The 111,477-nt window shown below is 72.9% G+C and carries 109 protein-coding genes, 3 tRNA genes and 3 pseudogenes (1 of these 115 running past the window's edge); 63 read left to right on the forward strand and 52 right to left on the reverse strand.

Translation table 11 applies throughout. The features are described 5' to 3' along the window. Together ACIO92_RS02935 and ACIO92_RS02940 are read right to left on the reverse strand one after the other, a co-directional pair. A protein-coding gene (locus ACIO92_RS02935; protein WP_402281092.1) for a hypothetical protein crosses the window boundary here: on the reverse strand, positions 1-1,811 show its 5' portion. Its footprint begins 391 nt before the window's first position; 1,811 of the gene's 2,202 nt are visible here — the first part of the coding sequence; its start codon is at positions 1,809-1,811; its stop codon lies beyond the left edge, outside the window. A 208-nt stretch (positions 1,812-2,019) separates the two neighbouring features. Next, positions 2,020-2,093 (reverse strand) — tRNA-Pro (locus ACIO92_RS02940). A 246-nt stretch (positions 2,094-2,339) separates the two neighbouring features. Here ACIO92_RS02940 and ACIO92_RS02945 point away from each other — a divergent pair. The 20 genes and pseudogenes from ACIO92_RS02945 (at position 2,340) to ACIO92_RS03040 (ending at position 21,250) form a co-directional block, all read left to right on the forward strand. Beyond that, entirely contained in the window at positions 2,340-2,960 is a 621-nt protein-coding gene (locus tag ACIO92_RS02945) for a hypothetical protein (protein WP_366445937.1), read from the forward strand. Between the two features lie 127 nt (positions 2,961-3,087). Next, positions 3,088-3,357 (forward strand): hypothetical protein, encoded by a 270-nt coding sequence (locus tag ACIO92_RS02950; protein ID WP_402281090.1) that lies wholly within the window; start codon positions 3,088-3,090, stop codon positions 3,355-3,357. A 152-nt stretch (positions 3,358-3,509) separates the two neighbouring features. Next, positions 3,510-5,036, forward strand: coding sequence for a carboxylesterase/lipase family protein (locus ACIO92_RS02955; protein WP_402281088.1), 1,527 nt, complete (start codon positions 3,510-3,512; stop codon positions 5,034-5,036). Positions 5,037-5,570: 534 nt separating this feature from the next. Beyond that, complete coding sequence (locus tag ACIO92_RS02960) at positions 5,571-6,755, forward strand: inositol-3-phosphate synthase (RefSeq protein WP_402281086.1); 1,185 nt, start codon at positions 5,571-5,573, stop codon at positions 6,753-6,755. After that, the gene (locus tag ACIO92_RS02965; protein WP_402281084.1) at positions 6,752-7,642 is read left to right on the forward strand and encodes an SCO3242 family prenyltransferase; all 891 of its coding nucleotides are present in this window, start codon (positions 6,752-6,754) and stop codon (positions 7,640-7,642) included. The genes ACIO92_RS02960 and ACIO92_RS02965 overlap by 4 nt, the downstream gene beginning before the upstream one ends. Continuing rightward, positions 7,639-8,478, forward strand: a pseudogene (locus tag ACIO92_RS02970) (sugar phosphate isomerase/epimerase family protein); the annotation flags it as partial. The gene ACIO92_RS02965 and the pseudogene ACIO92_RS02970, both read left to right, overlap by 4 nt. A gap of 30 nt (positions 8,479-8,508) precedes the next feature. Next, positions 8,509-9,042 (forward strand): EboA domain-containing protein, encoded by a 534-nt coding sequence (locus ACIO92_RS02975; RefSeq protein ID WP_401242493.1) that lies wholly within the window; start codon positions 8,509-8,511, stop codon positions 9,040-9,042. Then, entirely contained in the window at positions 9,029-9,886 is an 858-nt protein-coding gene (locus tag ACIO92_RS02980) for a TatD family hydrolase (protein WP_366445942.1), read from the forward strand. Before ACIO92_RS02975 ends, ACIO92_RS02980 begins: the two co-directional genes overlap by 14 nt. Then, a complete protein-coding gene (gene eboE, locus ACIO92_RS02985; RefSeq protein WP_402056335.1) occupies positions 9,886-11,118 on the forward strand; it encodes a metabolite traffic protein EboE in 1,233 nt (410 codons plus the stop codon). Before ACIO92_RS02980 ends, eboE begins: the two co-directional genes overlap by 1 nt. Further along, positions 11,115-12,509, forward strand: a complete 1,395-nt coding sequence (locus ACIO92_RS02990) for an alkaline phosphatase family protein (protein WP_401242476.1) — start codon at positions 11,115-11,117, stop codon at positions 12,507-12,509. Before eboE ends, ACIO92_RS02990 begins: the two co-directional genes overlap by 4 nt. Positions 12,510-12,739: 230 nt before the next feature. Further along, on the forward strand, positions 12,740-14,239 hold the full coding sequence (locus ACIO92_RS02995) for a DUF4157 domain-containing protein (RefSeq protein ID WP_402281081.1): 1,500 nt from the start codon (positions 12,740-12,742) through the stop codon (positions 14,237-14,239). A 763-nt stretch (positions 14,240-15,002) separates the two neighbouring features. Continuing rightward, complete coding sequence (locus ACIO92_RS03000; RefSeq protein ID WP_402281079.1) at positions 15,003-15,992, forward strand: hypothetical protein; 990 nt, start codon at positions 15,003-15,005, stop codon at positions 15,990-15,992. An 803-nt stretch (positions 15,993-16,795) separates the two neighbouring features. Further along, positions 16,796-17,977: an FAD-dependent monooxygenase gene (locus tag ACIO92_RS03005; protein WP_402281077.1), complete on the forward strand. Its 1,182-nt coding sequence runs from the start codon at positions 16,796-16,798 to the stop codon at positions 17,975-17,977. Continuing rightward, a complete protein-coding gene (locus ACIO92_RS03010) occupies positions 17,974-18,450 on the forward strand; it encodes a hypothetical protein (protein WP_402281075.1) in 477 nt (158 codons plus the stop codon). Before ACIO92_RS03005 ends, ACIO92_RS03010 begins: the two co-directional genes overlap by 4 nt. 152 nt (positions 18,451-18,602) lie before the next feature. Continuing rightward, positions 18,603-18,743: a hypothetical protein gene (locus ACIO92_RS03015; protein WP_366445953.1), complete on the forward strand. Its 141-nt coding sequence runs from the start codon at positions 18,603-18,605 to the stop codon at positions 18,741-18,743. A 168-nt stretch (positions 18,744-18,911) separates the two neighbouring features. Next, positions 18,912-19,751, forward strand: a complete 840-nt coding sequence (locus ACIO92_RS03020) for an SAM-dependent methyltransferase (protein WP_402281073.1) — start codon at positions 18,912-18,914, stop codon at positions 19,749-19,751. Further along, positions 19,732-20,037, forward strand: coding sequence for a hypothetical protein (locus ACIO92_RS03025; protein WP_402281071.1), 306 nt, complete (start codon positions 19,732-19,734; stop codon positions 20,035-20,037). The genes ACIO92_RS03020 and ACIO92_RS03025 overlap by 20 nt, the downstream gene beginning before the upstream one ends. Positions 20,038-20,055: 18 nt before the next feature. After that, positions 20,056-20,274 (forward strand): hypothetical protein, encoded by a 219-nt coding sequence (locus ACIO92_RS03030; RefSeq protein ID WP_402056369.1) that lies wholly within the window; start codon positions 20,056-20,058, stop codon positions 20,272-20,274. 371 nt (positions 20,275-20,645) lie between these two features. After that, positions 20,646-20,774 (forward strand): hypothetical protein, encoded by a 129-nt coding sequence (locus tag ACIO92_RS03035; RefSeq protein ID WP_402056372.1) that lies wholly within the window; start codon positions 20,646-20,648, stop codon positions 20,772-20,774. A gap of 239 nt (positions 20,775-21,013) precedes the next feature. Beyond that, positions 21,014-21,250, forward strand: coding sequence for a chaplin (locus ACIO92_RS03040; protein ID WP_402056375.1), 237 nt, complete (start codon positions 21,014-21,016; stop codon positions 21,248-21,250). A gap of 244 nt (positions 21,251-21,494) precedes the next feature. On the opposite strand, the gene ACIO92_RS03045 is transcribed toward ACIO92_RS03040, so the two are convergent. Together ACIO92_RS03045 and ACIO92_RS03050 are read right to left on the reverse strand one after the other, a co-directional pair. Beyond that, complete coding sequence (locus tag ACIO92_RS03045) at positions 21,495-21,854, reverse strand: hypothetical protein (protein WP_402281069.1); 360 nt, start codon at positions 21,852-21,854, stop codon at positions 21,495-21,497. Positions 21,855-22,154: 300 nt separating this feature from the next. Beyond that, a complete protein-coding gene (locus ACIO92_RS03050) occupies positions 22,155-22,955 on the reverse strand; it encodes an inositol monophosphatase family protein (protein ID WP_402281067.1) in 801 nt (266 codons plus the stop codon). 189 nt (positions 22,956-23,144) lie between these two features. On the opposite strand from ACIO92_RS03050, the gene ACIO92_RS03055 reads away from it, so the two are divergent. The 5 genes and pseudogenes from ACIO92_RS03055 to ACIO92_RS03075 all read left to right on the forward strand — a co-directional run. Next, the gene (locus ACIO92_RS03055; protein ID WP_402281065.1) at positions 23,145-23,903 is read left to right on the forward strand and encodes a hypothetical protein; all 759 of its coding nucleotides are present in this window, start codon (positions 23,145-23,147) and stop codon (positions 23,901-23,903) included. Further along, the gene (locus tag ACIO92_RS03060) at positions 23,900-24,514 is read left to right on the forward strand and encodes a hypothetical protein (protein ID WP_402056383.1); all 615 of its coding nucleotides are present in this window, start codon (positions 23,900-23,902) and stop codon (positions 24,512-24,514) included. The genes ACIO92_RS03055 and ACIO92_RS03060 overlap by 4 nt, the downstream gene beginning before the upstream one ends. Positions 24,515-26,031: 1,517 nt before the next feature. Continuing rightward, complete coding sequence (locus ACIO92_RS03065) at positions 26,032-27,414, forward strand: erythromycin esterase family protein (protein ID WP_402281063.1); 1,383 nt, start codon at positions 26,032-26,034, stop codon at positions 27,412-27,414. A gap of 191 nt (positions 27,415-27,605) precedes the next feature. Further along, the gene (locus ACIO92_RS03070) at positions 27,606-27,731 is read left to right on the forward strand and encodes a hypothetical protein (protein WP_366445182.1); all 126 of its coding nucleotides are present in this window, start codon (positions 27,606-27,608) and stop codon (positions 27,729-27,731) included. A 231-nt stretch (positions 27,732-27,962) separates the two neighbouring features. Further along, a pseudogene (locus ACIO92_RS03075) lies at positions 27,963-28,593 on the forward strand (IS5 family transposase); the annotation flags it as partial. On the opposite strand, the pseudogene ACIO92_RS03080 reads toward ACIO92_RS03075, so the two are convergent. Continuing rightward, positions 28,592-28,952: pseudogene (locus ACIO92_RS03080) on the reverse strand (hypothetical protein); the annotation flags it as partial. The pseudogenes ACIO92_RS03075 and ACIO92_RS03080 overlap by 2 nt on opposite strands. 64 nt (positions 28,953-29,016) lie before the next feature. After that, positions 29,017-29,460: a TIGR03618 family F420-dependent PPOX class oxidoreductase gene (locus tag ACIO92_RS03085; protein ID WP_401237364.1), complete on the reverse strand. Its 444-nt coding sequence runs from the start codon at positions 29,458-29,460 to the stop codon at positions 29,017-29,019. Positions 29,461-29,599: 139 nt separating this feature from the next. On the opposite strand from ACIO92_RS03085, the gene ACIO92_RS03090 reads away from it, so the two are divergent. Continuing rightward, positions 29,600-30,337 carry a MerR family transcriptional regulator gene (locus ACIO92_RS03090; RefSeq protein ID WP_366442874.1) on the forward strand — a complete coding sequence of 246 codons (738 nt, stop codon included), beginning with the start codon at positions 29,600-29,602 and terminating at the stop codon, positions 30,335-30,337. Positions 30,338-30,471: 134 nt separating this feature from the next. On the opposite strand, the gene ACIO92_RS03095 is transcribed toward ACIO92_RS03090, so the two are convergent. The 4 genes from ACIO92_RS03095 to ACIO92_RS03110 all read right to left on the reverse strand — a co-directional run bounded on the left by ACIO92_RS03095 (position 30,472) and on the right by ACIO92_RS03110 (position 36,325). Then, positions 30,472-32,646, reverse strand: coding sequence for a 3-hydroxyacyl-CoA dehydrogenase NAD-binding domain-containing protein (locus ACIO92_RS03095; RefSeq protein ID WP_366442873.1), 2,175 nt, complete (start codon positions 32,644-32,646; stop codon positions 30,472-30,474). 39 nt (positions 32,647-32,685) lie between these two features. After that, entirely contained in the window at positions 32,686-33,900 is a 1,215-nt protein-coding gene (locus tag ACIO92_RS03100; protein ID WP_401237368.1) for an acetyl-CoA C-acetyltransferase, read from the reverse strand. Positions 33,901-34,016: 116 nt separating this feature from the next. Continuing rightward, positions 34,017-35,168, reverse strand: a complete 1,152-nt coding sequence (locus ACIO92_RS03105; protein WP_402281059.1) for an acyl-CoA dehydrogenase family protein — start codon at positions 35,166-35,168, stop codon at positions 34,017-34,019. After that, positions 35,165-36,325, reverse strand: a complete 1,161-nt coding sequence (locus ACIO92_RS03110; RefSeq protein ID WP_366442870.1) for a CaiB/BaiF CoA-transferase family protein — start codon at positions 36,323-36,325, stop codon at positions 35,165-35,167. Before ACIO92_RS03110 ends, ACIO92_RS03105 begins: the two co-directional genes overlap by 4 nt. A gap of 216 nt (positions 36,326-36,541) precedes the next feature. Between ACIO92_RS03110 and ACIO92_RS03115 the strand changes: the two genes are divergently transcribed. After that, a complete protein-coding gene (locus ACIO92_RS03115) occupies positions 36,542-37,747 on the forward strand; it encodes a saccharopine dehydrogenase family protein (RefSeq protein WP_402281057.1) in 1,206 nt (401 codons plus the stop codon). A gap of 255 nt (positions 37,748-38,002) precedes the next feature. Here the strand turns inward: ACIO92_RS03115 and ACIO92_RS03120 are convergent, their stop codons facing one another. The 3 genes from ACIO92_RS03120 to ACIO92_RS03130 form a co-directional block, all read right to left on the reverse strand. Next, on the reverse strand, positions 38,003-38,374 hold the full coding sequence (locus ACIO92_RS03120; RefSeq protein ID WP_384851844.1) for a VOC family protein: 372 nt from the start codon (positions 38,372-38,374) through the stop codon (positions 38,003-38,005). Then, positions 38,371-38,505 carry a morphogenic membrane protein MmpA gene (mmpA, locus tag ACIO92_RS03125; RefSeq protein ID WP_366442868.1) on the reverse strand — a complete coding sequence of 45 codons (135 nt, stop codon included), beginning with the start codon at positions 38,503-38,505 and terminating at the stop codon, positions 38,371-38,373. Before mmpA ends, ACIO92_RS03120 begins: the two co-directional genes overlap by 4 nt. A gap of 66 nt (positions 38,506-38,571) precedes the next feature. Continuing rightward, positions 38,572-39,267 (reverse strand): endonuclease V, encoded by a 696-nt coding sequence (locus ACIO92_RS03130; protein WP_402281054.1) that lies wholly within the window; start codon positions 39,265-39,267, stop codon positions 38,572-38,574. A gap of 94 nt (positions 39,268-39,361) precedes the next feature. Here ACIO92_RS03130 and ACIO92_RS03135 point away from each other — a divergent pair, with 94 nt between their 5' ends. Further along, positions 39,362-39,661 carry a YciI family protein gene (locus tag ACIO92_RS03135; RefSeq protein WP_366442866.1) on the forward strand — a complete coding sequence of 100 codons (300 nt, stop codon included), beginning with the start codon at positions 39,362-39,364 and terminating at the stop codon, positions 39,659-39,661. 149 nt (positions 39,662-39,810) lie between these two features. On the opposite strand, the gene ACIO92_RS03140 is transcribed toward ACIO92_RS03135, so the two are convergent. Next, positions 39,811-40,953 (reverse strand): WD40/YVTN/BNR-like repeat-containing protein, encoded by a 1,143-nt coding sequence (locus ACIO92_RS03140; protein WP_401237379.1) that lies wholly within the window; start codon positions 40,951-40,953, stop codon positions 39,811-39,813. A 75-nt stretch (positions 40,954-41,028) separates the two neighbouring features. On the opposite strand from ACIO92_RS03140, the gene ACIO92_RS03145 reads away from it, so the two are divergent. From ACIO92_RS03145 to ACIO92_RS03155, 3 genes are all read left to right on the forward strand, one after another. Further along, positions 41,029-41,493: a (4Fe-4S)-binding protein gene (locus ACIO92_RS03145; RefSeq protein ID WP_366442864.1), complete on the forward strand. Its 465-nt coding sequence runs from the start codon at positions 41,029-41,031 to the stop codon at positions 41,491-41,493. Between the two features lie 142 nt (positions 41,494-41,635). Continuing rightward, a complete protein-coding gene (locus tag ACIO92_RS03150; RefSeq protein ID WP_351780036.1) occupies positions 41,636-42,052 on the forward strand; it encodes an SsgA family sporulation/cell division regulator in 417 nt (138 codons plus the stop codon). A 457-nt stretch (positions 42,053-42,509) separates the two neighbouring features. Then, complete coding sequence (locus ACIO92_RS03155) at positions 42,510-44,153, forward strand: ABC-F family ATP-binding cassette domain-containing protein (protein WP_366442863.1); 1,644 nt, start codon at positions 42,510-42,512, stop codon at positions 44,151-44,153. A gap of 21 nt (positions 44,154-44,174) precedes the next feature. On the opposite strand, the gene ACIO92_RS03160 is transcribed toward ACIO92_RS03155, so the two are convergent. After that, positions 44,175-44,648 carry an ATP-binding protein gene (locus tag ACIO92_RS03160; protein WP_402281051.1) on the reverse strand — a complete coding sequence of 158 codons (474 nt, stop codon included), beginning with the start codon at positions 44,646-44,648 and terminating at the stop codon, positions 44,175-44,177. Positions 44,649-44,803: 155 nt separating this feature from the next. Here ACIO92_RS03160 and ACIO92_RS03165 point away from each other — a divergent pair, with 155 nt between their 5' ends. The 3 genes from ACIO92_RS03165 (at position 44,804) to ACIO92_RS03175 (ending at position 47,172) form a co-directional block, all read left to right on the forward strand. Further along, positions 44,804-45,655 (forward strand): helix-turn-helix domain-containing protein, encoded by an 852-nt coding sequence (locus ACIO92_RS03165; protein WP_402281049.1) that lies wholly within the window; start codon positions 44,804-44,806, stop codon positions 45,653-45,655. A gap of 12 nt (positions 45,656-45,667) precedes the next feature. Continuing rightward, a complete protein-coding gene (locus tag ACIO92_RS03170) occupies positions 45,668-45,925 on the forward strand; it encodes a hypothetical protein (protein ID WP_366442860.1) in 258 nt (85 codons plus the stop codon). Positions 45,926-46,197: 272 nt separating this feature from the next. Beyond that, entirely contained in the window at positions 46,198-47,172 is a 975-nt protein-coding gene (locus ACIO92_RS03175; protein ID WP_351780042.1) for an acyl-ACP desaturase, read from the forward strand. 30 nt (positions 47,173-47,202) lie between these two features. On the opposite strand, the gene ACIO92_RS03180 is transcribed toward ACIO92_RS03175, so the two are convergent. The 8 genes from ACIO92_RS03180 to ACIO92_RS03215 form a co-directional block, all read right to left on the reverse strand. After that, the gene (locus ACIO92_RS03180; protein WP_401237389.1) at positions 47,203-47,460 is read right to left on the reverse strand and encodes a WhiB family transcriptional regulator; all 258 of its coding nucleotides are present in this window, start codon (positions 47,458-47,460) and stop codon (positions 47,203-47,205) included. 46 nt (positions 47,461-47,506) lie between these two features. Continuing rightward, on the reverse strand, positions 47,507-48,589 hold the full coding sequence (locus tag ACIO92_RS03185; protein ID WP_402281046.1) for an LLM class flavin-dependent oxidoreductase: 1,083 nt from the start codon (positions 48,587-48,589) through the stop codon (positions 47,507-47,509). A gap of 3 nt (positions 48,590-48,592) precedes the next feature. Then, positions 48,593-49,456, reverse strand: a complete 864-nt coding sequence (locus ACIO92_RS03190) for an ABC transporter substrate-binding protein (protein ID WP_401237391.1) — start codon at positions 49,454-49,456, stop codon at positions 48,593-48,595. Beyond that, positions 49,453-50,271, reverse strand: a complete 819-nt coding sequence (locus ACIO92_RS03195; protein ID WP_402281044.1) for an ABC transporter ATP-binding protein — start codon at positions 50,269-50,271, stop codon at positions 49,453-49,455. The genes ACIO92_RS03190 and ACIO92_RS03195 overlap by 4 nt, the downstream gene beginning before the upstream one ends. After that, positions 50,268-51,329 carry an ABC transporter permease gene (locus ACIO92_RS03200; protein ID WP_402281042.1) on the reverse strand — a complete coding sequence of 354 codons (1,062 nt, stop codon included), beginning with the start codon at positions 51,327-51,329 and terminating at the stop codon, positions 50,268-50,270. The genes ACIO92_RS03195 and ACIO92_RS03200 overlap by 4 nt, the downstream gene beginning before the upstream one ends. After that, positions 51,326-52,351, reverse strand: coding sequence for an ABC transporter substrate-binding protein (locus tag ACIO92_RS03205; protein WP_366442855.1), 1,026 nt, complete (start codon positions 52,349-52,351; stop codon positions 51,326-51,328). The genes ACIO92_RS03200 and ACIO92_RS03205 overlap by 4 nt, the downstream gene beginning before the upstream one ends. Before the next feature lie 144 nt (positions 52,352-52,495). Then, positions 52,496-53,524, reverse strand: a complete 1,029-nt coding sequence (locus ACIO92_RS03210) for an ABC transporter substrate-binding protein (protein ID WP_366442854.1) — start codon at positions 53,522-53,524, stop codon at positions 52,496-52,498. A gap of 512 nt (positions 53,525-54,036) precedes the next feature. Then, a complete protein-coding gene (locus tag ACIO92_RS03215) occupies positions 54,037-54,150 on the reverse strand; it encodes a putative leader peptide (protein WP_366442853.1) in 114 nt (37 codons plus the stop codon). 199 nt (positions 54,151-54,349) lie between these two features. Between ACIO92_RS03215 and ACIO92_RS03220 the strand changes: the two genes are divergently transcribed. Then, the gene (locus ACIO92_RS03220) at positions 54,350-55,144 is read left to right on the forward strand and encodes an IclR family transcriptional regulator (protein ID WP_351780062.1); all 795 of its coding nucleotides are present in this window, start codon (positions 54,350-54,352) and stop codon (positions 55,142-55,144) included. A 58-nt stretch (positions 55,145-55,202) separates the two neighbouring features. Beyond that, positions 55,203-55,889, forward strand: coding sequence for a TetR/AcrR family transcriptional regulator (locus tag ACIO92_RS03225; RefSeq protein ID WP_401237400.1), 687 nt, complete (start codon positions 55,203-55,205; stop codon positions 55,887-55,889). Positions 55,890-56,541: 652 nt separating this feature from the next. On the opposite strand, the gene ACIO92_RS03230 is transcribed toward ACIO92_RS03225, so the two are convergent. Together ACIO92_RS03230 and ligD are read right to left on the reverse strand one after the other, a co-directional pair. After that, positions 56,542-57,429, reverse strand: coding sequence for an alpha/beta hydrolase (locus ACIO92_RS03230; RefSeq protein WP_402281038.1), 888 nt, complete (start codon positions 57,427-57,429; stop codon positions 56,542-56,544). A gap of 252 nt (positions 57,430-57,681) precedes the next feature. Next, a complete protein-coding gene (gene ligD, locus ACIO92_RS03235; RefSeq protein WP_402058558.1) occupies positions 57,682-58,713 on the reverse strand; it encodes a non-homologous end-joining DNA ligase in 1,032 nt (343 codons plus the stop codon). A gap of 52 nt (positions 58,714-58,765) precedes the next feature. Here ligD and ACIO92_RS03240 point away from each other — a divergent pair, with 52 nt between their 5' ends. The 3 genes from ACIO92_RS03240 (at position 58,766) to ACIO92_RS03250 (ending at position 62,791) form a co-directional block, all read left to right on the forward strand. Beyond that, on the forward strand, positions 58,766-59,851 hold the full coding sequence (locus ACIO92_RS03240; RefSeq protein WP_366442848.1) for an ATP-dependent DNA ligase: 1,086 nt from the start codon (positions 58,766-58,768) through the stop codon (positions 59,849-59,851). A gap of 522 nt (positions 59,852-60,373) precedes the next feature. Next, positions 60,374-60,625, forward strand: coding sequence for a hypothetical protein (locus ACIO92_RS03245; RefSeq protein ID WP_384851788.1), 252 nt, complete (start codon positions 60,374-60,376; stop codon positions 60,623-60,625). A 168-nt stretch (positions 60,626-60,793) separates the two neighbouring features. Next, positions 60,794-62,791, forward strand: coding sequence for an MDR family MFS transporter (locus ACIO92_RS03250; protein ID WP_402281217.1), 1,998 nt, complete (start codon positions 60,794-60,796; stop codon positions 62,789-62,791). Positions 62,792-62,921: 130 nt separating this feature from the next. On the opposite strand, the gene ACIO92_RS03255 is transcribed toward ACIO92_RS03250, so the two are convergent. Next, positions 62,922-63,380: a YchJ family metal-binding protein gene (locus ACIO92_RS03255; protein WP_366442846.1), complete on the reverse strand. Its 459-nt coding sequence runs from the start codon at positions 63,378-63,380 to the stop codon at positions 62,922-62,924. Between the two features lie 113 nt (positions 63,381-63,493). Between ACIO92_RS03255 and ACIO92_RS03260 the strand changes: the two genes are divergently transcribed. Then, positions 63,494-64,837: a 6-phospho-beta-glucosidase gene (locus ACIO92_RS03260; protein WP_402281035.1), complete on the forward strand. Its 1,344-nt coding sequence runs from the start codon at positions 63,494-63,496 to the stop codon at positions 64,835-64,837. A 111-nt stretch (positions 64,838-64,948) separates the two neighbouring features. Beyond that, entirely contained in the window at positions 64,949-66,841 is a 1,893-nt protein-coding gene (locus ACIO92_RS03265) for a M64 family metallopeptidase (protein ID WP_401237404.1), read from the forward strand. Between the two features lie 161 nt (positions 66,842-67,002). On the opposite strand, the gene ACIO92_RS03270 is transcribed toward ACIO92_RS03265, so the two are convergent. The 3 genes from ACIO92_RS03270 to ACIO92_RS03280 form a co-directional block, all read right to left on the reverse strand. Continuing rightward, positions 67,003-67,809: an SAM-dependent methyltransferase gene (locus ACIO92_RS03270; protein WP_366442843.1), complete on the reverse strand. Its 807-nt coding sequence runs from the start codon at positions 67,807-67,809 to the stop codon at positions 67,003-67,005. A 74-nt stretch (positions 67,810-67,883) separates the two neighbouring features. Further along, positions 67,884-68,120 (reverse strand): DUF397 domain-containing protein, encoded by a 237-nt coding sequence (locus ACIO92_RS03275; RefSeq protein WP_317875019.1) that lies wholly within the window; start codon positions 68,118-68,120, stop codon positions 67,884-67,886. After that, positions 68,121-68,996 carry a helix-turn-helix domain-containing protein gene (locus tag ACIO92_RS03280; RefSeq protein ID WP_401237406.1) on the reverse strand — a complete coding sequence of 292 codons (876 nt, stop codon included), beginning with the start codon at positions 68,994-68,996 and terminating at the stop codon, positions 68,121-68,123. It abuts the gene before it with no gap. A gap of 263 nt (positions 68,997-69,259) precedes the next feature. On the opposite strand from ACIO92_RS03280, the gene ACIO92_RS03285 reads away from it, so the two are divergent. The 3 genes from ACIO92_RS03285 to ACIO92_RS03295 are packed head-to-tail and all read left to right on the forward strand — an operon-like array spanning position 69,260 to position 70,957. After that, positions 69,260-69,691, forward strand: coding sequence for an ATP-binding protein (locus ACIO92_RS03285; RefSeq protein ID WP_402281215.1), 432 nt, complete (start codon positions 69,260-69,262; stop codon positions 69,689-69,691). Between the two features lie 5 nt (positions 69,692-69,696). Then, positions 69,697-70,212 carry a hypothetical protein gene (locus ACIO92_RS03290; protein WP_402281032.1) on the forward strand — a complete coding sequence of 172 codons (516 nt, stop codon included), beginning with the start codon at positions 69,697-69,699 and terminating at the stop codon, positions 70,210-70,212. A 34-nt stretch (positions 70,213-70,246) separates the two neighbouring features. Then, positions 70,247-70,957: a class I SAM-dependent DNA methyltransferase gene (locus ACIO92_RS03295; RefSeq protein WP_401237410.1), complete on the forward strand. Its 711-nt coding sequence runs from the start codon at positions 70,247-70,249 to the stop codon at positions 70,955-70,957. A gap of 117 nt (positions 70,958-71,074) precedes the next feature. On the opposite strand, the gene ACIO92_RS03300 is transcribed toward ACIO92_RS03295, so the two are convergent. Then, positions 71,075-71,159, reverse strand: a tRNA-Leu gene (locus tag ACIO92_RS03300). Positions 71,160-71,702: 543 nt separating this feature from the next. On the opposite strand from ACIO92_RS03300, the gene ACIO92_RS03305 reads away from it, so the two are divergent. From ACIO92_RS03305 to ACIO92_RS03340, 8 genes are all read left to right on the forward strand, one after another. Further along, on the forward strand, positions 71,703-71,912 hold the full coding sequence (locus ACIO92_RS03305) for a hypothetical protein (protein WP_189418471.1): 210 nt from the start codon (positions 71,703-71,705) through the stop codon (positions 71,910-71,912). Continuing rightward, on the forward strand, positions 71,896-72,408 hold the full coding sequence (locus ACIO92_RS03310) for a DUF6879 family protein (protein WP_402281029.1): 513 nt from the start codon (positions 71,896-71,898) through the stop codon (positions 72,406-72,408). The genes ACIO92_RS03305 and ACIO92_RS03310 overlap by 17 nt, the downstream gene beginning before the upstream one ends. Further along, positions 72,405-73,238, forward strand: a complete 834-nt coding sequence (locus ACIO92_RS03315) for a helix-turn-helix domain-containing protein (RefSeq protein ID WP_402281027.1) — start codon at positions 72,405-72,407, stop codon at positions 73,236-73,238. The genes ACIO92_RS03310 and ACIO92_RS03315 overlap by 4 nt, the downstream gene beginning before the upstream one ends. 301 nt (positions 73,239-73,539) lie before the next feature. Further along, positions 73,540-73,662 (forward strand): hypothetical protein, encoded by a 123-nt coding sequence (locus ACIO92_RS03320; protein WP_391627703.1) that lies wholly within the window; start codon positions 73,540-73,542, stop codon positions 73,660-73,662. 78 nt (positions 73,663-73,740) lie between these two features. Then, the gene (locus ACIO92_RS03325; protein ID WP_402055856.1) at positions 73,741-73,878 is read left to right on the forward strand and encodes a hypothetical protein; all 138 of its coding nucleotides are present in this window, start codon (positions 73,741-73,743) and stop codon (positions 73,876-73,878) included. A 14-nt stretch (positions 73,879-73,892) separates the two neighbouring features. Continuing rightward, positions 73,893-75,080, forward strand: coding sequence for a cupin domain-containing protein (locus ACIO92_RS03330; RefSeq protein ID WP_402281024.1), 1,188 nt, complete (start codon positions 73,893-73,895; stop codon positions 75,078-75,080). Then, entirely contained in the window at positions 75,077-75,982 is a 906-nt protein-coding gene (locus ACIO92_RS03335) for an aldo/keto reductase (protein WP_402281022.1), read from the forward strand. The genes ACIO92_RS03330 and ACIO92_RS03335 overlap by 4 nt, the downstream gene beginning before the upstream one ends. Continuing rightward, a complete protein-coding gene (locus ACIO92_RS03340; RefSeq protein ID WP_402281020.1) occupies positions 75,963-76,817 on the forward strand; it encodes a hypothetical protein in 855 nt (284 codons plus the stop codon). The genes ACIO92_RS03335 and ACIO92_RS03340 overlap by 20 nt, the downstream gene beginning before the upstream one ends. 21 nt (positions 76,818-76,838) lie before the next feature. Here ACIO92_RS03340 and ACIO92_RS03345 read toward each other — a convergent pair whose 3' ends face one another. Both ACIO92_RS03345 and ACIO92_RS03350 read right to left on the reverse strand, forming a co-directional pair. Continuing rightward, the gene (locus tag ACIO92_RS03345) at positions 76,839-77,672 is read right to left on the reverse strand and encodes a recombinase family protein (protein WP_402281018.1); all 834 of its coding nucleotides are present in this window, start codon (positions 77,670-77,672) and stop codon (positions 76,839-76,841) included. A gap of 1,702 nt (positions 77,673-79,374) precedes the next feature. Then, positions 79,375-79,557: a helix-turn-helix domain-containing protein gene (locus ACIO92_RS03350; RefSeq protein ID WP_402281016.1), complete on the reverse strand. Its 183-nt coding sequence runs from the start codon at positions 79,555-79,557 to the stop codon at positions 79,375-79,377. Positions 79,558-79,693: 136 nt separating this feature from the next. Here ACIO92_RS03350 and ACIO92_RS03355 point away from each other — a divergent pair, with 136 nt between their 5' ends. Together ACIO92_RS03355 and ACIO92_RS03360 are read left to right on the forward strand one after the other, a co-directional pair. Beyond that, a complete protein-coding gene (locus tag ACIO92_RS03355; protein ID WP_402281014.1) occupies positions 79,694-80,296 on the forward strand; it encodes a hypothetical protein in 603 nt (200 codons plus the stop codon). A 107-nt stretch (positions 80,297-80,403) separates the two neighbouring features. Beyond that, positions 80,404-81,606, forward strand: a complete 1,203-nt coding sequence (locus tag ACIO92_RS03360) for a tyrosine-type recombinase/integrase (protein WP_402281012.1) — start codon at positions 80,404-80,406, stop codon at positions 81,604-81,606. A gap of 88 nt (positions 81,607-81,694) precedes the next feature. Here ACIO92_RS03360 and ACIO92_RS03365 read toward each other — a convergent pair. From ACIO92_RS03365 to ACIO92_RS03395, 7 genes are all read right to left on the reverse strand, one after another. After that, positions 81,695-81,782 (reverse strand) — tRNA-Leu (locus tag ACIO92_RS03365). Positions 81,783-82,052: 270 nt separating this feature from the next. Then, positions 82,053-82,700 (reverse strand): class F sortase, encoded by a 648-nt coding sequence (locus ACIO92_RS03370; RefSeq protein ID WP_402281213.1) that lies wholly within the window; start codon positions 82,698-82,700, stop codon positions 82,053-82,055. A gap of 203 nt (positions 82,701-82,903) precedes the next feature. Continuing rightward, entirely contained in the window at positions 82,904-83,440 is a 537-nt protein-coding gene (locus ACIO92_RS03375) for a hypothetical protein (RefSeq protein WP_402281010.1), read from the reverse strand. A gap of 264 nt (positions 83,441-83,704) precedes the next feature. Continuing rightward, a complete protein-coding gene (locus ACIO92_RS03380; RefSeq protein WP_366442837.1) occupies positions 83,705-84,667 on the reverse strand; it encodes a beta-ketoacyl-ACP synthase III in 963 nt (320 codons plus the stop codon). A 165-nt stretch (positions 84,668-84,832) separates the two neighbouring features. After that, positions 84,833-85,216 carry a (2Fe-2S) ferredoxin domain-containing protein gene (locus ACIO92_RS03385; RefSeq protein ID WP_366442836.1) on the reverse strand — a complete coding sequence of 128 codons (384 nt, stop codon included), beginning with the start codon at positions 85,214-85,216 and terminating at the stop codon, positions 84,833-84,835. Further along, positions 85,213-85,740, reverse strand: coding sequence for an isochorismatase family protein (locus ACIO92_RS03390; protein WP_366442835.1), 528 nt, complete (start codon positions 85,738-85,740; stop codon positions 85,213-85,215). Before ACIO92_RS03390 ends, ACIO92_RS03385 begins: the two co-directional genes overlap by 4 nt. Positions 85,741-86,213: 473 nt before the next feature. Continuing rightward, positions 86,214-87,353: a bile acid:sodium symporter family protein gene (locus ACIO92_RS03395; protein WP_366442834.1), complete on the reverse strand. Its 1,140-nt coding sequence runs from the start codon at positions 87,351-87,353 to the stop codon at positions 86,214-86,216. A gap of 364 nt (positions 87,354-87,717) precedes the next feature. Here ACIO92_RS03395 and ACIO92_RS03400 point away from each other — a divergent pair, with 364 nt between their 5' ends. The 4 genes from ACIO92_RS03400 (at position 87,718) to ACIO92_RS03415 (ending at position 92,732) form a co-directional block, all read left to right on the forward strand. Beyond that, the gene (locus tag ACIO92_RS03400; protein ID WP_366442833.1) at positions 87,718-88,614 is read left to right on the forward strand and encodes a LysR substrate-binding domain-containing protein; all 897 of its coding nucleotides are present in this window, start codon (positions 87,718-87,720) and stop codon (positions 88,612-88,614) included. Between the two features lie 598 nt (positions 88,615-89,212). Continuing rightward, complete coding sequence (locus ACIO92_RS03405; protein WP_366442832.1) at positions 89,213-91,036, forward strand: long-chain fatty acid--CoA ligase; 1,824 nt, start codon at positions 89,213-89,215, stop codon at positions 91,034-91,036. 189 nt (positions 91,037-91,225) lie between these two features. Continuing rightward, entirely contained in the window at positions 91,226-92,020 is a 795-nt protein-coding gene (locus tag ACIO92_RS03410) for an aldo/keto reductase (RefSeq protein WP_402281211.1), read from the forward strand. A 247-nt stretch (positions 92,021-92,267) separates the two neighbouring features. Further along, a complete protein-coding gene (locus ACIO92_RS03415; RefSeq protein ID WP_366442831.1) occupies positions 92,268-92,732 on the forward strand; it encodes an RICIN domain-containing protein in 465 nt (154 codons plus the stop codon). Between the two features lie 24 nt (positions 92,733-92,756). On the opposite strand, the gene ACIO92_RS03420 is transcribed toward ACIO92_RS03415, so the two are convergent. Continuing rightward, positions 92,757-93,683: a class I SAM-dependent methyltransferase gene (locus ACIO92_RS03420; protein ID WP_402281006.1), complete on the reverse strand. Its 927-nt coding sequence runs from the start codon at positions 93,681-93,683 to the stop codon at positions 92,757-92,759. Positions 93,684-93,762: 79 nt separating this feature from the next. After that, positions 93,763-94,695 carry an AraC family transcriptional regulator gene (locus ACIO92_RS03425; RefSeq protein ID WP_366442829.1) on the reverse strand — a complete coding sequence of 311 codons (933 nt, stop codon included), beginning with the start codon at positions 94,693-94,695 and terminating at the stop codon, positions 93,763-93,765. Positions 94,696-94,794: 99 nt separating this feature from the next. On the opposite strand from ACIO92_RS03425, the gene ACIO92_RS03430 reads away from it, so the two are divergent. Further along, positions 94,795-95,679 (forward strand): NmrA family transcriptional regulator, encoded by an 885-nt coding sequence (locus ACIO92_RS03430; RefSeq protein WP_402281004.1) that lies wholly within the window; start codon positions 94,795-94,797, stop codon positions 95,677-95,679. 484 nt (positions 95,680-96,163) lie between these two features. On the opposite strand, the gene ACIO92_RS03435 is transcribed toward ACIO92_RS03430, so the two are convergent. Continuing rightward, entirely contained in the window at positions 96,164-96,469 is a 306-nt protein-coding gene (locus ACIO92_RS03435; protein ID WP_366442827.1) for a 4a-hydroxytetrahydrobiopterin dehydratase, read from the reverse strand. A 91-nt stretch (positions 96,470-96,560) separates the two neighbouring features. Here ACIO92_RS03435 and ACIO92_RS03440 point away from each other — a divergent pair, with 91 nt between their 5' ends. After that, positions 96,561-97,433: a helix-turn-helix transcriptional regulator gene (locus ACIO92_RS03440; RefSeq protein ID WP_366442826.1), complete on the forward strand. Its 873-nt coding sequence runs from the start codon at positions 96,561-96,563 to the stop codon at positions 97,431-97,433. On the opposite strand, the gene ACIO92_RS03445 is transcribed toward ACIO92_RS03440, so the two are convergent. From ACIO92_RS03445 to ACIO92_RS03475, 7 genes are all read right to left on the reverse strand, one after another. After that, the gene (locus ACIO92_RS03445; protein WP_401237421.1) at positions 97,430-97,852 is read right to left on the reverse strand and encodes a hypothetical protein; all 423 of its coding nucleotides are present in this window, start codon (positions 97,850-97,852) and stop codon (positions 97,430-97,432) included. The genes ACIO92_RS03440 and ACIO92_RS03445 overlap by 4 nt on opposite strands. Positions 97,853-98,004: 152 nt before the next feature. After that, the gene (locus tag ACIO92_RS03450) at positions 98,005-99,831 is read right to left on the reverse strand and encodes an alpha/beta-hydrolase family protein (RefSeq protein ID WP_366442824.1); all 1,827 of its coding nucleotides are present in this window, start codon (positions 99,829-99,831) and stop codon (positions 98,005-98,007) included. A 94-nt stretch (positions 99,832-99,925) separates the two neighbouring features. Next, a complete protein-coding gene (locus ACIO92_RS03455; protein WP_366442823.1) occupies positions 99,926-100,084 on the reverse strand; it encodes a hypothetical protein in 159 nt (52 codons plus the stop codon). A 57-nt stretch (positions 100,085-100,141) separates the two neighbouring features. Further along, positions 100,142-100,528: a hypothetical protein gene (locus ACIO92_RS03460; RefSeq protein ID WP_402281001.1), complete on the reverse strand. Its 387-nt coding sequence runs from the start codon at positions 100,526-100,528 to the stop codon at positions 100,142-100,144. 247 nt (positions 100,529-100,775) lie between these two features. Next, complete coding sequence (locus ACIO92_RS03465) at positions 100,776-102,188, reverse strand: amino acid permease (protein WP_402280999.1); 1,413 nt, start codon at positions 102,186-102,188, stop codon at positions 100,776-100,778. Positions 102,189-102,253: 65 nt separating this feature from the next. Further along, positions 102,254-104,395, reverse strand: a complete 2,142-nt coding sequence (locus ACIO92_RS03470; protein ID WP_402058540.1) for a phage holin family protein — start codon at positions 104,393-104,395, stop codon at positions 102,254-102,256. A 109-nt stretch (positions 104,396-104,504) separates the two neighbouring features. Then, positions 104,505-104,909 (reverse strand): hypothetical protein, encoded by a 405-nt coding sequence (locus ACIO92_RS03475; protein WP_366442819.1) that lies wholly within the window; start codon positions 104,907-104,909, stop codon positions 104,505-104,507. A 136-nt stretch (positions 104,910-105,045) separates the two neighbouring features. Here ACIO92_RS03475 and ACIO92_RS03480 point away from each other — a divergent pair, with 136 nt between their 5' ends. Both ACIO92_RS03480 and ACIO92_RS03485 read left to right on the forward strand, forming a co-directional pair. Further along, complete coding sequence (locus tag ACIO92_RS03480; protein ID WP_366442818.1) at positions 105,046-105,825, forward strand: MBL fold metallo-hydrolase; 780 nt, start codon at positions 105,046-105,048, stop codon at positions 105,823-105,825. Beyond that, positions 105,822-106,526, forward strand: a complete 705-nt coding sequence (locus ACIO92_RS03485; protein ID WP_401237428.1) for a DedA family protein — start codon at positions 105,822-105,824, stop codon at positions 106,524-106,526. Before ACIO92_RS03480 ends, ACIO92_RS03485 begins: the two co-directional genes overlap by 4 nt. On the opposite strand, the gene ACIO92_RS03490 is transcribed toward ACIO92_RS03485, so the two are convergent. The 3 genes from ACIO92_RS03490 to ACIO92_RS03500 all read right to left on the reverse strand — a co-directional run bounded on the left by ACIO92_RS03490 (position 106,506) and on the right by ACIO92_RS03500 (position 110,531). Further along, complete coding sequence (locus tag ACIO92_RS03490; RefSeq protein WP_366442816.1) at positions 106,506-107,540, reverse strand: MBL fold metallo-hydrolase; 1,035 nt, start codon at positions 107,538-107,540, stop codon at positions 106,506-106,508. The genes ACIO92_RS03485 and ACIO92_RS03490 overlap by 21 nt on opposite strands. A gap of 356 nt (positions 107,541-107,896) precedes the next feature. Next, positions 107,897-109,129 carry an aminotransferase class I/II-fold pyridoxal phosphate-dependent enzyme gene (locus ACIO92_RS03495; RefSeq protein WP_366442815.1) on the reverse strand — a complete coding sequence of 411 codons (1,233 nt, stop codon included), beginning with the start codon at positions 109,127-109,129 and terminating at the stop codon, positions 107,897-107,899. Between the two features lie 172 nt (positions 109,130-109,301). Further along, positions 109,302-110,531, reverse strand: coding sequence for a sulfite oxidase (locus tag ACIO92_RS03500; protein WP_402280996.1), 1,230 nt, complete (start codon positions 110,529-110,531; stop codon positions 109,302-109,304). A 298-nt stretch (positions 110,532-110,829) separates the two neighbouring features. On the opposite strand from ACIO92_RS03500, the gene ACIO92_RS03505 reads away from it, so the two are divergent. Then, positions 110,830-111,387, forward strand: a complete 558-nt coding sequence (locus ACIO92_RS03505; RefSeq protein ID WP_401237432.1) for a GNAT family N-acetyltransferase — start codon at positions 110,830-110,832, stop codon at positions 111,385-111,387. Positions 111,388-111,477: the final 90 nt, after the last annotated feature.

A 111,477-nucleotide genomic window follows, 5' to 3' on the forward strand; every position in this document is an offset into this window, starting at 1 on the left:
TTGTGGGTGGTGAGGATCTGCGCCTGTTCGATCACGGTGCCGTTCGCGGCGGGCCGTGACCAGTTGCCCGGCCTCGCCACGGTCTCGACCCGCGCCCGTTCGGCACATGTCAGGCCGAACGCCTCCGCCGCCGTGGGCCCCGGCCCGCGCGACGGACCGCCACGTCGCGTGCCGCCCTCCGACCGGGGGCCGACGGCCAGGCTCCGGACCGCCGCGCAGTCGATCCCGTAGTAGCGGGCGTACGGGCTTCCGTCGAGGAGCTCGGCAGCGGTACCGGCCGCGTCGAGGAACTTGGGGGTGAAGACGCCCATGAAGATGTCCGCCGCGAGCTCTTCGACGAACGGTGCCGTCAGGTCCGCCTGCCGCGCCAGCTGCGCCAGCTCGCGCACCAGCGGATTCGGTAGCAGCGTGCCGGGGAAGGCGCTCACCGCGAGCTCGGCGATCCGGCGCAGCGCGGCAGCGGACGCCTCCCGCGCCCGTTCGGCCGCGTGGCGGTCGGTGCCGTGCCGGGCGACCGCGCGCACCCAGGGAAGCTCGTCGACGCGCACCTGGCGCTGGAGGTTCAGGAGCAGCAGGGAGCGGCGGTTGCGGAAGGCGCGGTAGGTCGCCGCCGCCAGTGTGCGCAGCGCGGGGTCGGTGAACCGCTGGGCCGCGGTCTCCGCGACCGTCTGCGGGACCAGGGTGGCGAGGACTTCGGCCGAGGGGACGAGGCCGCGTTCGACCAGCGTGTCCAGGGGCGCGCTCAGGGAGGAGCCGACGGCCTGCCGCAGCCTCGCGGGGACGGCCGTGCCGGCCGGCAGTCCGGTCGCAGCGGCCTCGACGGCGGTCACCGGTACGACGGGTGACTCGATGTCGGCGGTTCCGGACCGCTGGTCGAGGCCCGCCAGCCGATCCGCGACGAGCGCGGCGATCCGGTGGTGCGAGGGGGCATCCGCCTGGTGGGCCTGCGCGCGGCGCAGCGCGGTGTGCGCGGGCGACCCCGGGAGGCCGCGCTTGGCCACCATGGACGCCACCGCGTGGCGCACCAGTCCCGCGAGCCTCGGCGACACCGGTCGTCCGGCCGCCCTGTCCTCGACGGCGCGCCGCAGGATGGCCGGGTTCGCCTTCGGGTCTCGGTGTCTGCCGCAGAGTGGATGGGACGACGCAAGTTCCCCGTACCGTGCGAGCAGGTCGGCGGCTTCGTCCCGGTGGTCGGGCGCACCGGCGGCCGGACGGTCTCCACGGCCGTCCTCGGCCGGTGTCGCACGGGTGGGGCGGTCCGGTGCGCCTCCGTGCGGTGCTTCCGCGACGTCGAGGGGGTGGCGCAGCCAGTACGCGAGGAGTTCGTCCTCGAAGGGGCGCCAGACGGCCAGCGCCTCACGCTGGGCCTCGATAGCGGGGCTGGCACGGCGGGCGCTCAGGCGCGCGGCCACCTCGCCCACGGTGCGGCGGTGGATCGCGCCCGGCGCGGCTGCCGGGCGGTCGGCGGGGCGGGGCAGGAAGCGGATCAGGTGGGCGTACGGCTGGAGTTCCGTCACCAGGGCGGCGGCCGTCTCGACGTCCCCGGCCAGCAGCAGCCAGGCGACCGTGAGCAGCGCGGTCTCCTCGGGGAGCGCGGCCTCGTAGCGCCCGCTGTCCAGCAGTTCCCCCAGCGTGCCGAGACCTTCCTCGGTCAGGGCATGGGCGAACAACGCGGCTCGGGTGGCGGGAACGCCCGCCCGTCGGGCGGCCTCCTCCTCGAAGGGGGCGAGGGGCCCGCCGGCGGCGGCGCTGCCCGTGGCGAACCCGCCGAACACGATCTCGGGGGTGGCCCAGACCGGGAGCCCGGCCACGGGTGTGCGGGAGCCGACAGCGAGCCCTCCGTCCGTGATTCCCGACAGGACCTGTCGCCACTGCCGCATCCGGCCTTGTGCGCGGTCGCGCACGGCGCTGTCCGGATGGGCCTGCCGGGTGCGCAGTGCCCTGGGCCAGCTGGGCGGAGGCGTAGGCCGGATCGATGGGCGTCGTCGGGAGCTGCTGATCAGCGGTCTCGTTCATGAGCCGACGTGGCAGGATCTGCCCCTGCGCCCTCCGGGTCCCTAGCCCGGCGCTCTGACTGACTGAGCTACACGTCGTCGACGGCGAAACCCCAGGCGGGCGGCCGACGGCTCGGCAATCGATTTCACGGCTGGTGCTCCTGTCCCTCCCTCCGCGCGGACCGACGGCCGCCCGTCGGGCGCTTCCTCCTCTCGGTCCGCTGGAAGTGCCGCGGCGGCGGGGCGACTTGGTGTCCGGGTACGCGGAGACCGGGCGGGGGCCCGCTGTCGGTGCAGGGCAGTAGGTTGCCGCGCATACTGACTGACGGAGCTGAGGAGGCCGCCGTGCACGGTGTGGCATGGGTGGAGCGGGTCCTTGAGAAGGTGCGGCGGGATCCGGGCGGGTCCGCCCTGGAGTACCGGGACGTGCCGTGGGTCACCGACGGCGTGGCGTCGCCGCTGCCACCCGCCCGTCTCGCCGACCTGCGCTTCCCTTCGGGCAGGCCGCTCTCCCCGAGCCTCCGGGCCTGGCTGGCGTACGACATCAGCCTGTTCGAACGGCACGACTGGTTCGCCTCGGACGGCGGCCTCGTCCCCCGCCCCCTCTCGGAGCTGGTGGGCGACGAGTACGGCGCGATGTGGGCCCCGGAGTTCGCCCTCTTCGACGAGCGGTTCCCGGAGTGCTTCCTGCTCCCCGGGGGCTCGGACTCGCGCCGTTTCCTCGCCGTCACCGAACCCGACGCACTGGGCGAGTATCCGGTCCTGGCGCTCGACTTCGACGACCTGCCGTGCGTCTGCCTGATGTATCCGGGCTTCGACGTCTACGCGGCGGACACCGCGGGCCTCCTCGGCCTGCCCTTCGGGACGTACTCGGAGCTGGCCGACGACCGGACCTACGGCCCCCGGATGCGGCACCACGCGATCCACTGCTTCGCCGGAGAACGCGAGGCGCAGTTCCCCTTCTGAGGGCCTCGGCTGCCCCGGAGGGGGAGGCGGAAGCGGACGGTGGCGGTCGCCGCTGACCACCCGTCACCATGAGGGACGGGCACGCCGGGTCCGACGGCACGACCACCCCACAGGACGGAGTTCCGCCATGACGGCCGAGGCCGCTGCCGCGCCCTTCGACGCCGACCCGGACGGCAGGCGGTCCTCGGCGCTGCTGACCGACCTCGCCGAGAGCCACCTCTTCCCGGCCGGCCTGCGGGCCGCTGCCGCCCTCGGGGCCGCCGACCACCTCGCCGACGGTCCCGGGACGGCGGGTTCGTCTTCCATGTCTCCGCCGCCGGGCCGCCCCTCGCTGCCCGGGGGTTCCTCCTCCGGCCGTCCCCGACGGCCCGGCACGGCCACCGCCCGCTCCGTCTGAAGAGCGCGGTCAAGGCGGAGCGGGCGGTGAGGGAACGCCAGGGCGTGTCGCGACGCCGCCACCTCACCGAGCAACGGGAATACGCGGACAAAAGCCACTAGGCTCACAAGCCTTCGACCATCGACGTCCCGACCCAGGGTGAGGCCCCTCGCATGACCGACGGACTCCTGGCAGACACCACGAGCGGGCCGGTGCGCGGCCGCGCCCTGGCCGACGGCACCCGCCTCTTCGCCGGGATCCCCTTCGCCGCACCCCCCGTGGGCGAGCTGCGGTTCCAGCCACCGGAACCGCCCCGGCCGTGGCGCCGGGTACGCCCGGCCGAGGAGTTCGGCGCCGCCCCGGCCCAGGGGGCCTCCGTGCTGACACCGGCCGACGGGGGCAGGTCCACCTTCCCCAGTTTTCCCACCGCGTCGATCACCCGGACCTCCGAGGACTGCCTCCACCTCAACGTGTGGGCCCCCGCCGCCACACCGGGCACGGCCCGCCCGGTGATCGTCTGGATCTACGGCGGCGGGTTCGAGGCCGGTTCCGCCGCGCCCCCGTACAGCGACGGACACGCCCTCTCCCGGCTGACCGGCGCGGTGGTGGTGTCCGCCAACTACCGTCTGGGCGCGTTCGGGTTCCTGCACCTCGCCGACTTCGGCGGGCGGTGGGCGCACGCCACCAACGCCGCCCAGCAGGACCAGGTCGCGGCCCTGCGCTGGGTCCGCGACAACATCGCCGCCTTCGGGGGAGACCCCGGCGCCGTGACCGTCGCCGGACAGTCCGCGGGCGCGTTCTCCATCGGCGCCCTGCTGGGCTGCCCGGCGGCCGCCGGGCTCTTCCACCGGGCCGTCCTGCTCAGCGGGAGCACCGCACGGATCACCGATCGCGCGTCGGCCGCCGCCTTGGCGGGCGATCTGCTCGACGCCCTGCGGATCACGGACCCCGACGAGCTGGTGAAGGTCTCCGCCCAGCGGATCCTGGACGCCCAGGGCAGCGTGGTCTCCGGTGACATCGGCGCCCGCAACCTGCCCGGCGGCCGGGCCTGGGCGACCGTGCTGGACGGCGACGTCGTGCCGCGCGCCCCGCAGGAGGCGGTCGAGTCCGGCGCCGTCGCACACATCCCCCTCCTCGTCGGGGCAACCCGGGACGAGGTACGGGTGTTCCAGCTCCTGGCGGGCGACGCGTACCGGCCCGCCGACGAGGAGGCCCTCCACACCGACATGCGCCGGATCGGGACCGCCGACCCGGCCGCGCTCCTCGACGCCTACCGGCGGCGGACCGGGGCGACCGATCTGGCCGACCTGCGCACCGCGTTCCTGAGCGACGCCGTCTACCGGGTTCCCGCCACCCGTCTCGCGGGGGCCCAGACCTCGGCGGGCGGACGGGCGTACCACTTCCTGCTGTGCGAGGAACCGTGCGGTCCCGGGATGGGCGCCTTCCACGGCAGCGATCTGCTCTACGTCTTCGACAAGCTCGCCGAGGTGGACGCGGCCACCCCCGGGCATCTCGCCGTCCGGGACCGGCTGGCCGCCGCTCTGGGCTCGTTCATCGAGACGGGCGACCCGGGATGGCCGCCCTACGAGGCCGGGGCCCCGGACACCTCCCGCACCCTCGGAGGCTCCTCGGGCGCGCACTTCAGGAGCGCGAGCGAACCGCCCGCCGACGACGTGACCGCCCTGTGGCCCTTGCCCTGACCGGACTCCGAGTCCCACTCCGGCGCAGCCGGTCCAGCCGGTACGACCGGCGCCACCTGACCGCTTGTGCCGCTTGTGCCCCCGCGCCCCCCGTACCGTCGGAGCGTCCCCCAGCGGCGCAGGGGGCACCGCCGTGCCATGCGCCCGTCCACACCCCTCACCCCTCCCCGCGCCCGGCCACGCCGTAGGCCGGGCCCGCACCCTCCCACCCCGCGCCCGCCCCGCCGCCGAACAGGCCGTCCGGCGCCGTACACCGACCGCGCGACCGGCCCGGCCCCGCTCCGGACGCACCGTCAGGCCCTCCCGGACCGGCGGAGACCACGGAGGCGAGCGCATCTCCGCGCGGGCCCGGTCCGACCGGCCGGGGTCCGCGGAGCGCCCGAGCCCGCGCCCCGGCATTCGGCCCGTCCGCCCGGGGGCGAGGACCGGCCGACCGGGCCCCCGTGCCGGTCCCGGTCGGGTTCATGCCCTGCCCCGCCGGGAAAAGTCCTCCTGCCACATCCATCCCTCCCGTCCCGAAGGAAGGAACCTCCCATGAAGAACATATCCACCCCCGGTGCCGGGGGCACCGGGGTCTGGTTAGTCGGCGCCCGAGGTTCGGTGGCGACCACCGTGGTCGTCGGCGCCTCGGCCGTCGCGGCCGGGCTCGTCCCGCCCACCGGGATGGTCTCGGAGCTCCCCGCGTTCGCGGGCCGCGGGCTCCCGCCCCTCGACCGGCTGGTCTTCGGCGGTCATGACGTGACCGAGGTGCCGCTGTCCAAACGGGCGGAACAACTGGCCGCCGGCGGGGTGTTCCCGGCGGCGCTGCTCCCGGCGGCGGCCGATGCCCTCGAAGCGGCCGACCGCGAGATCCGGCCCGGCGCCCGGCCGGACTCCGGGCGCCCCCAGCGCGAGACGGCCGCCGCGCTCGCCGGGGACATCGTCGCGTTCCGCGACCGGCACGCGCTCGACCGGGTCGTGGTCGTCGACGTCTCCTCGACGGAGCCGCCGCTCGTCCCGCACCCCGCCCACGACGGCCTCGACGGCCTGGAGGCCGCGCTGGGCGGACCGGCCGACGTCCTGCCCCCCAGCTCCATGTACGCCTACGCGGCGCTCCGCGCCGACTGCGGGCACGTCGGGTTCACCCCCTCCCCCGGCATGTCTCCGCCCGCGCTGCGGGAACTCGCCGCCCTGCGGGGCCTGCCGTACGCGGGCCGCGACGGGAAGACCGGCGAGACCCTGGTCCGCACCGCCCTCGGCCCGGTGTTCGCCCACCGGGCGCTGCGGGTGCGCTCCTGGTCGGGCACGAACCTGCTCGGCGGAGGCGACGGCGCCACCCTCGCCGATCCCGGGGCCGCGCTCAGCAAGAACGCCTCCAAGCGCACCGGTCTGACCGCCCTGCTCGGCAACGGGGTGGAGGGCCTGACCCACATCGACCACGTACCGAGCATGGGCGAGCTGAAGACGGCGTGGGACCACATCGCCTTCGAGGGCTTCCTCGGCACCGCCATGACGCTCCAGTTCACCTGGCAGGGCGTCGACTCGGCGCTCGCCGCGCCCCTCGTCCTCGACCTGGCCCGGCTCCTCGCGCTCGCCGGGGAACGCGGTGCGACCGGTCCGCAGGAACAGCTCGGCTTCTTCTTCAAGGACCCCTTCACCTCGGATGGCGCATCGGCCGAGCACCGGCTGGTCGCCCAGTTCGAGGCGCTGCGGGACTGGTACGCCGGAGCGGCCCGGTGACCGCGCCGGGGATCGTCTCCCGGGCTGGCGCCCTGCTGGAACTCGTCCGCGCCCCGGCCGCGCTCACCGTGCTCGGCGACGCCCTCGCGGGCGCGGCCTCCGCCGGGCGGCCCGCCGACGCGGGCCGGACGGTCCGGCTCGCCGCCGCCTCCAGCTGCCTCTACTGGGCCGGAATGGCCCTCAACGACTACGCGGACCGGCGGGAGGACGCCGAGGAGCGTCCCGGCCGTCCGCTGCCCTCCGGCCGGATCGGCCCCCGTACCGCACTCGTCACCGCCGTCGCCCTCACCGGCGCGGGCCTCGCCTCCGCCGCCGCGGCCGGAGGCCGGGACACCCTGGCGGTCGCCGTGCCGCTCGCCGCCACCGTGTGGGCGTACGACCTGGCACTCAAGCACACCCCGTACGGTCCCGTGGCAATGGCCTCCGCCCGCGGGCTCGACGTCCTCATGGGCGCGGGGGCACGACGGTCCGGACGGGCCCTCGTCCCGGCCGCCCTGCTCGCCGCGCACACCTGCGCGATCACCCGGGTGAGCCGCGCGGAGACCCGGGGCGCGGGCGCCTCCCTGCCGGCCGGGGCCCTCGCCGTGACCGGCGCGGTCGGCCTGCTCGGCGCCGCCCTGACCCCCCGGACCGCCACCCGCGCCGAACGCGCCGCGTCGACCGCGCTCCTCGGCGGCTACGCGCTGGCGGCCGGCTCCGCGCAGCTCGCCGCCACGGTCCGCCCCGACGCCACCCGGCTGGGGCGCGCGGTGGGGGCGGGGATCCACGCCATGATCCCGCTGCAGGCGGCGCTCACCGCGCGCGGCGGCTCGCCGCGCGCCGCGTTCTCGCTCCTGGCCGCCTATCCGCTGGCCAGGAGCCTGTCCCGGAAGGTGTCCCCGACATGACCGCGCTGCGCTTCGGCTACGGCACCAACGGGCTGGGCGACCACCGGCTCGACGAGGCCCTGGAGGTGATCGCGGGCCTGGGGTACGTCGGGGTCGCGCTGACCCTGGACCGGGCCCATCTCGATCCGTACGCTCCGGGGCTCGGCCGCCGCCTGGCCCGCACCCGCAGGAGACTCGCGGCCATCGGGCTGTCCGTCGTGGTGGAGACGGGCGCGCGCTATCTCCTCGACCCCTGGCGCAAGCACTCCCCCACCCTGCTCGACGCCGAGCCGGGGGGCCGTGCGCGCAGGCTCGACCATCTGCGGCGGGCCGTCGGGATCGCCGCCGAACTCGAAGCCGAGGCGGTCTCCTTCTGGAGCGGCACCCCGGCCCCCGGCCAGGACGGGGAGGAGGCGTTCGGCCATCTCCTCGACGGCTGCGCGGCGCTGGTGGAGACCGCCGTGTCCGCCGGTGTCCGCCTCGGCTTCGAGCCGGAGCCGGGGATGCTCGTCGCGGACCTGGACGGCTACGAACTCCTGCGGAAGGCGCTCGGGGCGCCGGAGGCCTTCGGCCTCACCCTGGACATCGGCCACTGCCGGTGCCTGGAGCCGTCGTCACCCGCCGACTGCGTGCGAAGGGCGGCGCCCTGGCTGGTCAACGTACAGATCGAGGACATGCGCCGGGGAGTCCACGAGCACCTGGAGTTCGGCGAGGGCGAGATCGACTTCCCTCCGGTCCTGGCCGCCCTGTCCGAGTCCGGCTACCAGGGGCTGGTCTCCGTGGAGCTGCCGCGTCACGGGCACAGCGGCCCGCTGACGGCCGCCCGGTCGCTGGACGCGCTGCGCGCGGCCGCCGCGCACCCGTGGACGGCCGACGCGGTCCGGCGCGTGCGCGCCGACCCGGCCGCCCTGACCACGCTGTTCCCCGTCGCCGCGCGGCACACCACCGCCGGTACCGGTCACGCCGTACGCGCCCAGCTGCTCCAGGCGCACGGCGGCACGGCCGAGGAGCGGGCGGCGGCCCTGGAGGAGCTCTACCGGCGGGGCGATCCGGCCGAGCGGATCGCGGTGCTGCGGGCCCTCCCGCTCCTCGACCGGGACGGCGCGGTCGGCCCCTCGGCGCTGCCGCTGGTCACCGAAGCCCTGCGCAGCGACGACGTGCGGCTGGTGACCGCCGCCGTCGGGCCCTACGCCGCCCGGTACCTCGACCAGCCCGCCTGGCGTCAGGCGGTCCTGAAGTGCGTCTTCATGGGCATCCCGCTGGACGCGGTGGCGGGGCTGGCCCGACGCTCCGATCCCGAACTCACCCGCATGTTCACGGCCTTCGCCGCCGAGCGCACCGCCGCGGGCAGGCCCGTACCCGAGGACCTGACGACCCGGCCCGACCTCCACGACACCGGAGAGTGCCATGCGCATCTTTGACCCCCACATCCACATGACGTCCCGCACCACCGACGACTACCGGGCCATGCGGACCGCGGGTGTGCGGGCGCTCGTCGAGCCCTCCTTCTGGCTGGGCCAGCCCCGCACCTCCCCGGGCAGCTTCCGCGACTACTTCGACGGGCTCCTCGGCTGGGAGCCGTACCGTGCCTCCCGGTACGGCATCCGGCACCACTGCGCCCTCGCGCTCAACCCGAAGGAGGCCAACGACCCGCGCTGCGTCCCCGTCCTCGACGACCTGCCCGGCTATCTGCTGAAGGACGGCGTGGTCGCCGTCGGCGAGATCGGCTTCGACTCGATGACCCCGGCCGAGGAGCACGCGTTCACCGTGCAGCTGGCGCTGGCCCGCGAGCACGGCCTGCCCGCCCTCGTGCACACCCCGCACCGCGACAAGGCCGTCGGCACCGCCCGCTCTCTGGAGATCGTCCGCGCCGACGGCATCGATCCCGGCATGGTCGCGATCGACCACCTCAACGAGGTCACCGCCCCCCTGGTCGCGGACTCGGGGTGCTGGATGGGATTCTCCGTCTACCCCGACACCAAGATGGACCCGGACCGGATGGTGGAGATCCTCGCGTCCCACGGCACCCATCGCGTCCTCGTCAACTCCGCCGCCGACTGGGGCCACAGCGACCCGCTGCGCACCCACGCGACGGGCCTCGCCATGCTCGCCGCCGGATTCACCGAGGACGACGTGGACCAGGTGCTGTGGCGCAATCCGGTCGAGTTCTACGGACAGAGCGGACGGCTGGTCCTCGACGACCCCGGCCGGCCCCTGCCGGAGGCCGTGTTCGCCGGGAACTCGATACGCAGGGGAGGCAGCTGATGCGGCTGCGCCATCCCGGCGGCGAGACCGTCCACCTCGGCTACTGCACCAACGTGCATCCGGCGGAGGACTTCGACGGCGTCCTCGCCCAGCTCGACGCCTACGCGCTGCCCGTCCGCGAGCGCCTCGGCGAACCGGTCCTGGGCGTCGGCCTGTGGCTCGCCCGCCCCGTCGCCGACGCCCTCGCCGCCGACCCGGCCCTGACCCTGCGGCTCCGTACCGAACTCGCCGTCCGCGGCCTGGAGACCGTCACCCTCAACGGCTTCCCGTACGCGGGCTTCCAGCGGCCCGTCGTCAAGCGGGCCGTGTACCGCCCGGACTGGTCCTCGCCGGAGCGCCGCCGCCACACCGCGAACCTGGCCGCCGTCCTCGCCGGACTCCTGCCCGACGACGTCGCGGAGGGCAGCGTCTCCACCCTCCCCTTCGGATGGGCGTCGGACTGGGGGCCGCCGCACACCGAACGGGCGCGCGAGCAGATCCGGATCCTCGGCGGCGAGCTGGACGGGCTCCGGCGGCGGACCGGGCGGACCGTCCGGATCGCGTTCGAGCCGGAATCGGGCTGCCTCGTGGAGACGACCACCGACGCGGTGCGGCACCTGGCGGGGCTCGACCCGCGCCACTTCGGCCTCTGCCTGGACGTCTGCCACCTCGCCGTGGCCTTCGAGGACCCGGAGGACGCGCTGGCCCGGCTGGCCGGGGCCGGGGTCCCCGTCGTCAAGACCCAGGTCTCCTGCGCCCTCCACGCGGAGGACCCCTCGGACGCCGCCACCCGCGCCGCGCTCGCGTCCTTCGCCGAGCCCCGCTTCCTCCACCAGACGCGCCGGGCGGGCCGCGACGGGCGCGCCGCCACGGGGACGGACGATCTGCCGGAGGCGTTCCGGGAACCGGGGGGCCTCGCCGACGACGGCCCTTGGCGCACCCATTTCCACGTTCCCGTGCACGCCGACCCGGTGCCCCCGCTGACGTCGACCCGGCCCGTCCTGCGGGCGGCCCTCGCCGCGCTGCTACGGCCCGGCCGTCCCGTCACCCGGCACTTCGAGACGGAGACGTACACCTGGTCGGTGCTGCCCCGGCCACCGCGCGACGCGGCGGAACTCGCGGACGGCATCGCCGCCGAACTCCGCTGGACGCGCGACGAGATCCTCGCCCTCGGACCGGTCCGGCCCGAACCCGAACCCGAACCCGAACCCGAACCCGAACCCGAACCCGAACCCGACCGGAGTGTCCGATGAGCGTCGTCGTCCTGGACGTCGTGGGGCTCACCCCGCGCACCCTGGCCCACATGCCCCGGCTGCGGTCCGTCGCCGACCGGGGGTTCACCGCCCCCCTCGACACGGTCCTGCCCGCGGTCACCTGCTCCGTCCAGTCCACCTTCCTCACCGGACGGACCCCCTCCGAGCACGGCGTCGTCGGCAACGGCTGGTACGACCGGGAGATGGGCGAGGTCGCCTTCTGGCGCCAGCACCACGCCCTCGTGCGCGGGGAGAAGGTCTGGGAGACCGCCCGGCGCACCCGCCCCGGCCTGAAGGTCGCCAACATCTGCTGGTGGTACGCGATGGGGGCGGACGTCGACATCACCGTCACCCCCCGCCCGGTCTACCACCACGACGGGCGCAAGTCCCCCGACTGCTACACGGTCCCGGACGGGCTGCGGGACGCCCTCACGGCCGAGCTGGGGCCGTTCCCGCTCTTCGACTACTGGGGCCCGAAGGCGGGGATCGGCTCCTCCCGGTGGATCGTCGGGGCCACCCGGCGCGTCCTCGCCGACCACGACCCGGACCTCACCCTCGTCTACGTCCCCCACCTGGACTACGACCTCCAGCGGCACGGCCCGGACTCCCCGCAGGCCCGCGACGCGGCCCGCGGACTCGACGCCGTCCTGACTCCCCTCCTCGACGACCTGGAGGCGCGCGGGAGCACGGTGGTGGCACTGAGCGAGTACGGCATCACGGAGGTGCGCCGCCCCGTCGACGTCAACCGGGTCCTGCGCCGCGCGGGACTGCTCCGCGTCCACACCCAGCGGGGCATGGAGTACCTCGACCCCTGGACCTCCCGCGCCTTCGCCACCCCCGACCACCAGGTCGCCCACGTGTACGTGGCGGACCCCACCGACGTGGAGCGGGTACGGGAACTGCTGCTGGCGACGGAGGGGGTCGAACAGGTCCTGGACCGCGACGGGCAGGAGAAGGCCGGGCTGGCGCACGCCCGGTCCGGAGAACTCGTCGCCGTCGCCACCGCCGACAGCTGGTTCACGTACTACTACTGGCTGGACGAGGAGCGGGCCCCCGACTTCGCCCGGGGCGTGGAGATCCACCGCAAGCCCGGCTACGACCCGGCCGAGCTGTTCTTCGACCCGGCCGACCCCCTGGTCATGGCGAGGGCCGTCCTGGGCGTGGCGAAGTCGAAGCTGGGGATGCGGACCAGCCTGTCCGTCGTGCCCACGGACCCGTCCTGTGTCAGGGGCAGCCACGGGCGGCTGCCGGACGACCCCGACGAGGCCCCCGTCCTGCTCTGTTCCAGACCCGCGCACGCCCGCGCCAGGTTCCACGCCACCGAGGTGAAGGAGTTCCTGCTGGCCTGTCTGGAGGACGACGCGGGACGGGCGACCGGGGCGGCGCCCTGACCGAGCGGGAGGAGGGGGCGAGCGGGGCCACGAAACCCGCTCGCCCGTCCGCACGGACGAGCGGGGGCGGGGGCGAGGGCAAGGGCGAGGGCGAGGGCGAGGGCGAGGGCGAGGGCAGACTGCCCGAAAGGTCACCGATCCTGCGCGAATCGCTCCTTCACCGCACTGTCACAGCCGTGATACCCAGGGACCCATACCCGCCTTCCGCTCCCAGAGAGGTCCCATTCCGCATGCGCAGCCACCATCCCGGCAAGGCCCCCGACCGCACGGAGCCCGACCGGCCGGCACGACCGACCACCGCAAGTACCGGGCGCGCCGCGGCGGGCCCGTTCTCCCCCACGGCGCTCCTCGCCCTGCAGCGCAGCGCCGGCAACGCCGCAGTCGTCCAGATGCTCCGCCGGACCGGACACCTCCCCGCGCAGGACCCGCAGCGCCACCAGCACGGTGCCGGCTGCGGCCATGAGCAAGCCGAGTCGGCCCCGGTACAGCGCTCCGCCGTCGACGACGTCCTGACCGGCTCGGGCAGGCCCCTGGACGCACCGGTCCGCCAGGAGATGGAGGCGCGGCTGGGCGCGGACTTCTCCCGCGTCCGGCTGCACACCGGCACCGCCGCTCAGCGCTCCGCCGCCGAGATCGGCGCCCGCGCCTACACCTCCGGCGAAAACGTCGTCATCGGCGACGGCGGAAGCGACAAGCACACCCTCGCCCACGAACTCACCCACGTCATCCAGCAACGCCAAGGCCCCGTCGCGGGCACCGACAACGGCACCGGGCTAAGAGTCAGCGACCCGACGGACCGCTACGAACGCGCCGCGGAAGCGAACGCCAGGCAGGTGATGGCCGGTGCGTACGACCCGTCGGCGGGCTCCCGTGCCGCCCAGCCGTCCGTTGGCCATGCCTCCATCGCGAGGCCGTCCGTACAACGCACTCACCGCACCGAGGGACATCCGGTCTACCCCGAGGTGAAAACGACCAGCGACCCCGAAACCATGACGGCGAATGTCCAGGCCCATGAGGAGTACCCCACCTACTGGAGCCTCATGAAAAACGCGGGTTTCGAGGAAGATATCATTCATGATTCCTGGCAGATAATTCTCGGCGGCCTCAGCGCACAACCAGCGCTCAACAAGCAGGCTGAAGAAATCGGTGGAACGCTGTCGGAGAAGAGAGCGGTACGGAACGAGAACTCGTGGTACATCGAATTCGCCAAGTACATGGAACCGCACCTCAAGATCGAAGCAGCGAGCCTCGCCCTCTGGTCGGGCGGAATCGGCGCAAGTCTCTACGCGCGCACGCAGAACTGCACGCCGCTGGAGGACACAAAGATAGGAAGGATCGTCCACCAGTTGGTTCTCCATGAAGTATGGGCCAACAAAGGACCGTTCTGGAACAACGTCTCCAAGATGTTCGTGAACCAGCTGGAAAAGAACGCCTCCGCGGTCCATGTCTACATGAGGACCGACGACTCGCAGAGCGTGCTGCAATCACAGGAGCTCCCGCGCATCGAGGCGATCAACACAGCCAGGGCGCTGAAGGAGCAGACTCAGATAAGGGTCGTCTGGCATGCTCTCTACACCGTTGGACCGCAGGGAGACCCGAACTGCGGAATCAAGGAGATCGCACCGGACGGCAGGCTCGTGGACAAGTGCGAATACACCAGCCACACCGATTGCGCCAAAGCGCTCCAAGAAGGCCACGCACGAAACGGTGTACCCACCAGGCGGGACTGATGCGTTCCCAGCAGGTGGTCTTGAGGCTGAGATTTCACTAGGCCGGGGCGTCTGCCCGGGATGAGCCGGGGCGGGCCGGCGACCATGGGTGGCGTTGGCCGCCACCCCAACGTTCGCCGACGGCTATCCGCCCTTCCGACAGCAGCGCTGATTCATAGTCACTGCCGGGAAGGCAGGGCCGTGAGCCGACGTCAAGCCGCTGGGGGAAGTCGATGCAGGGCCGGAGGATCTTGGCGCAGGAGGGGAGTTGGCCAGGATGCCGTACCTTCAGGAGCTGCGTTACCCACTCAATCCGACGCACCCACCTGCTCTGGTTCCGGCCGAGGCGCGTTCGCGGCCGGGCACCTCGGCGAGCCGACTCGGGCCGCCTTTGGGATCTGCCGGATGGTGACGAACAGCCACTCCGGGCAGGGGTGCGGAGCCGTCTCACGGCGGGCAGGGACCCGGTCACGGCTCGCCGGGGACATCTCTCCCGCAGTAACAGCGGCCGGGGCCGGCCGATGCCCCTCACCGAGCGCCACCTTCGTCGGCCGGGACGGGCGCGGGCGCGCGAAACGGACCGGTCAGGGACGAGCCGCCATGGACACGACTCCCGGAGCGCCACCCTCCCACGCCCCGACAGCGCCCACAAGTGGTCCCGCTGTGCGGTGAGTTGTGGATGTTCGACTGGGCCGCGATGTGCAACCACCTCCCGACCTGCGCGTTTTACCTTAACGAGACACCCGCTGCCGAACGCGTGAGATCTTGGGCTAGCGTCCGCCCCATGACTCGTCGCAGATGGACAATCGCCGTCGCCCTCCTGGCTCTCGGCGGCTCACTCGCCACCCCCGCCAACGCCTCCGACACGGCCGACGCCGCCGACGCGTCGGAGTGGCAGCGGGTGGGCACGGGGATGACCGGAGGTGTCAGCGGACTCGCAGTGATCGAGAAGCGCGGGGGCGCCAAGAAGAGCGTCGACCTCGTGATGGTGCGGGACAGCAAGAAGCCCGGCGAGAGCCGGGTGGCCACCGTCCGGTACAGCGCCTCCGGCAAGAAGGCGCCGGTCGTGCGGGAGCTGCCCTGGCAGGGCATGCCGGAGCCGAGGGACCTGGAGGCGGTCGACTCGGTGCCCGGGCAGCCGGGTGACTACGTGACCCTCACCAGCGACGGCACGGCGTACCACTTCACCCTCGACCCGGACGCGGCCGTGGCGTGGGGCAGTTCGCCCGTGCCCGACCGGGCGGCCGGGGACAACTACGAGAGCTTCGCCCTGACCCGCCAGCACGGCCGGACCATCGCCGTCTGGGCGACCCGGGGTTCGAGCGGTGACAAGCCCTCGCTGGTGCGGGCCGCCGAGTACGACCCGAACAGCGGGACGTTCGGCCCGGCGACCGCGCCCGTGGCCTTCACGGTGCCCTACCCGCTGCCCGTGGACGGACAGGAGGTACGGCACGCCAGCGACATCAAGATCCACGCGGACGGCACGGTGCTGCTGACCGCCGCGTCGGACCCGAACGTCAACTCCGGGCCGTTCGCCTCGGCGGTCTACATCGCCGGAAAGGTGACCTCGGACAAGTCGGGCCGGATCCAGGTCGATCTGAAGTCGAAGCACCAGCTCACCGCGCTCGCCTCGTTCGACAAGGAGGTCGACAACCGCAAGATCGAGGCGGTCGCCTGCCGCCGCGGCAGCGAAACGGGCATAGTGGGCACGGATGACGAGGACGAGGGCGGTTCGCTGCTCTCCCTCGACATCTGTCCGAGCTCGCGGGACTGACCACGGCACCGGCCGAAGCACTGACCGCGCGGCCGGTGCGGGGGGCCGCCGCGGCCGGTACCCCACGGGGGTTCCGGCCGCGGCGGTTCCGTGCACCGGCCGGCCCCGAGGGCCACGGGATGAAGATGCTCCGCCGGATCGAGGCGCACATCGACACTCGAGAAGGCGACCGAAGCACGGCGAAGCGAACTGACCAACTCGACGTAGAGCGGCCTCCATTACGCCCTCCGCAACCTCGGAGTCATCGATCACGGGCCCGACGCCGCTGGGTACGGACCTCCTCCAGCAACGCCGGCGCCTCGTCGTGCTGGTGCTCCTCATCGATGTCGGGGAAGGCGCGGGCGCCGAGGTCGCGGCGAACCCGCTCCTGGCGTACGACGACGGCGGCCAGGGCCGGCGCCTCCTGGGGGTGTGGCCGTCGCGGACACAGTGGTGGTCCGCCGCCTCGGCTTCTTCCGGGCGGCGCCCGGCCTTCTCGCCGCTTCGCGGGCGGCGAGCAGTCCTTGGGGGAAGGAGAACATGGGACGGCTCCGGTACGGCGTTCACGCGAGCACCTCCAGGGTTCGCCGTCCGGCGGGCGGGCGGCGAGTTCGGGCAGTCGCTGCAGCCACGGTGCGGGACTGACCGGGTCGGGCCCGGCCCGGTTGCGCAGCTGCTCCAGCCGTACGGCGAGAAGGTGTTCGGCGGTACGGGTCTGGTCCTGTGCGGCGGCCTCGGTCGCGGCACGCGGAGTGTTGCCGCTCTCATGCGCGGACCGATGCTACGGCTTGGCATGCTCGGAGGCGTACGTCTGCCACGGAGGCTTGACCGCGGCGGTGGGCCTGAGCCGCCGCGGGTGGCACGTCACCGTGTGCGAACAGGCCTCCGTACTCACGGGTGTCGGCGCGGGCATCGTGCTCGCCCCGAACGCGCTGCGCGCCCTGGAATCGATCGGCCTGGCCCCCGGCTCGTGGGCGGGTGACGCCCTGCCCGGCCAGGTCGGGCTGCGTACGCCCGACGGCACGTGGCTGACCCGGTCCGACAGCGGCTCGCTGTCCGCCCGCCATGGAACGGCCGCGCGGGCCGTGCACCGCGGCTTCCTGATCGACACCCTCGCGACCGCCCTGCCTGCTGGCACCCTGCGCCTCGGCGTATCGGTGACCGGTGTGGACGACACGGGGGACAGCGTGACCGTGCGTACGTCGGCGGGCGATCTGCGCGCCGACGTCGCACTGGGGGCGGACGGCATCCGCAGCGTGCTCCGCGGACAGCTCTTCCCCGGCCACCGCCGGCTGCGTCACGCCGGTGAGGCCGGTTGGCGAGCGGTGCTGCCGGGTGCGGGCCCGCCCGCCCAGGAGGCCGCCGAGACCTGGGGGCGGGGCGAGCGGTTCGGCGTCGTCCCTCTCTCCGACGGCCGTATCTACGTCTACGCCACCGCCGCTTCCGGCCCCGGCGCCAGGACGGGAGCCGGGCCCGCCGACCACCACGCCGAGCTGACCCGGCGCTTCGGCGCGTGGCACGATCCGATACCGGCGCTGCTGGACGGGCTGGACCAGCGGGCCCCGGACCGGGCCGGCATACTCCACCACGATTTCCATGAGCTGGCCGCCCCCTTGCCCCGGTTCCACACCGGCAGAGCGGCCCTGCTCGGTGACGCGGCCCACGCGATGACCCCCAACATGGGCCAGGGCGGCTGCCAGGCCATCGAGGACGCCGTCGTCGTGGCGCATCTCCTCGCGTCCATCGACGCTGCGCCGGTCGCGCTCGCCGCCTATACGGAAACCAGACACCGGCGGACCACCCTGATCAGCCGCCGCTCCCGGCGCCTCGGCGAACTCGCCCGGCTCTCCCACCCGCTCGCCGTGCCCCTCCGGAACCTGGCCGTACGAGCCATGCCACGAGCGCTGTCACGAAGAGCTCAGGACACGCTCCTCGACTGGCAACCGCCTTCCGCCCCCACCAACACCAACACCAACACCAACACCAACACCAAGGAGTATCGGTGAGCACCACGGACACGTCCCGCCCCCTCCGCCGGGCGGACCCCGTCCGTCCCTTCGCGGTCGGCGCCTACGGCTTTGTCCTCATGGGCGTCGGCCACCTCGCGCTCTCCGTCACTTCGGCGACGGCCAGGACTCCGGGACAGCGTCAGGTCGACATCGCCATGCGGGAGCCCGCCTTCACCCTGTTGGGTCTGGAACGCACGGTCCTCGACGTCTTCAACGGCATCAGCGTCGCCATGGCCTTCTTCATCATCGCCTGCGGCCTCATGATCCTCGCAGCCGTCCGCCACTCCCCCGCTCTCGTCCGGCGCCGGACCGCGTTCGGATGGATCGCTCTCGTGGTCTCCCTCGCCTCCCTGGCGGTATCCGTCCTCCTGCTGCCCCCTCCGCCGATCGTCTTCCTCACCCTCACCAGCTGCGCTTTCGCCCTGTCCCTGCACAGGGCCGCCCTGCCGCGCGCAGGAACTCGTAAATGACGCGGGCCGGGACGGCCCGTCCCGGCCGGTTGGAGTCCACTCAGCCGTCCGCGCCGCGCGCACCCCGCGTCCGGCTGACTTTCACACGCTCGCCGGTGGCCAGTTCCGGCTCCAGGTCGATATGGATCTGGTGCGTCGCCTGACGGTCGACCGTGCCGCCCGACTCGGCCGCCACCACGCCGATGCGGGACCACCGCAGCCGGTCCCGGAGCGGTGGACAGTCCTCGGCCGGGCGCAAGGCCCGCCAGATCCGCACCGTCGACAACGGGGTCGAGGCGGCCCGCACCTTCTAAGTCACGCCTGTCACTCCCGCCTCACATTTGCCCATCTGCGGCGCCCTTCGCCGTCTGTGGCGGACCGGGGGGGAAAGGTACACCCACCGCATCGAGGCAAACGTGCCGACTACCCCGCCACCGCTACCGCTGTCCGTCTTCCCCCAGGGCGCTCTCAGGTCCGCCCACATGGGGACCGACTCCAGGGCCCACCTGCTGGCCGAACGGCGGGAGGACGCCGAACCGCACTTCAGCAACCTCCGGGTGCTCTCATGCACCCGCGTTTCCCGGCCGGTGGGCATTCGGATGCGGGGCGTCCCGGGTTCTCTGGGCACTGCCGACGAGCCCGGCAACGAGCCGATCGCGCTGCTCCACATGGGCACCCTGCACCACTACAACGGCGAGGCCACCCGCCCGCGCAAGGACATCGTGCACGCCTACGTCGACGCCCTTCCCTCAGGTTCGTACCTGGCGCTCAGCCACTTCCTGGACCCTGAGAACGAGTACAGCGGGACCGCGCGGAAGCTGGAGGGCCGACTTCTGCACAGTCTGATGGGCAGCGGCATCTTCTCCACCTGGGCCGAGCTGGCGGAGCTGTTCGACGGCCTGGAGTTGGTCGACCCGGGACTGGTGCCGTGCCACGAGTGGCGCCGACATCCCGCGCGTCGACCAGGCTCCGGCCGAGAGGTGCATTGCTGGGGGCGTCGCCCGCAAGCTGTGCCCTCCGTCGCGGCCACCGATCGCGCCCCCGTCCGCTTCCGGCTCGTACGGTCGGTCCTGGCCCCGCGTACGACGTGGCAGGTGCGGCGCCTGGCGGCCGACTTCGGCGAGGGGAGGGACACCCTGACAGCCTGGGCGAGAGCCTCGGGCTCCCAGACGGTCTCGTCACTCGCGCCTCAGTGCCGCCGAACACGCGGCGACACGCCTCGTCGTGCGGAACGCGCGCTCCGGCATCCGCGTGAAGCGGTTCCGACCGCACTTGCCGTTCGACGAAAAGGGAGGAAAGGGCGTGAAACGCACGAAGGGTGATGTTCATGGCAAACGTGCAGCGCCGCTTCACGGGCCGGATCTTCCTTGCGGCCGGACAGCAGACCTGGCTTTCTACTACACCGACGGCGACCCCCAACCAAGCAGCTGGAACCGCTGGGCCGCAGGTCAGACCGGGTTCGGCAGTTCCTTCTCGTACATCGAGATCCTGGAGGAACTGGTCGCCTGGGACATCAACGCACAGCCCCATGTGGGATGGAACCTGCTGCTCCGGGCTCAGAACGGGGACGCGGACTTCATCTTGAGCGCCGTCAATGTAGACGGGTAGAACAGTGAGGAGAGTCTGATGCGGGTCCATGTGGTGTACGAGCCGGACGTGAAGATCATTGCCCTCGCGGATCTCGACAGCGAAGGCGGAGCGGGAGTGCGGCCTCTGCCCCAGGATGGCCGGGAGTTCACCCGGATCGATGTACCGGACGCGTACGCCGGTCTTCCCCTGTCCGGGCTGTACGAGCGCCTCCGCCTGGAAGTCGGACCGGAGGGCCCCCGCGCCCACTGGCAGTAAGAGGTCCTGACAGCGGCGTCGGGCGTGGCGGTGGGGTGATGTGGCAGGTGGCGAAGCCGAACTCGTCCCCGGCGGCGCCGCCGGTGATCGCTGGGTTGTCCTGGTAGTAGAGGCCCGTGAGCGCGACGGGACGCCCGTCAGTATCGAGCGTGTTCGGGTTGAAGAAGGCCGCTGCGTCCTCCCTCATCGGGTCTGGAGCCGTGCTCGGCCGGGACGGCGCCGCCGCGGCGACCCGACGGCGGAACTCGCCGTGTGGTGAGATCTGCGCCCCGTGGACGAGCCTCGGCATCCCCGGCCTGCTCCGCGCCAACCGCCGGACGAAGTCGAGTTCCCCAGGTGACGGGGCTCTGGACCTCGTTCATGGTCCGTGTGTGGTCGACTTCCTCCCGGCTCGCATCCCCGAGGCCGAACAGCCCGCCGAGCAGGTTGCGGCGCCGGGAGAGATCGGCAGCCGGTTCGAGGAGTGCCTGCCCTCCGCTGCCCTGCGGGCCCACCGCTGAGGCGCATGCGCGGCTGCCCGAATTGCGTCACCCGGGGCGCGCAGAAGCGCGTTATGCGGACTCGGGTCGCGTCAGGAAGTGGTGGTCTTCCGGTGAGGCGGTGGGCGATGGGATCGGTCAGCACCCAGCCGGGCTTCGTCCGCCTGGGCGTCGCCCACCAACGGCTGAATGACCGACTGCGGCGGGTCGCGTGCTGTGTGATCGACCGGCCCTGCCCCCTGAATTGTTGGGAGAACAGCATGAGGATTCGTGTCATGGCCGCAGCGGCCTGTCTGGCTGCCGGGATGGTCCTGGCGGGCGGAAGCGCCGCCGTCGCCGATGCCGACGCGGCCGGCGTCGCCGTCGGCTCGCCCGGCGTACTGTCAGGCAACGTGATCCAGGTCCCGATCCACATCCCCATCAACGCGTGCGGGAACTCCATCGGTCTGATCTCGTTCCTCAACCCGGCGTTCGGCAACACCTGCGTCAATACCTGACCAGCCCGGAAGCGGTCCGGCCCGCCCTTCTGGGGCCGGACCACTGGTATCGCCTCCGGAGCCTGCCGGAGGCGACATACGGCGCCCGCCCCGCAGCATGACGAGCCCCTGTCACCCGTGCGGGTCGCCGAGGTACGAGCTCTGGCCCAGCGAATTGCGCGGCAGCCGAGGCGGCGGTCCGGCAGATCCTGCCGTGCGAGGACTCCGGCCGGGCCCGGTCGGCCGGGCTGTGCGAGGCGTGCGGTCACCTGCGGCGGACCGAGTTCCTGATCGGCTCGGCCGCCGTCCCGGCCGCCACCGCCGAGGTGATCGTGCGTCGGCACCTTCGCCTGCGGACGGTGGGTGAAGGGGAGCACCGTGACGGGTGCTCCCCCTCGCCTCCGGGCTCGGCAGTCGTTCGACGGCAGCCGCACAGTTCGACGAACGGGCCGCTTGCCCGTACGAGTTCGTCGAACGAGCCGTCCTCCCTGGTCCGGCCGCGTTCGTCGAGGACCCGGTCCCCTTCGCGGCCGTTGTCCAGCACGTGCGTCACGATGACCGTGATCCGCTCCTCCCGGCCCTCGCGGAGCTGGGTGAGGACCTGGTGTTCAGCGCGTGCGTCCATCGCGCGGGGGCGCCATGTGATGCCCGCACGGCTCTGGACCCAAAGGATATGAGAGGTCTTCGCGCAGGCTTCGGGCGGGCCCATCAGACCCCGGACAGCCGTCGCCTCGGCATTGGTACGGGTGGGCCGTCGGCGCCCGGAGCGGCGGATTCGGCTGCACGAGAGGCTCAAGGCTTGCACGCGCGGCTCAACCTTGCGAACGGGCCCGGATCCTTGGACGAGAGAGGCATCCGCTGGGGCGAAAGGCCTTGCCGCGGCGCGGCATGATCCAGCCCCGGCGAGATCCATGAGGTCGCAGCACTAGCTTCGGCTGTGGATCATCGACATCAGCGCCCCGTGGGTCTCGTCGTCGGCGGCGACCACGAGCCCGCGGCCTGCCTCGCCGACCGGGGCACCGTCGATTCCGGTGACAGTGCAGCCCGCGGCCCGGCACAAAGCGATGCCGGCCGCGAAATGCACGCTCCGGGAGAGATCGCCACCATCGGTGACATACGCGGCGCGTCTTCCGGCGGCGACCCAGGCAAGCGCCAGCGTCGTGGACACGACCCGAGGCCGGAACCGTTCGACGAACTCAGGACGGGCCAGCAGATCCACGGCCCGGACTCCCGGTGCACTCGGGAACGGCGGATCCAGGTTCACGTCCACCAACCGGGTAGCAGACGAGGGAGTCAGCAGTGCGTCTTCCGCACCGTCATTCCGCACCCAGGCGGCCTCCCCGTCGGTGAAGAAGACCTCGCCGCTGAACGGGTCGGCCACCGCCGCCGCCCCATCGCGCAGCGCCACGTTGACAGCCACCAGCATGCTTCCCGCGGCGTAGTTCAGCGTGCCGCACAGGGGATCCACCAACCACTGACGCACAGCACTGACGGCGCCCCGCTGCCCGCCTTCCTCGCCGAGCACCGCGTCATCGGGTCGTGCGGAACGGATGACACCAAGAATCGTTCTCTCCGCTTCCACATCGGCGGCGGTGGCAAAGTCCCCGGCGCCCTTGTCGATGCGGTCGAGCCGCTGGCCGTACATGGCGCGGACCACGTCCGCACCGGCCCGTGCCCCGGCTATCGCGACTGCGGCATCGTCGTAACTCGCGTATGAGTCGATCATGCCGTGCACACTATCGACGGGAAGCCACCGCTCCGGCGAACCGTCTCGGCCGGAGCACCAGCGACCCGTGCGACGACGCCCCCGTCGTACGGAGACCGCCCCTTCCGCCAGCTCACGTCAGGCTCGTACCAGTGGGGTTCCCAGCGCACCGCCACCATCGGGAATCGCGCACCCCAATGCCAGTGGTTGGTGACCTTCCGCTTCTCGGACGAGGCCAGCACCCGCGAGTCGCCGCTGTGCCCCGGGGCCCGCTCCGAGCCCGGTGCCGCAGCTGAAAGCCCGTGGCGGCGTTGCGGCTGGGTCCGGCATCATCCCCATGTGATCGTGATGCAACCCGTTCTGGAGATCTCCGCTGCCGACGACTTCGCGCTCTGGCCCGTTGGTGAGCACGAGTCGTACGGCTACCTCGTACTGAACGGGGAGCTGACTCCGGTGGAAGTCGGCGCGGCAGTCATGCGGATCGCCGAGTGCAACGACTTCGAGCCGGAGGAGGAGCACGGGCCTTGCCCGACCGACCCGCTCGGCGCGTTCCTGCACGGGCTGCTCACCATGCCCGACCTCTTCGCCGCCGGTGGTTTCCGGGTGGCCGACACGGTCACCGGCACCGTCTTCGTCGAGCCGGGCTGCTGCAACGGCCTGGAGAACTGGCAGGACTGGTGGGAGGTGCTGGACGGCACCGGCCGCTCCTCCTTCGGCCACGACCCGTCCTCGGCGGCCGAACGTTTCGGTGGCACCGTCCGGCTGACTCTCGATGCCGACGCGGAGGACGGAAGCCCGGTGATCGAATTGCCGGTGGACCAGGTGCGTGCGCTTGTCATCGGCGCCCAGGCGGACTTGCGGAACTTCCTCGGCCTCGCCGGAACCTGGGTCGGGCAACACCTGCCGACGCACGCCGTCGCTGTCACGGCCGCCTTGGCCCGGGCGCTTGACCTGGAGCTCACGGAGTGACCAGCTTCCTGACCCACCGGGCGCGTGTGCACGATGTCCGTCTTCCCCTCCACCGGCGGCACAGCGCGCTGCGTACCTGCCTCACCGGTTTCGCTCCGTACGGCCTGCGGGCGACGTACCACCATCTCACGCTCAGCGCCGCGATCCCCCGTCGGCTGGAGGCGGACCCGGATGCGTTGGTGCGGGCGGTGGAGGAACTGTTCGAGGCGCGGGTGCTCTGGCTGGCGCGAGCAGAAGAGTTCGACGTGCAACGCCGGGCGGAGAAGCGCGCTGGGCGGCGGGCCGTACCGGACCCTCGGCCGTGGTGGCTGCGGAGCTGGTGGGAGAGCCCGGACCGTGCCTGGTTGGAAGACCCGTCTCGCCACCCGTCGTTGCGACTTTCCGAGTACGTCCGGCGGCAGAACGCGCTCCTGGACGGCGCTGATCTGCCCGGCTGCCCGGCTTGCGGCGACGAGGGACCGCAGGTGCTGAGCTCGACCGGGCACGGCTGGGTCGAGCTGTGCCGTGGGTGTGCGCGGGTGCTGGCGCCGTGTCCGTGCGGACAGCGCCACCGGCTCGTTCCGGAGCTCCGATACGACTGGAAGGAGATCTGGCAGCGGGCGCACATATGAGGTGACGGGTCGAGGAGCGCGCGCGGCACAGAGATCCGTACGCGACCGAAGCCCTCACGGTCCTGGCCGCCTCTGTCCACACCAGCGCCACCATCCGCCACACGGTGACGGCACTTGGCGCTCCACCTGGGCCCGGTCGGACGAATTCGGCGCCGTCGTCCCGGCACCGTCATGCGGCACCCCGCCGCTCCTGTGACCGTGGCCGCCGTGCCCGACCCCTTGGCCGCGGCGGATGACGAAGTGAGGGCGGGGCAGGTCCTCCGTGCGTCAGCGACCTGCCGGGCGGCCGCCGCGGTGAGGCCGGTGGTCGTCTGCCCGGAAGCGAGGACGCGTGCGTGCGTACCCGGCCCGCGCGCGGCCCAGGAGGCCGCGAGCTCGCCGGTCCCGCACCTCACCACATATCGTCCTCGGCGGCCGGTGTCTGCCAGGGGAGTTCCCGGTGGGCGGTGAGAAGTACGGCGTGGGCCGCGTCCAGGGTGATGGCCAGCAGCGCGGGCCCGAGCTGGTGGACCGGCGGGCGGCACGCTCATCACCAGCCGGTTGCCCGCCCGGCCCCAGGAAGTCCGTGTGCGGTAAGCGCTCGATCCCGTGATCGTCACCGGCTACATCGCCACTTTGTACCCACGAGCTCACTCGAAGCGATAAGGCGGCCTACCGCGTGCTCGCCGTCGGACGTGTACCGGTCGAGCACGGCTCCGCCCACCTCGAGAACTGACGAATCCTCACCAAACTCCGCGCCGACCCCGCCCGCGCCACCTGCCTCCCGCGTGCCCTGCTCGTCCTGACGAACCTCAAGATCAACCGATGACGGATGATCTCTTCAGCGGACCCCGCCCACGATGAGTACGAGTATCCCGAGGATCGCTCACGCTAGCTTCTTGACCTGCGACTTCAAGTTGGCGGAGGCTCGCTCTGGCGCGCGCCAACCGATGCGTGGCGCGCTACGCGGTGTGCTGGCGCGCGCACCAGTGGTGCGATGCGCTCCTGCCGACCGCACCGTATGGTGTGCGCTGAGGGCGCCGTTCAGCTCCCGTTCCGCCTGTTGAAGGCACGCCGCCCGTGCGGCCACTGGCAGGAGACATAGGTGGGGCCGCCCCTGGAGCGGTCGTTCCTGCCGGTGCTGTTCGTCTTCGTTCCGACGCCCGCGCCGTGCGGTCCCGACCTTGAGCGACTTCTCCGCGATGTCCGAGGCGGAGACGAGGAGCTCCACTCCTCCCTCTGGCTGACCTCCGTGAGATCCGGCGGGATGACGACGGCGCCCTGGGGTTGACGGGCTCCCGCACGCGGCGGCGGGACGGGTTCGGCGCCGCATGTCCGGACCGCCCGGCCTGTCGAAGGCCTTGGCGTACAGGCCGCGTGCGGTGGCCGGGTCTCCGGCCTTCCTGGTGGGGTCTCCGACCCTTCTGGTGGAGTCCACTCCACCAGGAACCGGGGAGTTGTGTTCACTGCGCCACCAGGGGACCGCGGGCGAGGATCTTCATCACGTCGCCGGTAGCGAACCCAAGGAGCCCACCAGTATGACCACTCACCACCACTCGCGCGTCGGCCGCAGGGCCATGCTCGTCACGGCGGCGATCGCGATGGGAATGACCCTCACCCCCGCGGTGGCACAGGCGTCCCCGACCGCCCAGCAGACCCCGGCGGCGACCGCCACCCGGGCCCAGGACCCCGTCGTCCGCGAGCTGGACCGGATCGCCCACCCGCTGCGCTCCACCGAACCCGGCGGGAGGACCACCGATCTGCGGGCCCTGGGCGCGATGATCGGCGGCGCGAAGGTCGTCGGCCTGGGCGAGGCCACCCATGGCTCCCACGAGTTCTTCGCCATGAAGGAGCGGGTCTTCCGCCATCTCGTCGAGGAGAAGGGGTTCCGCGCCTTCTCCCTGGAGTTCAGCTGGGGCGCCGGGCTGCGGATCGACGAGTACCTCCAGACCGGCAAGGGCGACGCCCGGCGGATCGCCGAGGAGACCCTCGCCAACTCCCCCTGGGACCGCGAGGAGTTCGTCCACCTCATCCAGTGGATGCGCGACCACAACCGGCGCAACCCCACCCGTACCGTCCACTTCGTCGGCAACGACCTCTCCGGCCCGGCCATGACCGAGGACCTCTTCGGCCGGATCACCGGCTACGTGCAGCGGCACCACCCCGCGCTGGCACCTCGCGTCGACCGCCTCTACGCCGGGCTGCGCCCCGTCGACGACGTCTTCGAGTACCTGAAGAAGCCGCTCGCCGAGCGACAGCTCTTCGCTGATCGGGCCCGTGAGGTGCACGACCTGATCAGCGCGGCGGGCGGGCGGGACCGGAAGGCACATGAGCTGGCCGTGCAGAACGCCCGCTCCGTCGCCGACACCACCCGCTTCCTGACCGCGGATCCCAGCAACCCGGCCGCCATGCCCGAATTCCAGCGCCTCCGCGACGAGGCCATGGCCCGGAACGTCCTGTGGTGGCAGAAGCGCACCGGCCACAAGATCCTGGTCTCCGCGCACAACGACCACCTCGGCCTGATCGCCGGAACGGCCACGATGTACCCCAAGACCCAGGGATCCTTCCTCCGCGACGCGATGGGCCGGAACTACCTGCCCATCGCCATGACCTTCGACCGGGGATCCTTCCTCTCCAAGGACACCGCCATCGGCGGTGACTGGAAGAAGTTCACCGTCGGCGCCGCTGCTCCGGGCACCAACGAGCACACCCTCGACAAGGTCCGCCACCGCGACTTCTACGCCGACCTGCGCACCGCCGCCCCCGCCGCCCGCGGCTGGCTGGACACCGCCCGCCCCACCCGCAGCATCGGCACGCTGTTCAACGACGACTACCCCCTCTACGACCTGGCGCTCGGCCGCGCCTTCGACGTCCTGGTCCACCTCCACGGCGTACGGGAGGCGGACCTGCCCCGGCCGTGACCCCTGAGGGGCCGGTGCCGCAGGCGCGGACCCGGCCCCTCGGGCACACCGGCGATGGTTCAGCGCGCCACGGCGCCGACCGGCCGTGAATCCCCACCCCGGCGGAAGTGGGCGAGGCCCGCGAGGAGGGAGGGGGCCGTGGACCTCGGCGACCTCGCCACCGTGAACAGGCGCTGGCCGCCCTCGGCTATGTGAGTGTCCCTGAGCGGCTGCCGCGCGGCCGGATGTACGGCCACGGCCACCCCGCCCCGGGCCCGCTGCCGCACCAGACGTACGCCGTGCTCGGCGACGGACCGCTGGACGAACTCGCTGCCTGATATCACCGGCTGGGGGCCGGAGGAGAGGGACGACGGCGTCGCCCTGACAACCCAGCTGTGCCAGCTCATGGGGTTGGTGCACGGCTGCGTTCACCCTACGGCCGGGCCTGTTTCCTCGTCCGTCGTACCCGGACGCGCTTCGACGGCCCTGACGTCCGAAGCGTGTCCATGGTTGTACGTCATCGGACTAAGACGTCGTTTCTTATGGCGTGTTCATTCGTTGATCCGTGCATGGCAGATCTGGTTGAGCGGTTGGTGCCGGACGAGTTGTGGGTGCTGTTCCGGCGGGTGGTGCCGCCGACGGTGGTGATACGTCCGCAGGGCGGTGGCCGACGTCGAGCAGGTGACCGCGAGGCTCTGGCCGCGATCACCTTCGTGGCGACCTCGGGTTGCACCTGGCGGCAGCTGCCGCCAGTGTTCGGCCCGGCCTGGTCCACGGTCTACCGGCGATTCGCCCAGTGGAGTCGGGACCGGGTCTGGGCCCGGTTCTACCGCGTGATCCTCGACGAACTCGGAGCGCGAGGTGAGCTGGACTGGTCGCGGTGCGCGATCGATTCAGTCAGTCTGCGGGCAGCAAAAAGGGGGGCCTTTGACGGGACCGAATCCGACTGACCGTGGCAAACTCGGATCGAAGATCCACCTGATCACTGACCGGAACGGACTGCCGCTGTCCCTGGGCATCTCTGGTGCGAACATGCACGACAGCCAGGGTCTGGAGCCGCTTGTCCGGGGCATCCCGCCCATCCGCTCCCGCCGCGGCCCTAGGCGCCGAAAGCCAGCGAAACTACACGGCGACAAGGGATACGGCTACGACCACCTGCGCCGGTGGCTCCACGAGCGCGGCATCCGCCACCGGATCGCCGCCTGAGCCGGTCCTGCTGCACGTCGAAGCAGACCAGCCCCATGGACTCCGCCACGTCCGCCGCATAGGCCGACGCCTCCTCAGCCATGCTGAATCGCATGACGAAGTAGATCAGCGGACCACTGGCTTCGCCGATCAACGGGCCCGGTCGACCAAGGAGAGGTGTCCTCCTCGTCCTCAGTGACGTCGCACCACCGCTCAAGCAGCGCTGCCACATACCCCGCCATGCGGTCGGACGGAGGTTCTTCCGTCTCGCTGTCGATGTAGCGGTCGCGGTCGTACAAGTCGCTGAAGACCTGGCCGGCAGTCTTGTCATCCGCCGGCCTCTCGCCTTCCCAGACAGCCAGGTCGTAGCTCATGGCCGGAGGCTCTCATACCGCTCTGACAGCCATAGGAAACGACGTCTAAGGGGTGCCCCGGCACTCAGGAGGGGACCGGGCCCCCGGGGCGGAAACGCTCGACGCCGACGATGTGCCGGACCCTGAGCGGGCGGACGATCACCGCGACGCGCTCCTCCCCCGGCATCAGCCACTCGTACCGCTCCGCGCCCAGGTACTTCCGTGTCAGGTGGTCCATCCGGGCGGCGGCCTCCTCCCCCTCGACGAACCGGGTCACCTCGCCGCTGATCTGGACCCGGTCGAGAGGGTCGGCGGTGTCCGCGTGCGAGAGGTAGACGCGCGGGTCGCGGCGGAGGTTCTCCTCCTTCACCCGGCCCACCGAGGTGTTGAACATCAGCTCGTCCTCCCCCTCCAGATCCACCCACATCGGGCTGACCTGGGGAGCACCGTCGGCGCACACCGTGCCGACGTACCAGATGAGGGGGGCTCGCAGCCGAGCACGGACAGCGTCGCCGAAGGTCGCGGTCATACCGCGAGGCTACCGCCGTACGGGCCCGCGCGACCCCGGGACATCCGGTCCGGCCTCTTCTACCGTGTTGGTGAGACAGCGATACTGTCCAAGCGAGCCCGGCCGGCGGGTCGCCTGCACGGGAAGCGGGGCACCTCGGATGGACGTCGGGACGGACCAGGAGGATGTACCGCGCCACACCGTCGACGAGCTGGCCGCGCGCGCCGGGGTCACGGTAAGGACCGTGCGGTTCTACGGCACCCGGGGGCTGCTGCCACCGCCGGTCATCGGAGCACGGCGGGTCGGGCACTACGGACCGGAGCACCTGGCCCGGCTCGCGCTCATCGAGGAGCTGCGGCGGCAGGGCATGACGCTGGCCGCGATCGAGAGGTACCTGGAGCAGCTGCCGTCCGATCTGAGCGCCCGGGACCTGGCGGTCCACCGGGCGCTCGTGGCGTCCTGGGCACCCGAGTCCGCCGAGTCCATCACCCGGCGCGAGCTGGAGCGGCGCGCCGGGCGGGCGCTGACCGAGCGGGACGTGGACCGGCTGGCCGCGATGGGGGTGCTCGACCGGACCGCGGAGACCGACACCTTCCGGCTCGACGGGGCGCTGCTGCGGCTCGGGGTGGAGCTGCTGGACGTGCCCATCGGGCACGAGACGATCCTGGCCTCCCGTACGGTCCTGCTCGCGCACGCGCGGGCCGCCGCCCAGGAGCTGGCCCGGCTCTTCCAGGACCAGGTGTGGGGTCCGTACCGGGAGAGCGGCACGGACCCGGACCACCTGACCGCGATGAAGTCGCTCTCCGCGCACATGCAGCCGATGGTGATCCAGGCCCTCGTGACGGCCTTCCAGCGCTCGCTGAGCGAGGAGCTGAGGACGGCGTTCAGGAGCCCCTGAGACCAGGAGCTGAGGCCGGGAGCTGAGGCCGGGAGCTGAGGCCGGGAGCTGAGGCCGGGAGCCGCTGAGGGCACGGGGGCCGACATCGCTCCCCGGCCCGGCCCCGGCCCGGCCCGCCCCGGCCCCGGCCCCGGTCAGGCGTCCCTGAAGACCTCGCCGCGCTCGGCCTTCTCCACCAGGAGGGCGGGCGGGGCGAACCGCTCGCCGTACGTCTCCGCCAGCTCGCGTGCGCGGGCGACGAAGCCCGCCGCCCCGCCCTCGTACCCGTTGACGTACTGGAGCACCCCACCGGTCCACGCCGGGAAGCCGATGCCCATGATGGAACCGATGTTGGCGTCGGCGACCGAGGTGAGGACGCCCTCCTCCAGGAGCCGGACGGTGTCCAGGGCCTCGGCGAACAGCATCCGCTCCTGCATGTCGCGGAACGGGATCGTGTACCCCGGCCGGGTGAAGTGCTCGCGCAGACCCGGCCAGAGCCTCCCGCGCGCGCCGTCCTCGCCGTACTCGTAGAACCCGCCGCCGCCACTGCGCCCGGGGCGGCCGAACTCGTCGACCATCCGGTCGATGACGGCCTCGCCGGGGTGGGTGACCCAGGTGCCGCCCTCCTCCTCGATCGCGCGCCTGGTCTCGTTGCGGATCTTGCGGGGCAGGGTGAGGGTCAGCTCGTCCATCAGGGAGAGGACCTTCGCCGGGTATCCGGCCTGGGCCGCCGCCTGCTCGACCGAGGCGGGCTCGATGCCCTCGCCGACCATGGCCACGCCCTCGTTGATGAAGTGGCCGATGACCCGGGAGGTGAAGAAGCCGCGCGAGTCGTTGACGACGATCGGGGTCTTGTTGATCTGCCGGACCAGGTCGAAGGCGCGGGCCAGTGCCTCGTCGCCGGTCTCCCCGCCCCTGATGATCTCGACGAGCGGCATCTTGTCGACGGGCGAGAAGAAGTGCAGTCCGATGAAGTCGGCCCGGCGCTCCACGCCCTCGGCGAGGACCGAGATCGGCAGGGTCGAGGTGTTGGAGCAGAGCAGAGCGCCGGGCGCGACGACGTCCTGGATCTCCTGGAAGACCTTGTGCTTGAGGGCGGTGTCCTCGAAGACCGCCTCGATGACGGCGTCGCAGCCCGCGAGGTCGGCCGCCTCCGCCGTCGGGGTGATCCGGGCGAGGAGGGCGTCGGCCTTCTCCCGGGTGGTGCGCCCCCGGACGACGGCCTTGGCGCAGAGCTTCTCCGAGTAGCCCTTGCCCTTGGCGGCGGACTCGGCGGAGACGTCCTTGAGGACGACCTCGATGCCCGCGCGGGCGCAGGAGTACGCGATGCCCGCGCCCATCATGCCCGCGCCGAGGACGGCGACCCTGCGGACCGGGCGGCGCTCGACGCCCTTCGGGCGGCTGGCGCCGGAGTTCACGGCCTGGAGGTCGAAGAAGAACGCCTGGATCATGTTCTTCGCGGTCCGGCCGGTGACCAGCTCGGTGAAGTAGCGGCTCTCGATCGTGCTCGCGGTCTCGAAGTCGACCTGGGAGCCCTCGACGGCGGCGGCCATAATGGCGCGCGGCGCCGGGTAGGGCGCCCCGTTCAGCTGCTTGCGCAGGTTCGCCGGGAAGGCCGGGAGGTTGGCGGCGAACTTCGGGTGCGAGGGGGTGCCGCCGGGGATGCGGTGGCCGGGGAGGTCCCAGGGCTGGTGGGACTCGGGGTGCTCGTCGATGAAGGCGATGGCCTTGGCCATCATCTCCTCGGGGGTGGCGGCGGTCTCGTCGACGAGGCCGTTGTCGAGGGCGCGCCCCGGGGGGTACTGGGTGCCCTGGAGCAGCACCTTGAGGAGGGCGTCGGTGATGCCCATGAGGCGTACGGTGCGGGTGACGCCGCCACCGCCGGGCAGGAGACCGAGGGTGACCTCGGGCAGGCCGATCTTGGAGCCGGGCGCTTCGAGGGCGATCCGGTGGTGGGAGGCGAGGGCGATCTCGTAGCCGCCGCCGAGTGCGGCGCCGTTGATCGCGGCGACGACCGGTTTGCCGAGGGTCTCGATGCGGCGCAGCGCGTTCTTCATGGCCAGGGCGCCCTCGAAGATGTCGCGGGCGTGCTCGGGGCCCGCCTGGACCATGTCCTTGAGGTCGCCGCCCGCGAAGAAGGTCTTCTTGGCTGAGGTGTAGATGATGCCCCGGATGGAGTCCTTCTCGGCCTCGACGCGGTCGGCGGTCGCGGTGATCGAGGCGCGGAAGGCCCGGTTCATGGTGTTGGCGGACTGGTTCGGGTCGTCGAGGACGAGGGTGACGATCCCGGTCTCGTCCTGCTCCCAGCGGATGGTGGTGCTCTCGCTCATGGCTGTCGATTCTCCGTTGGTGGGGTGCGGACGGGACGGTCAGACGCGCTCGACGACGGTGGCGATGCCCATGCCGCCGCCGACGCAGAGGGTGGCCAGGCCGTAGCGCTTGTCCTGTCGCTCCAGTTCGTCGACGAGGGTGCCGAGGATCATCGCGCCGGTGGCGCCGAGCGGGTGGCCGAGGGCGATGGCGCCGCCGTTGACGTTGATCCGGTCCAGGCCGATGCCCATGTCCTTGGCGAAGCGGAGGACGACGGCGGCGAAGGCCTCGTTGATCTCGATCAGGTCGATGTCGTCGATGGTGAGGCCGGCCTTGGCGAGGGCCTTGCGGGTGGCCGGGGCGGGGCCGGTGAGCATGATGGTCGGCTCGGAGCCGGAGACCGCGGCGGAGACGATCCGGGCGCGCGGGGTGAGGCCGCCCCGCTCGCCCGCCTCCCGGGAGCCGATGGCGACGAGGGAGGCGCCGTCGACGATGCCGGAGGAGTTCCCGGCGTGGTGGACGTGGTCGATGGCCTCGATCCAGTGGTACTTCTGCAGCGCGACGGCGTCGAAGCCGCCGAGGTCGCCGATGTCGGCGAAGGAGGGCTTGAGCCGGGCCAGGGAGTCGGCGGTGGTGCCGGGGCGGGCGTGCTCGTCGTGGTCGAGGACGACGAGTCCGGCGCGGTCGACGACGGGGACGACGGAGCGGGCGAAGCGGCCGTCCTTCCAGGCGGCGGCGGCGCGCTCCTGGGAGAGGGCCGCGTACTCGTCGACGTCGCGGCGGGTGAAGCCCTCGATGGTGGCGATGAGGTCGGCGCCGATGCCCTGGGGGACGAAGCCGGTCTCCAGGCTGGTCATCGGGTCGGCGAACCAGGCGCCGCCGTCGGAGGCCATCGGCACCCGGGACATGGACTCGACGCCACCGGCGAGGACGAGGTCCTCCCAGCCGGAGCGGATCTTCATGGCGGCCATGTTGACGGCTTCGAGGCCGGAGGCGCAGAAGCGGTTCTCCTGGACGCCCGCGACGGTGTCGGGAAGACCTGCGGCGATGGCGGCGATCCGGGCGATGTCGGAGCCCTGGTCGCCGACGGGGCTGACGACCCCGAGGACGATGTCGTCGATCGAGGCCGGGTCGAGGCCGGGGTTGCGGGTCTGGATCTCCCGGAGGAGACCGACGACCAGGTCGATGGGCTTGGTGCCGTGCAGGGAGCCGCTGGCCTTGCCGCGTCCGCGCGGGGTGCGGATCGCGTCGTAGACGTACGCTTCGGTGCTCACGGAAAGCCTTTCACGATGAGGGTGGGTGCGTCAGGGGGGCGGAGGCCGGCCGAGGGGGAACGGGGAGGCCGGCCGGAGGGGAACGGTGGAGTCCGCCGGGGAGGGAACGGCGGAGGTCAGCCGAGGAGGGAACGGCCGATGATCTCCTTCATGATCTCCGTGGTGCCCCCGTAGATGGTCTGGATGCGGCCGTCGGTGTAGGCGCGGGCGACCGGGAATTCGCTCATGTAGCCGTATCCGCCGTGCAGTTGCAGGCAGCGGTCGGCGACCCGCTTCTGGAGTTCGGTCGCCCACCACTTGGCCATGGAGGCGTGGACGGCGTCGAGTCCGGCGCCGTCCGGGTCGGCGTGCTCCTCGATGCAGCGGTCGATGAAGGTGCGGGTGACGGCGCACTCGGTGGCCATCTCGGCGATCTCGAAGCGGATGTGCTGGAGCCGGGAGAGGGGACGCCCGAAGGCCTCGCGCTCCTTGACGTAGGTGGTGGTGATCTCCAGGAGGTGTTCGGCGGCGGCGATGCCCGCGACGGCGATGGCCATCCGTTCCTGGGCGAGGTTGGTCATCAGGTGGACGAAGGCGCCGTTGAGCTCGCCGAGCAGGTTCTCCTTGGGGACGCGGACGTCCTCGAAGAAGAGTTCGGCGGTGTCCTGGGACTTCTGGCCGATCTTGTCGAGGTTCCGGCCGCGTTCGAAGCCCTCGGCGCCGCGCTCGACGACGAGGAGGGAGAGCCCGTGCGCGCCGCCCTCCGGGGTGGTGCGGGCGACGACGATCACCAGGTCGGCGAGGATGCCGTTGGAGATGAAGGTCTTGGAGCCGTTGAGGAGCCAGTGGTCGCCGTGGTCCTCGGCGGTGGTGCGGATGCCCTGGAGGTCCGATCCGGCGCCGGGTTCCGTCATGGCTATGGCGGTGACGGTCTCGCTGGAGCAGAAGCCGGGGAGCCAGCGGCGCTTCTGCTCCTCGGTGCCGAGCGAGGTCAGATAGGGGCCGATGATGTCGTTGTGCAGGCCGATGGCGAGGCCGGGGGTGCCTGCCCGGGTGAACTCCTCGGCGAGGACGGCGGCGTAGCGGAAGTCGGGGTTGCCGCCGCCCCCGTACTCCTCGTCGACGGCGGTGCCGAGGAGGCCCTGGCGTCCGGCGGCGAGCCAGACCTCGCGGGAGACGATGCCGTCCTTCTCCCACTGCTCGTAGTGGGGCAGCACCTCCTTGCGCAGGAAGGTGCGGACGACTTCGCGGTAGGCCTCGTGGTCCTCGGTGTAGAGCTGGCGCTTCATGCTTCGGACTCCTGGGTGCGGTTCGGGCGGGCGAGGGCGGGCACGGCCCAGTCGCGGGCGACCTCGGCGGTGTCGGCGCCGGGCAGGGCGGGGCCGGTGCGGAGGGTGCCGGGGGTGACGGAGAAGCGGGGGGCGGGCGCGGGTTGGGGAATGCCGTCGCGTTCGGTGAAGGTGCCCCGGGCGGCGAGGTGCGGGTGGGCGGGGGCCTCGCGCAGGGAGAGGACGGGGGCGACACAGGCGTCGCCGCCGTCGAAGACGGCGGTCCACTCCTCCCGGGTACGGCTCCGGAAGCGCGCGGCGACGGCTTCGCGGAGTTCGGGCCAGCGGGCCGGATCGCGGCGGGCGTCGGCGCTCTTCCCGTCGAGGCCGAGGAGCCGGGTGAACTCCTGGTAGAACCGCTCCTCCAGGGCTCCGACCGCCATGTGGCCGCCGTCGGAGGTCGCGTAGACGCCGTAGAAGGGGCAGCCGCCGTCGAGGAGGTTGACGCCCCTCCGGTCCTGCCAGCCGCCCGCGGCGAGCATCCCGTGGATCATGGTGGTGAGGTGGGCGGTGCCGTCCACGATGGCCGCGTCCACGACCTGGCCCGCGCCGTGCTCCCGGGCGTGCCGGAGGGCCGCGAGGATGCCGATGACCAGGTAGAGGGAGCCGCCCGCGTAGTCGCCGACGAGGTTGGCGGGCACGGTGGGCGGCCCTTCGGGGTCGGGGCCGATCATGCCGAGGGCGCCGGTGACCGCGATGTAGCCGATGTCATGGCCCGCGGTGGTGGCGAGCGGACCGTCCTGGCCCCAGCCGGTCATGCGCCCGTAGACCAGGCGCGGATTGCGGGCGAGGCAGGCGTCGGGGCCGACGCCGAGGCGCTCGGCGACGCCGGGCCGGTAGCCCTCCACGAGGACGTCGGCGCGGGCGACGAGGTCGAGGACGGTGGCGGGACCGCCGTCGTCCTTGAGGTCGACGAGGACGGAGCGCTTGTTGCGGTTGGTGAGGTCACGGGCGGGGTCGATGCCGAGACCGGGGCCGCCGGGACGGTCCACCCGTACGACGTCGGCGCCGAGGTCGGCCAGGAGCATCGCGGCGAAGGGGCCGGGGCCGATGCCCGCGAGTTCGACCACGCGGACCCCGGTGAGCGGGCCGTTCCCGGCGGTGTGCGTCGTGCTCATCGAGCCCCCAGGCGTGTGTGACACCAATGATGTAACACCGGAGATGCTAGGAACGTGTTCCATTCGGCACAAGCCCCCCGGCCGAGCGAGCGCTTGGAAATTCCCGGTGGGCGGAAAGGGGACGGGGCACGGTGGGGCGCGGCCCGGGGTCCGCTATCCTCCGCCGACGACCATCGCGCCGGGGGGCGGCGCGGGGCGCACGGGACGAGGTACTCGATGGACACAGCGGCGGACATGGCGGGCGGGGCCGGAACGAGGCCGTACGACGTGGTCCTCTTCGGTGCGACCGGCTTCGTGGGCGAACTCACCGCGGAGTACCTGGCCGACCACGCCCCGGCCTGGTGCCGCTGGGCACTCGCCGGGCGCGCCCCCGACCGGCTGAAGGCGCTGCGGGACCGGCTCGCCGTCGGCCGGCCGCACCTCGCGGAGCTGCCGCTGCTCGTCGCGGACTGCGCCGACCCGGACTCGCTGCGCGAACTCGCCGGTTCCACCCGGGTGGTGGCCACCACGGTCGGCCCCTACGTGCGGTACGGCGACGGGCTCGTGGCCGCCTGCGCGGAGGCGGGCACGGACTGTGTGGACCTCACCGGCGAGGCCGAGTTCGTCGACCTGACGTACGTGCGGCACGACGCGCGCGCCCGGGAGACCGGCGCCCGTCTCGTGCACGCCTGCGGTTTCGACTCCGTCCCGCACGACCTCGGGGTCCTCTTCACCGTCCAGCAGCTCCCGGAGGGCGTGCCGCTGCGCGTGGACGGCTTCGTCCGCGCCGGGGCCGCCTTCTCCGGCGGCACCTTCGCCTCCGCCCTCACCGCCTTCGGCCGGGGCCGGGAGATCCTGCGGGCCGCGCGGGAACGGCGTCTGTACGAGCCCCGGCTGGTCGGGCGGCGGGCGCGGGCGCCGCTGGGCGGCCCCCGATTCAGCCCGGAGACCGGCACCTGGGCGCTGCCGCTGCCGACGCTCGATCCGCAGGTCGTGGCCCGCTCGGCCCGCGCGCTCGACCGGTACGGGCCGGACTTCCGCTACCGGCACTACGCCTCCGTGAAGACCCTCCCGATGGCCCTCGGGGGTGCCGCGTTCGTCGGTACGGGTGTGGCGGCGGCCCAACTCCCGCTCGTACGGAACTGGCTGATGGATCGTTACCCGGGCGGCAAGGGCCCCTCGGCCGAGCGGCGGGCGCGCAGCTGGTTCTCGGTGCGCTTCGTCGGCGAGGGCGGCGGGCGGCGCGTCCTCACCGAGGTGTCGGGCGGCGACCCGGGCTATGACGAGACGGCCAAGATGCTGGCCGAGTCGGCCCTCTGCCTGGCCTTCGACCCGCTGCCGAGGACGGCGGGCCAGGTGACCACGGCGACGGCGATGGGCGACGCCCTCATCACCCGGCTGCGCGCCACGGGCATCCGCTTCCGGGTGGCGCACCGGGGCTGAGGGGACGGGGCTCGCCTCTTCCGCGGGCCGAGCTCGTCAACGGGCTTTCTCCGATGGGCCGTTCGGCGACAGGATTCCGCCGAAGGCGGTTCCACGGCGGATCCTTCTCCGGCGGGCGTCCGCCGGAAGACCCGGCCGCCGTCAGGCCGCCCGTCGGCGTCACCGGTCCGGTCCGGGCTCGTGCGGCGGCGCGGTCGCGGCGGAGCGGGCCGGTGGCCGCGCGGGACGAGGCCCCGCCCCGGGCGGGACGCCCGCTCAGGGACGTACGAGCCGGAAGGGGTGTCCCGCCGGGTCGGCGTAGACACGGCGGGCCGGGTCGCCGCCCCCACCGTCGAGGGGTACGGCTCCGAGCGCGAGGACCGCCTCATGGGCGGCGGACAGGTCGTCCACCAGCACGTCGAGCAGGAACTGCTGCTCGGGCGCGCCCCAGACGGGCGGCCGGTGGTCGGCCACGCTCTGGAAGGCGAGCACCGGCCCGGCCTCGCCCCGCAGGACGACGGAACCGTCTCCGACGGCCCACCGGGGATCGGGACCCTCCACCTCACCTCCGACCAACTGCCGGTAGAAATCGGCGAGTTCATGGGCATCGGGACAGTCGAGCACAAGACAGCGGAAGCGCCCGATCACGCGACGGCCCAGCCGAGGAGCACGTACACGATGGCGCAGAGCCAGCCGAGGGCGAGCAGTACGGCGCCCGCGAGGACCAGGTTCAGGCCGCGTCCCGTGGTGCGCGGCGGGGCGGAGAGGGAAGTCGTCATGGCCCTCACTCTGCCGCCGCCGGGTCACGGAGCGGTATCCGTACGGGTACTCAGTCGTACCAGCGCTCACCTCTCCCCGAGCGCGTCCTTCAGGGCCCGGCGGCAGAGCGCGTCGGCGTGACGGGTGGTCTCGGGGAGGCGGTAGCGCGGGGTGAGGTGGAGGGTCTGGGCGCAGGCGTTCGTGAGGGAGATCCGGTGGCCCTCGGAGACGAACACGGGCTTCACCCCCGCCCGGGTGCGCAGGGCCCGGCCGACCTCCTCACCGTCGGCCAGGAGGGGGGCGGACTCGCCGCGCGCGGGCCCCGGCTGCTCGTAGGTGAAGGTGAAGGGGTTCTTGGCGACGCCGAGGGAGGGGCGGCCGGTGAGCACGCCCAGGTGGCTGGCGAGGCCGAAGCGGCGGGGGTGGGCGATGCCGTATCCGTCGCAGACGAGCAGTCCCGGGTCGGCGGTGAGCCGGTCCAGGGCGGCGAGCACGGTGGGGATCTCCCGGAAGGCGAGCAGTCCGGGGACGTACGGGAAGGAGACCCGGCCGACGGCGGTGGCCTCCTCGACCACCTCAAGGGTCCGCGCGTCCAGCACGACGGCGGCGGCGGCCACGAGGTCACGCCCGTCGTCGTAGGCCACGTCGAGACCGGTGACGTGGCCCGTACCGGCCGCCGGGCCGTCCTCCGTGCGGACGAGACGGGTGCGCAGCCCTTCCTGGACGGCTCGGGCGGAGGTCTCGTCGGCGGGCCAGCCCACCGGAATCTCGATGATCGTCATGATGCGGGCCACCCTATGCCGGGGCGTTCCGGCGGGTCGGTCCGCGTGCCGGAAAGCGCCCGCCGCCCGGTGGGCGGCGGGTAGCCTGGCGATCATGTTCGTACTGGAATTGACCTATACAGCGCCCGTCGAGCGGGTCGACGTCTTCCTCGACGCGCACGTCGCCTGGCTCGACGAGCAGTACGCCGCAGGCGTGTTCGTCGCTTCGGGGCGGAAGAACCCGCGCGACGGCGGCATCATCCTGGCCGCCGGGGTCGACCGCGCGCGGATCGAGGAGATCGCGGCGGGCGACCCGTTCAGCGTCGGGGGCGTCTGCGCCTACCGGATAACGGAGTTCCACGCGACGAAGACGGCCGCCGAACTGGCCTCCTACCGCGAGGAGTTGCCCTCGTAGTCACGGCGTTGTCCCGGCGTCGCCCGCCGGGAGCGCCCGCCGGAGCGAACCGCCGGGGCGACGGTCCGGTCAGGCGGTCCGGTCCGGTCCGGCGGTCCTCCGTCCGCCCCGGCCCTCCGCCCCGGCCTCCGTCGCCTCCGTCGCCTCCGTCAGTGGTGTCCGCCGTGCGTCGGCCAGGCGGCGCGGCCCGCCACGGCGATCCGGCCCTGTTCGCCGGAGGCCCAGCAGGTCCCGTCGCGGGTGCAGTCGACCGTGTCGTACGAGCCGGTGTCGACGGTCCGCCAGGTCCGGCCGCCGTCGGTGGTCAGGTCCGTGCCGGTCGGTCCGACGGCGAGGGCCGCGGCCTTCCCGTACGGGAGCCAGGCGACGCCGGAGCGGTAGGCGGGCGGGGGCGTGGCGGAGGGGCGCCAGTTCCGGCCGCCGTCACCGGTGACGGCGGCGGCCCTCGGGGACGGCTGGTCCTTGCGGTAGTCGCCGCCGACGGCGAGGCCGTGCGCCCGGTCGCGGAAGGCGAGCCCGAAGACCCCTCGGGCCGGGTCCCCCGCGGGGATCGGCGAGACGGTGGCCTTCCAGGTCAGCCCGCGGTCGGCGGAGTGCAGGACACGGGCGGTGGCCGCGCCGCCGGTGGCGAGCCACACGTCCCGGGAGCCAGCCGATACCAGGCACTGGCCGCCGGCCGCGAACCCCGCCTCCCCGGGCAGGGCGTCCGGCATTCCCGTACTGGGCAGGACGCGCCAGGAACGGCCGCCGTCACGGGTGGAGAGGATGCGGTACCTGCCGTCGACCGGGTCGCTCATGGCGAGACCGTGCCGGGGGTCGAAGAAGGTCATGCAGTCGTAGAAGGCGCGCGGATCGGTGTTCCGGAAGGACTCGGTCCAGGTGGCGCCGCCGTCCTCGGTGCGCAGGACGCGGGAGGCCTCGCCCTCCCCGATGGCGAGGACGACGGCCCGGCGGGCGTCGAAGGCCTCCACGTCGCGGAACTCCAGCCCCTCCGCGCCCGGCGGTGAGACGTTCCGCCAGCTGCGGCCGCCGTCGGTGGTCCGCAGGACCGTGCCCCTGGACCCGGCGGCCCAGGCGGTCGAGCGGTCGACCGCGGCGAGGCCCCGGAAGCGGGCGTCGGTCCCGGTCGGTGTCAGGCGCCAGCCGGTCGGCGCGCCGGTCGCGGCGGTGTCGGCGCCGGTCGTGGCCGCGGGGGTCGCCCCGGCCCGCGCCGGGACCGCCAGGGTCAGCGCGAGCGCCGCCCCGGTCAGCCCCACCGACATCGTTCGTCTCGTCTTTCCCATGGACGTCATGGCGCCGGAAGCTAGTGCCCCGGGCGGCCCGCCGTCCAGGGTGCGTGCCCCGCCGGGCGTTCCTAGGCTGGTGGCATGACCGATCGCACGGGCGGGCCCGCGCCCGCCGAGAAGCCGAAGATCAAGGAGTACGAGGGCGAGGGCGTCACCGTCACCTTCGAGCCCCGCCGCTGTCTGCACGCGGCCGAGTGCGTCCACGGGCTGCCCGAGGTCTTCGACCTCTCCCGGCGCCCGTGGGTACTGCCGGACGCCGCCGATCCCGGGCGCGTGGCCGAGGTGATCCGCCGCTGTCCCTCGGGGGCGCTCCAGTACCGCCCGGCGGACGGCTCCGTCGAGCCGCCGGACTCCCCCACCACCGTGCGCCGGACGAATTCCGGCCAGGTCGTGCTGCGCGGGGACCTGGTCGTGGACGGGCCGTCCGGCGGGCGTCATGAGACGCGGGTGATGCTGTGCGGCTGCGGAACCTCCGGAAACCAGCCGTACTGCGACCACTCGGGGCCCTGCGCGGAGCGCGGCGACGGGGAGCCCGGACAAGGCTGACACACGCCACCGCGCCCCCGGTGACGCAGCTCACGTGGGTCCGCAGTGCACGTTCCGGCCATGCCGCTCGTCCTTCCAGGTGTCAGGTGGCCTGGTGTCGGGGAGACGCACAGGATCCGCAGCCGTGTGAGAGGAGCCGGTCTTGTCCGCCGTCATCGAGCAGGCCGTCCAGGCCCGGCTGGTCGCGTCCGCCCCTCGCATGGAGACCGTTCCCGCCACTCTGCGGTACGACCGCGAGGACCCGTACGCCGTGAGCATGGCCTTTCCGCCCCCGGCGACCCTGGAGGGCGTCGAGGTCTCCTGGGCCTTCGCCCGGGAGCTTCTCGTCCAGGGGGTGGAGCGCCCGGCCGGCGTCGGGGACGTACGGCTGCGTCCGTACGGCTACGACCGCACGGTGGTCGAGTTCCACGCCCCCGAGGGGGTCGCCATGGTCCATGTGCGGACCTCCGAGCTGCGGCTCTTCCTGGAGCGCTCGGAGCACCTGGTGCCTCCGGGCCGTGAGCACCAGTACCTCGACTGGGACCAGGACCTGGCGGAGCTGCTCCGCGACCGGCCGTGACGCCGGGTCCCCGGCCGGGCTCCCGCCCCTGACGGGAGGGATCTCCGGCCCCTGTTTCCGTTCGGTACCCGGCGGGAGGCCGTCCGGGCCCCGCCGCCCGCACCCGGCGGGAGGCCCGTCCGGGCCCGCCGCCCGTACCCGGCCCTGCCCGGCCCCGTGTACGCGTACCCCGGTGAGGGGTACCTCCGGCACCCGCTCCCCCATCGGGCTCCTCCCCGTCCGGTAATTCGGTTGCCCCTCCCGGACGGCGGTCCTACGGTCGTGACCGAACCAGTCGTCGTCCGATCGGAGAAGGACGTTGCTCGTCTGAGGTTGCGGGACACCGTGCCGCGCGTGCCCCTGTGCCGTGCGTGCCGTGCCCGCCCTCGGCGTACGAGCCGTTCCTGACGACTGCCCGCGCCCCGGTGTCTCCACGCGTCGCCCCCGCACGCCCGTGCTCACGCATCCGGAGACCCCTTTGTCACATCACCCCACCTTCATCAGCTGCCGCTCCCTCTCCTTCTCCTGGCCGGACGGCACCGAGGTCTTCGACGACCTCCACCTCTCGGTCGGCCCCGGCCGCACCGGGCTCGTCGGGCTCAACGGCTGCGGCAAGTCCACGCTCCTCGGACTGCTCGCGGGCGAGCTGAGCCCCGTGTCCGGCACGGTCCGGATCACCGGGGAGCTGGGACACCTCCCGCAGAACCTGGTGCTCGACACCTCCCGCCGGGTGGACGAGATCCTCGGCATCGACGCCAGACGGGCCGCGCTGCACGCCATCGAGTCGGGCGACCCGGCGGAGGAGCACTTCACCGTGCTCGCCGACGACTGGGACGTGGAGGAACGCGCCCGCGCCACCCTCGACCAGCTCGGCCTCGGCTCCGTGGGTCTCGACCGGACGGTGGGCGAGGTCTCCGGCGGCGAATCCGTCCTCCTGCGCCTGGCCGCGCTGCTGCTCGCCCGGCCCGACGTCCTGCTGCTCGACGAGCCGACGAACAACCTGGACCGGCACGCCCGCGCCCGGCTGTACGAGGCCGTGGAGAACTGGTCCGGGGTCCTGGTCGTGGTCAGCCACGACCGTGAACTCCTGGAGCGCGTCGACCAGATCGCCGACCTCCGCGACGGTTCCGTCACCTGGTACGGCGGCGCCTGGTCCGACTACGAGACCGCGCTCGCCGCCGAACAGGAGGCGGCGGAGCGGATGGTGCGGGTCGCCGAGGCCGACGTACAGCGTCAGAAGCGCGAACTCGGGGACGCCCAGGTGAAGCTGGCGCGCCGCAGGCGGTACGCGCAGAAGAGCTTCGAGAACAAGGTCGTCCCGAAGGTCCTGGCGAACAGCCTGAAGAGCGAGGCGCAGGTTTCGGCGGGCAAGCACCGCGCGCTGCACGCCGAGCGGCTCTCCGAGGCACGGGAACGGCTCGGCGCCGCCGTGGAGGCGGTGCGGGACGACGACGAGATCCGCGTCGAGCTGCCCCGTACCTCGGTGCCGCCTGGCCGGGAGGTGCTGTACCTGCGGGACCTCCAACTGATGTACGGGGCGAGGGTGGCGGGCTCGTTCGAGCTGCGCGGCCCTGAGCGGATCGCCCTGGTCGGCCGGAACGGCGCCGGGAAGACGACGCTGCTGCGGACGATCGCCGGGGAGCTGGAGCCGCTGTCCGGCGAGCGGGAGGCGCGGGTGCCGCTGCGCTTCCTGCCGCAGCGGCTCGACCTCCTCGACGACGGTCTGAGCATCGTGGAGAACGTGGCCCGGTTCGCTCCCGGGGCCACCGGGAACACGATCCGGGCGCGGCTCGCCCGTTTCCTGTTCCGGGGCTCCCGCGCCGATCAGCCGGCGGGCACGCTCTCGGGCGGTGAGCGGTTCCGGGCGACGCTGGCGGCGCTGCTGCTCGCGGAACCCGCTCCGCAGCTGCTGATGCTGGACGAGCCGACGAACAACCTGGACATGGCGTCGGTACGGAAGCTGACGGCGGCGCTCGACGCCTACGAGGGGGCGCTGGTCGTGGCGAGCCACGACGTGACGTTCCTGGAGTCGCTGGGCATCACGCGCTGGCTGCTGCTCGACGGGGAACTGCGCCCGACGACGGCGGAGGAGGTCAGGGGGACGGCGGGGCGCCCGGCCTGACCCACGGACCGCCGACCGTCCTCACCAGTTCAGCAGCGCCCACGACTTGGTGCCGCCCTCAGGAGTGAGGACCGGCACGAGCCCCCAGTCGCCGCCGTGTTCGCCGACCGCCGCGGCGAGCAGCCACATGCCACGGCCGCGGCGGTCGCGGCACCGTTCGGCGGCGGCGGGCGAGGGGTGCGCCGGATGCTGGTCGTAGAGGACGATCCGCAGCGCCTCGAAGTGCCGGCGGACCCGCAGGAGCATCTCCCGGTCGGGGGTGAACCGGTGGGCGCCGGAGACGAGTTCGGAGGTGACGAGGGCGGCGGTCTCGCCGAGACCGGCCAGTCCGTGCCGGGCGAGGAGGGATTCGACCGACCGCCGGGCGAGTCCGGCGCAGTGGGCGCCGCCGGGGAGGAGGAGCGAGTAGTCGAGGTCCTCGGCGGCGGGAGGCACGGGCCCGGCCGCGCCTGCGGACCGGAGGGAACGCGGGGCGCCCTTCATCGAGTGGTTCACATCTCCTGTGCGTGGGGGTGCTTCCACACGGTCCGGTAGCCCCGTGTGAGACTTGCGCTACCGACCGTAGCGCACCCATGGAGCACGGTGCTACCACTTGGGGCCACTTGTGCCGTTCCGGCCGGATCGCGCCCACCACCGAGGGGAGACCGAGCGTGCCACCCAGGAGCAGTCCCACCGCACGGCAGCGGCGACTGGGGAGCGAGCTGCGCAGGCTGCGCGAGCAGTCGGGGATGTCGGCCCAGCAGGCCGCCGCCCTCCTGGGCGTCGACCGCACCCGCATCCCGAACATCGAGTCGGGCCGGTTCGGGATCAGCCCCGAGCGCGTCCGCACCCTCACCTTCAACTACGGCTGTCCGGACACCGGGCTGGTCGGCCTGCTCGCCGCGATGGCCCACGAGCGCGACCGGGGCTGGTGGGAGGAGCACCGCGGGATCCTGCCGCCCGCGCTTCTCGACATCGCCGAACTGGAGCACCACGCGGTCGAGTTGCGCACCGCCGTCACCACCCACATCCCCGGACTGCTCCAGACCGAGGAGCACGCGCGGGCCGTCTTCGACACCGCCGTCCCCCCGCTGCCCGAGCCCGATCTGGAGGCCCGGCTGGCCCTCCGGATGCGCCGCCGGGCGGTCCTGGCCGGGGACCCGCCGGTGCGGTACGAGGCGGTGGTGCACGAGGCGGCGCTGCGCATGAGGTTCGGCGGACCGGAGGTCGCGCGGCGGCAGCTGGAGCACCTCCTCGGGCAGTCCGAGCGGGGGAACGTCTCCCTGCGCGTCATCCCGTTCACGGCGGGGGGTTTCCCCGGGGCGGGCCAGTCGTTCACCTACGTGACCGCGTCCGTGCCGCAGCTCGACACCGTGCAGCTCGACTCCTCGCACGGCTCCCTCCTCCTCGACGCGCCCATGCAGCTGCGCCGGTACGGGAGCCTGCTGGAGCGGCTGCGCGCGCTCTCGCTGTCCGTGGACGCCTCGCGCGCACACGTTCGGACCCTCGCCCTGGACCTCTGAAGGACCCCGCCCATGAACGCCACGACCGGCACTCCGGCCGCCCCCGCCCCGACCGCCACCGGCCCGGACGGACGCCCCGCCCGCGCGATCGACTGGAGCGAGCCCTTCTGCAGCGAGGGCGCCAACTGCTTCCGCTTCGGGCTCGACGGGACCGGACGGGCGTACATCGGCTCGACCCTCGCCCCCGGCGCGTACGTCAGCGACTCGGCGGAGTCGCTGCGGGCCCTCATCCGCGCGGTGAAGTCGGGCGCCGCCGACCATCTGCTCTGAGCCCGCCGGGGCGCTCGGACGCGAGGCCGCCGGGCGCTTCCTCCGAGGTCGGCGGCGGTCTGCGCTCCGTAGTCGCCCGGTCGGCCCGAGGATGCTCCCGGGTACGTGACCTGCGTCTCCGGAACCCCGTCCGAGCAGCGTACATAACGGAACGTAATCGGACATCGCCGGGACGGGCTTGGCCGACGCCTTATGGAGCCTTAACCTACGGTCTCGTAACCTACGAACCCGTAGGTACGCCCGTATGCCCTTCTCCGTCCCCAGGAGTTCCCGTGACGCTCACCTCTCCCCCTCTCGGCACCTCGAACGGGTGGACCGACGCGCGGCTGCTCTACGCACTGGAGGAGGTCGTGGAGAAGGAGCTGAACCGGCACCTCAAGGTCACCAAGGACTGGATGCCGCACGAGTACGTGCCGTGGTCCGACGGCCGGAACTTCCCCGGCTTCTTCGAGGACGGCGATGCCTGGGAGCCGTCCCAGTCCAAGGTCACCGACATCGGCCGGATCGCCCTCGTCGTCAACCTGCTCACCGAGGACAACCTCCCGAGCTACCACCACGAGATCGCCAGCCTCTTCGGCCGCGACGGGGCCTGGGGCACCTGGGTGCACCGCTGGACCGCCGAGGAGGGCCGTCACGGCATCGTGATGCGCGACTACCTGCTGGCCTCGCGCGCCGTCGACCCGGACAAGCTGGAGCAGTTCCGGATGTCCCACATGAGCGAGGGCTTCGAGTCCGACAACCGGCACTCGATGCTGCACTCCGTGGCGTACGTCGCCTTCCAGGAGCTGGCCACCCGCATCTCGCACCGCAACACCGGCCACCAGTCCGGCGACCCGGTGTGCGACCGGATGCTGGCCCGCATCGCCACCGACGAGAACCTGCACATGGTCTTCTACCGCAACCTGCTGGGCGCGGCCTTCGAGATCGCCCCGGACCTGACGATGCAGGCCGTGCGGGACGTCGTGGTCGACTTCCGGATGCCCGGACACGGCATCCCGGGCTTCGAGCGGGCGGCGGCGCAGATGGCGATCGGCGAGATCTACAACACGCGCATCCACCACGACGACGTCCTCCAGCCCGTCCTGCGCTTCCTCAAGGTCCTCCAGATCGACGGCCTCGGCCCCGACGGGCTGCGCGCCCAGGAGGAACTGGGCCTCTACATGGACGGTCTGGACGCCGAGGCCAGCAAGTTCGACGTGAAGCTCGCGGCCCGCAAGGCCCGGATGGCCGCCCGCGCGGCCGGCTGATCCCCTCGGGAACGCGGGACGCGGACGGCTTCAGCGGCTCAGCCGCTTGAGCCGTCCGCGCTCCTTCTCGGACAGTCCGCCCCACACCCCGAACCGCTCGTCGTGGGTCAGGGCGTACTCCAGGCACGCGATCCGGCCCTCGCACGCCCCGCACAGCTGCTTCGCCTCGCGCGTCGACGAACCGGGGGCCGGGAAGAAGAACTCCGGGCCCGCCTGGGCGCACAGGGCGTTCTCACGCCACGAGAGGTCGGGGGCGGGGACGGTCAGCACGTCGGTCTCCATCTGCATGACCGACAGGCTGCCCCAGGACCGTAAACGCGCCATCAACGTTCGATCAATGGCGGATACCCAGCGCCGGGAGAACCGTCTCGGCGACCCGGTACGCCTCCTCCAGGAGCGGGTTGCCCGACAGGATGAAGGTGTCCACCCCCAGCTCCTGGTACTCCTTGAGCCGCTCCACGACCTGGGCCGCCGAGCCCACGACCGCCGTTCCGGGGCCGGGCCGGAAGAGGCTCATCCCGGGCCACAGGTTCGGATGGGTCTCCAGTTCCCGCGCCCGCGCGGGCACCTTCCCGCCGTGCTGGCGGAACTGGCGCTGCCAGCCCACCCCGTCCTCGCCCGTGTGCCCGCCGAGCTGCCGGGCGTACGTCTCCTCGCTGGTGACGTCCAGGAGCCGGTCGGCGGCGGCCCAGGCCTGGTCCTCGGTGTCCCGGACGATGAGGTGGAGCCGCAGCCCGACGCGGAGGGTGCGCCCGTGCGCGGCGGCCCTGGCCCGTACGTGGTCGAGCTTCTCCTTGAGCAGGTGCGGCGGCTCGCCCCAGGTGAGGTAGACGTCGACGTGCTCGGCGGCCATCTCGATGCCCGCCTCCGAGGAACCGCCGAACCAGAGCGGCACGTGCGACTCCTGGACGGGCCGCAGGTCGCGGAAGGAGGAGCCCGCGCCCCGGAGGTCGTAGAAGCGGCCCTTGTGGTCGAAGACCTCGCCCGCCGTGAGCCGCTTCACGATCGACCAGTACTCGGCGCTCAGCGCGTACCGCTCGTCGTGCTCGACGTGCAGCCCGTACTCGCGCAGGGCGGCGGTCGACCCGTTGACCACGTTGAACCGCAGCCGCCCCCCGAAGAGGTTGTCGAAGCTCAGCGCCATCTTGGCGAGCAGCGTCGGTGAGATCAGTCCGGGGTGGACCGCCAGCAGCGGCTTGAACCGCGTACTGGTGGAGGCGGCGAGCGCCGAGCCGAGCGGCCACACGTCGTACAGGTCGGTGGCGAGCAACGCGCCCGTGTAGCCGAGGCGTTCGACGGTTCCGGCGAGCTGCTGGAGATAGCGGAGGTCGACGGGGCGGCGGCCCGTCGGCTCCCACGGGTAGGCGCCTTCGCGCGGGATGACGTACCAGAGGACTTCGGGTGCCGGAGAGGCCATGGATCAGGCCTTCCGGGGCAGGGCGTCGGCAACGGTGACGGCGCGGTCGATGAATCCGGTGCGGTGGAAGACGTCCGCCGCCCGCTGCTGCTCGGCGACGAACTCCTCGGTGACCTCCTCGATCGTCCAGGGCAGCGCCCTCAGCGCGGTCTCCCAGTCGTCGGCCGAGCCGCCCTGGTCGGCGGCGGCGATCTCGGCGGCCTCGCGCGGATGCGCGGCGGCCCACTCGTCGGCCCGCCGCAGCGCCCGGGTGAGCGCCTCCACCACCTCGGGCCGCCCCTCGGCCAGGTCGCGCCGGGTGAAGAACACGGACCGGTCGCTGATGACCTCGCCGGTACGGACGAGGGTGCGCAGCCCGCCCCGGCGGCGGGCGGCGGCCAGCTCGGCGCCCTGCGCCACCCAGGCGGTGATCGCCCCGGCGCGCAGCAGCTCCTCGCTGTCGGCGCCGCCGCGCACCGGGGTGATGTCGGTGGCGTACGAGAGGCCCTCGTCGTCCAGCGCCTTGGCCACGAGGTGCGTCTGCCAGGAGCCGACGGCGAGGTGGACGGTGCCGCCCCTGAGGTCGGCGACGGCACGGACCGGGCTGTCCTCGGTGACGAGCAGCGCGCCGTGGTCGGGGCGGGGCGCGGAGACGGCGGTGTAGACGATGTCGTGCCCGGCGGCCTGCGCGGTGACCGGCGGGGTCGAGCCGGTGCCGCCGAAGTCGATGGTGCCGTCGGCGAGATGGGCGCCGGTACGGACACCGTCGGTGTACGGGTGCCAGGTCACGGTCTCGCCGAGGGCGGCCAGCTCCTCCTCGGCGTAGCCGAGCCGGGACAGGTGGTAGAGGGACGGGTTGCTGCGGTGGACACCGATGACGACGGTCATGCGGACGCTCCTTCGGGAGAGGCGGGGGCGGGGAGGGGACGGGGGTTCCCGGACGGGGGCGCACCAGTGCCGACCGGGGGAAGAGGGACCTCGGAGGGGTGCACACCGAGGTCGGCGAGGAGACGGCGGCGCAGGGCGACGAAGGCCGGGTCGCCGGGGTCGCGGGGGCGGGTCACGGTCACCCGCTCGTCGGTGACGAGCCGTCCGTCGCGCAGGACGGCGACCCGGTCGGCGAGCCGGACGGCCTCGTCGACGTCGTGGGTGACGAGCAGCACGGCGGGCCGGTGGATACGGCGGAGCTCCTCCACCAGGTCCTGCATCCGGAGCCGGGTCAGCGCGTCGAGCGCGGCGAACGGCTCGTCCAGGAGGAGGAGTTCGGGTTCGCGGACGAGGGCGCGGGCCAGGGCGACCCGCTGGGCCTCGCCGCCGGAGAGGGTGGCGGGCCAGGCGTCGGCGTGCGGTTCGAGGCCGACCTCGGCCAGGGCTCGCAGACCGGTCGCACGGGTGGCGGCCCCGCGCGGCAGGCCGACGGTCACATTGGCGAGGACCTTCTTGGAGGGGATGAGCCGGGGTTCCTGGAAGACGATGGTGCGGGCGGCGGGGACGAGGGCCTCTCCTCCGTCGGCGCCGTCGAGGGCGCCCAGGATGCGCAGCAGCGTCGTCTTGCCACTGCCGCTGGCCCCCAGCAGAGCGACGAACTCGCCCCGCTCCAGGGTCAGATCGAGGCCGTCGAGGACCGGCCGGGTACCGAACACCCGGCGCAGTCCGCTCACCCGTACGGCGGTGGTTCCGGTCGCGGGCGGGGTGGTGGTCATCGGGTTCCTCCTCCGGGGCCCGCCGTGCGCCAGGGCATGAGGACCCGCTCCAGGCCACGGACGAGGACGTCGGCGATCAGGCCGAGCAGACCGTAGACGAGGATGCAGACGGCGAGGATGTCGGTGCGGGCGTAGCTCTGGGCCTGGGACATCAGATAGCCGATGCCCTCGGTGGCGTTGATCTCCTCGGCCGCGATGAGCGCGATGACGCTGAGCGTCATCGAGAGCCGCAGTCCGGCGAGGAGCGAGGGCAGCGCCCCGGGCAGCACGACCTGCCGGACGATCGCGAGGCGGCCGAGTCCGAAGCTCCGCATGGCCTCGACGAGTTTGCGGTCGGTGCCGCGGACGCCGCCGCTGGCGGAGACGTACATCGGGAAGGTGGTGGCGACCGCGATCAGCAGGATCTTCGCGGTCTCGTTGATGCCGAACCAGACCATGAAGAGTGGGACGAGGGAGAGGAAGGGGATGGTGCGGAGGGTCTGGAGGGAGGAGTCGAGGAGTTCGTCGCCGAGCCGGGTGAAGCCGGTGGTGATGCCGAGGACGAGTCCGGCGGTCAGTCCGATGAGGAGTCCGAGGCCGGAGCGGGTGAGGGAGGTGGACAGGGCGTCGGTCAGCTGTCCGTTGCCCCACAACTCCCCCACCGCGTCGAGGACCTGGGCGGGCGAGGCGAGGACGTCGGGGGTGAGGAGGCCGGTGGCGGAGGCACCCCACCAGAGCCCGAGCAGGGCGACCGGGCCGAGGGCGCGGACGACGAGCGCGTACGGACGGGAACGGGGGCGGTTGATCTGGGGGCGGGGCACCACGAGCCCGGCGGTGGGGTCGACGACGGCGGACGGGGGCCCGGTACGGGTGCCGGCTTCGGGCCTCGGCTCCGGGTCGGGCCCGGACGGCGGCCCGGGGTCGGGCTCGGGATCGGGCCGCGGCTCGGTCCGGGCGGTGGGCTCAGGGGAGACGGGGGTCTCCCGGGGTGGGCCGGTCACCGGGGAGGCGGCGGCTTCCCCGGGCGCGGCGGGGGCCTTCGCGGCCCCGGCGGGGTGGGGGCTGGTCACGGCGGTCATGACAGCTTCTCTATGTCGAGCAGGTGGGAGGCGATGTCGACCTTGTTCGGCGTCACCTTCTGGTCGGCGTAGAAGCGGGCGACGGTCTCGAAGCGCTCGATGTCCTCGGGGCCGATCGGGTCGACCGTGCCGCCCTTGGCGGTGAAGCCGATCTGGATCTCCTTGGCCTTGCCGTTGACGGCGGTGGGCCCGGCGTCGGTGAAGACGTTGAGGTACGCGGCCGGGTCCTTCTTCTCCTTGGCGCTGTTCTCGCGCAGATACGCGTAGAGCGCCCGGACGACCTCGGGATGGTCCTTGGCGAAGCCCGAACGGACCGCGTTGAGGCTGTAGTTGTCGGAGCCGATGGCGGTTCCGTCCGCGACGAACCTGGCCTTGCCCGTGCCGAGTTCGGCGACGGCGTAGGTCGACCAGACGGCCCAGGCGTCGACCTGGCCCGCGTTGAAGACGGCCGCCGTCTGGTCGGGGCGGAGGTACACGCGCTCGACCCGGTCGGCGGGGACGCCTGCCTTCGCGAGGGCCTTGAGGAGCAGGTACTCGCCGGTGCCGCCCTTGTTGACGGCGACCTTCCGGCCGACCAGGTCACGGACGGAGGTGATGTCCGAGCCGGAGCGGACGAGGATGCCCTCGCCGACGGGGTCGGGGTCCGTGGCGGTGAAGAAGGCGAAGCCGGGGCTCTGGGAGAGCGAGGTGACGCCGGAGGTGATGGAGCCGGTGGCGATGTCGAGCTGGTCGGCGTTCATCGCCTGGGCGGCGGGGGCGAAGGGTCCGGCGCTGCCGGTCCACGCGACCTCGGCGCCGACTGCGGCGAGTGCCCGATCGAGGCTGCCGTCCTTCTTGCCCAGGGCGAGGACGCCCGCGTTGCCGGGGTCGGGGATGCGGACGGTGATCGTTCCCTTCCCTCCCTTCGCCCCGCCACCCGGACCCGAGGCCCGGTCCGTGGCGGAGTCCCCGCCGCAGGCGGTGAGGGTGGAGAGGGCGACGAGGGCCGCGAGCGCGGCGAGCGGCGGGGCGAGTGGGCGCATGACGGTCGTCCTTCGGGGATCGGGGAGACACGGGGAGGGGCGGGGCGGTGGGGCGGCGGGCAGTTACGGGGAGGGCGGAGTCTCGGCAGGGCTGGACGCGTCAGGGGCCGGATCCGAATCGTCGGTCGGCCGTGCCCCCGGACTTCACGGAACCGGCTGCGGGTCCGGTGCGGCGGACGGTGCCGTGGGCGCGAGGAGCCGGGCGCGGCGCAGCGGCTCCGGGTCGGCCCAGGTCCGTACGTCCACCGGTCCGGCCAGGAAGCCGTGGGCGCGCAGGGCCTCCTCCTGGCGGGCGAGCAGATCGAGCCGGGTGGCGGACAGGTCCGGGTGGAGGGTGCGGTGGGTGCCGGGCCGGTAGGCCCCCGCGACGCCCTCGGCCCCCGCGCCGGTCTCGGCGCCCAGGATGCGGGCGACCTCGGCGGGTTCGCCCGCGGCCCAGTCGGCGGCGCGGAGCAGGACGGCGAGGAAGCGGGCCACCAGGTCGGGGTGTTCGTCCAGGAGGTCCTGGTGCACGGTGAGGGGGCGCGGGGTGCCGTTGTTGACGCGGTGGGCCGGGTCGGGGAGTTCGTCCAGTTCCACGGCGACCTCGGCCCCGGCACGGCGGGCCGCCTCGACGGCGAGGGCGCCCTTCACGTAGACGGCGTCGACCTCGCCCCGGCGCAGCGCGTCGAGTTCCGCGGCCCACTGGCCCCGGTGCCCTTCGGCGGGTACGTCGACCAGGACGGCGTCGTCGAGTCCGTACCCGGCGGAGGCGAGCACACCCTCGAAGCCGCGCAGGGCCATCGCCCGCCAGAAGTCGATGGGGACGGAGTGCCGGGGCAGCGCGAGCCGGAGACCGCGCAGGGCGGCGGCGCCGCGCACCGGGGAGCCGGGGGCGACGAGCACCACCTGGCGTTCCTCGATCCAGGTGAGGCCGACCAGCCGGGTGCGTTCGCCGCGTGAACGGGCCCACAGCGCGGGCACGTTGCCGCCCTCGCGGAACAGTCCGGGCAGGGCGTGGGTGAAGTGGGTGGCGCGGTCGGCGCCGGGGTCGGTGTCCTGGAGCGAGCGCACCGCGATGCCGTCGGGGGCGAACTCCCCGGCCAGCCAGCCCCGGTCGGCGGCGACGCCGGTGGCGGTGGGGACGGGGCAGCGGGTGAACCAGAGCGTGTCGGGAACGGGGGTGTGCGGCATGGCGGGCTCCCAGAGGGGACGGAACGGCGGCGACCGCGCGCGACGGGCATCGGGCGGGGGCGGCGGCACGCCGGGACGGAGTGGGGTGGGGCTGGGCAGGGGCAGGGTTCGGGAAGGAGACAGGTGGCACGGGGGGCGTCGTGCAGGCCCTCGGCGCGGCAGCCACCGACTCGACGCCCCCGTGCACCCGGCACCCGGCACCCGGCACCCGGCACCCGGCACCCGGCACCCGGCACCCGGCACCCGGTCGGGAACGGTTTCCGAAGGGTGTTCGGTCCGGGCGGGCGCGGACCGAAGGCGATGACGGGGAAGGGCGGCGGGCCGGGTGGGCCGGGATACGGCGTACGGGGCTCCGGTGACGTGCCGGTCAGCGGATGCCGAGGTCCCGGCGGGTGGCACGGCGCGGGAGGCCGGTCCGGCGGAGGAGTTCGGTACGGCGCGGGAGTTCGGTCCGGGCGTGGGTCGTGCCCGGGGGAACCGTGCCGACGACCGGCGGCTCGGTGTAGCGGCTGTCAGCGACAGCCGGCCCCCGCGACGCGCGCCAGGTCTATGTGGCGGCGGCGGGTCAGCCCGAGCGGCGCGGGAGAGACGGTGGACGCGCGGTGCGCGGTGCGGTGTCCGTTCATGACTGGCCTGCTCCCTCCGGCTCGGTGTCGCTGCGGTGTCCTGGCCGGAACCTTGCCATGGATGTTCCGCCGACGACAACTCGGCTCCCACGATGTGGGATTGCGTATGAACGGAGTGTTTCCGACCTCACGGGGCACCTGATTCGGCTCCCGCCATGTGGGAGCGTGGGGACCCGATCACCCACGGGGAGCGAACCCTATGACGACCGAGGCCGGCATCGCCCGACCCCCGGCGGGCGCCCAGGCGGTCCGCCGCGCACTGGACGTGCTGCACTGTTTCCACGACAACGGGCCCGATCTGAGCGCCTCCGACCTCGCACGGCGGCTCGGGCTCTCCACCTCCACGGCGCACCGGCTCGCCCGGACCCTGCTGGGCGCGGGCTTCCTGGAGCAGGACGCCCGCACGGCCCGGTACCGGCTCGGGCCCGCGATGACGGAGCTGGGGCGGCTCGCCTACCACCAGCGGGGGCTCCATCTGGCCGCGCCCGAGCTGTCCGACCTGGCCGAACGGACCGGCGCCACGGCCGACTTGGCGCTGCGCAGCGGGCCGCACGTGATCATCGTCGCGGGCGGTTCGGTGACGCCGAAGGTGGGGCTGCGCCGACCGCTGCACTCGACGGCGCTGGGGAAGGTGCTGCTGGCCTGGCCCAGGGCGGGTGAGGCCGGGCCGCGTTCGCTGCCGCCGCTGCACGCCTTCACCGAGCGGACCATCGTCGAACCCCCCGTGCTCGCGGCCGAGTTGGCCCGCGTACGGGAGGCGGGGTACGCGCTCAACGACGGCGAGTCGGCCCTCGGGGTGCGGACGGTGGCCGTACCGGTCCTGGAGCGGACCGGGCAGGCCCGGTTCGCGCTCGCGGTGCGGGCGACACCGGAGCTGATCACCGACGCCCGGCTCGACTGGTATCTGGCCCAGGCACGGTCGTGCGCCCGTGCCCTTGAGGTGCTGCTGCTGACCCCGGCGGAGCGGCGCGACCCGGGGGAACGGGCCGGATAGCGGGTGCCCGTACCCCGCCGAGATGTCCGCACGGTCGTGCGTTCAGTATCATGGGCGGATGAGCGGCAGCACCGGGAACGGCACCGGGACCAGGACCGACGGGCGCGTCGAGCGCGGGAACCAGACCCGGCGGCTGGTGCTGGGCCGGACCATGGACATCGCCTCGGTCGAGGGGCTCGAAGGGCTGTCCCTGGGGCGGATCGCGACCGAACTGGACCTCAGCAAGAGCGGTGTCTTCGCCCTCTTCGGCTCCAAGGAGGAACTCCAGCTCGCCACGGTCCGCGCCGCCGTCGCCGTCTTCGCCGACCGGGTCGTCGCCCCCCTGCGGGACGTGCCGCCGGGTGCGGGCCGGGTGCGCGGACTGTGCGGGAACTGGCTGACGTACTCCTCGGAGCGGGTCTTCGCGGGCGGCTGCTTCTTCTACGCGGTGTCGGCCGAGTTCGACGCCCGTACGGGGCCGGTGCACGACGCGGTGGCCCGCGCGCGCGGCGACTGGAACGCCTACGTGGAGACGGCCCTGTCCGAGGCGCGCGCGGCGGGGGACTTCACCGCCGGCCTGGACGTGGAGCAGTTGGCCTTCGAGGTGATCGCCCTGATGGAGGCGGCCAACGCGCGGTCCGTCCTGCTGGGCGATCCCCGTGCCTACGCCCGCGCCGAACAGGGGATCGCGGCCCGTCTGCACGCCGAGGCCACGGCGCAGGGGCGGAAGGCCCTCGCCGCCGACCGGCCCGCGTCCGGGGAATAGCGCCACCCGGTACGCGGACCGGGCGCCACCACCACTCGCCTCGGAGCCTCGGAGCCCTCAGAGCCTCAGAGCCTCAGAGCCCTCAGGCCGAGGGAACGGCCGTCCGGCCGAGCTGCCGGACCAGGAAGCGGGCCGCGCTGTCGGCCTCGAACCTGGGCAGGCCGAAGCGCTTTCCCGCATTTGCGCGCGGGGGCTTCTCCTTCGAGACGAAGGCGTCGAACCGCGCGAGGCCGCCCTCGCGCGGGATGCGCTCGTCGCCCCGCTGGAGGACGAACTCGACCGGGACGGCGATCCGCCGCGCGGGCTCGATCAGCGCGTCGACGCCCCGCTCGTCGTCGGCCGTGCGCGGCCGGTCGCCGTGACCGGGCGCGTCGACGACGGCGACGTGGAAGCCGCAGCCGTTCGCCGGGCCCCGGGCCCCGGGCCCGGCCGAGCATCGCCGGGTGCTTCTCGTGGGCGCCGCCGCCGTGGCCCGTCAGGACCAGGGCGCGCGGCCGGTGCCGGAGGCGGGCCAGCCTCGGGCGGTGTCACGGTCGTCCGCGAGCCACCAGCCCGGACGTCACCCCGTCCGCCCCTTTTCGCGCGGCCCACCGGTCGGCCCGGTGGCGCCGGGGCCGCCGGACAGGACCGGGCCACGCTTCGGGGAGGGAGCTCACCCCGTCGTCACGCGCTCCCCCGACGGTTCCCCGGCGGGGGCGGCCGTCAGGAAGTCCATCGCCCCGGCCAGTACGTCCGGGTCCGTCAGGATGCGGCGATGGCCCAGTCCCCGGGTGACGACCAGCCGCGCCCGGTCACCGTGGGCGCGCGCGAGGGCCCGTGCCTGGACGAGGGGCACCATGTCGTCGTCCTCGTCGTGGAAGAGCAGGACGGGAGCGCCGAGCGCGTCGGGGTCGTGGTCGGCTCCGAAGCGGTCCCAGACACCGGGTTCCTCGGGCACGAGCCGCTGTTCGACGTACTCCCTCATGCACCGGACGACCCGGTCGTCCAGTCCGAGGCCGGTCCGGAAGCCCGCGAGGAGCAGATCGAAGGAACCGACGCCGCCGAGCCCGACGAACCGGCCGGTGCGGACGCCGTCGCGCAGGGCGAAGAGGGCGGCGAGGACACCGAAGGAGTGGGCGACGACGGCGTGGAAGTCGCCGTGCCACGCGTGGAGTTCACGGATGACCGCGCGGTACTCGACGATGTTGCTCGCGCGTCCGGGGGACTCGCCGTGGCCGGGCGCGTCGAAGGCGACCGGGCTGTAGCCGCGCGCGAGCAGCGCCTCGGCGAAGGGCGTCAGGCGCGAGGCGCGCGAGGACCAGCCGTGGACGAGCAGGACGGGCCGCCCGCCGTCGCCCCAGGCGTAGGTGACGACTTCCCTGCCGCGCACCCGGAGCCGTTCGGTGCGGGCGGCGGTGCGGAGCGCCCGTTCGGCCGGGCGGAGCTTCGCCCGGCCGAGGGGGCGGACGAAGAGGTGGAAGGCGAGCCTTCCGGCGGGACCCGGGGCGATCCGGGCCATGGTGTGGAGGACGGGACGGATGAGCGGGGCCATCGGGTACATGCCGGATCTCCTCGGTCGGCCTGGAGTGAAAAACATTAGCACGACCGTTCGTGTTGTTTTATGGTCGCTCCGAAGCGCCTTCCGAGGCCGCCCCCGGCGAGCCCGATCCCACCCGGCGCGGCGGCCCGATCCCACCCGGAGCCACCCATCCGCGCCGGAACCACCCGGCCGGACCCGAAAGCATCGACCCGCCCCGGAGACACCGACCCACCCCGGGAACACCGGCCCCGCCCCGGGGCGCCGCCCGCCCGCTCACCCCTCCCCCGGAGGCTCCTTCTTCGCCCGGCTGGGCTGCACCCGCTTCGGCTCGCCCGGCATCTTCGGGTATTCCGGCGGGTACGGCAGATCGCCGAGCCCGTGCTCGGCCTCGTCCCGGCGGGCCAGTTCGAGCAGGGAGTCCAGGGTGAACCGCTCGTCGTCCATGTCGGCGTGCACATCGCCCAGTTCGGCGTAGCGCACCGGCATCGTCCTGATGTCGAAGTCCCTCGGCACGGCGTCGTCGATCTCCTCCCAGCGCAGCGGCGCCGACACCGGGGCGTGCGGGCGGGGACGTACGGAGTAGGCGGAGGCGATCGTGCGGTCCCGGGCCGTCTGGTTGTAGTCGACGAAGATCCGCTCGCCGCGCTCCTCCTTCCACCACTTCGTGGTCACCCGGTCCGGCATCCGCCGCTCCAGTTCCCGCCCGCAGGCGATGGCCGCGCGCCGGACCTGGGTGAAGGTCCAGCGGGGCAGGATCGGCACGAAGACGTGCAGCCCCCGGCCGCCGGAGGTCTTCGGCCAGCCGCGCAGCCCGTGCTCGCCGAGGACCGCGCGCAGTTCGTGGGCGGCGCGGACGGCGTCGGCGTAGTCGGTGCCGGGCTGCGGGTCCAGGTCGATGCGGAGTTCGTCCGGGTGGTCGACGTCGTCCCGCCGCACCGGCCAGGGGTGGAAGGTGACCGCACCGAGGTTGGCGGCCCAGAGCACGGCGGCGGGCTCGGTGGGACACATCTCGTCGGCGGACCGGCCGCTGGGGAAGGAGATGTGGGCGGTCGGGATCCAGTCGGGCAGGTACTTCGGGGCGCGCTTCTGGAAGAAGGACTCGCCGGTCACCCCGTCGGGGTAGCGCTCCAGGGTGGTGGGGCGGTCGCGCAGGGCGCGGGTGATGCCGTCGCCCACGGCCAGGTAGTAGCCGGCCATGTCCAGCTTGGTGTAGCCGGGTTCGGGGAAGTACACCTTGTCCGGATGGGACACGCGTACGGTCCTGCCGCCGACTTCCAGTTCCACCGCTGCCGCCTTGCCTGCCATGCGCGCCAGCCTAGGGCTCGCCGACAAGTCCCGCATACCGGACAATCGACCTATGGATCTTCCGGTGATGCCGCCCGTGAAACCGATGCTCGCGAAGTCCGTGAAACGCGTTCCGCCGGGGATGCAGTACGAGGCGAAGTGGGACGGCTTCCGCGCGATCGTGCACCGGGACGGCCCCGAGATCGTCATCGGCAGCCGTACGGGCAAGCCGCTGACCCGCTACTTCCCGGAACTGGTCGAGGCGTTCACGACCCGGCTGCCGGAGCGGTGCGTGGTCGACGGCGAGATCGTCGTCGACCACGACGGGCGGCTGGACTTCGAGCGGCTGAGCGAGCGCATCCATCCGGCCGACTCCCGGGTCCGGACACTGGCGGCGCGCACCCCCGCCCGCTTCGTCGCCTTCGACCTGCTGGCCCTCGGTGACTCCTCGCTGCTCGACGCCCCGCTGGTGGAGCGGAGGGCCGCGCTCGAAGCGGCGCTCGCCGGGGTCTCCGCGCCCGTGCACCTCGCCCCCGCGACCCTGGACGCCGGGCTGGCCGCGCGCTGGTTCGAGCGGTACGAGGGGGCGGGTCTGGACGGTGTGATCGCCAAGCCGCTGGACCTGCCGTACCGGCCGGACGCCCGGGTGATGTACAAGATCAAGCACGAGCGGACGGCCGATGTCGTGGTGGCGGGCTACCGCTTCCACAAGAGCGGCCCCGTGGTCGGCTCGCTCCTGCTCGGCCTCCACGACGACCGGGGCGTTCTCCAGCACGTCGGCGTGTGCGCGGCTTTCACCGCCGCGCGGCGCGCCGAGCTGGTCGAGGAGCTGGAGCCGCTGCGGATGGACCCGCCGGACGGGCATCCGTGGGCGGCGTGGACGGACGGGGCGGCGCACGAGGGGGCGCGGCTGCCGGGGGCGCCGAGCCGCTGGTCGGGGAAGAAGGACCTGTCGTGGGTGGCGCTGCGGCCGGAACGGGTCTGCGAGGTGGGGTACGACCACATGGAGGGCGACCGTTTCCGGCACACCGTCCAGTTCAAACGCTGGCGCCCGGACCGCACCCCGGAGTCCTGCGGATACGGCCAGCTGGAGGAACCGCTGTCTTACGACCTGGCGGAGATCCTGGGACAGGACGACCGGACGGGCCCCGCCTCCTGAGGGCACCGGACGGGTCCCGCGCCCCGAGGACCCGGAACCGGCCCCGTGTCCGGAGGGCACCGGGGGCACCGGGGGCACCGGGGGGGCGCCTCCCCTGAGGACACCGGGGGCCACCCGCCCCGAGGACGCCGGACGGTCATCTGTCCTGAGGACGTCGACCCCTCCCCTATCCCTCCACACCCGGAAGACACAAATCCGGTGCGTGAGATGCTTCACATTCCGTTTGTGGCAAGCCGGGCCCAATCAGCCCTTTACGGCAGCCCGTTCGACGAACATGCGATCGATACGCAGGGACCGTGCGCAATCCGGTCCCCGCCGTCCGCCCCCGCACCTGCGGGAACCCCCGCTCCCGCGCGGTCCGCCGGAGCCGGGTCCGGCGGCCTCCCGCCGGGGCGGCCCCCCGAAGGGCCCCCGGCCCGTCACCGCACCGGGACGTCGCCGTGCCGGAACCCGTACGGCGATCCGGTACGTATGGAGGGCAGACCCCTTCCGTACCCTCCTCGGACCGACTAGGACTGACCCGTGATCACCTCGCCCTCGCGCCTCGTTCCCGTTCCGATCCCCGACCGCGTGGCCGCCCTGATCGGCTCCTGCCTGCCGCTGCACGTCCTTCAGGCGGAGGTCGACGCGGACTGCGCGGCCCGTGAGGCGTACCGGTTCCGGGCGCCGCTGTGCGCCGAGGACATGGCCGACCGCGAGCACGCCCTGTCCGTGCTCGCCCGTGCCAACAAGATCCTCGCGAAACACCATCCGCAACTCCCGGTCACCCCCTGACGGCCCGGCGGGATCCGCCCGTTCGGCCGTACCCCGCAGGCACGCGCCCGGAGCCGATGTGACGCTGCGAAGGTGACCACCACCAGCGACGCAGCATCCGCGCCCCCGGTAGCCACCGAGCCACCCGTGCTCGACGGCCGCCGCCGGAACATCGTCTTCGGCACGATCATGCTGGGCGTGTTCCTCGCGGCCCTCGACCAGACGATCGTCGGCACCGCGCTCCCGACGATCGTCTCCGATCTCGGCGGCGCCGCCCACATGTCCTGGGTGGTCACCGCGTACCTGCTGGCCGAGACCGTCGCCACCGTCCTGGTCGGCAAGTTCGGTGACCTCTTCGGCCGCAAGGTGATCTTCCAGATCTCGGCGGTCGTCTTCATCACCGGCTCGTTCTTCTGCGGACTCGCCACGAACATGACGCTGCTGATCGCCTGGCGCGGACTCCAGGGCATCGGCGCGGGCGGTCTGATGGTCACGTCGATGGCGCTGATCGCCGATGTCATCCCGCTGCGCGAACGCGGCAAGTACCAGGGCGCGATCGGCGCCGTGTTCGGCATCTCCACCGTCATCGGACCGCTCCTCGGCGGCCTGTTCACCGACCACCTCACCTGGCGCTGGGCCTTCTACGTCAACGTGCCCATCGCGATCCTCGTGGTCGTCGCCGCCGCCCGGACCATCCCGTCGGTGCGCTCCGCGAGCAGACCGGTCATCGACTACGCGGGCATCGCGCTGGTCTCCGTCGGCTCCAGCGCCCTGATCCTGGGCACCAGTTGGGGCGGGAACGAGTACGCCTGGGGCTCCGCGGTCATCATCGGCCTCTTCGCGGGCGGGCTCGTCGCGCTCGCCCTGTTCTGCTGGGTGGAGACCCGGGCGGCCGAACCCATGCTGCCCATGTGGCTGTTCGGGAACCCGGTCTTCACGGTCTGCTCCGTGCTCAGCTTCATCGTCGGCTTCGCCATGCTCGGCGCGATGACCTTCCTGCCGACCTATCTCCAGTACGTGGACGGGGACTCGGCGACCGTCTCCGGCATCCGCACCCTGCCCATGGTCCTCGGTCTGCTCATCGCCTCGGTCTTCAGCGGCAACGTGGTCAGCAAGACCGGCCACTACCGGATCTTCCCGATCGTCGGCTCGCTGGTGATGGGCGTCGGGCTCTATCTGCTCTCCCTCATGAACCCGGGCACCAGCACCTGGCTGGCGTCGCTCTACATGTTCGTCCTCGGCATCGGCATCGGCCTGTCCATGCAGGTCCTGACGATCGCCGTGCAGAACACCGTCGACTACGCCGACCTCGGCACCGCCACCTCGGGCGTCACCTTCTTCCGCACCCTCGGCAGCTGCTTCGGCACCGCCGTCTTCGGCACGATCTACGCCAACTCCCTCAAGCCGAACCTGGCGGCCGGGGTCGGCGAGGCCTCGGCGGTCGCCGGAAGCCTGGGGCTGGCCCCGGCCGACGTGGCCCGCGCCGCCCAGAGCCCTGCGGGGCTCCACGCGCTGCCCCCGCAGGTCGCGGAACCGATCGTGCGCGCCTACGCCGACACCCTGCACACCGTCTTCCTCTGGACCGTGCCGGTCGCCGCCCTCGGCTTCGTGGTCGCGCTCTTCCTCAAGCAGGTGAAGCTCCGCGACTCGGCGCGGGCCGCCGCACCCGACATGGGCGAGGGCTTCGCCTCCCCCACCACCTCCGGCGACTCGGCGAAGCTCCTCGAACTGACCGTGGGCCGCATCCTGCGCCGCACCGACCTCGACACGGCCCGGCGGATCGTCGCCACCTCCGACACGCGCCTGGACACGGCGGGCGCCTGGGCGGTCATGCAGGTCGAGCTGTTCACCCGGACCGTCGGGCACGCCAGCCTCGGCCTGATCTCGGCGGGGCGGCGGGTGCCGCCCGAGGTGCTGCTCCCGGTCTTCGACCGGATGGTCGACGAGGGCTTCCTCACCCGCGACGGCAACCTGCTCTCGCACACCCCGGCGGGACGGCGGGAGGCGGACGTCATCACCCGCGCCTGGGGCGACTGGCTCGCCGCTCTGGTGGAGCGGGAGAGCGGTCGGCCCAGCGGGCCCGAGCTGCGGAGGGCCACGGACGCCATCACCAAGAAGGTCATCGCCCAGGACCTGGCGAACGGCCTCCCGGGCGCCCGCTCGGAGGCACCGGCGACCGTCCGCTGAACATCCGGGCCGCCGGACGTTCCGGACCGCCCGATCACGGGACCGCCCGGCAGCCGCCCGCCCGGCGCCACCGGGCCCCGGCAGTGCGTCCCCGGCGACCCGCCGGAAGGCCCGGCGCGCCTCCCCGTGCCTACTCCGTGACGTCACCGTCCACGTACACCCAGGCACCCTCGTGCCGGGCGAAGCGGCTCCGCTCCCGCATCTCGCCCGGCTCGCCCCCGTGGACGTACCGCGCCGTGAAGGTGACGGTGCCCTCCCGGTGGAAGGGCGTGCCGTGGGTGACGGACTCGACCTCCAGGCCCGTCCAGCGGAGCCCCGGGTCGAAGTCCACCCCGTCGGGCCTGGTCCCGGGCGCCCAGGTGCGGAGGAGATAGGGCTCGTCGCGCACGACGAAGGCGCTGTAGCGGGAGCGCATCAGCAGTTCCGCGGTGGGCGCCGTACCGGCCGTACCGGTGTGGAAACGGCCGCAGCAGGTGCCGTAGACGGCGTCGAGGCCGCAGGGGCAGGGCGAGTCCGCCGTCACGGCGGGCGCGGTGGCCCGGGGGGTGCGGGCCGGGGAGGTACGGGGGCGGGTCTTGCGTCGGGACATGCCGCCATTGTCGCCCACCGGGCACCGCGGCGGCTGCCCGGCATGTGGACGGCGGTGTGGACGCCGGGCTCTCCTCCCGCTGCTCGCGGGGCCCGTCCGAGTAGCGTACGGGCATGAAACTGACGATTCTCGGAGGCGGCGGATTCCGGGTGCCGCTGGTGTACGGCGCCCTGCTCGGCGACCACGCGGAGGGGCGGGTCACCCGGGTCGCCCTGTACGACCTGGACGGGGGACGGCTCTCCGCCGTCGCCCGGGTCCTCGCGGAGCAGGGCGAGGGGGTGCCGGACGCGCCGGTGGTCACGGCGACCACGGATCTCGACGAGGCCCTGCGCGGGGCCGACTTCGTGTTCTCCGCGATCCGGGTGGGTGGTCTGGAGGGCCGTGCGGCCGACGAGCGGATCGCGCTCGCCGAGGGCGTGCTCGGGCAGGAGACGGTCGGCGCGGGCGGGATCGCCTACGGGCTGCGGACGGTCCCGGTGGCCGTGCGGATCGCCCACCGGATCGCGGCGCTGGCCCCCGACGCCTGGGTCATCAACTTCACCAATCCGGCCGGGCTGGTGACGGAGGCGATGTCCAGGGTCCTCGGGGACCGGGTCGTCGGCATCTGCGACTCCCCGGTGGGTCTGGGCCGCCGGGTCGCGCGGGTCCTCGGCGCCGACCCGGACCGGGCGTCGATCGACTACGTGGGCCTCAACCACCTGGGCTGGCTGCGGGGGCTGCGGATCGACGGCCGGGACGAGCTGCCGAGGCTCCTCGCCGACGAGGAGGCGCTCGGCTCCTTCGAGGAGGGCAGGCTGTTCGGCCCGGAGTGGCTGCGCTCGCTCGGCGCCGTGCCCAACGAGTACCTGCACTACTACTACTTCAACCGGGAGGCAGTGCACGCCTACCGGACCGCCGAGCGCACCCGGGGCGCCTACCTCCGCGACCAACAGGCCTGTTTCTACGCCGAGATGGAGAAGCCGGACACTCCGGCCCTGGCCGCCTGGCACCGTACGCTCGCCGACCGGGAGGCCACCTACATGGCGGCCAACCGGGAGTCCGCCGGGATCGGCGAACGTGACGAGGAGGACCTGGAGTCGGGCGGCTACGAGAAGGTGGCGCTCGCCCTCATGCGGGCCGTCGCGCGGGGCGAGCGGGCCACCCTGATCCTCAATGTGCGCAACGGCTCCACGCTCGCCGCGCTCGACGCGGACGCCGTGATCGAGGTGCCCTGCTTCGTCGACGCGAACGGCGCCCACCCGGTGTCGGTGTCCCCGCTGCCGTACCACGCGGTCGGTCTGGTGACGGCGGTGAAGGCGGTGGAGCGGGAGGTCCTCGCGGCGGCGGAGAGCGGTTCGCGGGCGACGGCGGTGAAGGCGTTCGCACTGCATCCGCTGGTCGACTCGGTCACGGTGGCCCGCCGCCTGGTCGAGGGCTACACGGCGGCCCACGAGGGCCTGGGGTACCTGCGCCCCTGAGACGTCCCCGGTTCGTCCCGGGCGCGTAGCGGAGTCGTACGACCGACGGAACGCGCCCACGGACGGGGAACATCTTTACGAGTCGGGGGGTGCGGCCTAGGCTCGCGCCCCATGACCTCACAGCGCAGTGGAGTACGCCGGGAGGTGGCCCGGCTCCTGTCGGTCTGCCTGCTGGCCGCCGGTCTGGTGGGAACCGTGCCCGCGGCGGCGCGGACGCCGACGGCGGGAGACGGGCCGGTCGTCGTGCCCGTGCAGACCACCGGACCCACCGACCGGCGGTTCAACCTGGTGTTCCTGGGCGACGGTTACACCACCGCCGAGATGCCCAGGTTCCGGGCGGACCTGGAACGGCACCTCAACACCCTGTGGTCCGTCGAGCCGTTCGCCTCCTACCGTTCGTACATCAACGTGTGGGCGGTGGAGTCCCCTTCGGCCGAGTCGGGGGTGGACTGCGATCCGGGTCTGGACGCACCCGCCCGCGACACCGTGCTCGGCATGGGCTTCTGGGGCGGCTGCAACCCCGGCAGCGTGCAGCGGCTGCTCACCGTCGACGGGCGCGAGGCGGGCGCCCTCGCCGACCTCGTCACCGGGACGCGGAGCGCCAACCGGCAGATCGTCGCCCTCGCGAACAGTTCCACCTACGGCGGCGCGGGCGGCGGTTACGCCACCGCGTCCGGCGGCAACGCGCTCTCCTCCCTCATCACCCCGCACGAGATCGGGCACTCGCTCGGCGGTCTCCAGGACGAGTACGACTACTACGGGCGCGGGGTGCCCGGCGGGACGTACACCGGTCCCGAGCCCGACTCCGCCCACCACACCCTGCTGACCGAGCGGGAGATGCGGGAGCGGCGCGCCAAGTGGTGGCGGTGGCTCGGCGAGGAGAGCGAGTCCGGCGGGGTCATCGGCCGCCACGAGGGCGGTCTCTACAGCACCGGGGGCGTCTGGCGGCCGAGCAGGCACTCCCTGATGAAGACCCTCGGCTACGCCTTCGACCAGGTGGAGCGGGAGGTGATGGTCCGGGCGATCTCCGCGAAGGTGAACCTGGTCCAGGACCACACGCCGAACACGGCGCCGGTCGGCGCGGACCGGACCGTCTGGGTCGACACCCTGCACCCCGTCGGCGGCGCGCTCTCCGTCACCTGGCGCCTCGACGGGCGCGTCCTGCCCGCGCGCGGCGCCCGCACCGTGGACCTGCGGGCACTGCGGCTCGCGCCGGGCCCGCACACCCTCACGGCGACGGTCACCGATCCGACGCCGTTCGTCCGCGACCCGGCCGTCCGCGCCTCCGCCGCGCTGACCCGGACGGTCGGCTGGACGGTGGACCCCGCCGTCACCACCGGGCGGGACGGCACCGCGCCCCGGTTCACCGGTCACACGCCGACCGACGCCCCGGTGGGGGCCCGTGCCGTCGTCCACGCGGACACCACCCATCCGGTGGACCGCGCCCCCGTGGTCCGCTGGCGGCTCGACGGCCGTCCCGTCACGACCGGCGCCGGCGACCGCGACCTGGACCTGGGCGCGCTCCGGGTCTCCCCGGGCACCCACACCCTGACGGCCCGGATCGCGGGCACCGGCGAGGTGCTGACCTGGACGGTGGACGCCCGGCCCGCCGCCGTCTCGTACGAGCTGTCGGAACCCCTGCGGACGGTCCGGCGGCCCGGACGGCCCGTGGAGTACGTCCACGACGGCCCGTTCACCATGCGGCTGACCGCGCGGGACGACCGGGAGGGCGCGGTGGTGAGCCAGTTCCGGGTGGACGGCGACGGCTGGTACACGTACTACGGCTGGCCGACGGACGCGGACGCGCCCTTCCGGTTCACGCCCGGCGGGACGGTCATCGACGATCTCGTGTACGGGAAGCTGGGCCGGAGCCGGGCGGTCCCGTGGGACGACGCCACCCCGGACTACGGCACGCACACGATCGAGTACCGGGCGATCGACGCCGCCGGGAACGTGAGCGGGGCGCGGAGTTTCCTGGTGACCCTGGTGCCGCCGCGCGGCTGACGGGCCCGTGACGCACGGAGGCCCGTGGACCGTCGAGGTCCACGGGCCTGTGCGCGCTGTTCCTGTGACCGGGCCTCCGGCCGGGCGGGCCGGGACCTCTCGGGTCAGGGCCCGCCGATCACGGTCCGTGGGGCACGGGTCCGTGGGTCACGGTCCGCCGATCAGGGCTTGCGGGCCACTCCGGCCCACCCCGGGATCGGCTCGTCGCCCGGGACCGGGACGGGCTCGCCCAGCTCCGGGTGCCATTCGGCGGTGAGAGAGACCCCGGGCTCGACGAACTCCAGTCCGTCGAAGAACGCGGCCAGCTCGTCGCGCGAGCGGGGCCGCAGGGTCAGTCCGCGCGCCTTGTACATGGCGGCGGCCTTCGCCGCGCCCTCGGGGTTGAAGTCCCCGGTGACGTGCGAGAGCACCAGATAGCTGCCCGGCGCGAGCTGGTCGACCAGCTTGCTGACCAGGTCGTACGCGCCGTCCTCGTCCCCGACGAAGTGCAACAGGGCCAGCATCGAAAGCGCGATGGGCTGATCGAAGTCAAGGACCTTTCCGGCCCTTTCGAGGATGATCTCCGGGTCGCGGGCGTCCGCCTGGATGTACTCGGTGGCCCCTTCCGGGGTCGAGCGCAGCAGTGCGGCCGCGTGCGCGAGCACGATCGGGTCGTTGTCGCAGTAGACGATGCGGGAGTCCCGCGCCGCCTGCTGCGCGATCTGGTGCAGGTTCGGCTCGGTGGGGATGCCCGTGCCGATGTCCAGGTACTGCCGGACGCCGTGGGCGCTGAGCCAGCGTATGGCGCGGTGCATGAAGGCCCGGTTGACCCGGGCCATGTCACGGCCCCGGGCGTCGACGGTGAGCAGCTGGCGTGCCATCGCCTCGTCGACCGGGTAGTTGTCCTTGCCGCCCAGGAACCAGTCGTACATGCGTGCCGGATGCGGCGTACTGGTGTCGATCCGTACGGATGCGGGGTCCTGGGTCATCGGCTCTCCTGGTGGGGACGATCGGGTGGCGCTACAGAAAGAGTTACGCGACGAAGCGGGTGGGACGGAAGGGCTCAGGTGAGAAGAAAGTCAGCCTGGCCTGATTTGGCCCCCTGGATGAATGCGGCGATCTCCCCATGGGTGTAGATGAGCGCGGGTCCTTCAGGGTCTGCGGACTGTCGCACGGCGACCCTGCCGTCGGCCAGTTTCATGGCTTCGACGCAGTTGCCCCCGTTCCCGCCGCTCCAGGGCTTGTGCCAGCCCTCGGCACCGAGCTCGGCGGCGGGCATCCCGTTGTATACGCGATCCATTCACAGCTCCTTGCGGAGATTCCGGAGAATCTCCTTCGTGCGTTGTGCAGTCGCGGCCTGCGCCGCCATGCGGTCCATGACCTCCAGGTGGGATGCCACCTCGGGGCGCGCGTCGAGGTAGACGGCGCCGGTCAGGTACTCGCTGTAGACCATGTCCGGGAGTTCCGGCATGGCGAAGCGGAAGAGGACGAACGGTCCGTACGTACCGGGATGGTGTCCGGACGCGAACTCCGCGATCTGCAGGGTGACGTTCGGCAGCTCGGACGCTTCGAGCAGCCGGTCGAGCTGGTCGCGCATCACCTCGGGCCCGGCGCCGACCGGTCGGCGGAACACCGTCTCGTCCATGATCACCCAGAACTTCGGGGCGTCCTCCCTGGTCAGCAGGGACTGACGCTCCATCCGCAGGGCCACATGCCGTTCGGTGTCCTCTTCCCTGTCGGCATCGCTGCCGCCGCCGACCGCTCCGCTGCGCAGAATGGCGCGGGCGTAGTCGTCGGTCTGGAGCAGACCGGGGACGAACTGGGGTTCGTAGGCCCGGATGAGGCTGGCGGCCCCCTCCAGGCTGACGTACATGGAGAACCAGCCGGGCAGCACGTCGTGGAACCGCTGCCACCAGCCGGGGAGGTTGGCCTCCTCCGCGAGGGCGATGAAGCCCTCCGCCTCGGAGTCCGTGATCCCGTACTCCTTCAGGAGGAGCTGCACGTACGGGATCTTCAGTGCGACCTCGGCGGTCTCCATCCGCCGGACGGTGGCCGGGGCGACCCGGAGGACCTTCGCGGCCTCTTCCCTCTTCAGGCCGGCACGCTCCCGCAGATCCTGCAGGCGCTTGCCGAGAACGACCTGTCCCACTGTGGGGGCGGACCGCGGCTCGCTCACTCTCAGACCTCCCCGACGCACTGTTTCGACGAGTGTGCCACGAAGCAGGGCCAGAGAGAACACGGCACTCTGCAATTTCCAGAGTGCCACTTGCCAAGTGTCCGAGTCAGGAGGACAGTGATCCGGTGAACCAGTACACGCTGTCGCCGTACGCCCCCGCGTCACCGCGACCGCGCCGTACGGCAAGTCCTGCCCACTGTCGTGAGGAACCGGTCGTGGCCTCTGGTAACGCGCAGCCTTCAGGTCTCATGAGCCCCCGAGTCATGGCCCAGCGCCCGCAGCAGCAGGCCGATACCGTCCGACGCTTCGCCTTCGAGCTCCCGGCCCTCACCGCCTCCGTCGCACGGGCCCGCAGACTCGCCGAGGAACGGCTGATCCTCTGGGGCTGCGGCCCCGGCATACGCGACACGGTCGCCCTGGTCGTCTCCGAACTCATCACCAACGCCGTGGTGCACACCGCGAGCGGCCGGGTGATCTGCGAACTCCGCGAGGGCGAGGAGACGCTCCGGATAGCCGTGCGCGACGAGGGCGGCCCGGCGGGCCCCCGGATACGCGACTGCGGCGAGGACGAACGCGGGCGCGGCCTCCTCATCGTGGACGCCCTGTGCACCGCCTGGGGTGCCGAGCGCACCGGACACGGCACCGCACAGGTCGTCTGGGCGGAGCTCGCCCACGGCATGGGGGAACCGTGCTGAGGTCCATGGCCACCCGCATGATGCCGCTGCTCCCCGCACCCTTCAGGTCCCCCACCGACCGCAGGTCTTTCAGGTCCCCCACCGACCGCGGGTCCTCCGGATCTCCCGCCCACCGCGCGCCGGAGTCCCGCCGCTCCCCCGCCGACCTGCCCCGCGAAGTGGGCACCACCCTCCTCACCGTTCCCGCCGGGCTCAGCACCGGTCTGGGCCGCGACGCCGTCGGCGTCCCCGCCCGCTTCGGCTTCAAGATCCTCTCCCGGCTCCCCGCCAAGGGCTGCGTCTACGCGGACTCCGACTGGTGGTGGTGGCTCGTCCCCTCCGGCTCCGACCTGGAGCTGGCCTGGCCGCTGCCCGCCTGCTACGCCCCCGGCGCCGAGATCCCCGACCGGGGGCCGCGCCTGGTCCACCACCCCGACGGCACCTCGCCCTACACCCCGCCGATCCCGCTCTACCTGCTGGTATGCCAGCTGACGGGCACCGCGCCGTCCTGGACGGCGCCCGCGGTGCGCAGCGCGCTCTGACGCGCGCGGACCGCGACGGCATAGGGTCGGGGGCATGTTCACCCCGCAGGGACCCAGCCTCCGCGAACTGGCCGTGCAGGCCCTCTCGTCGGTCGAGCACGGCTACGACCTCCTCGCGGAGAAGTTCGACGCGACCCCGTTCCGCACCTCCGACCGGGTGCTGAGCGCCGTCGCCGACGCCCTGGAGCCCCTCGGTCCCTTCACCACGGGCCTCGACGTCTGCTGTGGCACCGGTGCGGGCCTCGACGTCCTCCGCTCGGTCTGCGCGGGCCGGATCGCGGGGGTCGACTTCAGTACGGGGATGCTGGACCGGGCCCGTCTCGCGCATCCGGCCGCCACTCTGGTCCGCGCCGACGCCCTGGCGCTGCCGTTCGCCCCCGCCTTCGACCTGGCGGTCAGCTTCGGCGCCTTCGGCCACTTCCTGCCGGACGCCCAGCGCACCCTGTTCGCCCAGGTCCACGCCTCGCTGCGGCCCGGCGGCGTCTTCGCCTTCCCGCTCCCGGCCCCGCCCCGGGTCGGCTCCCGCGCCTACTGGACCCTGTGGGCCTTCGACACGGCGATGCGGCTGCGCAACACGGTCCGCCGCCCGCCGTTCGTCATGTACTACCGCACCTTCCGCCTCGCGGACGTCCGCACCCGTCTGAGGGAGACGGGCTTCGAGGTCACCCTCCTCCCCCTGGAGCCCCTGGGCCGCGGGGAGGACGGGAGTCCCCGGTGCCGACTGGCGGTGGCGAGAAAGCCCTGACGGGCAACGGACCGTCTCGGCGCGGTGGAATCCCCACGCCGACGGCCTTTCCTCACGACCCTCGTGCGGATACGAGAAATGCCGGTCGATTCGAGATCGACCGGCACTTTCCTTCGGTGTCCGAGGGGGGACTTGAACCCCCACGCCCGATAAAGGGCACTAGCACCTCAAGCTAGCGCGTCTGCCATTCCGCCACCCGGACAAGGTGTCTGCCGCACCAGGGCTTCCCCCTCGGCGACACACATAACTCTACCAGGGGTTTTCGCGGCGGATGCCCCTCGTCCCCGCACACATCCGGGCATACGGGAAGTGCCGGTCGATTCGAGATCGACCGGCACTTTCCTTCGGTGTCCGAGGGGGGACTTGAACTCTCCTCTCGGGCACCAGCCCCCAACCGCTCTGACCTGGGAAAACGCCCGTCGACAGGCTTGATTCCGGCGGGCGTTTCTCCTGTTCTTTCCTGCTGTTTCAGGCCCTCTCGGACCCCTGTTGGTCATGCGTTGGTCACGTGACCAACCCTCCTACGAGGAGTCCGTCCCTGGTCAGGCTTCCCGGACGGCGCCACGGGCTACGCCCAGTCTGCACGGGCACGTGCGCGACCGCGTACCAGGGTGGGCCCGGGGCGGTCGCCGCCCTGTTTATGCAAGGACACGCATAGTCGCGTTCACGCATAGACGCGTGACACCGCCCCCTCTAGTGTCGTTGGTCAGGCGGCCCAAACGGGGCCAGAGCAAGGGGGTTTGGCATGTCCGAACGTTCAGCACTCACCCGGCTCACGGGCAACGGCAACGGCGAGTGCGGAGAGAAGGACTGCCCGAACGTGTACCGCACGGCTACCGGATCGTTCGTGGTGCAGGGCGACGTGTCCGACGCCTTCACTCCGCCCTCCGGGGAAGGGCTCGTGGAAATCCCCGAGGCGGTTCTCAGGGAGGCATTCCGTGCACTTGGATGGTGACGCGTGGAATGACTGCTTCGATTCCATGGAGCGTGAGGCGTGGCGGCTGGAGACGCTGCCCGCCTACACCATGCCCCAGGAAGCGGAGAAGCTGAAGCGCTTCCTCGCCGGGGAGAAATCCCCCGACGATTACACGTCGGCATGGATGGACGAGGTTCGGCAATGGACCTCGGAAGGAAAGAGCGTCGGCAGGGTACACGTCGTGACCCGCCCACTCTCGGACTACCTTCGGTTCGAGTTCGAGTATTACTACCGGCACCACGTGAAGGCGGGCGAGGATATCCGCATCCTCGACCTAACCGACCGGGAGAACCCGGGACTTCCGGGCCAGGACTTCTGGATGTTCGATGAGTCCAAGGTGGTCCTGATGAACTACCGGGCGGACGGGACGCAGATAAACCGGGAGCTGTACGAGGGCGATCCCGAACCGTACCGGCAGTGGAAGCGAATTGCCGTTGCCGAGTCGGTTCCATTCCTGGAGTACGTGAGCGGGTGACGTTCGACCCTGAGCAGATGGGCCAGCCTAAACAGGAGCTGGCGGCCCTGCTGAAAGAACTACGCAAGCGAGCCGGCCTCACTGGGGACCGGCTCGCTCGGCGTTGCAACATGTCCCAATCGAAGATCAGTCGGATCGAGAACGGGAAGGCTCAGCCGAGCCTGCTGGACCTGGAAAGAATCCTCCGGGCTGTTGTGGCTCCGCCCGAGGTCATCGAGGAGGTCATCGCCCTTGCACGGCTGGCCAACACCGAATGGCAGGACCTGCGATCGCTGCGTCGTAGGGGCCTTGAGAAGAAGCAGACTGAACTTGCAGCCCTCGAATCCTCGTCTACGGAATTCCGCTTCTTCCTGCTCTCGATGATTACGGGACTACTGTCCACCCCTGAGTACATCCGGGCCAGCCTTGCCCATTCTCCGGCCGATGTCACTAAGACGATCGCGAGGAAGCTGGAGCGGCAAGAGGTTCTTTACGATACGAAGAAGCGGTTTACCTTCATCCTGACCGAGCAGGCTGTGAGGTGGCCGCTCCTGCCCCCGGCTGCGATGGCGATGCAGATTGATCGACTGGCCTCACTTACCCACTTTACGAACGTGAAGCTCGGCGTTATCCCCATCGCGGGATACAAGCCCATGGCGCCCATGGACACCTTCACCGTCTACGACAACACTCTGGCCACTGTGGAGAACACAACCGGTGTCGTGATCCTGAGAGATCCAAGAGACATCGAAATGCATCTCGAACTGTTCTCCACGCTGGAGGGTTACGCGTTGTTCGGAGAGGAAGCGCGAGCCTTGTTGGCGGAGTGGTCTGCCGCTTGCCGTTCATGATCTTTAGTCCATGACGGGAAAGAACTACACAGCCGCCGGTTTCTGGGCCAATGATTTCCCCCATGGCGGCGACCGAGCGAGACGAAACGAGAAACCGCGACGGCGGACGCATGACCCTGCGGGTGTCATACGACGGCGGCCGGACGTACGGCCCGGTTCGTGAGGTGCAGGTGGGCCCGCGCAACGCAGTGATCTTGGGTTCACCGACCAAGTACCCGCCCTGCGGGTGCCCTCGCTGCACGGGCCGCAGCTCGCCGTCTGTGAGTGATCTCCGCCCTGTCGCGGCGGAGCCGAAGACGGCGTGAGTCGTGGCCTGGGCCGCTGGGTGCTGCGCCACTTCGGCCGGTACGCGGGGCCGCTGTACCTGGCCATGATCCTCGGCGGCTGTGCCCTGGTTCTCGCCGGAGCCCTGGCGACCCGGTAACCGCCGGACTCGCCGCTGTCCCCCTTTGCTTCCCGCCTGATCCCGGGCGGGAGTCCCCGAGAAGAGAGAGGTAGTCCGATGGTGGAAGAGAACGCCGGTTCGGTGGCCCCCGAGGGGGGTGGCCTGCTCGTCGCGAAGCGGAAGATCGTGGCCGCGCGCACTCGTGCCGAGCAGGAGTCGGACGTCAGCGGTGGCCGTTCCGACGGCAACGACTGACGGGAGCGCCCACGTTGCTTGATGCAGCCTCGTGGGCGGGGCGTCTGGGCGGGGACAAGTTCCTCGCCCGGACGTACCACCGCTCCTACGCACACATCCCCGGAGCCGCAGACGCGGCGGGCCTGTTCTCCTGGGACGACCTGAACCGAATCATCGCCACACAGCGGCTGGAGCCGCCCCGGCTGCGCCTCTCGGTCGATGGCGAGATGGTCCCGCTCCACCGCTACGCCATCCCCACCACGAACCGCCGAGCGGTCACCTGGTCCCGCATCCAACCGTCCGACTTCCACGCCCAGCTCAGGGACGGGGCGTCGCTGGTCCTCGACGCGGTGGAGAAGATCCACCCCGCTGTGGGGGTGGCTGCGGAGGGGCTGGCTCGCTTCCTCGGAACTTCCGTGCAGGCCAACGTGTACGCCTCGTGGACCGAGCGGGAGGGCTTCGGCCGGCACTGGGACGACCACGACGTGGTGGTGGTCCAACTGCACGGCTCGAAGCGGTGGCGCCTGTGGGGGATGACCCGTGAGGCACCGACCTTCCGGGACGTGGAGTCACCGGAGGAGCCGGAGGGCGACCCGGTGGCGGACCTCGTTCTGTCCCCGGGTGACGTGCTCTACCTGCCGCGCGGCTGGTGGCACTCCGTCACCGCTGACCAGGGGACGGAATCCCTTCACCTCACCTTCGGCACGGTCGCGCACACGGGCGCGGACCTGATGCTCTGGGTCGTGGATCAGCTTCGGGCGTCCCTCGCGCTCCGCAGGGACATCCCGCGCTTCGGCTCGCTGGCGGAACAGGCGGACTTCACCGACGCCCTGCGCCGTGAGGTGGCCGACATGATGGCGGACCCGCGCCTCGTGGAACGGTGGGCGGAGTCGATCGACACGACCGACCTGGGCCACGCGATTCCGTCCCTGCCGTACGTGGATGGACTGCCAGCACGGGGCGAGATCACGGTCAAGCTCACCGCTCCGAGGGGTCGCCTGACGGCGAACCGCGAACAGGGCACGGTCACCTTCTCGGCGGCCGGTACGGCGTGGGACTTCGCCGAGTCCGCCGCTCCCGCGCTGGGCACGCTGCTGACCAACCAGCCGACCACGCTCGGCGAACTCGCCGACTCCGCCGGGCTGGAGGTCAAGGAGGTGGCCGAACTGGTCTCCGTCCTCATCGACGGCCACGCCGTCGCAGTCGTGGGGACGGCGCTGTGACCGCCGCGCTCTGCCTGGGGACATACCGCGTGCGTGCCGTCAGTCAGGCGGCACGCACCGCCCTGGCCGCCGGTAGCCCCTGGGTGGACACGGCACCCAACTACGCCCATGGCCGGGCGCATGAGGAACTGCGCCCGGTTCTCGGGGAGTACCCGACCGTGCGGGTAGCCACGAAGACGGGGGTCTTCACGGAGAAGCAAGGCCGCACCGCACTGGCTGAGGACTTGCTCACCCGGGAAGAGGCGGCCGGTAGGCACAGCCTTGAGCGGGGCTTTGTCCGCTGGCAGACGGAGCGGTCGTTGGCTGCGCTCGGGCGCGTGGACCTGGTGTTCGTGCACAACCCCGAGCACCACGGCCAGCGCCTTGACCGTACGGCTCTGCACGGGCGTGTGCGGGAAGCGTTCACGGCGCTGGAGGAGTTCGCCCATGCGGGCCGGATCGGCGGGTACGGCGTCGCCACCTGGTCGGGCCTGACCTCCGGGGCGTTCAGCGTGCCCGAGTTGCTCACGCTGGCCCGGCAGGCGGCGGGTTCCGCCGAGCACCACTTCACGGGGTTGCAGATGCCCGTGAGCCTGATCATGGATGCCCCGATCACGCAGGCCCTGAACGGCGGCGGGCCGCTGGTGCAGGCGAAGGATGCGGGACTGATCACGTTCGGCTCCGCTCCCCTGCACGGGGGCGAACTTCTCGAAGCCATGACACCCGAACTGGTGAACCTCATCCGCCCCGGCCTGTCGGCCGCAGCCGCTGCCCTGCTGGCCGCTGGCTCGTGCCCTGACCTCGATGTCGTCCTCACCTCCGCGAGCACCCGCGAGCACTGGGACGATGTGGCCAAGGCTCTGGCTGCGCCTCTGACGGCCCAGGAACTCAGGAGGGTGACGGATGAACTCGCCTCTGAATAAGGAGGTACAGGCTCTGATGGAGGCCGCCCACGACCGGGCGGCCAAGGCACTGGGCCTCACCTGCACGGGGCCACTGGCGTGGGGCTTCCTCGGTGTCACCCTCGGACGCCGAGCCGGGGACCGGTGGCTACGGGTCAGCCGGACGGCGAAGAGGAACGCGGGCAGGAAGCAGGGGGAGGGCATCGTCGGCGCCTCCGAGCTGGTGCCTGACGGCGTCCCCCGCCCCCGCTTGTACGAGGTGCACGACTGGACTGACGGGGACTGGGCTTTCGAGGCGGAAGTCCTGGACTACGTGACGCAGCCGATCGTGTCCCCGGACCGGGCCGACATCGACCACGACCCGGGGTTGCCTGACGAGTGGTGGGACGAATTGCTCCGAACCCTTGACCTGCTGGCGGAGGCGGAGGGAGTGAAGGTCACTGTCCGGGACGGCTGGATCGAACGCGCCTTCCCCCAGTTCCTCGGCATCCCCGCACCCGCCAGGGTGGAGCGAGTGACCGGTCACGGTGACCTGCACTGGGGCAACCTCACCGCTGCACCCCTGACCCTGCTGGACTGGGAACGGTGGGGCTTGGTCCCCTTCGGCTATGACGCGGGGCTCCTGCACGCCAACAGCCTGCTCGTTCCCGATGTAGCCGCCCGCATCCGAAAGGAGTTCGCGCCGACCCTCGACAGCCCGGCCGGCCGAATCGGGGAACTCGCTGCGCTGGCGGAGATGCTGCAAGCCGTAGCCCGTGGCTGGTACCCCGACCTTGCACCCCAGCTCGTTGCCCGCGCGGAGGCGCTCACCGGTGTTCGCCCACCCGTCCCGGTGCGCTCCGAGGTGAGCGCCTGACTGCGCCCCTGTGTGCCTGTCTCAGGCGCTCTCACCGATGTGCCGGTACAAGGTGGCTCGGGAGATTCCAAGGGCCTTAGCGATGGCTGTGACGCTCTCTCCCTTGGCGTGCCGGGCACGGGCTACGGCTAGCTTGTCGTCGTCCACGACGGAGGGGCGTCCACCGTGGTTGCCCTTGCGGGCCGCAGCGTCCAGCCCCTCCAACGTCTTCTCCCGGATGCCTTCCCGCTCCACCTCGGCCGCCACGGCCAGGACGGCGAACACGATGGCGCCCGCCCCGTTCGGGTCGTACACGCCCTGCAAGGGACCGGAGAGGAGTTCCAGTTGGATGCCGTCCGCTTGCAGGGTGGAGGACAGCGTCATGAGTTCTGCCGCGTTGCGGGCAAGGCGCTTCATCTCCACCACCGTGAGGATCACCGGTTGGTTCGGGGCGGCTGTCTTGATGTCCCGCGCCAGGGTCAACGCCTTCTCCAGTTCTGGCCGCTCCTTCACGCGGGTGCTGATCTTCTCCGAGAAGACGCGGTTGCAGTCGGCACGGGCGAGTAGATCCAACTGGGACTGGAGTTCCTGCCCGACCGTGGAGCAACGGGCGTAGCCGATCCGTATCGCTGCGCCCGGCGTCGTCTCGGGTGCCTGCACCACGGGTGCGCCTTGCGTCCACGCCTTGCCGGGGTTGCGGTCGGCCGGGGTCTTCACGGCGAGTTCCGCTTTGAGAGACGGCACCAGGGCGAAGCGGCCTGTGTGGTAGTTCGCTGCCACCTTGCCCGCTCCCGTCCGGCAGGGGCTACCGGCGGGGGCTTCGCACTTCGGGCAGGGGTGACGCTCGACCTGATCGGCCGGGGTGTTCGTGGTCATGATCGGGACTGTCTCATAAACGTGTCTCGAAAGCCAGTCGTGAGACGGATCTTTTGAGACGGGTTTCGAGATGCTGGAGTGGGGGCGAAACGGACATGCCCCGGAGTTCGGCGGAGCGTCTCACTATCGAAGGTTATTGAGACGCCCTGTCGTGATCACTCTCCGCGTTGCCCGTGGTCCTGGTGCTCGTGCTCACCCCCCGGGCGGTGGGGCGCTGCCGCGCCCTGGCTTGCGCTCTCTCTCCGCCCTGACTGCCTGCCCTGTTGTGAGGTTGTGCGCCTGCCTGAGCGCCTGCCGCTTCGCTCTCGCCTCCTCGGGGGCGTACGACCTGTCGGCCGCCCATAGAGGCGTACAGCCGTTCGCCTGCCATGCGGCACGGGCAAGCCTGCCGACGGCGGAGGGAAGGGCAGGGCTCACGCCTGCCAGGGCGACGGCGAGACGGACAGCCGAGACGTACGAGGCGACGGCGAAGGGGTGGGGGATGACCCCTTGACACCGAAGTCGAGGACCGCCCTGTCATGGCAGCAAAAATCCTGCCACCATCCCAAGGTCGATCAGGCGACGGCGAGACGAGCAGGGCAGAGCACCACCGGTAGCCCTTAGCAGGGCTCCCACTGCCACGGTTCCGGAGTCGATCACACGACGGCGGACAGAAGCAACGGCGGAGAAGTAGCAGGTGGGAGCGCTGGGCCTAGCTCGGGCGGCATTCGGGGGCTGCACAAGAGTGAAGCCTTACGAGGCTTCGCGTAAGCCGCCTTGCTCTGTGGCCGCGTAAGCGGCCCATGCGCCTTGCCACAAGTCGAAGGGCTTCGCATTGTGGGGGCGCGGCAGCGCCCCGCCTGGCCAGCTTCCTGAGCTTGCCCCTGTCGGCCCCCTTCGGGGCCGCTCTGTCGAAGCGGGCTTCCTGATGTGCGGCCGGAGGCCGCCACTCCTGCTTACCTCTTCGCCGTCGCGCTTGCCGTTGGGGGGCGCTGCCGCGCCCCTGCTTCCCTTCGCCGCTGCACGTAATTACGTAAGTTGCCTCACGCTGTCGGCCCCAGAGGGGCCAGGCTCGTAGGGCTTTGAACCTACTGAGATAGATAAAGAGCAGGCGAACGTTTCCCCAGGTCAAGGCATGTACCACGACACGTGCCGCGTGTCCCTCCGCCACGCCTGACGTGTACGTTCCGGGTGTTTGTACACCTGCCGGGTGTCGTCCGGGCGGGGTGAGCGCTCAGGCGGCGCGCGTCCAAGGGGTGACGTCGCCGTGCACGCTGCACCTGCGGCCTCCTCGGCCGCCCTTCTGGAAGTGGTGATGCGGCAGGGTGAGGCATCGGACGGTTGAGTCGTGCCCGATGAGGTCCAACTCCTTGGCCCGCGCGACCGCGTTCGTGACGCTCTGCCTGGACGGGACGACTCCGCCATCACCAACAAGGACCGTGGCAAGCTCACCCATCCGGAACTCTGCGTGACCTATCTGATTCGCACGCCATAGGGCTGCGAAGTAGACGCGGCAGTGAAGTAGGTGCCCGTCGTTCCTGGCCATGAGTTCGGAGTGAGCCTGAGAAATGCCGCCCCATTCAATGCCGGGCCCGAAGTCGATGCGCACTGAGTCGTGATCCTTCCGGTATGGCGCGGTGTGCGCCGGTAGTCGGTGGTTCGCATGTGCTCCCTTCTGGTAGGCACGGCCAGCCGTCCGGCTGGCTTGGGATTGGAGCTGAGGTCAGGCGGCTTCCCGGCAGTCCCGTTCGATCCAGCGGTCCACGTCGGAGGGCCGGAAGCGGAGGTGTCCGCCGATCTTGCAGGCGGGGATGTTGAGTGCTCGGTGGTTGTTGTAGACCCACGCGGGCGTCACGCCCAGGTACTCGGCCAGGTCGGTGACGCTCATCAGGCGGGCGTTCTGCAAAGGACGGCTCCTCGGTCAGCGGAGGGGATGGTTCCCCTCGGGCTGCTCATCCTGAGTTATCAGTCCGGTTCAGTCAAACCCGGATGCGTCACATCTGGACTTGCCTCGTTCGGTTGCGTTCCGTAGGTTGTCGGCCATGACTGAGAAACCAGAGCACCCCGAAGAGGGGAAGCACCTCCCCGGAGAGCACTTCACAGAGACGGTGCAGGAGATCGGGCCGTGGCGGGTCGCGATGCTGTGGCCGCTCGACACTGTCGCGGGCGCGGGCGGTCCGCGATCCATCCACATCGAGCCCCGAGATGGGGCCGACTCCCAGGAAGTCGCACGGGGCATCACGACCACGATCCTCCGCAGGGTGGACATCACCGCAGCGGCGAAGGAAGCGGAGGACTTCGCCCCGTGGGCGCGGATGGCACGCGGGGCCGTAGAGGATCTGCAACAGCGCAAGGTCGAAGAGTTCCGGAAGAGGCTCGCCGCGCTTCCCAAAGGCGTGTCTGACGAGTACCTCGCCGTGGTCTCCGATCTCTATGTCCACGTCGTTGAGGCGGGACATCGCGCCCCGCTCCAGGAACTGGAGACGTGGACAGGCACGAAGCAGGCCACGTTGAAGGGTCACCTTCGAGCGGCGCGTCAGCGCGGCTTCCTGACCAAGGTCGAAGGCAAGGCCGGCGGACGGCTCACGGACAAGGCGATCGCAACGCTGAAGGGGATCGATGCCGAACAGGGACGACAGCCGTAGCGGCTGGGGCAGAGCGAGGGGGAACTAGCCGGGTGACAAAGCGCGGCAACGGGCTCGGTGGGACTCCGGTGGAGATCCCGCGCACGGGCCGACCGAACACCTGGGGCGTGCGTACGCCCCTGCACTTCGATCCGGCGACGGGCAAGAGGGGGCGCTACTGGATAGACCGGGAGTACAAGAACAAGACCGAGGCGGAACGGGCGCTACGCAAGTGGCACACCGACCATGAGGCAGGCACCCTCACGCCCCGCTCCGACATGACCATGGGACAGCTCATGGACGGATGGCTTGCCAAGCACCGGGGCGAGGACACGACCAAGGAAGGGTACGAGCCGAAGATCCGGCTGCACATCAAGCCGCACATCGGCAAGGTCAAGGTGGTGGAGGTGACGGACGAGCGGCTGGACGAGCTGTACCGGCTCTTTGAGAGCACGCCCATCGAGGCGAACGGGAACAAGCCGCTTGGACCCAAGAGCGTCCGCCACATACACAACATCATCTCGGCGGCGCTGGACTCTGTGACCGGACCGAGGAAGCTCCTCACGGTCAACCCGGCCCACACTGCCAACCCGCCCACGGAACGGCAGATCAAGGCGGCACAGCCCGACTTCCCCACGCTCAACGATCACGAGACGACGCACTTCCTCAAAGAGATATGGAAGCCGTGCGGCAACCGGGCCTGTGACGACGGCCTGACTCACCACTGTCTTCGGGATGCCCCGCTGTGGACCGCCTACGCGACCACCTCATGCCGCCGCAGCGAAGTCCTGGGGTGGAAGTGGTCGCTCATCCACTGGGATGAGTGCGCCATCGAACTGGGCTGGGTCGTGGTGGAGGAAGGCAACACGTACCGGCTGCGGAAGCTGACCAAGGACGGAGACGACAACGCGATCATCTACGTAGACCAAGCCCTGATGAACATCCTCAAGTGGCAGAAGGAACGCCAGGACGCGGAGCGGGAACGCCTCGGGGATCTCTGGTTGGACCATGACCTCGTGTTCGCCCGTGACGGCTTCAAGCTGTACCGGGGCGAGGCAGGCGGGCCGCAGGACCCCGAGAAGGTGTCGGCCCGCTGGCGCACGGCACGCAACCGCCTGCACCTGCCGGACAACTTCCGGCTGCACGACTGGCGGGCGTCGAAGATCACGAACGATCTCGACAACCACGAGAACCCGGTAGAGGTCTCCGCCAACGCCCGGCACCACTCGCCGGGCTACACCATGGCGCGCTACGGCAGGCGCCGCGCCGAAGGGGCGAAGAAGCTGGCCGCTTCGAGTGCCAGCCGTATCGGCCTGTCATCCCTGGTCTGACCAGGAAGTTCGCTCGGCTGTTGGTCACGTGGTTGGTCACGCCACAGGCGGAGAAACAGAAAAACCCCAGGTCAACTGGGGTTTCTGCTGGTGTCCGAGGGGGGACTTGAACCCCCACGCCCGATAAAGGGCACTAGCACCTCAAGCTAGCGCGTCTGCCATTCCGCCACCCGGACAAGGTGTCTGCCGCACCGGGGCTTCCCCCTCGGCGACAACGCAACCGTATCAGGGGTTCACGGTGACTTTCACCCGCGTTTCCCGTGGTCAGACGGTGGGCCGCCCTCTTTGTCCGGCTGTGGGCGGAGAGGGGGAGAGTCCGGCGCCCCCCGACGCCGGTCCCCCTGGGGTCACCCTGGCGAGGAGGCGGGCGGGCGGCCAGTCGCGGCGCGGAGTCCGTCAGGTCAGCGGAGGCCGATGGTCGGATCGTCGGAGGCCGGTGAGGCGGGTCAGCGGAGGCCGGTGAGGCGGGCCGAGACCACGACGTTGCCCGCGTAACCGCTCCCCTCGGTGAACCGGCCGCCGCAGGTGATCAGGCGGAGCTCCGGGGTGCCCGTGTCGCCGTAGACCCGGGCCGCGGGGAAGGCGTCCTTGGGGACGACCTCCGCCCCGTACACCGTGAAGACGGCCGTCCGGCCGTCGCGGCGGGTGACCTCCACCCGGTGGCCCTTCCGGAGGGCGCCGAGGTCGTAGAAGACGGCCCGGCCGTTCGGGGTGTCCACGTGACCGACGACGACGGCCGTGCCCCGCTCCCCCGGCGTGACCGCCCCGGTGAACCATCCGGCGAGCCGGTCGTCCTCGGGCGGCGGGGCCTCCATCCAGCCGTCCGCGTCCAGGCCCACTCCGGTGACCGGCGCGTCGACGCCCACGGCCGGCACCCGGACCCTGACGGGCGGTGACGCGGGCAGCGGGCGCGGTGCGGAGACCCGCACGGCCGGGGCCGTCGGCCCGGGGACCTCGGGCCTGGCCGCCGCGACCGGCTGCGGGGGACCGTCGGCCCGGAGTTCCTCCGTACCGCCGCGCACCAGATGGACGCCGACCAGGAGGACCACCGCGACGAGGCCCCAGGCGCCGTGTCCGCCCGCCGGTCCCGGCAGGGCCGGGAGCGTCCACCGGCCCGGGGCCTCCGGGCGGTCCCCGGCCGTGTCCGGCGGGCGGCCCGTGTGCCCTGTGCCGTCCCACCGCCCCACGTACGTCCTCCTGGTGCCTTGTCGTCGGTGTGTCCGTGTGTGGCGCCCCTCCGTCCCGGACCTCGTCGCACCGGGACGGAGGGGCCGTGTGCGGCCCTCGGGTCCCGCTCTCAGGCGCGACGGCGGGTGAGGGTGATCGCGGCGCCGAGCGCACCGGCGATGAGCAGGACGCCGATGACGACCTCGGCGGTGCCCAGGCCCTCCGGGGCGGTGGCGGTGGCGGTGCCGTAACCGGCCTTCACGCCCTTGTGGGCCCCCGGCGGCATCCCGTTGTCGTGCTCGGGCCGGTACCCGCCGGTGTCGCCGTGCGCGACGGTGACCTTGGTGGTGCCGCGCTCGCCCTTGCAGTCGAAGGTGATCTCGTACTCGGCGCCCGCCGCCGCGGCGGCGTCGACGGTCGCGGTGCCCGTACGGCCCTCGGTGAGGGTGACGGTCTCGAAGATGCCGGACGTGACGGTCACCGAAGGGACCTCGCAGCCCTCGGACGTGAGGGTGACGGTGCCGCCCGGGGCGACCGTCGCGGGGGTCGCCGAGAAGCCGAACGACGTGATGCCGCGGTCGCCCTCGTCCGCCAGGGCGGTCGGCGCCGTCACGGCCACCACGGCGGCGCCCAGCAGGGCGGCGGAAGCGGCACGTATCGCGCGCATGGCGGTCCTCCAGATCACGGGAGGGCCTGGCCCGGAGAGCGATTCCCCGGCCGGAACGACGACCCTCACCGCGACCGAAGCTAGGTCCGCCACCGGCCGCCCGCCACCGGGCGCCGCCGAACGGAGCAGGCGCTCGGGCGGCGGGACGGAGCGGAACGGAGGCGGGAGGAGACGCGCGGAGAAGACGCGCCGGAGGCCGTACGGCGGGCTGCCCCGTCGTACGGCCTCCGTACGGTCCGTGTGCGGCCCCGCGCCGCCGGGTCGTCAGGGAATCCGGACGACCTGGCCCGCGTACGAGAGGTTTCCGCCGAAGCCGAAGAGGAGGACCGGCGCCCCGGAGGGGAGTTCGCCGCGCTCGACGAGCTTGGACAGGGCCAGCGGGATCGAGGCGGCCGAGGTGTTGCCGGAGTCGACGACGTCCCGGGCGACGATCGCGTTCACCGCGCCGATCTTCGCCGCGAGCGGCTCGATGATCCGCAGGTTGGCCTGGTGCAGGACCACCCCCGCGAGGTCCTCCGGTGCGACACCGGACCGCTCGCAGGCCCGCCGGGCCAGCGCCGGGAGCTGCTGGGTGGCCCAGCGGTAGACGCTCTGCCCCTCCTGGGCGAAGCGCGGCGGGCTGCCCTCGATCCGGACGGCGTGGCCCATCTCCGGGACGGAGCCCCACAGGACGGGGCCGATGCCCGGGACGGCACCGGCCGGGTCGTCGGTGTCCTCGGTCGCCTCGACGATCGCGGCGCCCGCGCCGTCGCCGACGAGGACGCAGGTGGTGCGGTCCGTCCAGTCGGTCACGTCGGTCATCTTGTCGGCGCCGATCACCAGCACGCGCCGGGCGCCACCGGCCCGCACGGCGTGGTCGGCGGTGGCCAGGGCGTGGGTGAACCCGGCGCAGACCACGTTCAGGTCCATGGTCGCGGGCGAGGTCATGCCCAGACGGGCGGCGACCCGGGCCGCCGTGTTCGGCGAGCGGTCGATCGCCGTGGACGTGGCCACGAGGACCAGGTCGATGTCGTCCGGGGTGAGTCCGGCCGTGGCCAGGGCCTTGCCCGCCGCGTGCGCGGCGAGTTCGTCGACGGGTTCGTCGGGACCGGCCATGTGCCGGGTGCGGATGCCGACCCGGCTCGTGATCCACGCGTCGTCGGTGTCGACCAACTCCGCGAGGTCGTGGTTGGTGAGCACCTTGGCGGGCTGGTAGTGCCCGAGCGCGGCAATGCGAGTGCCCGTCATACCCGGGACCCCCTAGGTGTTTCGATCGTCCGGCAGGATTCTCCAGTCTTGCCAGAGACTCATGGGTAACGGGTGACGTAAACCACCAAGATTCCCCCGTAACGCTTGGCCGACCGTGACAAGGGCCCCGGTGGGGCCCGGTCGCCCGGACGGTCGCTGACGAGGTCAGTTCTTCGGCGGGTCGATCATCTGGAGGGCGAGGGTCTCCGGGGGCGGCACGAGTCCGGGGCCGCCCGCCGCCGTCCAGGTGAGGATGTCGTCGAGGGTGTCGTCGTCCAGCGCGAAGGCGATCCAGGCGGCCCGTCCACCGCGCCGCCTGCCCTCGGTGGAGGGCTGCACGACGACGATGTTGGCCTGGGCGCAGGGGCCGAGACAGTCGCTCGTACGGACCACCAGACGGCCGCCGGAGGCAGCGGCGGCCTCCCGCAGACGGGCCAGTTGTCCCGTGTGGTCGGTGCCGGGGTTCTTGCGGGCGTCGCCGCAGCAGCAGCCGCGGCAGACGACGAGGGAGCAGGGGCGGGCCCCGTACCGTATCGGGACCGGGGTCACCGGGGGCCGTCCAGGCTGATCGCGGAGACGGCGGCGACCGTGCCGAGGCGGGGGAAGTCGAGGTCCACGGACGCCCGGTGCTCGTCGGCGGTGAGCGCGGACATGGCGTCCTCGGCGAAGACCAGGCCGTAGCCGAGGTCGGCGGCGGCGCGGGCGGTGGACTCGACGCCCAGGTTGGTGGCGACGCCGCCGAGGACGAGGGTGGTGGCCCCGAGCCCGGTGAGCAGTTCGTGGAGTCCGGTGGCGTGGAAGCCGCCGAGGGTGCGCTTGACGACGACGGGCTCGCCGTCGTGGACGAGACCGGGGACCAGCTCGCTGCCGGGCGGCTGGGCGGCGGCGTCCGCGTTCGGGCGCTCGACCCGGATGTGGACGACGGGGGCGCCCGCCGCGCGGAAGGTGTCGGCGAGCCGGGTGGCGGCGGCGAGGACGTCGGTGCCGGGGCGGGGGGCCAGCGGCAGCGCGACGATGCGCTCCATCAGGTCGACCAGGACGAGCGCGGTACGGGCGGGATCGAGTGCGGGCATGGGAGCACCGTAGCGGCCGTGTTGATCATTCCGGGGCGGTCGTGGGTGTGATCCGGCCTACGGGGGAGAGCGGGTCGCGTCGGGGCGGGTGGGGCTCGGGCGCTCGGGCGGGGGTTCTCGGGGCGTCCTGCCGGAGGGAGGGGCCGGGGGCGTCCGGGGACGTTTCGCGCTGTCCCGCGCGGGGCCGGGCCCCTGGGCCGTTCGACGCGGGCGGCTCCGGGGCCGTCTCGCGCGAGGTTCCCCGACGTCTCGCGGGGATGCCCCGTCGGAAGGCCGGATTCCTCTGGGGCGGTCCGTCCGGGACCGCTGCCCCCGGGACCCGGTGCGCGGGAAGGCTCCTCGGGGCTCGTACGCGAGGGGGGCGGGGCGCCCGGAGCCCGTGCGGGGACTCCGGAGCGCCCGTGCCGTGCTCCCGGGGACGTCCACCGTCGGCGGGCGCGGGCGCGGACATCCCGTCGTCCCCGCGCCCGCGCTCACCGTGCCGGGGCCCCCGTCGCGGGCGCGTCCGTGTCCGTCGGGGCGTCCGCGCTCGCGGCTGCGGCGCCGACGACGACGGCGTCGGCTCCGGTGTCCGGGGCGTCGGTGTCCGGGGAGCCCGTTCCCGTCTCCTCCGGGTCTCCGGAGCGGCGGCGGGCGATGACCGCGCAGACCATCAGCTGCATCTGGTGGAAGAGCATCAGCGGGAGCACCGCGAGCGACGCCTGCGCGCCGAAGAGGACGCTGGCCATCGGCAGCCCGGCCGCCAGGCTCTTCTTCGAGCCCGCGAACTGGATCGCGATCCGGTCGGCCCGGCCGAAGCCGAGGCGGCCGGACCCGTACCAGGTCACCGTCAGCATCACCGCGAGCAGGACGGCCTCGGCGACGAGCAGCAGACCGAGCCGCGCCGGGGTCACCAGGTGCCAGATCCCGGCGACCATGCCCTGGCTGAACGCGGTGTAGACGACGAGCAGTATCGACCCCCGGTCCACCAGTCCCAGGACCTTCTTGTTGCGGACGAGGAAGCCGCCGACCCAGCGGCGCAGGACCTGGCCCGCCAGGAAGGGGACGAGGAGCTGGAGCACGATCCTCAGCAGCCCGTCGGCGGAGAGGCCGCCCGTGGCGCCGCCGAGGAGCGCCGCCGCGAGCAGCGGGGTCAGGACGATGCCCGCGAGGGAGGAGAAGGAGCCCGCGCAGATCGCGGCGGGCACGTTGCCCCGGGCGATCGACGTGAAGGCGATGGAGGACTGGATGGTGGAGGGCACCAGGCAGAGGAAGAGGAAGCCCCCGTAGAGCTGGGGCGTGAGGACGCCGGGGACGAGGCCCCGGGCGGCGAGGCCGAGCAGCGGGAAGAGGACGAAGGTGGCGCCGAGGACGGTGAGGTGGAGCCGCCAGTGCCGCAGTCCGTCGAGGGCCTCGCGGGTGGAGAGCCGGGCGCCGTACAGGAAGAACAGGAGGGCCACCGCACCGGTCGCGGTGCCCCCGACGACATCGGCGGCGGTGCCCGAGGCGGGCAGGAGAGCGGCGAGGCCGACCGTGCCGAGCAGGGCGAGGACGTATCCGTCGACGGGCAGCCAGGACGGCAGCCGGAGCGAGGGGACACGGCGGGAGGTCGGGCCGGGCGTGCGGTCGGTCATGGGCTCCACTGCTCTTGGGCTGCGCGGTCGTGAGTCGTGCTGCGGCGGGACCGGTGTCCCTGTTCCACGGGGGCGGTGCGGCGGTTCCACGGGGGCGGTGCGGTGCCGGTGGTCCTGCGGGGCGGACACCCGCCCTCGCGCTGCGGCACCGGGCCCGGGGTGGTGCGTGCTCCCGGCCCCGGCAGGTCCTCAGGCGGCCCTCGTCCCACGGGACGCGCTGTGCCCCCGACGCGGAGGACCCGTGCGCCGTGCCCCCGGGGACCCGCGCGTGCCCCCTGTCTGCCGGGGACGAGGGCACGCCTCCCCATCCTGCTCCATCCGGCGGTGATCGGGAATCCCGCACAGCGCTCTGACTGTCATCGCGATGCGCGATGAGCGCGGTACGGTCGTCCCCGTGTACGAGCCCACTCAGCTGCGCACCTTCCTCGCCGTGGCCCAGACGCTGAGCTTCACCCGGGCCGCGGGCCGTCTCGGGCTGCGCCAGTCGACCGTCAGCCAGCACGTGCGGCGCCTTGAGGCGGCGACCGGGCGGCCCTTGTTCGTCCGTGACACGCACCGGGTGGCGCTGACCGAGGACGGTGAGGCGATGCTCGGCTTCGCGCGGACGATCCTCCAGGCGCACGAGCGGGCGGCGGCGTTCTTCGGCGGGACCCGGCTGCGCGGGCGGCTGCGGTTCGGGGCCTCGGAGGACTTCGTGACGACCCGGCTGCCGGAGATCCTGGAGTCGTTCCGGCGCGAGCACCCCGAGGTCGACCTGGAGTTGACGGTCGAGCTGTCCGGGACGCTCCAGGCGCGGCTCGCGGCGGGCCGGCTCGATCTCATCCTGGCGAAGCGGCACGGCACGGAGAGCGGCGGGCGGCTGGTGTGGGAGGACGCGCTGATCTGGATCGGGGCGCCGGGGCTGCGGCTCGATCCGGACCGCCCGGTGCCGCTGATCCTGTATCCGCCGCCGGGGATCACCCGGGCGCGGGCTCTGGAGGCGCTGGAGGCGGGGGGCCGGGCGTGGCGGATCGCGTGTACGAGTTCCAGCCTGAGCGCGAACGTGGCGGCGGCCCGCGCGGGGCTCGGCGTGATGGTGCACACGCGGGGCATGGTGCCGCCGGGTCTGGTCCCGGTCCCGGCCCGCGCGGGGCTGCCGGACCTCGGCGAGGTGGGGTTCGTGCTGCGCGGTGGCGGCCGGGGCGGGACGGCACGGGAGGCGGCGGACGCCCTGGCGGAAGCGATCCTGGCGGGCGGCGACCGACTGCACCGGTCGGGGTGAGCGGGCGGGGTGAGCGGGGGCCCGGTGGGGCCGGGCGGGGAGGGGCAGCCGGGCGGGGAGGGACAGGGCTTGGGCTGAGGCTGGGTCCGGAGCGCAGGCCGGTGGCGACGGGTGGAGAGTCGGCCGGGTCGCGTCCCCGTGCGTCATGAGGGATGCCGCATCCCGTGAGGTGGCGGCGACAGATCCCGTGGGGCGGGTGTGACGCCGAAGCCCGGCGGCCACCCGAAGGGGACGACGCCGACGTACCGAACCGTGCGCGGCGCCGGGTCGGCCGGGTCCGTGACCGCCGCGCGGGCCGTGGGCCGCGCCGCTCCTCCGGAGGGGCGATCATCGGCCTGCGGCGGGTTGCGTGCGCGGTCGGTACAGATTCCGTGGAGATTCCCGGCCGGGGCCCGTACCGTCCGGTACGCGAAGGCTCCTCCGTCCCCGCGACTTCCCTCCCCCACCCATTCTGACCTGTACGAACACGGAATGTCCCGGCTTGGTGAAGGCCCTCCCACCGGGCGGTCGGGTGGGGTACGGTCGCCCCGCCGTACGGAGCGCGTCAACAGGCCGTTTCCAGCCACCGAGCCAGCCATGGAGCCGTCGAGGAGGAGCAGTGCGCGAGTTCACCGTGCCGCCCGTCGAGGCGGCGCCTCGGGCGGGTGGTCTGGCGGACCCCGTGTTCGCGCGGGGCGAGGACGAACCCGGCCGGGTCGTGCTGGGCCGCAAGGGCCCGGACGGTGCCTGGTACGACGTGACGGCGGCGCGGTTCCGGGACGAGGTCCTGGGGCTGGCGAAGGGGCTGATCGCGGAGGGCGTGCGGTTCGGCGACCGGGTCGCGGTGATGGCCCGTACCCGCTACGAGTGGACGCTGTTCGACTTCGCGCTGTGGACCGTGGGCGCGCAGCCCGTACCGGTGTACCCGACGTCCTCCGCCGAGCAGGTCCTCTGGACGCTGTACGACTCCGGGGCCACGGCGTGTGTGGTGGAGCACGAGGACCACGCGATGACCGTCGGTTCGGTGATCGACCGGCTGCCCCTGCTCCGGCGGCTGTGGCAGCTGGACGCGGACGCGGTGGGCGAGCTGACGGCGGCGGGCGCGGACATCGACGAGGACGTGGTGCACCGGCACCGGCGTGCGGTGACCCCGGAGACGGTGGCGACGGTCGTCTACACCTCGGGGACGACCGGCCGTCCGAAGGGCTGTGTCCTCACCCACGCCAACCTCATGTTCGAGACGGACATGCTGGTGGGCCGGTGGGAGCCGGTGTTCCGGTCCCGGCCGGGCGAGCCCGCGTCGACGCTGCTGTTCCTGCCGCTCGCGCACGTCTTCGGGCGGATGGTGGAGGTGGCGGCGGTCCGCGGCGGGGTGAAGCTGGGGCACCAGCCGGTGATGACGGCGGACGAACTGCTGCCGGACCTGGCGGCGTTCCGGCCGAGTTTCGTGCTCGCCGTGCCGTACGTCTTCGAGAGGGTCTTCCAGGCGGCGCGGCGCAAGGCGGAGCGGGAGGGCAGGCTGGGCCCGTTCGACAAGGCCGTCGAGGTGGCGGTCGGCTACGCGGAGGCGCTGGAGCAGCGGGCTTTCGGGACCGGCCCCGGCCCTTCGGCGGCGTTGCGGGTACAGCACCAGTTCTTCGAGAAGACGGTGTACGGGAAGGTCCGCGCGGCGCTCGGCGGGCGGCTCCGGCACGCCATGTCCGGCGGTTCCGCGATGGACCGGGGGCAGGGGCTCTTCTTCGCGGGGGCGGGGATCACGGTGTACGAGGGGTACGGGCTGACCGAGTCGTCGGCCGCCGCCACCGCGAACCCGCCGGGGCGCGTCAGGTACGGCACGGTCGGGCAGCCGGTGCCGGGGACGACGGTGCACATCGCGGAGGACGGTGAGGTGTGGGTGCACGGCGGGCAGGTCTTCTCCGGCTACCTGAACGCCCCGGAGGAGACGGCCGCCGTCCTCAGCGACGGCTGGCTGGCCACCGGCGATCTGGGCTCCCTCGACGAGGAGGGATACCTGACGCTCACCGGGCGGAAGAAGGAGATCCTGGTGACGTCCAGCGGCAAGAGCGTCGCCCCGGCGGGCCTGGAGGAGCGGGTGCGGGCCCATCCGCTGATCGCCCAGTGCATCGTGGTCGGCGACGACCGGCCGTACGTCGCCGCCCTGGTGACGCTCGACCGGGAGGCGGTGGAGCACTGGCTGGCGATGCGGGGACGGGCCCCCCTCGGACCGGCCGAGCTGGTCCGCGACCCGTCCCTGGAGAGCGAGATCCGGCGGGGGGTGGTGGCCGCGAACACGCTGGTCTCGCAGGCGGAGTCGATCCGCACCTTCCGTATCCTCGCGCATCCGTTCAGCGAGGAGCACGGGCTGCTCACCCCGTCCCTGAAGCTGAAGCGGAAGGCGATCGAGCGGGCGTACGCGGCCGAGGTCGAGGCGCTGTACGGATGAGCGCCCGCCCGGCGGAGGCGGTTTCCGGCGGGACCGGAATGCGGGGCGGCCCGTGATCGTTGTCGTGGGGAGTACCCGTACCCGCCGTGGTGGACGTACGCCCGCCACGGCCAGCGACAACGTAAGGACCCCTCCCACGTGAGCACGGACAGCAAGGTTCCCCCGGTCACCCTGAACAACGGCGTCCGGATGCCGCAGCTGGGCTTCGGTGTCTGGCAGGTGCCGGACGACGAGGCCGAGACGGCCGTCGCGACCGCCCTGGAGGCCGGTTACCGTTCGATCGACACCGCCGCCGTCTACGGGAACGAGGAGGGCACCGGCCGGGCCGTCGCCGCTTCCGGGATCGCCCGCGAGGACCTGTTCGTCACCACGAAGGTGTGGAACAGCGACCAGGGCTACGACGCGACCCTGAAGGCCTTCGACGCCTCCCTGGACAAGCTCGGGCTCGACCACGTCGACCTGTACCTGATCCACTGGCCGACGCCCGCGAAGGACGCGTACGTCGACACGTACCGCGCGTTCGAGAAGATCCACGCGGACGGGCGCGCCAGGGCGATCGGCGTCTCGAACTTCCTCCCCGAGCACCTGGAGCGGCTGATCGGGGAGACGTCGGTGGTGCCCGCCGTCAACCAGATCGAGCTGCACCCGCAGCTTCCGCAGGCCGGGTCGCGCGAGGCGCACGCCCGGTACGGCATCGCGACCGAGGCGTGGTCGCCGCTCGGCTCGGGCAAGGGCCTCCTGGAGGTTCCGGCGATCGTCGCGATCGGCCGCAAGCACGGCCGCTCCCCGGCCCAGGTGGTGCTGCGCTGGCACCTCCAGCTGGGGAACGTGGTGATCCCGAAGTCGGTCACTCCGGCGCGCATCCGGGAGAACATCGACGTCTTCGGCTTCGAGCTGGACGCCGAGGACCTGGCCGCGATCTCCGCGCTCGACGAGTCCCGTCGGCTGGGCCCGGACCCGGCCGAGTTCAACGTCGGCGCCTGAAGGAGTCGCGCCCCGCGGCGCCGTGCCGTCTCCGTGGTGCGGCGCCTGCGGCGCGTCCGGGGCCGGTAGGCGTACGCGTCGAGCGACGATCGCCGCCGCCCACTGACTGCGCCGGTCGGGCCGCGCCGGGCGGGGCCGTTGTCGTACCCGGCGCTTAAGGTCGGTGACGGGGCGTGAGGTCCTGGCCGACGGCCGGAGCGCGGCGGCCCGTCGGACGTACGGAACGGAAACAGGAGGAGTCGGAGCGGTGAGCGGTGCGCCGGGGCCCGTGGCGGAGGGTCTCTACCGGGTGCGGAACGTGGGCAGTGGTCTGCTCCTGGAGGTGTTCGAGGGCTCGACGCGCAGCGGAGCCAGGGTGCGGCAGGCCGCCGACGACGGGACGGCCGGGCAGCAGTGGCACATCTCGCCGGTGCCGGGCGGTGGCGGTCCGCACCATCTGGTCAACGCGGCGGGCGGCAAGCGGCTCGACGTGGCGAACGCGTCCACGGAGAACGGCGCCCGCGTCCAGCAGTGGCGGGCGAACAACTTCGGTGCCCAGGAGTGGATCATCGAGCAGGACCTCCAGTCGCCCGGCACGGTGGCCCTGGTGAGTTTCGTCAGCGGGCTGTTCCTGGAGGTCGCGGACGGTTCCACGGAACCGGGCGCCGATGTGCGCCAGTGGGAGGACACCGATTCCCCGTTCCAGTGGTGGCGGCTGGAGCCGGTGTCCTGACCCAGGGGCCGCAGGGCCGGTCGGTCAGCCCTTGCGGGCGGTGTGGACCGTACGGGCCGTCAGATGGAAGAGGTCCGTGCGCCGGTGGAGGGAGAGCGCGTCGGCGGGGTCGAGGAGCCGGTCCAGGGTCGCCCGGTCGTCGGCGTCGAGATGGGCGCCGATCCCTTCCCTGAGCCGCTCGTGGTGCATCACGGCCATGTCCCGTACGACCGGGGCGACCGGCGCCGGGACGTCGGTGAGGAACGTGCGGGTGCCCGAGGGGGTGAGTCCGGCGCCGGCGAGCAGGGCGCGCCAGTCGTCCGGCTCGTCCTTGCTGTCGGGGAGTCCGGCGCGCATCTCGCCGAACCAGTCGGCGTGGACGGCGTCGAGACGCGCTTCGAGACCGGGGCGGCCGATGCCGATGTGCCGGGGCAGGTGGCGGGTGGGCAGACCGCCCTCGACGAGGACCATCAGACCGCCCGGTTCGAGCAGCCCGGCGAACTCGGCGAGCGCGGCCCGCTGGTCGCCGAGGTGGTGCAGGGAGTTGCCCGCCCAGATCAGGTCGGCCCGCCCGAGACCGGCGATGCCCTCGGGGAGTTCGGCGTGCAGGGTGGAGACCCGGCCGCCCAGGCCGCGCGCCCCGGCGTGCCGCAGGGCGCGGGCGAGGAGTTCCGGGGATCCGTCGACGGCGACCGTCTCGGCCAGCGGGAAGGCCTCCGCGAGCAGGGCGGTGATGACGCCGGGGCCGCTGCCGACGTCGAGGACGCGGCGGACGCCGGGCACCGGGGCGAGGGTGCCCAGCCAGGCGGCGGCCTCGGCGTAGGCGGGGCCCGCGATCTCGGCCTGGCGCTCCAGGACGGGCGCCAGTTCGTTCCAGTCCAGGTGGGTGCTGTCGTGGGGACCGTGCCCGTGACCGTGCCGGTGTCCCCGGCCGGGCTGGTGGTCGTGGTGGGACGCGCTCTGCTGACTCATGGGACCAGAGTGTGCCGGACCGGCCGTATCCGCGAGAAATGTTGCCGCTACGGCAAATCGTTCCCGGGGTTCCGGGAGGTCACGGCCCGGTGCGGTGCTCCTGCGGGCTGATCCCCCGGACCCGTTTGAAGGCGGCGCTGAGGGCGAAGGCGCCGCTGTACCCGACCTGCCGGGCCACGGACTCGACGGTGGCGTCGGTCTCGCGCAGCAGATCGGCGGCGAGCGCGAGCCGCCAGCCGGTGAGGTACGCCATCGGGGGCTCGCCGACGAGCGCCGTGAAGCGGCGGGCGAGCGCCGCCCGGGACACGCCCGCCTTCGCGGCGAGCGAGGCCACGGTCCACGGGTGGGCCGGGTCGTCCTGGAGCAGCCGCAGCGCCCGGCCGACCACCGGGTCGCCCATCGCCCGGTACCAGGCGGGCGCCTCGGCGCCGGGCCGGGAGAACCAGGCCCTGACCCCGGCGATGAGCAGCAGGTCGAGGACCCGGTCGAGGACGACGCTCTGGCCGGGTTCGTCGCGGGCGATCTCCTCGTCGAGGAAGGGCATCAGGGGGCACCGCCACCCTTCGGCGGGCAGGTGCGCGAGGTCCGGCAGGGCGTCGAGGAGACGACGGCCGACCTCGCCGTCCATCCGGTAGGTGCCGACGAGGACGGTGGTCCGCCCGTCGGGGGCGTTGCCCCAGGTCCGGACGCCGAGCCGCATGGACTCGGCGAGCGGCTCCCCGGTGAGGGTGGTGCAGGACCCGTCGGGGCCGATGAGGGCGCGGGGCGGCGCGTCCGGGACGTCGGCGACGGTGTACGGCTCCGGTCCCCGGACGACGGCGAGGTCGCCGGGCCGCAGCAGGACCGGGTCGCCGGTGCGGGGGACGATCCACGCCTCGCCTTCGGTGACGCACATCAGACAGATCGGCGCGCCGTCCTCGACGCGCACGGACCACGGCGGCTCCATGACCATGCGGAGCAGGAAGGCGCCCCTGGCACGGGGTCCGTCGAGGAGTCCGGCGAGTGCGTCCATGGGTCGCAAGGGTAGGCGGGCGGGCCGGTGAGACGCAGACGCAGGGGGGCGAGACGGCGGAGCATGGGCGGCGCGGGCCGTGGGCGGAAGTCTTGAGCCATGACGAAGCAGACGGACGACACGCAGAACACACAGAACACACAGAACGTTCAGGGCGCTCACGACGCGCGGACCGTGCTCGTGACGAGCGCCACCGGCAAGACGGGGCGGCGGGTCGCCGAGCGGCTCGCGGCACGCGGGCTCACCGTCCGGGCCGGGGCCCGGCGCGGCCCCACCCCGTTCGACTGGGAGGACCCGGAGACCTGGGCGGCGGCGCTGCGGGGCGCGGACTCGGCGTACGTGGCCTACTACCCGGATCTGGCCGCGCCGGGCGCGGTGGAGGCCATGGAGACCTTCGGGCGGCTGGCCGTGGAGGGCGGGGTCCGGCGGATCACCCTGCTGTCGGGGCGCGGGGAGCCGGAGGCGGCGGTGGCCGAGGAGGCCCTGCGGAACGCGGCGGAGGGGGTGGAACTGGCCGTCGTACGGGCCGCGTTCTTCGCGCAGAACTTCTCCGAGGGACTGCTCGCGGAGGGCGTGGCGGCGGGCACGCTCGTCTTTCCCGCGGGGGACACGCGCGAGCCGTTCATCGACGCGGACGACCTCGCGGACGTCGTCGTGGAGACCTTGACGGACGACGCCCACGCGGGGCGGGCACATGACCTGACGGGGCCCCGGGCGGTGGACTTCGCCGAGGTGGCGGCGGAGATCTCCCGCGCCTCGGGCCGTCCGGTGGTCTACGAGCCGGTGTCCGGGGAGGCGTACGCGGAGTTGCTGACGGGCTTCGGGATTCCCGCGCCGGAGGCGGAGTGGGTGGCCGCCCTGTTCGCGTCGCTGCTCGACGGCCACAACTCCTCCGTGACGGACGGGGTGGAGCGGGTCCTCGGCCGCGAGCCGCGCTCGTTCACGCGGTACGCGGACGGGGTGTGGGGCGGGAGCGGCACCTGAGCGGCGCCGCGGAGGGGAGCGGTGGGGCCGGGACCCGGCAGGCGGTCGGGGCCGCCGGGGCGGGGAACGTCGGGTCCGGGCGCGGTGGACGTCCCGACGTCCGAAGCGGGTGGCTCGGCCGGGGCCGGTCGGCCGCCGGAGACGCGCGGTGCTCCCCCACGGGTCGGCGGGTCACGTCCGGGGGTGACGGCCGGAGCACGCCGTCCGGTGGCGGCGGCCGAAGCCACGGCGTGGGCGGTGTCGGCCCCGTACCCGCGCGGTCCGGTCGTGGTGGGTCCTCCGGCGACATCCCGGTGCGGCGGGCCGGGTGGTCGGTCAGGGTGCGGGCGCCGGGCGGGACAGGCCGGGGAACGGCTCCGGCGGCCGGGGCGGCCCGGGGCTCCCCGCCCCGGGCCCGGTCGCCGTGCGCGGCCCCGGCCTCGTGGCCGGGCTCGGTCTTCCCCATGTGCGGCCCGGCCCGGCGTGGCCGGGGCGGGCCACCGGGTCAGTGGGCGCCGTGGCCGGGGGCGATCCCTTCGACGCGTTCGGCGAGGGCGAAGTCCTTCTCGGTGACGGAGCCGCCCGCGGAGTGGGTGCGCACGGAGAGGAGGACGGTGTCGTAGCCGAGGGTCAGGTCGGAGTGGTGGTCCAGTTCCTGCTGGATCTGGGCCACATGGACGACCAGCGCGGTGGCCGCGAAGTGGTCCGCGAGACGGTAGGAGCGGGTGAGGCGGCCGTCTCCTGCGGACCAGCCGGGGAGCTCCCGCAGACGGTCCTCGATCTCCTTCTGCGACAGCGGCTGTGTGGGCACGGCGGTGCTCCCTCCGGTCGGGCGGTACGGGTGACGGACAGGGGTCCCCGGGGGAACGTACCCGGGCGTGCCTCTGGGATACCGTCTGGCCATGACGACGGTCGTGAGCGACACGGTGGCGGGAGTGGGACCGCTCCTGCGGGGGTGGCGGGAGCGGCGGCGGCTGAGCCAGCTGGAGCTGGCGCTGCGCGCGGACTCCTCGGCGCGGCACATCTCGTTCGTGGAGACGGGCAGGTCGCGGCCGAGCGAGGAGATGGTGCTGCGGCTCGCCGAGCACCTGGAGGTGCCGGTGCGGGACCGGAACGCGCTGCTGCTCGCCGCCGGTTACGCGCCCCGGTACACGCAGTCGCCGCTCGACGCCCCGCGTCTGGAGACGCTCCGGGAGGGCATCGGGCGGCTGCTGCGGGGGTACGAGCCGTATCCGGCGCTGGTGGTGGACGGTTCGTACACGGTGGTGGCGGCCAACCGGGGCATCGGGATGCTGCTCGACGGGCTGCCGGAGCACCTCCTCGCCCCGCCGCTGAACGCGATGCGGATCACCCTGCACCCGGAGGGGCTGGCGCCCCGGGTCAGGAACCTGCCGGAGTGGCGGGGGCATCTGCTGGCCCAGATGGAGCGTCAGATCGGGCTGGCGCGTTCGGAGTCGCTGCGGGCGCTGTACGCGGAGGTGGCGGCGTATCCCGTGCCCTCGGGTGCGGACGGCGGCGGTGCGGGTGACGGGGGCGCGGCGGACGGGGGCGCGTACCCGTACTTCGCGCTGCCGTTGCGCATCGAGCACGACGGGCGGGTGCTGTCGTTCGTGTCGTCGATCTCGACGTTCAACACCCCGCTGGACGTGACGGTCGCCGAGCTGGCCATCGAGACGTTCCTTCCGGCCGACCCGGCGACGGTCGCGTATCTGCGGTCGCTGCCTCCGTTCGACGACACCGACGACACCGACGGGCCCCGGGAGGGGACGGCCTAGCGTCCGGCGGCGACGGCTCGCAGGGCGGTCCACTGGAGTGCGGCGAATCCGGCGACGGTGAGCGCCTGTACGGGGGTCCAGAGGAGACCGGCCGTGGTCGGCTCCAGCCAGGTGAGGAGGGCGACGACGCTCAGGACGGCCCAGAGGGCGTTGGCGTCGACGACCAGCTTCACGGCGGTCGCCGGGGGCTGCGGGCGGGTGGCGAGCAGGGCGACCCCGGCGGCGAACGCGGTGAGGAAGAGGCCGAGTCCGAGGAGGAGCCCCGCGTCGACCCCGAGGAGTTCGCCGAGGGGGCCGGAGGCGACGGCGTAGGCGATGCCGTTGGCTCCGGTGACGACGGCGTCGAGGGCGAGGACGCGGCGCACCGCGGTCTGGGGGCGGTCGGTGCGGGCGAGACCGGCGAGCAGGGCCTGGGACATGGCGGATCACCCTCCATGGGGGACGTTCGTGCTGGTGGTGGTCCCGGAGCCCGAGCGGAGTGCGCCGCCCGGGTTCCGGTGTCCCTGAGGATGCCGGGCGGCGCGGGGCGGGTCGATTACGTGGGAGGTAATGCGGTTTCCGGCCGGGCCGTTCAGTACGCGGCCGGGCGGTGGCCGATGTGCGCGCGGAGCCGGGCGGTGTCGGCGGCGGTCCAGCCGGGGGGCGGGAGGACGGCGGCCCAGCCGTCGACGGAGCCCGCGCCGTAGCGGTGTCCGTGCGGGGCGTCGACCCCGTACGAGACGGCCATGTCGACGGAGGTCTGCCAGAAGGTGACGAAGGGGAACCAGCGGATCTCGGGGGTGATGTCGGGGCCGAGGGGCGGCCGGAGCCAGTCGGGGCGGCTCAGCAGGAGGTCGGGCGACCACCAGACGACGGGGTCGGAGGCGTTCTGGAGGTAGACGGCCCGGGGCTGTTCCCAGCGTGCGTCGGGGCGGGCGAGGTCGGTCTCGGGGAACTGGGCGAAGCGGATGTGGCGCCCGTCCCGGTACTGGGGGCGCCAGACGGGGCTGCCCGGGTCGCGGTCGCGGCGGATCTCCCGGGAGATCGGGGAGAAGTTCGGGGTGCCCAGGAGGAGGGCTCCGTCAGTGGAGGCGAGGAGGTCGTCGGCGCTGTCGAAGGAGGCTTCGACGGCGTAGGCGCCGAGGCTCTCGCCGGTGACGACGAGGCGGGGCCGGTGGTCTGCGGGGAGCGCGTCGAGCCGGGCGCGCACGGCGTCGAGGAGGGCGCGGGTGGCCTGGCCCGCCTTCTCCTTGTCGACGAGGAAGGAGACCCAGCTGGGCAGGTACGAGTACTGGACGGCGACGATCGCGGTGTCGCCGCCGTACATGTACTCCAGGGATTCGGCGACGTTCGGGTCGACCCAGCCGGTGCCGGTGGTGCCCGCGACGGCGAGGACCGCGCGGTCGAAGGCTCCGGTGCGTTCGAGTTCGCGGACGGCGAGCCGCGCCTGCGCCGCGAACGGGCGGTCGTCCTCGAAGGCGGCGGGCAGCGCGGAGGGCACGTAGACCCGGACGGGGTCGCGGGCGGGCCGTCCGGTCCAGGCGGTGAGGTCGTCCCGGGTGGGGACGGAGCCGGTGAAGTTACGGCCCTGGTAGCCGAGGTCCGCCCAGCGGAGGAGGGAGCCCGGCCCGCCGGAGACATGGTGGGAGCGGGGGCGGTGGACGCCGTCCTTGGTGTCGCCGTTGGTGGCGGCGGAGACGCGGTCGGCGATGTCGACGACCCCCCGGTCGAAGACGACGTCGCGGACGCCGACGAGGACCAGGAGGGTGGAGACGAGCGCGCCGACGCCGAAGGCCACGGGCCGGGGCAGGAGCCTGCCGAGCTGCCGTATGAGGGTGGCGGCGGCGAGCCGGACGGAGCGGGCGACGAGGAGTGCGAGGAGGAGCAGGCCGAGCGCGATGAGCGCGATCATCGGGGTGTGCCAGGTGAGGGCGGGCGGAAGGCCCTGGAGGGCCCGGAGCTGGCGCTGCATCCGGGCGCTCTCGGAGATGAGCCAGACCGTGAGCACCGGGCTGAGCAGCCAGTACGCCTGCCAGCAGCGGGCCCGGAACCGTTCGGGTGGCCGTCGGGACACCAGGGCCCTGACGAGCCAGGCGAGGGCGGAGCCCAGGGCGTATCCGATGGTGGCGGTGATGCCGCCGACGAGGCCCTGGAGGTACCAGGGGCGGGGCACCAGGGAGGGGGTCAGGCTCGACCAGAGGAAGACCGTGGCGAAGCAGAGCGCGATCAGGTCGGGCCAGCGGCGGACGCGGTACGAGGGGTCGGGGCGGTCCAGGTAGGGGTGGCGGGCGAAGGCGAGGAGCCGGTCGGCGGCGCGGCGCGGGAGCGCGGGGCGGGGCCCGTCCGGTGGGGTGCCGGGCGGGCCGGAGGCGGGTCCGGCGGACCGATCGGGGCTGGTGTTCCGGTCGGTCGAGGTCATCGGAACAGCCTCGTACGTCCGTCCACCGGTACGCAAATCGGATTTCACCGGGCCCGCGTCGGTCGGTGCGGGGGCGGCCGGGCGCCCCCGCGGGTCAGCGGGTGGGATCGTCCCGGTGTGTGGACGGCTCGGGCGCGGGGGCGGGCTCCGGGGCCGGGGCGGCGGGTTCGGGCGCCAGACGGGCGGCGCGCTGGGAGCGGGAGGCCTCGGCGCGGAGCAGTGCCTGGAGGACGGCGAAGGGGTCGACGGGCATGACGGAGCTCCTTGTGGTGCGGGGGGATGATGGGGATGCCGCTGGAGACCGGGTCTCTCAGCAGCGCATCACCACGCACCGGAACGCTCCGCCGCGCGGGCCGGGTACGGGGGCGGGGGCCGGGGCCCGGTGGGACCGCCGTCCGCCGTGGTGCGGGAGCGGGGGCCGGCCGGAGCGCAGGCCCGTCGTGTGCCGTCGCGGGCGCGGGGGCAGCCCGGTCGCCGGGGCGGCGGGTTCGTAGCTCTCGGTTCCCGGGTCGGGCGCCGGTGCGGCGGACGCGGGGCGGGCCTCGGCGCCTCCGATGGACGTGGCGGCTCCGGTGCCGAGGAGCGCGGCGAGGACGAGGAGCAGTGCGATCCAGCGGTGCCCGCGGCGGTGCGCCGGACGTGTCCGGAGGCCCGCCGGGGTGGCGGGCGCGGCGGGCGGTCCGGACGCGGGGCTCATGGAGATGCGTATTGCCCCGTGGGGGCGGCGGGCCGACGTCCGGGACCGCAGATCCGCCCGGTCGGGCTACACCCAGGGCACCGAATTCACCCGATCCGGTGATCCGGGGGGTCGAACCCGTGTAGCCGGGCGACACCGGGCGGGTGTCCGTCCAGCCCCTCTCGCACCAGCCCCTCTCGGACCGGGGCCGCACCGCCGGGCCCGCGCCGCACCGACCGACACCGCCACCGGGGCCGTGTTCCGGGCGTCAGGTGCGCTCCGCCGAGGACGCCGCCGCCCGGTGTCTGCGGGCCGACATCCAGGCGTACACCGGGACGCCCGCGAAGAGGAACAGGACGCCCTGGTAGACGGCGGCGTGGCCGGAGCCCGCGACCAGCCAGAGGGAGAAGCCGAAGGCGGTGAGGGCGAGGAGGGTGTCGCGGACGAGGCGGGCGCGGTTCACCCGGTCGGGGCGGCCGGAGAGCAGGAAGTAGAGCTGCGCGGCGGCGGAGAGCAGATACGGGACGGTCGCGGTGAAGGTGGTGACGAGGACGAGGGTCTCGAAGACGCGCGGGTTGCCCGAGGTGTAGTTGTAGACGGTCAGCAGTGAGGCGAGGACGACGGTGACGGCGACGCCGACCGTGGGCACTCCGCGCCGCTTGCGGGTGAAGGCCTTCGGGAAGAGCCCGTCGCGGGCGGCGGCGTACGGGGTCTGGGCGCTGAGCAGGGTCCAGCCGTTGAGCGCGCCGAGCATGGAGACGAGGGCCATGCAGGCGACGGCCGTACCGCCCCAGGAGCCGCCGAACATCAGGTCGACCGAGTCCGTGAAGGGGGCGGTGGAGGAGACGAGCCGCTCGTGCGGGACGGTGCCGAAGACGGACAGGGTGGTGAGGAGGTAGAGCAGCGCGGCGGCGAGGGTGCCGAGGACGGTGGCGCGTCCGACGTTCCGGCGCGGGTCGCGGACCTCGCCCGCGCTGACGGCGGCGGACTCCACGCCGAGGTAGCTGAAGAGCAGGATCGCGGCGGAGGCGGAGACCGCGCCGAGGGCGCTGCCGCCCTCCGCGTGGAAGGGGCCGAGGTTGGCGCTGTCGAAGGCGAAGAGGCCGCCGACGGCGACGAGGAGCAGCGCCACGAACTTGAGGACCGTGGCGACGACCTGCACGGTGCCGACGTAGCGGGTGCCCGCGAGGTTGGCGAGGGCGGGGATCCACTGGATGAGCAGCGCGGCGGCGATGGTGGCGGTGATCGAGCCGTGCACGGGCAGCAGTACGTCGAGGTAGCCGACGGCGGCGACGGCGAGGGCCGCGTTGGAGACCCAGGTGGTGATCCAGTACGACCAGGCGGTGAGGAATCCGGCGAAGTCGCCGAAGGCCTCGCGGGCGTAGACGTAGGGTCCGCCGGTCTTCGGGTGGCGGTGGGCGAGACGGCCGAAGACCAGGGCGAGGGCGATGGCGCCGAGGGTGAGGACGCCGAAGGCGACGAGGCTGATCGTGCCGTAGCGGGCGACGGAGGCGGGCAGCAGGAAGATGCCGCCGCCGATGATGTTGCCCATGACCAGGGCGGTGGCGACGGGAAGTCCGAAGCGCCGGGCGTGCCGGGAGTCGCCTTCTTCGGTGCCGGGGGCGCCGGCTGCCGCGGGGTCCGCCGGTCCGCTCCGGGGTGGCGTGGTGGCCGTGCTCATCGGGTGGTGCGCCTTCCGTCGTACATTCCGGGCCATCGTCCGGTAGCGGCGAAGAGGCATCCAAATCAGCGCTTTTTGTCCTGTGTGACCGGCCGCTCAACCGGAAGAAGTGATTCCGATCCGTCCGTGGACGGCGGATTCTCCACCGGCACCTGCGGGCCCTCGCACTCCCTCAGCCAGCGCCGCAGCACCCGGTGCACCTGCTCGGCACCGGCCAGCTCCTCCCCCGGACCCACCGGCGCCGACAGCTCCGGCGGCGACAGGAGGAACGGCCGCGTCTGCTCGCCGCCGAGCCCGCCGTGCGAACCGATCTGCTCCTCGAAGGCGTGCACCGCCCCCGTCACCGGGTCGTGCATCGAGTTCACCATCACGTCCGCGACGTGCGGGAAGCCGTCGGTCCGCCGCACCGCGTCCGCCGCACCCGGTCCGAAGACGGCCAGCGGCCCGGTGTCGTCGAGCTCCGCGACCGGCACCTCCGTGCCGTCCCCCGCCAGCACCACCGAACCGTGCTCGGCGCTCGCCACCAGCACGAAACCGATGCCCGGATGGTGCGCGAGGGTCCGCAGCAGCGCCGGGTGGCGCCGCTCGATCTCCTCCCGGGTCATCCGGTGCGGCACGTCGGGGAAGGAGATCAGCCCGAGGTTCCCCGAGGCCAGGACCACCGGCTCCGAGGGCCGGGCGGGCAGTTCCCGCGCCGACTCCCCCGTCTCGTCCACCGGCCGGTGCAGCGCGAGCCGCAGCGCGTCCCTGGCCGCGTCCCGCGCCTCCGAGCCGCTGCGGGTCCTGCGCACCCGGCGCGGCACGGGCAGCCCGCACCCGGCGCGCACCAGGTCCTTCAGCGTCAGCCCGTACGCCCCCTCGAAGGTCTCCCCCGGGCTCTGCCCGTGGTCGGAGAGGAGCACGATCCGGTACGGGCGCGGGGCGTGCTCGGCGACCGTGACGATCAGTCCGACCGAGCGGTCGAGACGGCGGAGCACCTGGTCGGTGTCCCGGCCGTGCGGACCCGAGTGGTGCGCCACCTCGTCGTAGGCCACCAGATCGGCGTAGACGGCGGTCCGCCCGGCGAGCATGTCCCCCATCACCGCGGAGACCACCACGTCCCGTTCCAGGACCGTCGCGAAGGCGCGCACGAAGGGGTAGGTGCCGCCGCGCGAGACCCTCGGGGTGTCGCGGCGCAGCAGCGCCCGGGTCGACTGGACCGTCTCGCGCAGGCATTCGGTGACGAACGACCCGGCGGTGCGGACGGCGTTCGCGGGGTCGGAGAAGTACGCGAAGTAGCCCGCGCGCGAACGGTTGCGGGGGCCGCGACGCCCCGCCATCGACAGGACGAGCGCGAGCTGGTCGGCCCCGCCGCTGAACAGGTTGCCCCGGGACGCCCCGTCGAAGGTGAGGAGCCCGCCGTCCCCGGTGCGGCGCACGGCCCGGCGCTGGAGCTCGACGGCGGAGGAGGGCCGGTTCGACACCATCAGGCGGCCGGTGTCCTTCTCGTACCAGCGGAAGGCGGGCACGTCCTCGTTGGAGCCGTGCAGGATGCCGAGCTGGCTGGCGCCGGTCTGGCTCGACCAGTCGGTGCGCCAGGGGGTGAGCCGGTGTCCGGCGTCGAGGAGTCCCGCGACGGTCGGCATCAGACCGTCGTCGACGGCCCGGCGCAGGACGCGGTGGCCGACGCCGTCGAGCTGGAGGAAGACCGTGCCGGGGGTGTGCTCCGGCGCGTCCCCCGGCGCGCGGGGACGGGTGCGGCCGGTCAGCCGGTAGAGGCGGCGCCGGTAGGCGTCGTCGTCGCGGACGGCGAGGGCGGTGGAGGTGGCGGAGGCCACGGCGGACATGGCGGCGGCGACCACGACGGCCGTCTCGGGGTCGGCGGCGCCCCGCCCGTCGGGGATCAGCCAGAGCGCGACGAGCAGCAGCGAACCGTTCAGGAAGAAGACGAGGAGGCCGAGGACGAGCGCCGGGACGAGCAGCAGCGCCCGGACGAGCAGCGGCCACACGAGCGCGCCGAGCAGCCCGAACGCACCGGCCGCCGAGGCGGCGGTGAGCGCCGTCCGGGTGAGGCTGTCGCCGTCGGCGGACTGGAGCTGGAAGTCCGGGAGGACCCCGGCGAGCACGAGCATCGTGAGCGTGGACACCGCCCAGACGACGACCACCCGCGCCAGCGCGCGGCCCGCGGCCCGCCAGCGGTCGGCGCCGCCCCATCGCCCGTCACCCACGCCGGCCTCGCCTTTCGCCCGTTACCTGCCCCAAGCGTGGCACAACGCCCACGGGCGACGGCGGAAAGAGAGCACCGGCGGGGCGTCTGGTGTGTCAGGTCGGGCCCGGTCAGACGCCGTCGTACCCGGCCGTCGGCATGGAGAGCCGCCGGTGCACCCCGGCCTTCGCCGCAGCGTCGTAGGCCGGTTCGTCCAGCGAGACGGTCTCCACGCGCACGCCCCTGCGCTCGCACTCGGCACGGAATCCGGGCACGGAGGTCACCGCGCGGGCGAGGACCCGCTCGCTGGCCGCGACGAAGAGGTCGACCGCGCCCGCCTCCACGTCCGCCCACAGCGCCGCGTGGTCGGGCCGGATGCCGTAGAACAGCAGCTGGCGGGCGACCACGTACCCCTTGTCGTGCGCCCAGCGGGCACACACCGCGTGCTGGCCGCGCGTGTCGACAAGGAAGGGCTCGCTGTCCAGTTCTTCGAGCGGGGTGAGACTGGCGATCGCCGCCACCCGAACGTCGTCCATGGCCCGACCCTACTGCGGTCCGGGACGGTCGAACATCCTCCGGCGCCCTCCCCGGACATTTACCCTCGTTACGGAGGTACGGAACGGCGCCGGACATCGTGAACGGCGGCCCGGCCCCCGGAGGACGGAAGGCGGCATGTCGGTGGAGGTCACCTGGTGGGGTCACGCGACCTGCACGGTCGAGGACTCCGGGGTCCGTTTCCTCACCGATCCGCTGTTCGCGCGGCGGCTCGCCCATCTGCGGCGGCGGCGCGGGGCCGCGCCGCCGCCCGAGGCGACCCGCGCCGAAGCCGTCCTCGTCTCGCACCTGCACGCCGACCACCTGCACCTGCCGTCGCTGGCCCGGCTCGCGCCCGGCACCCTGCTGATCGTGCCGCGCGGCGCCCCGGACGCCGTGCCGGGACTGCGCAGGCTCGACGGGCACGGGCTGCGGCTCGCCGAGGTGGGGCCGGGCGACACCGTGACGGTGGAGGGGGTGACGGTACGGGCGGTGCCCGCGCGCCACGACGGGCGGCGGCTGCCGGTGGGACCGCACCGCACGCCCGCGCTCGGATACGTCGTCGAGGGCGAGGCCCGGACGTACTTCGCCGGGGACACCGGGCTCTTCGACGGCATGGCCGAGGCGGTCGGACCGGTGGACGTGGCCCTGCTTCCGGTCGGCGGCTGGGGCCCGTACCTGGGGCACGGGCATCTGGACGCGGGCCGTGCCGCGCAGGCGCTGGCGGCGCTGTCCCCGGCGGCGGCGGTGCCGGTGCACTACGGCACGTACTGGCCGATCGGTCTGGAGGGGGTGCGGCCGCACGAGTTCCACTCGCCGGGCGACGAGTTCGTCCGGCACGCGGCACGGCTCGCGCCCGGGGTGGCGGTCCATCTGCTCGGCCACGGCGAGCGGGTACGGCCGGAGGTCGCCCGGTGATCGACGGGTTCACCCGGATCGCGGCGGTCGTACGGGAGCTGCCGCCGGAGTCGACCCAGCAGGCGGCGGGGTATCCCTCGCTGTTCCTGCTGGTGGCGCTCGGCGCACTGGTCCCGGTCGTGCCGACGGGCGCCCTGGTGAGTTCGGCGGCGGTGGTGGCCTTCCACCAGAGTTCGCCGTTCTCCCTGCTCTTCGTCTTCCTCGTGTCCGCCTTCGCCGCCTTCCTCGGCGACACGGCCCTGTACTGGCTCGGACAGCGCGGGGTCCGCTCCCGCAACGGCTCGCGCTGGCTGGAGGCCCTGCGCGGCCGGGTGACGCCGGAGCGGCTCGTCCACGCGCAGGAGCGGCTGGAGACCCATCAGGTGTCCGTCCTGGTCCTGTCCCGGCTCGTACCGGCCGGGCGCATCCCCGTCATGCTGGCCTGTCTGCTGTCGGAGATGCCGCTGCGGCGCTTCGTGCGCGGGGACGTGGCCGCGTGTCTGGCGTGGGCGGCGACGTACCAGCTGATCGGCATCCTGGGCGGTTCGCTCTTCCCCGAGCCGTGGCAGGGGGTCGTCGCGGCGGTGGGCCTGACGCTGCTGATCAGCGCGGGGCCCGCGCTGTGGCGGCGGGTGCGGCGGCCGAAGGGCGGGGCGGGCGATCCGGGCGGGGACGCGGGCGGGGCGCCGGGGGCGGGGGCTTCAGGGAGCGAGCACCCGTGAGCCGCCGACCGGCAGGTCCCACAGGTCCTCGCGGGGCAGCCCGGCCTTCTCCCAGGCGGCCCTGACCCGGGCGAGCGGTTCGAGGACGGGCTCGCACGACAGCACGAAGGTGGCCCAGTGCATCGGGGCCATCCGGCGGGCGCCCAGGTCCTGATGGGCGCGGACCGCCTCCTCGGGGTCGGTGTGGACGTCGCTGAGCCACCAGCGGGGGTCGTAGGCCCCGATCGGGAGCAGCGCCAGCTCGATGCCGGGGTAGCGGCCGCCGATCTCGGCGAACCAGTGGCCGTAGCCGGTGTCCCCGGCGAAGTGGACCCGGCGGCCCGCTCCGTCGGTGAGCACCCAGCCGCCCCACAGGGAGCGGCAGGTGTCCAGGAGGGTGCGCTTGGACCAGTGGTGGGCGGGGACGAAGTCGAAGCGGACGCCGTCGAGTTCGGCCGCCTCCCACCAGTCGAGTTCGGTGACCCGGGTGAACCGGCGGCGGACGAACCAGCGGCCGAGTCCGGCGGGGACGAACAGCGGGGTGTCGCGGGGCAGCCGTTTGAGGGTCGGCGCGTCGAGGTGGTCGAAGTGGTTGTGGCTGATGACCACGGCGTCGACGGGCGGCAGGTCCTCCCAGCGGACGCCGACCGGGGTGAGCCGGGCGGGGGTGCCGAAGATGCGGCGGGACCAGACGGGGTCGGTGAGGACGGTGAGTCCGCCGACGCGCAGCACCCAGCTCGCGTGGCCCGCCCAGGTGACGGCGAGGGTGTCGGGACCGGCGAGCGGCAGCGGGCCCGGCTCGAAGGGGAGCAGGGGGATGTCCCTGAGCCCTTCGGCGGGGGGCCGCACCGCCCCCTCCCTGGCGAGCCGGGCCAGGGCCCGGACGCCGGGGAGGGGGGCGGTGAGCCGGTCGGCGAAGCTGCGGGGCCAGTCCGCCCGGAGCCGTCCCAGGGGCTGGAGACCGGCCCCGGTGTCCGGACCGGGGCGGTGCGGGGTCCGGGGGGCCCGTGCGGGGTCGGCCGTGCGTTCGGTCATCTGCGGGCTCCGTTCCGCGCGGGAGGGAGGGGGCGGGTGCTCGGGGGGTGCGACCACCGGGCGTACGGGGCCGGTCGTCGCCGGGGTACGGGCCGGGCCCGTACGGGCGGCGGGCGGGGCGGGGCCGGGAGTACGGGTCCCGGCGGGGCGCCGGGCGTACGGCCACGCGGGCGGCCGGGGCCGGGGAGGGTGGCGGGCGGGGCGGGGCGGGGCGGGCGCCGGGGCCGTAGCGGCGGCCCCGGCCTGGGCGGGGACGGTGAGGGCGGGGACGGTGAGTGCGGTGGTTCCAGCCGTCGGGGCGACGCCGGACGTACGGGTCCGGCGGAGGGGTGCGGGCGGGGTGTCCGTGGGGCGGGTCATCCGAGCTCCTCCAGGGCCGCGCCGAACTCCGCCAGTCTCCGGGCGACGTGCGGGAGGTTCACCGGCTCGTCCGCCGTGAGCGTCTCGGAGCGCTCCTCCGCCGTCGCTCCCAGGAACATGCCGGTGCCGAACCGGACGCGCAGGGCGCCGAGTTCGTCGCCGAGGCGCTGGCCGCCGGTGGCGGGGGCCCCGAGCCGGGCGGTGAGGTGGTCCTCCAGTTCCAGCGAGTCGGTGACGCCCCGGTCCGCGAGCCCGGCCCGCAGCGGCCCGAGGTCGGCGTAGAGGTGACGGCCTGCCCTCGGGGGCCGGGCGAGGGCTCCCGCCGCGAGGACGGCGCGGTGCGCGGCGGCAGCGAGGCTCCCGTGGATCGCGGCGGCCCTGCGGGCCCGTACGGTCACGTCCTCGGGCTCGTCGAGGGCGTGCGCGGCGGCGGGGGCCACGGGCCCGGGGACGACGGCGCCGAGGACGGTGAGGACGTCCAGGACGCGGGCCCTGTGGTCGCTCCAGCGGTCGGCGCGGGCCGGGCCCGCGGGCGGGAAGCGGGCGACGCCGCAGGGCCAGGCGGCGGGGGTGAGCGCGCCCGCGAGATCGCTGAGGACGGTGACCTCGCCGGGGCACATCTCGGCCGGGCTGAGGAACACGTCGTCCCCGGGGTGGTGGAGGGTGTCGCGCCAGGTCTCGTCGCTGATGACGTGGAGGCCCTCGGCGACGGCGGCCTCGCACGCCTCGCGGACGGTCTCGGGCGGGGCGACGGTGCCGGTGGGGTCGTCGGCGGCGGAGAGCAGCAGGACGCGCGGTGTGCCGCCCTCCGCCCGGACCCGCCGGACGGTCTCCAGGAGGGCGTACGGATCGGGGACGCCGCCGCACTCGGCGGGCGTCGGCACGTGGTAGGCGGGGCGGCAGAGGAGACGGGCCTGCGGGGTCCACCAGGCGGGGCAGGGCCGGGGCAGCAGCAGGTCACCGCCGTGCGCGGCGAGCAGGGCGAGCAGCAGGGCGGGGGCGCCGGGGGCGGCCACCACGTCCTCGGGGTGGGTGCGCAGGCCCCGGCGCCACCAGTAGCCGGAGGCGGCCTCGCGCAGGACGGGTCCGCCGCCGGGGGGCTCGGGCGCGGTGCGGTCCGCGGCGGCGGCGAGGAGACCGGCGAGTCCCGGCAGGACGGGCAGTCCGGTGTCGGGGCCGGGAGGGCCGTGGCGCACCGGGCCGCGACCGTCCGGAGCCGTCTCCCTCATGTCCCGTACCTCCTGGGCGCACGGGGGCGCCGGGACGGCACCCTTGTGCCCTTTATACGAAGGTTCTTCCGTTCTCGCCGTTCCGGGGGGCGCATCGGGCGACGGGCGGGCGGCGCCCGGAGGAACGGTCCGGGGGTGCGGTCGGGGTGCGGTCCCGGGCGGTCCGGGCGGGTCAGGCGACGGTGACCGGGTGCCGGACGACCGCGTTGAAGAGGTATCCCTGGGTGTTGTGGACGGCCCGCTCGGGCTGGGTGTTGCCCGCGGTGTCGGTGGTGCGGGAGAGCAGGGTGACGGGCCCGGTGCGGTGCGGGCGCCAGGGCGCCGACCAACGGACCCAGCCGCCGCGCCGGGGGGTGTCGAGGAGCCGGGCGGGCCGCCAGCGGGCGCCGCCGTCGGTGGAGACCTCGACGGACCGGACGGGGGCCAGCGCGGACCAGGCGCGGCCGGTGAGCCGATGCGTCCGACCGGCCTCCAGGGTGGCGCCGAAGGGCAGTTGGAAGGCGGACTTGAGGGTCTGACGGCCGATGGGCTCACTGCCGCCCTCCGGGTGGGCGGGGCCGAACAGCCGGTACCAGTCGGTGGACCAGGGCGAGGTCAGCGGGCGGGTGGACACCTCGATGTCACCGAGCCACTTGATCGAGGCGATGCCGACCCAGGAGGGCACGACGAGCCGGACGGGGTACCCGTGGTCGTACGGGAGGGGCTCGCCGTTCATCTCGTACGCGAGGATCACGTCGTCGAAGGCCTTGGCGACCGGCAGCGGGCGGCGGACCCGGCCGTGGTCGACGCCGCCGGAGACGTACGGGGCGTCGAGACCGCGCGGCTGGAGGGCGACGGCGTCGCGGGCGATCCCGGCGCGGTGGAGCACGTCGGAGAGGCGGACACCGCGCCAGCGGGCGGCCCCGACGGCGCCGAGGGTCCAGGAGGTGCCGGTGACCGGCTCGCCCTGCTGGCTGGTGTAGAGGCTGCGGCCGTTCCCGGCGCATTCGATCAGGGCCGTACGGGTGACGGAGGGCAGGTCGCGGAGCTGTCCGTAGGTGAAGTGGACCGGGCCGCGGCCGCGCAGTCCGTCGCCCCAGAGGGTGAGGCGCCAGTCGGCGGCGTCCAGGACCGGGGTGGTGGTGTGGTTGCGGACGAAGAAGCGGTCGTTGGGAGTGAGGAGCCCGGTGTCGCCGAAGGCGTCGAACCGCGCCTCGGCGTTGGTGCCCCGGACGGTGAAGTGCTCGGCCGGGAGCGCCTTGACGATGCCGGGGACGGTGACGCCGGGCGCGGTGGGCGCGGGGCCGGTGGTCGCGCCGGACGCGGCGCGGGCGGGAGCCGTGGCGAGTCCACCGAGCGCGGAGGCCGCCGGACCGGCCGCGAGCAGGGTGAGCAGGGTGCGGCGGGCGGGCGGGTGCGGCACGGGACTCCTCGGCACGGGAAGCGACGGCCCGCCGGGCGGCGGCGCGGCCCGATCCTAGGGGCGCGGGGGCGCTCGGGACGGTCTGTTCACGCGGCTGTCACACGCGGGTCCGGCAGACCGGGACGGAGGGGACGAACGGGGGCCCGGCCCGGTCCCGGCCTCGCGGAATCCCGGAGACTTCGGCGTCCGCGCGGGCCGACAATGCGGCATGACGAGACCGGCACAGGCACCTGTCCCCGTACGCGCGGACCCGCCCGTACACGCACCCGTACGCACGCCCGCATCCGCATCCGCATCCGTGAGCACGGCGGACGTGCACGCGCGGTCGTTCGTCCCGGCGGTGGTCCGTGAGGCGCTTCCCGAGGACGCGGCGGGCGTGGCCGCCGTGCACGTCCTGTCCTGGCGGGCCGCCTACCGCGAGCTGCTCCCCGGCCCGTATCTGGCCTCCCTGGACGTGGACGAGCGGGCCGCCCTGTGGCGGGCCCGCCTCACGGCTCCGGACCGGCCCCGGGTCCTGGTCGCGGTGGGCGCGGGCGGACGGACGGTGGCCTTCAGCTGCTTCCGGGCCTGGCGGGGCGAGGGCTTCGCACCCGGGAGCACGGCCGAGCTCGCGGCGCTGTACGCCCTGCCGGAGGCATGGGGCACGGGTGTCGGCCGCGCCCTGCTCGGGGCGTCGACGCGAGCGCTGGCACGGGACGGGTACCGCACGGCGGCGCTGTGGGTCCTGGCGGGCAACGCGCGGGCGCGCCGGTTCTACGAGGCGGCGGGGTGGCGGCCGGACGGGGAGGCCGTCCGGGAGGAGACGGGCGGGGTGGTGCTCGACGAACTCCGTTACCGGAAGGCGCTGTCCGACTGAGCCGCACTCCCCTCGATGTCCACATTACAAGACGCAGGTCTCACGATACGACATGAGTGCGTACGGTGACGGCACGCACCCACACCGAGG

The organism is Streptomyces sp. NPDC087215 (assembly GCF_044744885.1).
In the GTDB taxonomy this organism is placed as follows: domain Bacteria; phylum Actinomycetota; class Actinomycetes; order Streptomycetales; family Streptomycetaceae; genus Streptomyces.

What these genes read in the sequence shown, in the direction of transcription:
- ACIO92_RS02950 (WP_402281090.1), top strand. Translation starts at nt 3,088, where the DNA reads ATGACGGCCGAGGCCGCTGCCGCGCCCTTCGACGCCGACCCGGACGGC.
- ACIO92_RS02955 (WP_402281088.1), top strand. Translation starts at nt 3,510, where the DNA reads ATGACCGACGGACTCCTGGCAGACACCACGAGCGGGCCGGTGCGCGGC.
- ACIO92_RS02960 (WP_402281086.1), top strand. Translation starts at nt 5,571, where the DNA reads ATGAAGAACATATCCACCCCCGGTGCCGGGGGCACCGGGGTCTGGTTA.
- ACIO92_RS02980 (WP_366445942.1), top strand. Translation starts at nt 9,029, where the DNA reads ATGCGCATCTTTGACCCCCACATCCACATGACGTCCCGCACCACCGAC.
- eboE (WP_402056335.1), top strand. Translation starts at nt 9,886, where the DNA reads ATGCGGCTGCGCCATCCCGGCGGCGAGACCGTCCACCTCGGCTACTGC.
- ACIO92_RS02990 (WP_401242476.1), top strand. Translation starts at nt 11,115, where the DNA reads ATGAGCGTCGTCGTCCTGGACGTCGTGGGGCTCACCCCGCGCACCCTG.
- ACIO92_RS02995 (WP_402281081.1), top strand. Translation starts at nt 12,740, where the DNA reads ATGCGCAGCCACCATCCCGGCAAGGCCCCCGACCGCACGGAGCCCGAC.
- ACIO92_RS03000 (WP_402281079.1), top strand. Translation starts at nt 15,003, where the DNA reads ATGACTCGTCGCAGATGGACAATCGCCGTCGCCCTCCTGGCTCTCGGC.
- ACIO92_RS03020 (WP_402281073.1), top strand. Translation starts at nt 18,912, where the DNA reads ATGGGGACCGACTCCAGGGCCCACCTGCTGGCCGAACGGCGGGAGGAC.
- ACIO92_RS03030 (WP_402056369.1), top strand. Translation starts at nt 20,056, where the DNA reads ATGCGGGTCCATGTGGTGTACGAGCCGGACGTGAAGATCATTGCCCTC.
- ACIO92_RS03040 (WP_402056375.1), top strand. Translation starts at nt 21,014, where the DNA reads ATGAGGATTCGTGTCATGGCCGCAGCGGCCTGTCTGGCTGCCGGGATG.
- ACIO92_RS03045 (WP_402281069.1), bottom strand. Translation starts at nt 21,854, where the DNA reads ATGGACGCACGCGCTGAACACCAGGTCCTCACCCAGCTCCGCGAGGGC.
- ACIO92_RS03050 (WP_402281067.1), bottom strand. Translation starts at nt 22,955, where the DNA reads ATGATCGACTCATACGCGAGTTACGACGATGCCGCAGTCGCGATAGCC.
- ACIO92_RS03065 (WP_402281063.1), top strand. Translation starts at nt 26,032, where the DNA reads ATGACCACTCACCACCACTCGCGCGTCGGCCGCAGGGCCATGCTCGTC.
- ACIO92_RS03085 (WP_401237364.1), bottom strand. Translation starts at nt 29,460, where the DNA reads ATGACCGCGACCTTCGGCGACGCTGTCCGTGCTCGGCTGCGAGCCCCC.
- ACIO92_RS03090 (WP_366442874.1), top strand. Translation starts at nt 29,600, where the DNA reads ATGGACGTCGGGACGGACCAGGAGGATGTACCGCGCCACACCGTCGAC.
- ACIO92_RS03095 (WP_366442873.1), bottom strand. Translation starts at nt 32,646, where the DNA reads ATGAGCGAGAGCACCACCATCCGCTGGGAGCAGGACGAGACCGGGATC.
- ACIO92_RS03105 (WP_402281059.1), bottom strand. Translation starts at nt 35,168, where the DNA reads ATGAAGCGCCAGCTCTACACCGAGGACCACGAGGCCTACCGCGAAGTC.
- ACIO92_RS03110 (WP_366442870.1), bottom strand. Translation starts at nt 36,325, where the DNA reads ATGAGCACGACGCACACCGCCGGGAACGGCCCGCTCACCGGGGTCCGC.
- ACIO92_RS03115 (WP_402281057.1), top strand. Translation starts at nt 36,542, where the DNA reads ATGGACACAGCGGCGGACATGGCGGGCGGGGCCGGAACGAGGCCGTAC.
- mmpA (WP_366442868.1), bottom strand. Translation starts at nt 38,505, where the DNA reads ATGACGACTTCCCTCTCCGCCCCGCCGCGCACCACGGGACGCGGCCTG.
- ACIO92_RS03130 (WP_402281054.1), bottom strand. Translation starts at nt 39,267, where the DNA reads ATGACGATCATCGAGATTCCGGTGGGCTGGCCCGCCGACGAGACCTCC.
- ACIO92_RS03135 (WP_366442866.1), top strand. Translation starts at nt 39,362, where the DNA reads ATGTTCGTACTGGAATTGACCTATACAGCGCCCGTCGAGCGGGTCGAC.
- ACIO92_RS03140 (WP_401237379.1), bottom strand. Translation starts at nt 40,953, where the DNA reads ATGACGTCCATGGGAAAGACGAGACGAACGATGTCGGTGGGGCTGACC.
- ACIO92_RS03145 (WP_366442864.1), top strand. Translation starts at nt 41,029, where the DNA reads ATGACCGATCGCACGGGCGGGCCCGCGCCCGCCGAGAAGCCGAAGATC.
- ACIO92_RS03170 (WP_366442860.1), top strand. Translation starts at nt 45,668, where the DNA reads ATGAACGCCACGACCGGCACTCCGGCCGCCCCCGCCCCGACCGCCACC.
- ACIO92_RS03180 (WP_401237389.1), bottom strand. Translation starts at nt 47,460, where the DNA reads ATGCAGATGGAGACCGACGTGCTGACCGTCCCCGCCCCCGACCTCTCG.
- ACIO92_RS03185 (WP_402281046.1), bottom strand. Translation starts at nt 48,589, where the DNA reads ATGGCCTCTCCGGCACCCGAAGTCCTCTGGTACGTCATCCCGCGCGAA.
- ACIO92_RS03190 (WP_401237391.1), bottom strand. Translation starts at nt 49,456, where the DNA reads ATGACCGTCGTCATCGGTGTCCACCGCAGCAACCCGTCCCTCTACCAC.
- ACIO92_RS03195 (WP_402281044.1), bottom strand. Translation starts at nt 50,271, where the DNA reads ATGACCACCACCCCGCCCGCGACCGGAACCACCGCCGTACGGGTGAGC.
- ACIO92_RS03200 (WP_402281042.1), bottom strand. Translation starts at nt 51,329, where the DNA reads ATGACCGCCGTGACCAGCCCCCACCCCGCCGGGGCCGCGAAGGCCCCC.
- ACIO92_RS03205 (WP_366442855.1), bottom strand. Translation starts at nt 52,351, where the DNA reads ATGCGCCCACTCGCCCCGCCGCTCGCCGCGCTCGCGGCCCTCGTCGCC.
- ACIO92_RS03210 (WP_366442854.1), bottom strand. Translation starts at nt 53,524, where the DNA reads ATGCCGCACACCCCCGTTCCCGACACGCTCTGGTTCACCCGCTGCCCC.
- ACIO92_RS03215 (WP_366442853.1), bottom strand. Translation starts at nt 54,150, where the DNA reads ATGAACGGACACCGCACCGCGCACCGCGCGTCCACCGTCTCTCCCGCG.
- ACIO92_RS03220 (WP_351780062.1), top strand. Translation starts at nt 54,350, where the DNA reads ATGACGACCGAGGCCGGCATCGCCCGACCCCCGGCGGGCGCCCAGGCG.
- ACIO92_RS03225 (WP_401237400.1), top strand. Translation starts at nt 55,203, where the DNA reads ATGAGCGGCAGCACCGGGAACGGCACCGGGACCAGGACCGACGGGCGC.
- ACIO92_RS03230 (WP_402281038.1), bottom strand. Translation starts at nt 57,429, where the DNA reads ATGTACCCGATGGCCCCGCTCATCCGTCCCGTCCTCCACACCATGGCC.
- ligD (WP_402058558.1), bottom strand. Translation starts at nt 58,713, where the DNA reads ATGGCAGGCAAGGCGGCAGCGGTGGAACTGGAAGTCGGCGGCAGGACC.
- ACIO92_RS03240 (WP_366442848.1), top strand. Translation starts at nt 58,766, where the DNA reads ATGGATCTTCCGGTGATGCCGCCCGTGAAACCGATGCTCGCGAAGTCC.
- ACIO92_RS03250 (WP_402281217.1), top strand. Translation starts at nt 60,794, where the DNA reads ATGCTGGGCGTGTTCCTCGCGGCCCTCGACCAGACGATCGTCGGCACC.
- ACIO92_RS03255 (WP_366442846.1), bottom strand. Translation starts at nt 63,380, where the DNA reads ATGTCCCGACGCAAGACCCGCCCCCGTACCTCCCCGGCCCGCACCCCC.
- ACIO92_RS03260 (WP_402281035.1), top strand. Translation starts at nt 63,494, where the DNA reads ATGAAACTGACGATTCTCGGAGGCGGCGGATTCCGGGTGCCGCTGGTG.
- ACIO92_RS03265 (WP_401237404.1), top strand. Translation starts at nt 64,949, where the DNA reads ATGACCTCACAGCGCAGTGGAGTACGCCGGGAGGTGGCCCGGCTCCTG.
- ACIO92_RS03270 (WP_366442843.1), bottom strand. Translation starts at nt 67,809, where the DNA reads ATGACCCAGGACCCCGCATCCGTACGGATCGACACCAGTACGCCGCAT.
- ACIO92_RS03275 (WP_317875019.1), bottom strand. Translation starts at nt 68,120, where the DNA reads ATGGATCGCGTATACAACGGGATGCCCGCCGCCGAGCTCGGTGCCGAG.
- ACIO92_RS03285 (WP_402281215.1), top strand. Translation starts at nt 69,260, where the DNA reads ATGGCCCAGCGCCCGCAGCAGCAGGCCGATACCGTCCGACGCTTCGCC.
- ACIO92_RS03290 (WP_402281032.1), top strand. Translation starts at nt 69,697, where the DNA reads ATGGCCACCCGCATGATGCCGCTGCTCCCCGCACCCTTCAGGTCCCCC.
- ACIO92_RS03295 (WP_401237410.1), top strand. Translation starts at nt 70,247, where the DNA reads ATGTTCACCCCGCAGGGACCCAGCCTCCGCGAACTGGCCGTGCAGGCC.
- ACIO92_RS03305 (WP_189418471.1), top strand. Translation starts at nt 71,703, where the DNA reads ATGTCCGAACGTTCAGCACTCACCCGGCTCACGGGCAACGGCAACGGC.
- ACIO92_RS03325 (WP_402055856.1), top strand. Translation starts at nt 73,741, where the DNA reads ATGGTGGAAGAGAACGCCGGTTCGGTGGCCCCCGAGGGGGGTGGCCTG.
- ACIO92_RS03340 (WP_402281020.1), top strand. Translation starts at nt 75,963, where the DNA reads ATGAACTCGCCTCTGAATAAGGAGGTACAGGCTCTGATGGAGGCCGCC.
- ACIO92_RS03345 (WP_402281018.1), bottom strand. Translation starts at nt 77,672, where the DNA reads ATGACCACGAACACCCCGGCCGATCAGGTCGAGCGTCACCCCTGCCCG.
- ACIO92_RS03355 (WP_402281014.1), top strand. Translation starts at nt 79,694, where the DNA reads ATGACTGAGAAACCAGAGCACCCCGAAGAGGGGAAGCACCTCCCCGGA.
- ACIO92_RS03375 (WP_402281010.1), bottom strand. Translation starts at nt 83,440, where the DNA reads ATGCGCGCGATACGTGCCGCTTCCGCCGCCCTGCTGGGCGCCGCCGTG.
- ACIO92_RS03380 (WP_366442837.1), bottom strand. Translation starts at nt 84,667, where the DNA reads ATGACGGGCACTCGCATTGCCGCGCTCGGGCACTACCAGCCCGCCAAG.
- ACIO92_RS03390 (WP_366442835.1), bottom strand. Translation starts at nt 85,740, where the DNA reads ATGCCCGCACTCGATCCCGCCCGTACCGCGCTCGTCCTGGTCGACCTG.
- ACIO92_RS03395 (WP_366442834.1), bottom strand. Translation starts at nt 87,353, where the DNA reads ATGACCGACCGCACGCCCGGCCCGACCTCCCGCCGTGTCCCCTCGCTC.
- ACIO92_RS03400 (WP_366442833.1), top strand. Translation starts at nt 87,718, where the DNA reads ATGCGCGATGAGCGCGGTACGGTCGTCCCCGTGTACGAGCCCACTCAG.
- ACIO92_RS03410 (WP_402281211.1), top strand. Translation starts at nt 91,226, where the DNA reads ATGCCGCAGCTGGGCTTCGGTGTCTGGCAGGTGCCGGACGACGAGGCC.
- ACIO92_RS03420 (WP_402281006.1), bottom strand. Translation starts at nt 93,683, where the DNA reads ATGAGTCAGCAGAGCGCGTCCCACCACGACCACCAGCCCGGCCGGGGA.
- ACIO92_RS03425 (WP_366442829.1), bottom strand. Translation starts at nt 94,695, where the DNA reads ATGGACGCACTCGCCGGACTCCTCGACGGACCCCGTGCCAGGGGCGCC.
- ACIO92_RS03430 (WP_402281004.1), top strand. Translation starts at nt 94,795, where the DNA reads ATGACGAAGCAGACGGACGACACGCAGAACACACAGAACACACAGAAC.
- ACIO92_RS03440 (WP_366442826.1), top strand. Translation starts at nt 96,561, where the DNA reads ATGACGACGGTCGTGAGCGACACGGTGGCGGGAGTGGGACCGCTCCTG.
- ACIO92_RS03445 (WP_401237421.1), bottom strand. Translation starts at nt 97,852, where the DNA reads ATGTCCCAGGCCCTGCTCGCCGGTCTCGCCCGCACCGACCGCCCCCAG.
- ACIO92_RS03450 (WP_366442824.1), bottom strand. Translation starts at nt 99,831, where the DNA reads ATGACCTCGACCGACCGGAACACCAGCCCCGATCGGTCCGCCGGACCC.
- ACIO92_RS03455 (WP_366442823.1), bottom strand. Translation starts at nt 100,084, where the DNA reads ATGCCCGTCGACCCCTTCGCCGTCCTCCAGGCACTGCTCCGCGCCGAG.
- ACIO92_RS03460 (WP_402281001.1), bottom strand. Translation starts at nt 100,528, where the DNA reads ATGAGCCCCGCGTCCGGACCGCCCGCCGCGCCCGCCACCCCGGCGGGC.
- ACIO92_RS03465 (WP_402280999.1), bottom strand. Translation starts at nt 102,188, where the DNA reads ATGAGCACGGCCACCACGCCACCCCGGAGCGGACCGGCGGACCCCGCG.
- ACIO92_RS03475 (WP_366442819.1), bottom strand. Translation starts at nt 104,909, where the DNA reads ATGGACGACGTTCGGGTGGCGGCGATCGCCAGTCTCACCCCGCTCGAA.
- ACIO92_RS03480 (WP_366442818.1), top strand. Translation starts at nt 105,046, where the DNA reads ATGTCGGTGGAGGTCACCTGGTGGGGTCACGCGACCTGCACGGTCGAG.
- ACIO92_RS03490 (WP_366442816.1), bottom strand. Translation starts at nt 107,540, where the DNA reads ATGACCGAACGCACGGCCGACCCCGCACGGGCCCCCCGGACCCCGCAC.
- ACIO92_RS03495 (WP_366442815.1), bottom strand. Translation starts at nt 109,129, where the DNA reads ATGAGGGAGACGGCTCCGGACGGTCGCGGCCCGGTGCGCCACGGCCCT.